The 101,625-nt window shown below is 36.3% G+C and carries 83 protein-coding genes; 55 read left to right on the top strand and 28 right to left on the bottom strand.

Annotated elements, in window-relative coordinates:
- A partial coding sequence (locus GWK10_RS17955) for a type IX secretion system membrane protein PorP/SprF (RefSeq protein ID WP_164033711.1) occupies positions 1–375 on the top strand: 375 nt, incomplete at its 5' end.
- Between the two features lie 121 nt (positions 376–496).
- On the opposite strand, the gene GWK10_RS17950 is transcribed toward GWK10_RS17955, so the two are convergent.
- Together GWK10_RS17950 and GWK10_RS17945 are read right to left on the bottom strand one after the other, a co-directional pair.
- The gene (locus tag GWK10_RS17950) at positions 497–1,744 is read right to left on the bottom strand and encodes a DUF3999 family protein (RefSeq protein ID WP_164033788.1); all 1,248 of its coding nucleotides are present in this window, start codon (positions 1,742–1,744) and stop codon (positions 497–499) included.
- Positions 1,728–4,073, bottom strand: coding sequence for a DUF2339 domain-containing protein (locus GWK10_RS17945; RefSeq protein WP_164033787.1), 2,346 nt, complete (start codon positions 4,071–4,073; stop codon positions 1,728–1,730). Before GWK10_RS17945 ends, GWK10_RS17950 begins: the two co-directional genes overlap by 17 nt.
- A 195-nt stretch (positions 4,074–4,268) precedes the next feature.
- Between GWK10_RS17945 and GWK10_RS17940 the strand changes: the two genes are divergently transcribed.
- The 5 genes from GWK10_RS17940 to GWK10_RS17920 all read left to right on the top strand — a co-directional run bounded on the left by GWK10_RS17940 (position 4,269) and on the right by GWK10_RS17920 (position 9,851).
- Positions 4,269–5,675 carry a sensor histidine kinase gene (locus GWK10_RS17940; protein ID WP_164033792.1) on the top strand — a complete coding sequence of 469 codons (1,407 nt, stop codon included), beginning with the start codon at positions 4,269–4,271 and terminating at the stop codon, positions 5,673–5,675.
- A gap of 392 nt (positions 5,676–6,067) precedes the next feature.
- Entirely contained in the window at positions 6,068–7,078 is a 1,011-nt protein-coding gene (gene recA, locus GWK10_RS17935; protein WP_164033786.1) for a recombinase RecA, read from the top strand.
- Between the two features lie 131 nt (positions 7,079–7,209).
- Positions 7,210–7,647: a hypothetical protein gene (locus GWK10_RS17930; RefSeq protein ID WP_164033785.1), complete on the top strand. Its 438-nt coding sequence runs from the start codon at positions 7,210–7,212 to the stop codon at positions 7,645–7,647.
- A gap of 35 nt (positions 7,648–7,682) precedes the next feature.
- The gene (locus tag GWK10_RS17925; RefSeq protein WP_164033784.1) at positions 7,683–8,228 is read left to right on the top strand and encodes an RNA polymerase sigma factor; all 546 of its coding nucleotides are present in this window, start codon (positions 7,683–7,685) and stop codon (positions 8,226–8,228) included.
- Positions 8,229–9,851: an outer membrane beta-barrel protein gene (locus GWK10_RS17920; protein WP_164033783.1), complete on the top strand. Its 1,623-nt coding sequence runs from the start codon at positions 8,229–8,231 to the stop codon at positions 9,849–9,851. It begins immediately after the preceding gene.
- A gap of 279 nt (positions 9,852–10,130) precedes the next feature.
- Here the strand turns inward: GWK10_RS17920 and GWK10_RS17915 are convergent, their stop codons facing one another.
- From GWK10_RS17915 to GWK10_RS17890, 6 genes are all read right to left on the bottom strand, one after another.
- On the bottom strand, positions 10,131–11,921 hold the full coding sequence (locus tag GWK10_RS17915) for a tetratricopeptide repeat protein (RefSeq protein WP_164033782.1): 1,791 nt from the start codon (positions 11,919–11,921) through the stop codon (positions 10,131–10,133).
- A gap of 270 nt (positions 11,922–12,191) precedes the next feature.
- Positions 12,192–13,802, bottom strand: coding sequence for a S41 family peptidase (locus tag GWK10_RS17910; RefSeq protein WP_164033781.1), 1,611 nt, complete (start codon positions 13,800–13,802; stop codon positions 12,192–12,194).
- A 24-nt stretch (positions 13,803–13,826) separates the two neighbouring features.
- Positions 13,827–14,252, bottom strand: a complete 426-nt coding sequence (locus tag GWK10_RS17905; protein WP_164033780.1) for a deoxycytidylate deaminase — start codon at positions 14,250–14,252, stop codon at positions 13,827–13,829.
- Between the two features lie 82 nt (positions 14,253–14,334).
- Positions 14,335–14,919, bottom strand: a complete 585-nt coding sequence (locus GWK10_RS17900; protein WP_204263170.1) for a HupE/UreJ family protein — start codon at positions 14,917–14,919, stop codon at positions 14,335–14,337.
- Positions 14,919–16,046, bottom strand: a complete 1,128-nt coding sequence (locus tag GWK10_RS17895) for a glycoside hydrolase family 26 protein (RefSeq protein ID WP_164033779.1) — start codon at positions 16,044–16,046, stop codon at positions 14,919–14,921. The genes GWK10_RS17900 and GWK10_RS17895 overlap by 1 nt, the downstream gene beginning before the upstream one ends.
- A 57-nt stretch (positions 16,047–16,103) precedes the next feature.
- Positions 16,104–16,892, bottom strand: a complete 789-nt coding sequence (locus GWK10_RS17890) for a molecular chaperone DjiA (RefSeq protein ID WP_164033778.1) — start codon at positions 16,890–16,892, stop codon at positions 16,104–16,106.
- A 164-nt stretch (positions 16,893–17,056) separates the two neighbouring features.
- Here GWK10_RS17890 and GWK10_RS17885 point away from each other — a divergent pair, with 164 nt between their 5' ends.
- On the top strand, positions 17,057–17,467 hold the full coding sequence (locus tag GWK10_RS17885; RefSeq protein WP_164033777.1) for a BrxA/BrxB family bacilliredoxin: 411 nt from the start codon (positions 17,057–17,059) through the stop codon (positions 17,465–17,467).
- A 64-nt stretch (positions 17,468–17,531) separates the two neighbouring features.
- Here the strand turns inward: GWK10_RS17885 and GWK10_RS17880 are convergent, their stop codons facing one another.
- Complete coding sequence (locus GWK10_RS17880; protein WP_164033776.1) at positions 17,532–18,974, bottom strand: S41 family peptidase; 1,443 nt, start codon at positions 18,972–18,974, stop codon at positions 17,532–17,534.
- Positions 18,975–19,032: 58 nt separating this feature from the next.
- Between GWK10_RS17880 and GWK10_RS17875 the strand changes: the two genes are divergently transcribed.
- Positions 19,033–19,767 (top strand): lysophospholipid acyltransferase family protein, encoded by a 735-nt coding sequence (locus GWK10_RS17875; protein WP_164033775.1) that lies wholly within the window; start codon positions 19,033–19,035, stop codon positions 19,765–19,767.
- Positions 19,764–20,417 carry an HD domain-containing protein gene (locus GWK10_RS17870; protein WP_164033774.1) on the top strand — a complete coding sequence of 218 codons (654 nt, stop codon included), beginning with the start codon at positions 19,764–19,766 and terminating at the stop codon, positions 20,415–20,417. Before GWK10_RS17875 ends, GWK10_RS17870 begins: the two co-directional genes overlap by 4 nt.
- A 289-nt stretch (positions 20,418–20,706) precedes the next feature.
- Here GWK10_RS17870 and GWK10_RS17865 read toward each other — a convergent pair whose 3' ends face one another.
- On the bottom strand, positions 20,707–21,597 hold the full coding sequence (locus tag GWK10_RS17865; RefSeq protein WP_164033773.1) for a helix-turn-helix domain-containing protein: 891 nt from the start codon (positions 21,595–21,597) through the stop codon (positions 20,707–20,709).
- Positions 21,598–21,799: 202 nt separating this feature from the next.
- Between GWK10_RS17865 and hemA the strand changes: the two genes are divergently transcribed.
- From hemA to GWK10_RS17800, 13 genes are all read left to right on the top strand, one after another.
- Positions 21,800–23,050 (top strand): glutamyl-tRNA reductase, encoded by a 1,251-nt coding sequence (hemA, locus tag GWK10_RS17860; RefSeq protein ID WP_164033772.1) that lies wholly within the window; start codon positions 21,800–21,802, stop codon positions 23,048–23,050.
- Positions 23,051–23,053: 3 nt separating this feature from the next.
- The gene (hemC, locus tag GWK10_RS17855; protein WP_164033771.1) at positions 23,054–23,968 is read left to right on the top strand and encodes a hydroxymethylbilane synthase; all 915 of its coding nucleotides are present in this window, start codon (positions 23,054–23,056) and stop codon (positions 23,966–23,968) included.
- A 21-nt stretch (positions 23,969–23,989) separates the two neighbouring features.
- Positions 23,990–24,664 carry a uroporphyrinogen-III synthase gene (locus GWK10_RS17850; protein WP_164033770.1) on the top strand — a complete coding sequence of 225 codons (675 nt, stop codon included), beginning with the start codon at positions 23,990–23,992 and terminating at the stop codon, positions 24,662–24,664.
- A 40-nt stretch (positions 24,665–24,704) separates the two neighbouring features.
- Positions 24,705–25,736 carry a uroporphyrinogen decarboxylase gene (hemE, locus tag GWK10_RS17845; RefSeq protein ID WP_164033769.1) on the top strand — a complete coding sequence of 344 codons (1,032 nt, stop codon included), beginning with the start codon at positions 24,705–24,707 and terminating at the stop codon, positions 25,734–25,736.
- Positions 25,737–25,738: 2 nt separating this feature from the next.
- Complete coding sequence (locus GWK10_RS17840) at positions 25,739–26,242, top strand: DUF6973 domain-containing protein (protein ID WP_164033768.1); 504 nt, start codon at positions 25,739–25,741, stop codon at positions 26,240–26,242.
- Positions 26,235–26,783, top strand: coding sequence for a GNAT family N-acetyltransferase (locus GWK10_RS17835; RefSeq protein WP_164033767.1), 549 nt, complete (start codon positions 26,235–26,237; stop codon positions 26,781–26,783). Before GWK10_RS17840 ends, GWK10_RS17835 begins: the two co-directional genes overlap by 8 nt.
- Entirely contained in the window at positions 26,784–27,545 is a 762-nt protein-coding gene (locus GWK10_RS17830; RefSeq protein ID WP_164033766.1) for an EI24 domain-containing protein, read from the top strand.
- The gene (gene hemF, locus GWK10_RS17825; RefSeq protein WP_164033765.1) at positions 27,546–28,448 is read left to right on the top strand and encodes an oxygen-dependent coproporphyrinogen oxidase; all 903 of its coding nucleotides are present in this window, start codon (positions 27,546–27,548) and stop codon (positions 28,446–28,448) included. It abuts the gene before it with no gap.
- An 18-nt stretch (positions 28,449–28,466) separates the two neighbouring features.
- Positions 28,467–29,456 (top strand): porphobilinogen synthase, encoded by a 990-nt coding sequence (gene hemB, locus GWK10_RS17820; protein ID WP_164033764.1) that lies wholly within the window; start codon positions 28,467–28,469, stop codon positions 29,454–29,456.
- Between the two features lie 61 nt (positions 29,457–29,517).
- Positions 29,518–30,105, top strand: coding sequence for a hypothetical protein (locus tag GWK10_RS17815; RefSeq protein ID WP_164033763.1), 588 nt, complete (start codon positions 29,518–29,520; stop codon positions 30,103–30,105).
- Positions 30,106–30,199: 94 nt separating this feature from the next.
- A complete protein-coding gene (locus GWK10_RS17810; RefSeq protein ID WP_164033762.1) occupies positions 30,200–30,973 on the top strand; it encodes a hypothetical protein in 774 nt (257 codons plus the stop codon).
- 61 nt (positions 30,974–31,034) lie between these two features.
- Positions 31,035–32,159 carry a CNNM domain-containing protein gene (locus GWK10_RS17805; protein WP_164033761.1) on the top strand — a complete coding sequence of 375 codons (1,125 nt, stop codon included), beginning with the start codon at positions 31,035–31,037 and terminating at the stop codon, positions 32,157–32,159.
- Entirely contained in the window at positions 32,159–32,632 is a 474-nt protein-coding gene (locus tag GWK10_RS17800) for a methylated-DNA--[protein]-cysteine S-methyltransferase (RefSeq protein ID WP_164033790.1), read from the top strand. Before GWK10_RS17805 ends, GWK10_RS17800 begins: the two co-directional genes overlap by 1 nt.
- A 70-nt stretch (positions 32,633–32,702) precedes the next feature.
- On the opposite strand, the gene GWK10_RS17795 is transcribed toward GWK10_RS17800, so the two are convergent.
- Genes GWK10_RS17795 through GWK10_RS17785 form a run of 3 tightly spaced genes read right to left on the bottom strand, consistent with a single transcriptional unit; the run spans position 32,703 to position 34,157 of the window.
- A complete protein-coding gene (locus tag GWK10_RS17795) occupies positions 32,703–33,311 on the bottom strand; it encodes an FAD-dependent oxidoreductase (RefSeq protein ID WP_164033760.1) in 609 nt (202 codons plus the stop codon).
- A gap of 1 nt (position 33,312) precedes the next feature.
- Positions 33,313–33,516 carry a hypothetical protein gene (locus GWK10_RS17790; protein WP_164033759.1) on the bottom strand — a complete coding sequence of 68 codons (204 nt, stop codon included), beginning with the start codon at positions 33,514–33,516 and terminating at the stop codon, positions 33,313–33,315.
- 11 nt (positions 33,517–33,527) lie between these two features.
- The gene (locus GWK10_RS17785) at positions 33,528–34,157 is read right to left on the bottom strand and encodes a MarC family protein (protein ID WP_164033758.1); all 630 of its coding nucleotides are present in this window, start codon (positions 34,155–34,157) and stop codon (positions 33,528–33,530) included.
- A 100-nt stretch (positions 34,158–34,257) separates the two neighbouring features.
- Between GWK10_RS17785 and GWK10_RS17780 the strand changes: the two genes are divergently transcribed.
- From GWK10_RS17780 to GWK10_RS17765, 4 genes are all read left to right on the top strand, one after another.
- Complete coding sequence (locus GWK10_RS17780; protein ID WP_164033757.1) at positions 34,258–34,824, top strand: DUF3109 family protein; 567 nt, start codon at positions 34,258–34,260, stop codon at positions 34,822–34,824.
- A 216-nt stretch (positions 34,825–35,040) separates the two neighbouring features.
- The gene (locus tag GWK10_RS17775) at positions 35,041–35,670 is read left to right on the top strand and encodes a hypothetical protein (protein ID WP_164033756.1); all 630 of its coding nucleotides are present in this window, start codon (positions 35,041–35,043) and stop codon (positions 35,668–35,670) included.
- A gap of 139 nt (positions 35,671–35,809) precedes the next feature.
- Positions 35,810–38,548, top strand: coding sequence for a CHAT domain-containing protein (locus GWK10_RS17770; RefSeq protein ID WP_164033755.1), 2,739 nt, complete (start codon positions 35,810–35,812; stop codon positions 38,546–38,548).
- A gap of 14 nt (positions 38,549–38,562) precedes the next feature.
- Entirely contained in the window at positions 38,563–41,223 is a 2,661-nt protein-coding gene (locus GWK10_RS17765; protein ID WP_164033754.1) for a CHAT domain-containing protein, read from the top strand.
- 29 nt (positions 41,224–41,252) lie between these two features.
- On the opposite strand, the gene GWK10_RS17760 is transcribed toward GWK10_RS17765, so the two are convergent.
- Together GWK10_RS17760 and GWK10_RS17755 are read right to left on the bottom strand one after the other, a co-directional pair.
- Entirely contained in the window at positions 41,253–41,981 is a 729-nt protein-coding gene (locus tag GWK10_RS17760) for a tetratricopeptide repeat protein (protein ID WP_164033753.1), read from the bottom strand.
- Positions 41,982–41,989: 8 nt separating this feature from the next.
- Positions 41,990–42,532, bottom strand: coding sequence for an RNA polymerase sigma factor (locus GWK10_RS17755; protein ID WP_164033752.1), 543 nt, complete (start codon positions 42,530–42,532; stop codon positions 41,990–41,992).
- A 79-nt stretch (positions 42,533–42,611) separates the two neighbouring features.
- On the opposite strand from GWK10_RS17755, the gene GWK10_RS17750 reads away from it, so the two are divergent.
- The 7 genes from GWK10_RS17750 to GWK10_RS17720 all read left to right on the top strand — a co-directional run bounded on the left by GWK10_RS17750 (position 42,612) and on the right by GWK10_RS17720 (position 48,910).
- On the top strand, positions 42,612–43,469 hold the full coding sequence (locus GWK10_RS17750) for a DUF4412 domain-containing protein (protein ID WP_164033751.1): 858 nt from the start codon (positions 42,612–42,614) through the stop codon (positions 43,467–43,469).
- Between the two features lie 20 nt (positions 43,470–43,489).
- Complete coding sequence (locus GWK10_RS17745) at positions 43,490–44,104, top strand: hypothetical protein (protein WP_164033750.1); 615 nt, start codon at positions 43,490–43,492, stop codon at positions 44,102–44,104.
- Positions 44,105–44,137: 33 nt separating this feature from the next.
- Complete coding sequence (locus GWK10_RS17740) at positions 44,138–44,503, top strand: DUF4870 domain-containing protein (RefSeq protein WP_164033749.1); 366 nt, start codon at positions 44,138–44,140, stop codon at positions 44,501–44,503.
- Positions 44,504–44,648: 145 nt separating this feature from the next.
- A complete protein-coding gene (locus GWK10_RS17735; protein ID WP_164033748.1) occupies positions 44,649–46,130 on the top strand; it encodes a hypothetical protein in 1,482 nt (493 codons plus the stop codon).
- Positions 46,131–46,158: 28 nt separating this feature from the next.
- Positions 46,159–47,625, top strand: coding sequence for a hypothetical protein (locus tag GWK10_RS17730; RefSeq protein ID WP_164033747.1), 1,467 nt, complete (start codon positions 46,159–46,161; stop codon positions 47,623–47,625).
- 13 nt (positions 47,626–47,638) lie between these two features.
- Positions 47,639–48,151: a hypothetical protein gene (locus tag GWK10_RS17725; RefSeq protein WP_164033746.1), complete on the top strand. Its 513-nt coding sequence runs from the start codon at positions 47,639–47,641 to the stop codon at positions 48,149–48,151.
- Between the two features lie 12 nt (positions 48,152–48,163).
- Positions 48,164–48,910, top strand: coding sequence for a hypothetical protein (locus tag GWK10_RS17720; protein ID WP_164033745.1), 747 nt, complete (start codon positions 48,164–48,166; stop codon positions 48,908–48,910).
- 73 nt (positions 48,911–48,983) lie between these two features.
- Here the strand turns inward: GWK10_RS17720 and GWK10_RS17715 are convergent, their stop codons facing one another.
- From GWK10_RS17715 to GWK10_RS17700, 4 genes are read right to left on the bottom strand one after another with little or no spacing between them, the layout of a single operon-like run.
- Positions 48,984–49,625: a response regulator transcription factor gene (locus GWK10_RS17715; protein WP_164033744.1), complete on the bottom strand. Its 642-nt coding sequence runs from the start codon at positions 49,623–49,625 to the stop codon at positions 48,984–48,986.
- 1 nt (position 49,626) lies between these two features.
- Entirely contained in the window at positions 49,627–50,373 is a 747-nt protein-coding gene (locus GWK10_RS17710) for a sensor histidine kinase (protein ID WP_239540794.1), read from the bottom strand.
- The gene (locus GWK10_RS17705; protein ID WP_164033742.1) at positions 50,373–51,026 is read right to left on the bottom strand and encodes a hypothetical protein; all 654 of its coding nucleotides are present in this window, start codon (positions 51,024–51,026) and stop codon (positions 50,373–50,375) included. Before GWK10_RS17705 ends, GWK10_RS17710 begins: the two co-directional genes overlap by 1 nt.
- A gap of 6 nt (positions 51,027–51,032) precedes the next feature.
- Positions 51,033–51,803 carry a hypothetical protein gene (locus GWK10_RS17700; RefSeq protein ID WP_164033741.1) on the bottom strand — a complete coding sequence of 257 codons (771 nt, stop codon included), beginning with the start codon at positions 51,801–51,803 and terminating at the stop codon, positions 51,033–51,035.
- Positions 51,804–52,092: 289 nt separating this feature from the next.
- Between GWK10_RS17700 and GWK10_RS17695 the strand changes: the two genes are divergently transcribed.
- The 11 genes from GWK10_RS17695 (at position 52,093) to GWK10_RS17645 (ending at position 71,013) form a co-directional block, all read left to right on the top strand.
- Positions 52,093–52,764: a collagen-like protein gene (locus tag GWK10_RS17695; RefSeq protein ID WP_164033740.1), complete on the top strand. Its 672-nt coding sequence runs from the start codon at positions 52,093–52,095 to the stop codon at positions 52,762–52,764.
- Positions 52,765–52,817: 53 nt separating this feature from the next.
- Positions 52,818–54,413 (top strand): RICIN domain-containing protein, encoded by a 1,596-nt coding sequence (locus tag GWK10_RS17690; RefSeq protein ID WP_164033739.1) that lies wholly within the window; start codon positions 52,818–52,820, stop codon positions 54,411–54,413.
- 323 nt (positions 54,414–54,736) lie between these two features.
- Positions 54,737–55,717, top strand: coding sequence for a ribonucleotide-diphosphate reductase subunit beta (locus GWK10_RS17685; RefSeq protein ID WP_164033738.1), 981 nt, complete (start codon positions 54,737–54,739; stop codon positions 55,715–55,717).
- A 228-nt stretch (positions 55,718–55,945) separates the two neighbouring features.
- Entirely contained in the window at positions 55,946–58,426 is a 2,481-nt protein-coding gene (locus GWK10_RS17680) for a ribonucleoside-diphosphate reductase subunit alpha (RefSeq protein WP_164033737.1), read from the top strand.
- 99 nt (positions 58,427–58,525) lie between these two features.
- A complete protein-coding gene (locus GWK10_RS17675; protein ID WP_164033736.1) occupies positions 58,526–59,233 on the top strand; it encodes a class I SAM-dependent methyltransferase in 708 nt (235 codons plus the stop codon).
- A 109-nt stretch (positions 59,234–59,342) separates the two neighbouring features.
- Positions 59,343–60,059 (top strand): transporter, encoded by a 717-nt coding sequence (locus tag GWK10_RS17670; RefSeq protein ID WP_164033735.1) that lies wholly within the window; start codon positions 59,343–59,345, stop codon positions 60,057–60,059.
- A gap of 75 nt (positions 60,060–60,134) precedes the next feature.
- Positions 60,135–62,339: a M12 family metallopeptidase gene (locus GWK10_RS18340; RefSeq protein WP_204263169.1), complete on the top strand. Its 2,205-nt coding sequence runs from the start codon at positions 60,135–60,137 to the stop codon at positions 62,337–62,339.
- Between the two features lie 228 nt (positions 62,340–62,567).
- Positions 62,568–62,963, top strand: coding sequence for a hypothetical protein (locus GWK10_RS17660; RefSeq protein WP_164033734.1), 396 nt, complete (start codon positions 62,568–62,570; stop codon positions 62,961–62,963).
- A gap of 95 nt (positions 62,964–63,058) precedes the next feature.
- The gene (locus tag GWK10_RS17655; RefSeq protein WP_164033733.1) at positions 63,059–67,396 is read left to right on the top strand and encodes a CusA/CzcA family heavy metal efflux RND transporter; all 4,338 of its coding nucleotides are present in this window, start codon (positions 63,059–63,061) and stop codon (positions 67,394–67,396) included.
- A gap of 13 nt (positions 67,397–67,409) precedes the next feature.
- Entirely contained in the window at positions 67,410–68,549 is a 1,140-nt protein-coding gene (locus GWK10_RS17650; protein WP_164033732.1) for an efflux RND transporter periplasmic adaptor subunit, read from the top strand.
- Positions 68,550–68,742: 193 nt separating this feature from the next.
- On the top strand, positions 68,743–71,013 hold the full coding sequence (locus tag GWK10_RS17645; RefSeq protein WP_164033731.1) for a hypothetical protein: 2,271 nt from the start codon (positions 68,743–68,745) through the stop codon (positions 71,011–71,013).
- 7 nt (positions 71,014–71,020) lie between these two features.
- Here the strand turns inward: GWK10_RS17645 and GWK10_RS17640 are convergent, their stop codons facing one another.
- Complete coding sequence (locus GWK10_RS17640) at positions 71,021–71,770, bottom strand: ThuA domain-containing protein (protein ID WP_164033730.1); 750 nt, start codon at positions 71,768–71,770, stop codon at positions 71,021–71,023.
- Between the two features lie 273 nt (positions 71,771–72,043).
- Between GWK10_RS17640 and GWK10_RS18675 the strand changes: the two genes are divergently transcribed.
- Entirely contained in the window at positions 72,044–76,288 is a 4,245-nt protein-coding gene (locus tag GWK10_RS18675; protein WP_164033729.1) for a reprolysin-like metallopeptidase, read from the top strand.
- A 272-nt stretch (positions 76,289–76,560) separates the two neighbouring features.
- On the opposite strand, the gene GWK10_RS17630 is transcribed toward GWK10_RS18675, so the two are convergent.
- The 3 genes from GWK10_RS17630 to GWK10_RS17620 are packed head-to-tail and all read right to left on the bottom strand — an operon-like array spanning position 76,561 to position 78,565.
- Positions 76,561–77,358, bottom strand: coding sequence for an SDR family oxidoreductase (locus tag GWK10_RS17630; protein WP_164033728.1), 798 nt, complete (start codon positions 77,356–77,358; stop codon positions 76,561–76,563).
- Between the two features lie 4 nt (positions 77,359–77,362).
- Positions 77,363–78,034, bottom strand: coding sequence for a signal peptidase I (lepB, locus tag GWK10_RS17625; protein WP_164033727.1), 672 nt, complete (start codon positions 78,032–78,034; stop codon positions 77,363–77,365).
- Between the two features lie 3 nt (positions 78,035–78,037).
- The gene (locus GWK10_RS17620; RefSeq protein ID WP_164033726.1) at positions 78,038–78,565 is read right to left on the bottom strand and encodes an RDD family protein; all 528 of its coding nucleotides are present in this window, start codon (positions 78,563–78,565) and stop codon (positions 78,038–78,040) included.
- Between the two features lie 77 nt (positions 78,566–78,642).
- Here GWK10_RS17620 and GWK10_RS17615 point away from each other — a divergent pair, with 77 nt between their 5' ends.
- The 3 genes from GWK10_RS17615 (at position 78,643) to GWK10_RS17605 (ending at position 81,899) form a co-directional block, all read left to right on the top strand.
- Positions 78,643–79,371 (top strand): DUF6503 family protein, encoded by a 729-nt coding sequence (locus tag GWK10_RS17615; RefSeq protein WP_164033725.1) that lies wholly within the window; start codon positions 78,643–78,645, stop codon positions 79,369–79,371.
- Positions 79,372–79,458: 87 nt separating this feature from the next.
- Positions 79,459–80,493, top strand: a complete 1,035-nt coding sequence (hemH, locus tag GWK10_RS17610) for a ferrochelatase (protein ID WP_164033724.1) — start codon at positions 79,459–79,461, stop codon at positions 80,491–80,493.
- Positions 80,493–81,899: an MATE family efflux transporter gene (locus tag GWK10_RS17605; RefSeq protein ID WP_164033723.1), complete on the top strand. Its 1,407-nt coding sequence runs from the start codon at positions 80,493–80,495 to the stop codon at positions 81,897–81,899. Before hemH ends, GWK10_RS17605 begins: the two co-directional genes overlap by 1 nt.
- 368 nt (positions 81,900–82,267) lie before the next feature.
- Here GWK10_RS17605 and GWK10_RS17600 read toward each other — a convergent pair whose 3' ends face one another.
- The 3 genes from GWK10_RS17600 to GWK10_RS17590 form a co-directional block, all read right to left on the bottom strand.
- A complete protein-coding gene (locus GWK10_RS17600) occupies positions 82,268–82,846 on the bottom strand; it encodes a type 1 periplasmic binding fold superfamily protein (protein WP_164033722.1) in 579 nt (192 codons plus the stop codon).
- A 12-nt stretch (positions 82,847–82,858) separates the two neighbouring features.
- Complete coding sequence (locus GWK10_RS17595) at positions 82,859–85,255, bottom strand: TonB-dependent receptor (RefSeq protein ID WP_164033721.1); 2,397 nt, start codon at positions 85,253–85,255, stop codon at positions 82,859–82,861.
- 76 nt (positions 85,256–85,331) lie between these two features.
- Positions 85,332–85,637: a hypothetical protein gene (locus GWK10_RS17590; protein WP_164033720.1), complete on the bottom strand. Its 306-nt coding sequence runs from the start codon at positions 85,635–85,637 to the stop codon at positions 85,332–85,334.
- A 335-nt stretch (positions 85,638–85,972) separates the two neighbouring features.
- Here GWK10_RS17590 and GWK10_RS17585 point away from each other — a divergent pair, with 335 nt between their 5' ends.
- The 6 genes from GWK10_RS17585 to GWK10_RS17560 all read left to right on the top strand — a co-directional run bounded on the left by GWK10_RS17585 (position 85,973) and on the right by GWK10_RS17560 (position 94,394).
- On the top strand, positions 85,973–89,104 hold the full coding sequence (locus tag GWK10_RS17585) for a WD40/YVTN/BNR-like repeat-containing protein (protein ID WP_164033719.1): 3,132 nt from the start codon (positions 85,973–85,975) through the stop codon (positions 89,102–89,104).
- Positions 89,105–89,152: 48 nt separating this feature from the next.
- Positions 89,153–89,701 carry a CopD family protein gene (locus GWK10_RS17580; protein ID WP_164033718.1) on the top strand — a complete coding sequence of 183 codons (549 nt, stop codon included), beginning with the start codon at positions 89,153–89,155 and terminating at the stop codon, positions 89,699–89,701.
- Between the two features lie 236 nt (positions 89,702–89,937).
- The gene (gene trhO / locus GWK10_RS17575) at positions 89,938–90,969 is read left to right on the top strand and encodes an oxygen-dependent tRNA uridine(34) hydroxylase TrhO (protein WP_164033717.1); all 1,032 of its coding nucleotides are present in this window, start codon (positions 89,938–89,940) and stop codon (positions 90,967–90,969) included.
- A 167-nt stretch (positions 90,970–91,136) separates the two neighbouring features.
- Positions 91,137–92,303 (top strand): serine hydrolase domain-containing protein, encoded by a 1,167-nt coding sequence (locus GWK10_RS17570; protein WP_164033716.1) that lies wholly within the window; start codon positions 91,137–91,139, stop codon positions 92,301–92,303.
- Positions 92,300–93,013, top strand: coding sequence for a 3'-5' exonuclease (locus tag GWK10_RS17565; protein ID WP_164033715.1), 714 nt, complete (start codon positions 92,300–92,302; stop codon positions 93,011–93,013). Before GWK10_RS17570 ends, GWK10_RS17565 begins: the two co-directional genes overlap by 4 nt.
- On the top strand, positions 92,991–94,394 hold the full coding sequence (locus GWK10_RS17560) for a TPM domain-containing protein (RefSeq protein WP_164033714.1): 1,404 nt from the start codon (positions 92,991–92,993) through the stop codon (positions 94,392–94,394). The genes GWK10_RS17565 and GWK10_RS17560 overlap by 23 nt, the downstream gene beginning before the upstream one ends.
- 57 nt (positions 94,395–94,451) lie before the next feature.
- Here GWK10_RS17560 and GWK10_RS17555 read toward each other — a convergent pair whose 3' ends face one another.
- Complete coding sequence (locus GWK10_RS17555) at positions 94,452–98,435, bottom strand: fibronectin type III domain-containing protein (RefSeq protein WP_164033713.1); 3,984 nt, start codon at positions 98,433–98,435, stop codon at positions 94,452–94,454.
- A 164-nt stretch (positions 98,436–98,599) separates the two neighbouring features.
- Here GWK10_RS17555 and GWK10_RS17550 point away from each other — a divergent pair, with 164 nt between their 5' ends.
- Positions 98,600–100,291, top strand: coding sequence for an ABC transporter ATP-binding protein (locus tag GWK10_RS17550; protein ID WP_164033712.1), 1,692 nt, complete (start codon positions 98,600–98,602; stop codon positions 100,289–100,291).
- Positions 100,292–101,250: 959 nt separating this feature from the next.
- Here GWK10_RS17550 and GWK10_RS17545 read toward each other — a convergent pair.
- On the bottom strand, positions 101,251–101,625 hold a 375-nt coding region (locus tag GWK10_RS17545), incomplete at its 5' end, for a type IX secretion system membrane protein PorP/SprF (protein ID WP_164033711.1).

The raw sequence follows: 101,625 nt of genomic DNA, 5'->3' as shown, positions 1-101,625 counted from the left end.
TACTATGCGTACTTTGGTTATATAATCAAAGAACATGATGGAGCAGATTGGGAATATGAGCCTAGTGGAGTTGTGCAATACTTTGAAAGCGATGGGCGAAGTATCACTGATCTAACACTAAAAGTTAGAAAGCTTGATTTAGATCGTTATTATTGGGGAGGTATTACGGCTCGTTTTCTAAACGATCAAACCTTTAAGCCCTTATCAATCAGTCCGATGTTTGGATTGAAGTACAATGGCATTTATGCAGCCTATGCTTATCAGGTAAACATTAATGAGATACAAGGAGATCTAGCGACCTTAGCAGGTACTCATATGATCACCATTGGTATTGACTTCTCTTGTGTACGATCTAATTGTGGATGTACTAATTAGTGAAGTGCTTATTTGAGAAGATGCAATCGCGCTCAAATGAGCTAACTGAACTATCCTGACGAAGGTCAGGATCTCATCCAACAATACAAAAGTAAGCAGTATTCAGTTGGCAGTATGACCTTTAAACTGAGGACTGCCGACTATTTTTACCTAACATCTTAAATGTAAACCAACCCATAACTGCAATAATCAGGATCATCAGCGCCCACATCCACAACTTATTTTCGAATAATGGACTGGTGCTAGTCGCATCTTTTTTAATCAGTATTTCATCACCTAAAGTAAGGGCATTGAGTTGCGTTGGAATCTTATTGGTAAAAGAGGTAATGTCGTATCGTGGTGCATAGGCTTTCTCATTGCCATAGGCAAGAAAATAACTTGCTGGAGTAGTAAATCTAGCTACAAGTTCATGATCATATCCTGTCACCTTAAAATCATTAAATGTAAGCGGTACATTACTGCCATTTTCTACTGTAATTCTAATTTTATTGGTGATGGTACTCCTAAAACCAAATGAGATATCTTCAACCGAGCTTAATGTGGTTTGCCCTAAGGTTTGATAAAAATAGCGCCACCCTTTTTCAGTTTCTGTACTGTCTTTTAAATATTCAATTTTCATTGGGCGGTAGTAATCAAAGGTCTCATTCACCTTAAATGTTAATTGGCTAATAGGAACTGCGTGCGTCAACTCAAGATTGATGATGGATTGTTTAGTGTCCTTGTTTTGAGAAAAATCAGTTGCTTTTATGTCACAAGAACTACGTGAAGCATCCGTTATTTCATCTAGAACCAAACTTGCGCTGTTTAAAACGGGTTTGTCTTTCGTTTTAACTAGCAGGCGATAGTAAGTATAATTTGAAACAGGAAAATGCAGCGTGCTAAAAGTATAATCTGTTCTCTGATTCTTAATGGATAGTATCCGATAATCATCCGCGACTGTAAACCATTCTTTTTGATCTTGACTTCCTTCTAAATCGAGTTTCCAATCAAAATTCTCATTACTAAAATCGAGCGCTATCTGGTTAATAGCATCTTCAGTAGGTACTTTAAATGAAAAATAATGTCCGTTTGCATTAAATGAGGTATTCAATCGCTTAAAATCGATCGTTTTATCAACTCGTTTTCCTTTTAAAACTTTTAAAATATAAGGCGCTTCTATCGTGTCGCCATCCTTTGTAACACCAAATATCCTAATGCCATTTAAATTGCCTTTAAGCTGACTAAAAAGCTCAGGAGTTAAAGAAATCTTATGCCAATCTTCCGTTACGTTTTTCAATTCCCGTTGGTAGTCAAATGTCTTTATTTGAGCGTAGGCAGAAAACGAAATTCCAGCAAAAAGAAAGACTGCTATCTTATTCTTCAAGTTCATCAACAATGCGATTTTTGTATTTGTTATATAAGAATGAAATGATCAATAATAAAACACCAAGCGAAACAAAAACAATGGTTTTAGAGATGGTATTTAAATGCGAAATATCGTAAAAGAAGAGTTTTATTAAGGTTACTCCAAACAACACAATTGCGGCTACACGAAGATGTTTTTTATTCCTCCAGATACCAATTGCGATCATTATTAAGGAGTAAACACCCCATAAAATACTAAGACCTAATTTGTAGGATTGTGCCGATTCATAAATATCCATCCAATACAACAATTCACTACTTAGTATCCAAAGAATTGCGATATGTAAAACGAAATCGAAGATCATTTTAAAGTTGAACTTCATGAATTCTTGTCTAACATATATATAGGTTGTGTATAGCAAGGCAATCGGAAATATAAGAGATACATAACGAATGCCGAGATACCATTTACCAATATCGTAATAGCCTTCAGGATTGGCAGCAAGATATGTTTCACGCAACTCACTAATAAGGTATAGCGCTTCACCTAAAAACACCAGCAAGGCTAACACATTTAAGATAATGCCAATAACCCCTAAAACTGATTTTTTAAACCATTTGATATTGACCCATGAAAAGAGAATGAAAAACAGCAGCGAATAATTCAATACCCAAATAGAACGAAAATTCTTAAGATCATAATTGTAAACAGAGCGATCGTTAGCGTCGACTAAAAGTTTTGAATTGGCATATTTAATATCCCAAAATGCCGAAATTTCTAATCTAAATGCCATATACAACGTAATCAAAAACAGGACAGTAATAATATATGAGAACACCTTGTATAGTGACTTGCTAGTTACTTGAGTATCCTTTTCCGTATAATTTAAATAGGTCATAAAACCAAAACCAGAAAATACCAATACCGATGTTAAAAAATGAATATTAAGTATCGGACTAAATGATGATAAACCATTGCGCAAGTCATAGGAGTAATAAGCATCATACCAATCATGTATTAGGCTAAAAAAAGCTAGAAACGCCAGAACATAACTAATCTTTTCATATATCGGAATGTTCTTTTTCCGACCTAACCAGAAAAGAAGCGCGGTTTCAGCCGTCCAAAGTAAGGTTACCCAATTGCCGTCTAACTGCACCGGAATTGCGATCGTAATGAATGTGAGGACTAAGCCTGACACAAAATATTGCAGGTTTTTATTGGCTAAACTTCGTTTGTAAACAATAGCACTTACAATAAAATGCACTAAAGCATTAGCCAGGGTAAAAAAGCCTAAATACTGTTCGCCAGTTTCGTGATTTGACAAAATGGTATAACCAACACCAAAATAAATAAAGGAGTTGAATAAGATTAAAATAGTATCTACAACACCAAGCGATTCTTTTTTGGATAGTTTGTAGGCTAAGAATGTACCATAGAATAACAAAAAGAAGACCGAGGCAAAACCAAGTGCTAAGGTAAAATGATCATCGATGTTATAATCTAAAAAGAACCAGCTTAGGTATATAAGCCAGGTAAAACCAAATGCGGAGTAAAAGAGTGATTTCCAATATTTTTTAAATGAAATAATGAGAATACCCATATTAATAATAGCGATATAACTGAATAAAACCAGTGCATTGCCTGAATCGTTACTAAGTAAAAATGGGATTGCATATGCGCCCACTAGGCCTATATGTGCAATAATCGATCTATTGTAATTAATGGCGGCTACAACAGTAAAAATGGTGAAAATGACCATGAGCCCAAATGCCATGGTTTGTGGAATGAGCTCATAAAAACTATAGGCCGCAAAGGTGATGAAATACATGATCGATATTGCACCACTGACTAAAACTGCACTGTAGTTTTCGTAATTCTTCTTCAATTTCATTCCAACTGCGAGTAAACCAAACCCGGCAAGATATCCTAAAATGATCCGGGTAAGCGGACTGATTAAGTTGTTTTCAATAGAATATTTTGCACCAATAGCGACACCGATTACTAGAATAATAATCCCAATTTTGTTGATGAGGTTTTCGCCGATGAACTTTTCTAGATCCGATTTTTTCTTCGGTTTTTTAGAAATGTCTACTTGTGCAGGAGGCTCAGTTGATTGCTGAATAAGTTTATCCTGAATAATTTCTTCTTCGACGATTGGTTCAACAATAGTGTCGGTTTTTTCAGTAATAGACGGACTCTTTGCATCTTGAGAAGCTGACTCATCTCTTTTCGCTTTCAAGAGAAAAATTTCCTTTTTCAATGCATGAATTTCTTCTAAAAAAGATGCCTGCTTGTTATATAAATTCTCTAAGCGTTGTAACAGGATTACTAGTTGCTTTTGATCGTCGGTCATAAGTTAGTTGTCGTAAATAGGTATTACCAATATAACTACTTTAGATTAAACTCGATTTACATAATAGGTTCACTGACGTATAAAAGGGGTTTAAAGCGCGCTTAATTTTTTGGTGTGATTATTGTTATCTTGTATGCATCTTTATACCCTATGATTACAAAACGCTTATCGCTTCGTTCCCGAATTTTTGTCACCATGATCTTTTTGGTGGTTATCGCGTCGGTATTAATTGCATTGGTTACTATTTACCAATATCAAGAACAAGCTAAGGATTATAATAAAACGCGATCTGAACGAAAAGAAGAACAGCTTCAAAAAAATATTAAGTATGTCATTCAAAATACCACTTGGGAGCGGACATCGGATAGGTTAGGGCTTATTTTTAAGGATAAAATCCACCAAATAGCAGATGTTCATAGTGTACATTTTAATATTTATGATCTTGATGGGAATCTTGTTCAAAGTTCAAGAGCAAGTATTACCGATTTTACTGCGGAAAAAAAGATAGATACAGAAATTTTAGATGAATTAGCCGAAAGTGCAGAAAAACGAATTGTAAAGAAAAATAAAACGGCAGCTGGAGATATTCGCAACTCATATACCTATATCACCGACCTTAAGTTTAAGCCTATCGGAATTTTGAATTTACCGTATTATGAAGATGATTCATTTAGTAATATGGAATTAATTGAGTTCTTAAAACGCTTGGCGTTGGCATATTTATTAATGCTTATTACCGCAATTGGGTTAGCGTTTTTTATTTCAAAATATATTACCAAATCCCTTAAAACGATTAGCGAAAAAATTAACCAAACAGCGCTAAATAAGCGCAATGAGAAAATCACTTTAAAAAACCCTAGCGAAGAACTTTTTGGCTTGATCAAAGCTTACAATAGTATGGTTGATGAGCTAGAGGAAAGTGCCGTAAAGTTGGCAACTAGCGAACGCGAACAAGCATGGCGAGAAATGGCGAAACAAGTAGCACACGAGATTAAAAATCCACTAACTCCTATGCGACTAAGTGTGCAGAGTTTTCAAAGAAAGTTCGATCCTGAAGATCCTAATATCAATAAAAAAGTTGATGAGTATAGCAAGACACTTATTCAACAAATTGATACGATGAGTTCGATTGCATCGGCATTCTCCAACTTTGCCCAAATGCCAGCACAACAAAAAGAAACCTTAAATGTGGTTGAGATTGTAAAACTAGCATTGGATATTTTCAATGAAAATTACATTTACTTTTCCACTTCAGAAAAAGAAGTCATAGCCAAGTTTGATCGTACGCAGCTTATCAGAGTTGTAAATAACCTGGTCAAAAATGCCATTCAGGCAATGGAAGGAATTGAAAAACCAGAAATTTTGGTTGGAGTAACCCAAGATAATGGAAATGTAATTATCAAAGTTCAAGACAATGGTAATGGCGTTACTGATGAAAATAGATCAAGGGTTTTTGAACCAAAATTTACAACTAAAACAAGCGGAATGGGCCTTGGACTACCCATGATCAAAAATATCATCGAAACCTACCGAGGAAGCATCAATTTTGAGTCAGAAGAAGGAAAGGGAACCACTTTTGAGGTTATTTTTCCTAAGGAGTAGTTTTATTTCAGGAATCCTAAATTAAAGTCTCCCCTTGAGGGGAGATTTAGAGGGGTGTTAGTTATATTGTGTTGACACCCATCCCCAGCCCTTCCATCAAGGGAAGGTAGCCTTACTGTTTTTCACCTCAATTATTTTCTAATATTACACCAATAAAAAAGCGTTTCAGTTTTTACTGAAACGCCTTAATAGCCCGTTGTAATTAATTTTTTCTTCTTCAAAATGTATTAAATACTAACTGGCACCCGTATCTAAGAAGTAAATCTCAGATGTTTTTCGTACTCTTTTTTATTCATTGCTTATACCCATGATGCATAATGTTAATAAAGGTTGCGTGACTGCATTGTTTGCTGAAATCAGATATATTATTTTAGCATCAAAATCGATTAAAAATGAGTAACGAAAAAGACGCAAAATTAAAAGCACTGAAACTAACCCTAGATAAGCTTGATAAAACCTACGGTAAAGGGACAGTAATGAAGATGGGTGATAGAGTAGTTGATGATGTAGAAGCCATTCCTTCGGGTTCTTTGGGTCTTGATATTGCATTAGGTGTGGGCGGTTACCCAAGGGGGCGTATTATTGAAATTTACGGACCAGAATCATCGGGTAAAACGACTTTAACCCTGCATGCAATTGCCGAAGCTCAAAAAGCGGGCGGCATCGCAGCATTTATTGATGCGGAGCATGCTTTCGATCGGTTTTATGCTGAAAAATTAGGAGTAAATATTGATGAATTAATCATTTCACAACCGGACCATGGTGAACAAGGTTTAGAAATTGCTGATAACCTTATTCGGTCTGGTGCAATTGACATTATTGTAATCGATTCTGTGGCAGCATTAACTCCCAAAAGTGAGATTGAAGGAGAAATGGGAGATAGTAAAATGGGATTACATGCCCGTTTGATGTCTCAGGCGCTACGAAAGCTTACAGCGACGATTAGCAAGACCAATTGTACAGTTTTCTTTATCAACCAACTTCGTGAAAAGATCGGAGTAATGTTCGGTAACCCAGAAACAACTACGGGTGGTAATGCATTGAAATTCTATGCGTCTGTACGACTAGATATTCGTCGATCGACCCAAATAAAAAACACCAATGGCGATGTTATGGGTAATAAAACCCGTGTAAAAGTTGTCAAAAACAAAGTAGCACCGCCATTTAAAATGGCCGAATTTGATATCATGTACGGCGAAGGTGTATCTAAAGTAGGCGAGATTCTTGATATAGGCGTAGACTATGAGATCGTAAAGAAAAGCGGATCATGGTTTAGTTATAACGATACCAAGTTAGGGCAAGGGCGAGATGCAGTTAAAACCCTGCTGCTAGATAACCCTGAGTTATTAGAAGAACTAGAAGGCAAAATTAAAGATGCCATAGCTATTGTAAATGAAAAATAGTAGCAAAGAAGATAGTTTAATATAATTTTCTTACAAAATTCTCGAAAAGTCCCGTTTTTACGGGATTTTTTGGTTTTTAGCACGCAACCTTTTGTAATTTAGGTATCATAGGAAAAATAATTGTAAACAAAGTGAAGAAGATCCTCCTACTTTTTATGCTTATGCTAACTGTGGTTTCCTGCAGTTTAGATGATGATGAAGCAAACTTTCATTACGAGTTTGTGCCTGTTGTTGCAGCAGAATTCCCTGAAAATTTTGTATTGGGAAGCACCTATACTATTCCGGTAGAATTTGCGCGACCAACAGAATGTCATTTCTTTTCTAATTTTGCTTTTGAACGGCCTGACAACACAACAAGACGCATTGGGGTTGTAAATTCTGTCTTTACCGATAGAGATTGCCCAGAAACGACTGCAGAAGAAGCGGTTAAAGAAATGAGTTTTGATTTTATGGTAATCTACGAAGGTACGTACACATTCCAATTATGGAATGGTGAAAATGCCGATGGTAGTAATCAATATTTGGAAATTCAGGTACCAGTCGTGGCAGAAGAGCCGACATCAAACTAGCATCAATTTTAAATTGGTATAAAACAAACTAACTGTTGAGTTTAGATCAACTCATAAAACAATGCAAAAAAAGTGAGCTCAAAGCTCAGGAGCAGCTTTATCGGCTATTTTCCGGTAAGCTCTTTTCGGTATGCCTTAAATATTCCCGAAACAAAACCGAAGCGGAAGACAACCTTCAAGACAGTTTTATAACCATTTTCGATAAGATAGGACAGTATAAATTTAAAGGCTCTTTTGAAGGGTGGATGCGCAGAATAACTGTGAATACAGTAATGCAAAAATATCGTGCACAAGATGTATATGATATTGTAAACGAAAACGCCATTGAGGCTGTAGAAGTTGAAGTAGATGAAGAAGGCTTGTCGATGGATGTATTATTAAAAATAGTGCAAGAGCTTCCTGACAGGTATCGTATGGTATTCAATCTGTACGTGCTTGATGGGTATTCTCATAAAGAAATAGGAAAAATGATGGGGATTTCCGACGGGACGTCCAAATCTAATCTAGCCCGAGCTAGAAATATTTTGAAAGAAAAAATCGAATTATTACAAGAAAAAAAAATTAGTATAAAGTCCGTTTAAATGGGTGATAAAAAACATATCGATCGATTGTTTCAGGAGAAGTTCAAAGATTTTGAAGTTACTCCAGACAACGATCTATGGAACAGGATTCAGGATGAACTTGGCCATAAAAAGAAACGACGGGTAATTCCGTTTTGGATGCAGCTTGGCGGAATTGCCGCCGCTCTTGCTCTACTATTCATGTTGGGGTATAATCTGTTTTCAGGTGAAGAAAACAAGAATATCGAACCTCAAATTGTAAATGAAGACGTTAAAAAAGATTCTTCGCCAGCGTTAATTGAAAATGAGAACAATAGTGCAGACGAATTAATACAGAATACTATTGTTGACGAGAATGGAAATAATACGCCATCAAATAATGAATCTGAAGCGGTGGTAGCAGAATCTGATGATTCTAATAGCGAAAAAGGAAAAGATAGAAATAACAATCTAACTAGCAAGAAAATTAAGACCAATTTAGTTGTGGTTGAAAATAAGACTGACGGAAATCCTCCAACTAAAAAAGCGAATATAACAGACAAAACCATTCAACTTAATAAAAATGAAGGGGTAGCTGCTAACAATAATTCACCTGCTTTAAGAACAAAAGATATTTCTAAGGAAAAGGAATCTCTAACAAAGCATATCGATGACCCATTGAATACTGATGAGAAAAATGCGGTTGCAGCGGTTGTAGATAATAAGAAAAACGAAGCTAAAAATAGCAATGAACAAAATGCCATAGTCAATAAGGATGTTGAATTAAATAACAATACTGTTATTGCCAATTCTTATACAAAAGAAAATGAAGGTGTAAAAGAAGAAAACAGCCTTCCGTCTATATTAGATGCTCTTGACAAGGAAGAACAAAATACGGATATAGCTAAAGTAGAACCATCTATTGATAAAAAGTGGAGTGTAAACCCGATGGTGGCACCAGTGTATTACAATACCGTTGGCGAAGGGTCGCCCGTTCATTCTCAATTTAAAGACAATGCTAAAAGCGGAAACATCAATTTAAGTTATGGTGTTGGGGTAGCCTATCAGGTGAGTAAACGACTTAGTGTTCGCTCTGGTGTGAATGTTGTAAATCTTGGTTATGAAACCGAGGAAATTGCTTTTAGCGCATCTTTAGACGGTGGAAATCTTGAGACTATAAGTTATAATAGTAATACCTCTCGTTTAGATGTAAAAGATAGAACGCCGAGCAGTAGCAATGCTTTCGGTGACTTATCATCAGATGTGCCAAATGATGTAAACACAAACCGTGGGCCAGTAGAAACGCTCGGGGTAATGAATCAGCAGTTTGGCTATGTTGAAGTTCCTGTGGAATTAAAATACCGTTTGGTTGATAAGAAACTAGGGATTAATGTAATTGGCGGATTGAGTAGCTTGTTTTTAACAGACAATAATATCTCGATAGAATCGAATGATTTAATCACGAATGTAGGCGAAGCAAATAATGTGAACAATATGAGTTTTACTACCAATGTAGGTATTGGTATAGACTATGCCTTGAGTAATAATTTACAGTTAAATCTTGAACCTATTTTTAAATATCAGTTAAATGCGTTTAATCGCGAAGCCGGCGATTTTCAACCATTTTATATGGGCGTATATACTGGTATAAGTTTCAAATTTTAGTTGAAAATCAATTACAACTTAAAATATACTTAACAATTTGTTTCTATTGCACCCATATTTCAATATAAAATGAAAACGTAGCTATTACTATGCTTGAATTTTCTATTTCATCTGGGCACACTATAATTCAAATTGTTTTAAGCATCTTTTAAATCATAATTAATTTTAGTTGGTTAGGAAAGTCATTTATCAAAAGCAATGATGACTTGTACTAAGAAACCGCCCCTGGAGAGGGGTGGTTTTTTCTTTATAATCACATCCACTAAATTTAAATTGTAGTTAAACTTTCAAAATCGCTGTCTCCAAAGAATCATCAGAAGATAGACTCATCTTTTTACGTAATCTGTAGCGAGCTTTCTTTACTCCATCTGCTGTAACATTCAGAATATTGGCAATTTCTTTGTTTGTAAGACTCATTCGTAGCAGTGCCATAAGCCGCAGTTCATTTGTTGTGACATCAGGATATTTGTTTTTTACGTTTACACCAAAATCGGTATGCACTTTTTCAAAGTATTGGGTAAAGTGTTCCCAACTCGCTTCGTCTTTTAGATCAAAATTAATGGTGTTAATGATATCTCTTGTCTCACAACCACCTTCCATTTGCTCGACCTTACTTTTTAAATCGACCAGAATTTCATTCTTTTTAGCGAGATGTAAGGCATGAGTGGTCAGTTCTTTTTGTTTGTATTGAATTTCGGCATCAAGTTTTTCACGCTCTAAAGCTGCTCTTTTTTTACTTTCACGAAAACGAATCCACAATCCGCTTAAGACTGCGAGGACGGCTAATAGTCCGGCAGCCAGCAATCCTTTTTGTAGTTTGCTACTAGTTTCTTTTTCCTCTAAAAGGGCAATATTCTTTTCTTGAATCGCAATTTGAGCCTCTTTCTTTTCGGTTTCATATAGCTCCTGCCACTTTTTAATTTCCCGCTGCTTAGCTGTAAATCCAACACTATCTATTAATTTAGGCATATGTTCCCAAACGTCATAGGCTTTGTCTTTTTGACCACTTTTACCAAGTGCAAAACCATAAAGAATGAGGGAGCCAAGTACCTGTTCGTCAATAGCTCCTTTTTCTGATTCATAGGTATATGCCTTCTCAGCATATAAAACTGCTTTTCCGGCCCGATTGGTCTCTATATATCCCTTTGCCAATATTCGATTGTTTAGACTGATTAATGTAGGATCGTATATCTGTTGGGCTGCAGCCAGGCATTGCTCACTTAGAGTAATACTCTCTTTGTAGTTCTCTAATTTAGAGTGGGCATGTGATAAATGCGTTTTTGCGGTCCATTCTAAGTTACGTCCTTTAAAAAAGGTTACCGCTTCAGGGAGTTTCTCAACTACAGGTTGTGGCTGTACTAATGCAATCATTGCCAGACTCCAATTAACAAGACTTAAATAATACATTTCGTCATCGCCTTTGGAAATAGTCATGGATTCTTCAAGAGTGGTACGCGCTTCTTCAAAGTCATAATTACTTAAATAAATATTCCCCATGGTAAATACAATTCCAGCTTTTTGACGTTGTATGCCGGCTTTGTCGGCGTAGGGTTTTGCCTCTCTAAGAAGTTGCAAAGCCTCATTGGAGTTTCCTAGACGGTGTAGTAAGTCGGCACGTTGAATATAAACCTCGGCTATGGTTCGATTGTCATTAGATTCTTTTGCCCATTTCATGGCCACTTCACTTGTAGGTAGAATGCTGTCAATTGGCCCCATACGCGCAAAGGCATAGACTTTCTTTCTTAATATTGCTGAGGTAACCGTGGGATGATTTTGGCCTTGAGTAAGGCTTAGTCCTTTGTTGAGGTATTCTAAAAAAACAGGGAGTTTACCATACTGAGAATGACTTAATCCGATAACGTAATGCGTCATTGCTAGTGTAGAGTCTTTTTCTTTTTCCGCCAGTGCTAAAGCTTTCTCAAAAGCAATGTTGCAATCGGACTGTTTTGCCTTTAAACAAGCTTCGCCTTTATCAATTAGCGATTGAATATCTGGTTTTAGCTCCTTATGGTAATTTTGAGCAGCTATGGTTATAGAAAAGAGAAGACAGAAAAGACTAAGAACGCGCATATCAAAGATTTTGCTTCTTAAAGATACCGAATTTAATTAATACGTTATGAGTCAGTCACTTCAGACCTGCTCCACGAACGTCTGTGACTTCGCAGCCTTACTAAGTTTAATGAGATAAACAAAGGCATATTGCAGTTTGTAACTTTATGTCAACATTATAATGAACAAGGATAGAAATTGAGATAGCTATGTGGAGGTACGAAGTTGTAAGCTTCGTGTAGCAGAGTCTTAAAACTACTGATGACTGCCACTGCCAACTGCAGACTTTTTTCAATCAATAACCTCAGCGATATCCCGCCGACTTAACTGGACCACTTTTAAGATCATCGGGTCCTCTTCATTCAAAATCTCTTCGTAGGCGTTGTCGCCAAATAAATGAAGTCCGATAGTGGCTTTTAAATGCGTCTTAATAATGGGACGATATAAAGCATTATCGATATTAAAACTGCGAGCATCAGCATATTTTTGAAAGGCCGTGATCAGCTGCTCAGAAATAACATCTGTTTGAAAAAAGCCTTCTTGACCATACTCTAAAAAGTGCTCACGACGATTCTTTTCATCTAAAAATTCAAATACATATTGATTAGTCAATCCGCTGCGTAAAATGGTCTTTAATGCTTCTTCGTTAATCGATGATTGTAATGGAACAAATACATCTGGAATGATTCCACCACCGCCATAAACGATTTTACCTTTAGGAGTTTTGAATTTTAAACTATCAGCAATTTTAATACTGTCCATACTTTCTAATTCGCCATTACTAAAGCGCTCATAGAAATCATCGAAATAACTTTTATTCCCATTTTTGTACGATCGCTGAATCGACCGTCCTGTTGGTGTATAATATCTAGAAATCGTTAATCGAACTGCCGAGCCGTCGCCTAGCGCCATTTCTCGTTGTACTAATCCTTTTCCGTACGATCTTCTACCCACAATAGTGCCTTTATCATTATCCTGCAATGCACCGGCAATAATCTCACTTGCTGATGCTGAGTTTTCATTGATCATGACATAAACCTCGCCATCTTCAAAATCTCCTTGTTTGGTAGCAAATGACTTATTCACCTTGCCTTTGTTATTCTTGGTGAATAAAATGAGCTTATCATCTTCTAAAAACTCATCTGATATTTTTTCGGCAATACCTAAATAACCTCCTGGATTATCTCTTAAGTCAAGTGCAATTTTGGTTGCACCTTTCCTTTTTAATGCTTTTAAAGCCGTTTTAAATTCTTTGTAAGTCGACTCCGCAAAACGATTGATTTTAATGTAACCTAGATTAGACGTCAACATATAATAACCGTCAACACTTTTAATAGGAACATGATTTCGCTTAATATCAAAGTTGAGTAGGGATGCCTGTCCTTTCCGAAGTACTTTAAGTTGTACTTCACTTTCTGAAGCTCCTTTTAATCGCGAAATGATATTTTCGTTACTAAGGCGTTTGCCATATAAGGTATCTTTATCCGCAATAAGAATTCGATCACCACCTTTGATTCCTGCTTTTATACTTGGCCCACCTTCTAACGGACGAATAACACGTATCGTATCGTATTTTACATAAAAACTTACCCCAATACCAACAAAGTCTCCTTTCATACTCTCCGTCACATCTTGCATATTTCTAGCGGGAATGTAGACCGAATGTGGATCGAGCTTATTGAGAATGTTATTGACGGTTACATCAACAATACTGTCAGTATCGACTTCATCAACATACTCATAATCTATATAATCAATAAGGCGATTAAGCTTGTCTTTTTTTGAATTCGATGAAAATAGTTTTTGAGAAGAATCAGTAAAATTTAACCTACTGCCAAGTAAGATACCCACTGCAATAGCAAGGGTCAATAAAAACGGAATATAAATTTTATTAATTTTCAACGGATTCTTTTCTTTTTCAGGCTACTACAGTTCAGCAAGGTGTTTTAATTGAACGCCTGCTTTTTTCAAAAATTGTAAACCAGAATCATCTTTATAGGCTTTTAGAAAAACTACACGTTTTATTCCAGCTTGATGAATCAATTTACTACACTCCTTACAAGGGGAAAGCGTTATATATAAAGTCGCCCCTTCAGAGCTTTGCGTTGATGCGGCAACTTTTAAAATAGCATTGGCTTCGGCATGTAAAACATACCATTTTGTAAAATGTTCTTCGTTCTCACATTCATTTTCAAAACCGGTTGGTGTGCCATTATAACCATCAGAAATGATCATTCGACCCTTTACAATTAATGCTCCGACTTGTTTTCTTTTACAATGCGATAATTTTCCCCACTCGACTGCCATTTTTAAATAGGCACGATCGTAACGCTCTAACTTCTTGTCTGTCATAAACTAATATTCGCCCATGACGGCGAAGCTTATAAAATTAAGAGGTTTGCAAGGTATACACAAACCACTTCTTGTTAATTTTTTACCAAATATCACTCTCGATAATCATAGGGATTACGGCTCCTAAAACCATAGCAGAGACAATTAAGATCCAATCGCGTTTTGAGAGTTGTACTATTTCTTGGAAAATGGCTGCTATACCCAATACAAATAACATGACTATTAACTGCGATGCTTCAATGCCTAACGCAAATTGAACAAGCGGCCATAATTTTGACGGTTCGTTACCAATAATTATTTCAAAGTAACTTGAGAATCCGAAACCATGAACCAATCCAAAAAACAAGGTCGCTACAATTAGTAGCCAGCTAACTTTTCCTTCGATCTTTCGCACATTGATCATATTGTAAAGTGCAGTCAATAGAATAGTAACCGGAATTAAGAACTCGATCCAAGTTGAATTGAATCTAAGTACATCAAATGCAGCCAACGAAAGTGAGATACTATGCCCTAAGGTGAAAATAGTAACCAAAAGCAAGGCTTTCTTCCAACTCTTAAAGGTAAAAGGGACGGACAAGACCATTAAAAAAATGACGTGATCGTAGGCATTTATGTCAAGTACGTGCTTTAAGCCACGTGTAAAGAATACTGCGTTTTCTATAATCATTAGTCTTTAGAGCGTTTAAGCCATTCGTCCCAAATATAGTGCGCTTTTCTTTTATTTCCGTCACCATCTAGCAGCCCATTATCTTTCCATATTAAGAGTGTTGCATCTGGGTTGGTACTATTTTCGTACAGCTTGTCATAATCACGATATACAAACCATGCAACAAATTCAGCATTTAGTTCATTTGCGTGGTTTAGTAAGCTCGTTGTATACGTTTCTTGCCATGCTTCTGATCCTTTAACGTTTAAATTGAAATCGTTGATGACAAGATCTTCGGCAATATATCCGGTTTCAGAAATCGCAAAAGGTTTTGAAGGGTCCAGATCTCTAAAATCGGTTAGCCAGTTTTGTTTATGAAGATCAGGATTAGCATCCATATTTGGAAAATCATAATCCCAAAAAGGATAACTACTCATTGCGATAAGGTCAGAGTATGGAAGTAATTGATTGGTGAGTGAAAGCAATTCTGTGTGATTTTTATTAAATGACCTATCTTGAAATGACAAGAAAATAGGAATGTCAGGAAATGTAGCTTTTAATTCTGTATATACTTCTTCTACTAACACTTTATAGGCGTTAAACTGACTTGTGTTTTCTAAAAATGATGAATTAACTTCGATTCCGTATCCAAAGTAGTCGGGTTGCGATATATTTATTACCCGCTTGCAATAGTTAGTATAGGCATTAATCACATCTGGGTCGTCAAACGATTTCTCTTGCCAAAAAATGGGCAAAGATTCATGTTCGCCTTCATTATTCCAATACCCTGCAAGCTCATTTCTCTTTTGTGAGGTAGGTGTGGCCGTAACTATATACTTATGAGAAGCTGGTAAATTAGTTTTAAATGTTACTAAAGTGTTCTGAACTTCTTCAGGAAAATCTGTTCCGTTTAGTGCCTCATCCCAAGGCACACCAAAATCTAAGTGGTTTAAAGCAATATCGCTATTCTGCAAGGTCGTTTCATAACTTGTTAAAAGCGCCTCTATCGTATTGTCAAAAGGGAAAGGTGTAAAACCCATATAAAAAGACCGGTTTAAAGCGCTTTGATCATCCTGACCAGTATCATTGTCCTTTTCGCAACACAATAGCGCCAATGCAAGAAGAAAAAATAACATTTTACGTACCATTGTACAAAATGATTAAGTAGTTATTAAATACATAACTCGATCTCGCTTAGATTTATTTTAGAAGCCTCGTTCTTGTTGTATTTGTTCGTAGGCTTGCTTCACCTTTCTAAACTTTTCTTCAGCACCTTTTAAATGTTCCTCCCCTAGATGCTGCACTTTATCAGGGTGGTATTTTTTGGCCATGGTTCTAAACGCTTTTTTTACTTCATCATCAGTGGCATCTTTTTCAATTTCGAGAATCTTGTAAGCATTATTGGTATCGCTGAAAAACATGGCTTTTATCGACTCAAAATCGCTTAGATTAATGTACATATAGCCCGCCATTTTGCGAATGCTGTTCACTTCATCTTCGGACACATGACCATCTGCTTGCGCAATGCCAAATAGGTAATGAAGCAGTTGCAGTCGACTTGCATGATCCATATTGCGTTGTATTTGCATACAGATCTGTCGTGTAGAAATGCCTTTTTTCTTCATAATTCCGTTGAAGAGTTTAAAAGCATTGTTAGCCCGTTGCTTTCCGTACATGCTCACGAATTGTTGGCGCACGTAGTCCAACTCCTTTTGGTCGGTTTTGCCGTCGGCTTTTATTACAATTGCAGATAGCATTAATAAGCTGATCTCAAAATCGCCTGATTGAGTAGTCTTTTCTTGTGGTCTTCTGCTTGTAGACCTTTTTGAATGAACACGTTTGGGTCTTTTCGATGTTTTCTGACCATCGAACTCGTCAAAAAATGTAGATGCCCCACTATCGAGTGCATTGCCAACAACCCAACCAATTATTGCGCCAATCGGCCCGCCAAAAGTCCACCCTAAGCCAGCACCAATCCACTGTACGAAATTCATAAAAAATATTTTGGTAAATATACTAGTTTGTATCAGTTAGTAGAAGACTCAAGCAAAGTGTTACGTTCTTTTAGATAGATTTAACAAGAGTGAGAAAGTCGGGTTAAAAAACACGCTGATTATTGCCTATCTTTGCACTTTAATTGTTTTAAAAGAAATACGATATGTATCCACCAGAATTAGTAAAACCAATGCGCGAAGATTTAACAAGCGTAGGTTTTCAAGAATTATATACAGAGGCAGATGTTGATGCAGCTATTGCAAAAGAAGGAACAACTCTAGTAGTTGTAAATTCTGTTTGTGGTTGTGCTGCTGCAAATGCTCGCCCGGGAGCTAGAATGTCACTTCAAAATGCAAAATCACCAACTAATTTAGTGACTGTTTTTGCAGGAGTTGATAGAGAAGCAACTGATAAGGCAAGAGGTTATATGATCCCCTTCCCTCCGTCATCACCAAGTATGGCGTTATTTAAGGATGGAGAATTGGTTCATATGTTAGAGCGTCATCATATTGAAGGACGCCCAGCAGAAATGATAGCAGAAAACTTAATCGAGGCTTATAACGAGCACTGCTAGACCTTTTCCGTTAAAGAAAATGAACCCCAATAGTGACAAACTATTGGGGTTTTTATTTTAATTCCTATTTTTCTTGTAGAACTTGGATTGCTTGCGTAATCCAATCTTTCTGATTGTCAAAATAGATATCAGGTGATATTCCGATTACTTCATATTTGCGCTGTTCTTGATATCTCGTCATTGTACATGAGAGTGTAAAATTATAACAAGGAGTTTGTACAGTCCCCACCTCACCATAACCAACATAACCTCCAGAGTTTTCACCAACTAAAACCGATTTATCACTCTTTTTTGCCCAAAACAATAGGGTTTCGCAAGAGCTAGCGCAATTTCGATTTGTAATAACAACCACTTTTTTTATCCAAGGCGCAGTTTTATTTTTATTAAGCCTGACTTTCCTTCCTTTAGAACGCGGAATCCAACTATAAGGCTTTGCCTTTTTCATTTGCATAACCTCATTTTCAAACCACGCAACATCATCGTTGCTGTAGTTTTCGGGATCTTGCTTTGCGGCAACAGTCCATTTCTCCCATATTTTTAAGTTATCTGGAGTGACCCATAGGTCTACCTTATCTGTTTCGAACGGATTAGAATATATGTATTTTAATAATGGATTAGCGTTCGTGTCGCTCCCCCCTCCATTATTTCTGACATCTATAATTAGATAGGGCGTACTTTTAAAATTTGGTAGTGCTTCTTGATATAATGAATCTATTTTGGCACTATAACCACTTGAGAATGTAGGAATTCGTATATATGATATACTGTCCTGTATTTTCTTATAACTAAAGCCTTTAGGCGCATTAATGGTTTCGTCATTGTAAATGGGCAATGATGTTTTAAACCAACTCGTACCCAAAACACCACTTATTAGTGAAAAATTGGGATAAAATTTAATGGAGTGATTACGTAAATAAACCAGCGCTTCCAAGCCACCAGTTTTTTTCTTTTTTATTTCCATTTTTACTTGGCCTTTGTCCCAGATGGCCGATTTCGATTCGATAATAATTGCTACATAATCCCTTAACGCTGTTTTATTGGGAATTATCATTACAGTATAACTGCTATCTTTTGTTTGATAAATACCTCGTACATCATTAACCGGGTATTGTTTTATCTCTTGATCGGATAATGCTATTGACTCTCGAGATAAGAATAGCGATGATGATTTGAATTTAGAAACGGAGTCAGTGTTTTTTTCATCAGGATAGGACATTCGCATATAGATAGACGAATGATTGTCTTTAAAAAACTCTACATATTGGGTCAGTATCTTAAAACAGTCTAATTTGTATGTGGTTTTCCTTGCCTCCGTTGCTAAATCCTTTTTAAACTGATTATAGTCCGATGTGTTTTTTGAGGTTACATTGTCTTTAAAACCGGGTAAGTTTCGTTCGTAATAAGAAGTTACGAAATCCAATTCTTTCTCACATTCACACTTTGATTGAGCTGAGGTTATACCATTAAAGGAGAAAAGAAAAGAAAGTAGAATAATAATTCGGCTCATTACTTTTTTATTTTAAGGACTAAGCGTACATTAGATTGTTACACTTTTGGCTCTAATAATGCGAAAAATTCTAGCATACCCTTTAACCGTTATTTACTTCATTTTCTTTGGATTAACATTGGTTGTTTTTCACCCAATACAGTGGATTTGTCTGCGAGTTTTTGGATACAAAGCACATAAGATTAGTGTTGATTGGTTGAATTTTTTCTTGCTTCGATGTCTAAATCTTTTGGGAACTAGATTCTCATTCAACAATCCACATAAAATTCCAACAAATCGTCCTTGTATTATAGTGGCGAATCATCAAAGTATGTACGACATCCCGCCTATTATTTGGTATATGCGCAAGCACCATGCAAAATTTATAAGTAAAAAGGAATTAGGAAAAGGTATACCCAGTATTTCCTTTAACTTGAAACATGGTGGTGCAGCATTAATAGACCGGAAGGACCCAGATCAAGCGCTTAAAGCGATTCAGGCTTTAGCCGCATCATCTGAACAGAACAGTCGGTCTGTAGTTATCTTTCCTGAAGGGACACGCAGTAGAACCGGGCATCCTAAGAAATTTCAAACAGGAGGGCTAAAGGTCTTATTTAAGGGAATTCCAAGTGCTCTTGTGGTTCCAATAAGCATTAATAACTCCTGGAAAACACTACGTTATGGCAAATTTCCAATGGGAATTGGTACGCATATGAAGTTTCAGGTTCATGAGCCAATTGAACTAAAAGGAAAAGATCACGATACATTAATTAATCAAATTGAAGAGACGATAAGTAAGGCAATTACGGTATGAGCGATTCAGAAATTATAGAAGAAACGATTCAATTTGTAAAAGAAACCTTAGGTGATGCCGAAGGTGGGCACGATTGGTTTCATATTCGTCGTGTTTTCAAGAATACGCTACTTATCGCAAAAGATGAAGACGTAAATTACTTGGTTGTAGGACTGGGCGCATTATTGCACGATATTGCTGACAGTAAATTCCACAATGGGGATGAAACAATCGGACCTCTAGTGGCGCGGGACTTTATGAAAAGTATCGGCGTTGAACGAGCAGTGATTGATCATGTAGTAAAGATTATTGAAAACATCTCATTTAAAGGTGGAAATGAAACTCAAAAATTCAAATCACTAGAACTTGATGTAGTTCAGGATGCCGACCGCCTAGATGCTATTGGCGCTATAGGGATAGCTCGATGTTTTAATTACGGTGGATTCAAAAATAGGCTTTTGTATGATCCCGATATTGCTCCTAATATGAATATGACTAAAGAGGAGTATAAGAAAAGCAATGCACCAACGATCAATCATTTTTATGAAAAGCTCTTGTTACTAAAAGACCGAATGAATACCGAAGCAGGTCGCAAAATTGCTGAAAAGCGCCATGAATATATGACGGGTTTTTTAGAGCAGTTTTATGCAGAATGGGATGGGATAAAATAGTGTGCAGTTGGCAGTCACAGTTAGTAATAAATTAAGTTGAATAGTATTTTACGTGAAAGGAATATTGATTTATGAAATACCTAAAACCCCACTTTATAATTTTAGCGCTTGCATTTATAGCATTCGCTGCCTCTATTTTTGTTGGAGAAGAGGTTCTTGACATCAACATTCACTCAACATATTACATCATTCAATATTCCCATATATTGCAATTGATAGGTTTTATACTGGGCTTTTTAGGCTTTTTGCTATTTAGTTTACGCAGGCGAAGAGTAAAGTAACTTAGGTTCTATCCTAAAGACATTAAATACTTTTTAGGCGTAGTCCCATATTTCTTTTTAAAACCTGCTATGAAATGACTTGCGGTACTATACCCAATTTTCAGCCCTACTTCATTTACATTATGATCACCAGTTTCTAACATTTTTCTGGCGTACTCCATTTTATAATCAAAAAGAAAGCTATAGACTGAATCGCCATAAATTTGCTTAAAACCTTCCTTTAGTTTCTTCAAGCTTAGGCCAATTTCGTCGGCTAATTCTTGTAGCCCTGGAGGCTCGGCCATGCGTGCGATGACGATATCCTTCGCTTTTCTGATTTTTATGACGTTTTCCTCATCAACTAAAAATGGACAAGCTTCTATCGCCGACTCATCTGACCGGTTAAAGAACAAGCTTAATAATTCATATGCTTTTCCTTTATAGTATAGCTTTTTAATACTTTCATTTAAACCAAAACCCACTATTTGGTTTAATACCATTAGCATCGCAGGCTTTATCAAACCATCTTGGTAGTACTTTTTATCTTGATTTTCGCCACTTAAAAAACTGATGTAACCAGCCTCTTCAGAAAATAGTTGGTGCAGCTTTTTAATAGACATGATTAGTGAAACCACAACACTTTTTGCTTCCACATCAACATTTAGAGGCAAATCTCTCTGTGGATTGTATAGCAACAAAGAATGCTCATTTTTAAGCTCAATACTATATCGACCATTATTGAAAATAAAGCTGCTATTTCCTTTTAAACAGAAGTGGAATTGTACATAACTACTGTCAACTTCTCGAATGATTTTTTGTGTCTGTTTTTGATTATTATCAATCACTAACAGAACAAAACCATCATCAATTAGAGTTTCGTTATTAGCTCTTTGAGCGGTATTTTTTAGATTAATATTCATGGTAATATCAATATTTTATTTAGAATTGTTCCAAATAAACAACATTATAGGGGGTGTTTAACCCCCTAAATTTACTGTGTTTTTCCTGACTTTTATCATTTTTTGATCAGATTTTCTTTAAGCGGTATAAAAAGTACTTCTAGCGTTATTTTTTAAACCTAAGTACGGATATTTTTGTGGTCGATTAAACAGACTTCAAGATTTGCAAATTACTCACCACAAGCAACATAGCTTTTACGTCATCGGGCTCAACTATAAAAAGGCCGATGCCGACGTGCGTGGGCATTTTAGCCTGAATGACGAAGGTATACAACGCTTACTTAAACGCGCCAAAGAAACAGATATTGAAACCCTCGTTGTGGTTTCAACTTGCAATCGAACCGAATTATATGGAAGTGCTCAGCACCCTTATAAGCTGATAAAATTATTATGTGAGGTTACCGTAGGTTCGGTAGAGGAGTTTGAAAAAGTGGCCTATGTTTTAAAGAATAAGGAAGCCATTTCTCATTTATTTAATGTGGGTACTGGGCTTGATAGCCAAATTCTAGGCGATTTTGAGATAATTGGCCAACTTAAAAAAAGCTTCCGACTGGCTAAAGAACATCATCTTGTAAATGCCTATACTGAGCGTTTATTCAATTCGGTTATTCAAGCGAGTAAACGCATTAAGAACGAAACACAAATTAGTAGCGGTGCTACCTCAGTTTCATTTGCATCGGTACAATATATACTGAGTACTGTTCCTAATGCCTCCGACAAGAATATTTTGTTGTTTGGTACCGGAAAAATTGGGCGAAATACTTGCGAGAACCTAGTAAAACATACTAGAAACCAACATATTACTTTAATTAACAGGACTAGATCTTCTGCTGAGCTAATCGCAGGAAAATTCAATTTATTGGTTAAAGATTTTGAAGATTTAGAGACTGAAATCAGGGCAACTGATATTTTGGTGGTGGCAACCGGAGCACAACAACCAACCGTATATAAGGATATGATCGATCCTAATAAAAATATACTGGTACTTGATTTATCAGTCCCGAAAAATGTTGATTCTCAGGTTGGGGAATTATCAAATGTAAAATTGGTTCATTTAGATGACCTTTCGAAAATTACTAGTCAGACACTCAATAATAGAAGATTGCAAATACCCGCGGCAAAAGCAATCATCGAAGAGATTGAACAGGAATTTACTGATTGGTTAGAAACACGAAAATTTGCTCCTACTATTAAAGCACTCCGGAATAAACTACAGGAATTAAAAACAACAGAGCTGCGTACCCAAAAGAAAAAGGTAAAAGATTTTAATGCAGAACAAGCCGATGTTTTTGGTGACAAGCTCATCCAAAAAATCACCAACCATTTTGCGAGTCACTTAAAAGATGATTCTTTTGAAACTGATGACAGTATCGAAATAATCAAGCAGGTTTTTAACCTCGATAAAGCCAATTAAACCATGACGAAAGTGATACGAATTGGCACCCGAGATAGCGAGTTGGCCATGTGGCAAGCGCGCTTCGTAAAAAATATCATTGAGCATGCAGGTTATAAAACTGAAGTTATTCCTTTAACCTCAGACGGTGATCAGAATCTTGATCAGCCACTTTATGAAATGGGAATTACTGGTATTTTCACCAAAACACTCGACATCGCTTTATTAAATAATAAAATTGATGTTGCAGTACATAGTATGAAAGATGTGCCCACGGTATTGCCCAACAATATTTCTCAAGGAGCTGTTTTACATAGAGCTGCAAGCACCGATATTTTAGTCCATAAAGGGGTTGATTTTTTAGAAGGCGAAGGCACCATCGCAACGGGAAGTTTACGCCGTAAAGCGCAGTGGTTAAACAAATATCCCCGACACCAAGTGGTCGATTTAAGGGGAAATGTAAATACGCGACTCCAAAAATTGGAGGATAGTGAGTGGAATGGTGCCATTTTCGCATCAGCCGGACTTGATCGCATCAATAAAAAGCCAGATAATCATATCGTTTTAGATTGGATGATTCCGGCCCCAGCGCAAGGTGCTATTATGGTCGTACATCGTTCAGATGATTTAGAATCGCAAGAAGCATTGTCAAAAATTAATCACCGTATCACTGAGGTTTGCACTCACGTAGAGCGACAGTTTTTGAGTGTGCTCGAAGGAGGTTGTACAGCTCCGATAGGTGCATTAGCGACAAATAATGGTGATAAGCTAAATTTTGTAGGTGAACTGATCTCTTTAGACGGAAAACGTAAAGCGCGAATCGAAAAGCAATTTCCTTTTGCCTTAGCCAAAGATGCGGGTAGAATATGTGCCATGAAGATTTTAGAAGATGGTGGCGCTGAGTTGATGGAGGAGATTAAGACGGCAATGAAATCGTAAGAATCTCATTAAATTAAGAAAATGAGAATCCTCTCCACCAAAAAACTAACACAATCTCAAAAAGAGTTATTGCTAAACGCAACTATTAGTTTTGTGGAGTACGACAGCATTCATTTTACATATGAAATCCATAAAGCAATAGAAGCATTTAATGATATTATAGTCACTAGTAAAAACGGGATTATAAGTTTATTAAAGAACAATGTTTTGACTGGACTGAAGAACAAAAACTGGTATTGTGTTGGAGAGAAAACTGCACAAGCTTTAATCGAAAATGACATAAAACCAATCGAAATTGGTGAAAATGCAGTGAATTTAGCTCAAAAACTGGTTAAAAATCATCAAAAATCATCATTTGCCTATTTCTGCGGAAATTTGAAAAGAAGTGAGCTTAATAATATTTTAAGTAAAAATGAAATTGAATTAAATGAAATTGAAGTCTATCAAACGCACTTCAATGATAAAAAAATAAATGGGGATTTTAATGGGATTTTATTCTTTAGTCCAAGCGGAATAAAGAGCTATCTTAAACAAAACTCAATAGATCAAGAAATGCTTTTTTGCATTGGTAATACCACAGCAAAAGAAGCCAAAAAGCATACAGGTAATATTATTATTTCAAACAAACCAACAGTAGAAAATACAATCGTTCAAGTAGTTAAATATGCTAATAGTGAACGGCCAACAGAAACCTAAGACAAATTAGAACAAATCCTGATTTTACAGGAAATTATATATGGAAGCACTTAAAAACGACCTATTCCTAAAAGCCTTAGATGGCGAAACAGTAGAAAGACCACCAGTATGGATGATGCGTCAGGCAGGGAGATATCTGCCCGAGTTTATGGCATTAAAAAAGAAATATGATTTCTTTACACGTTGCCGTACACCGGAATTAGCATCGGATATAACGGTACAACCTATCGATATTGTTAAACCGGATGCAGCCATCTTGTTTTCTGATATTTTAGTAATACCTCAAGCAATGAATATTGAGGTAGAGATGAAAGAAGGAATAGGCCCTTGGTTACCAAACCCGATTCGTTCGCAAAAAGATGTCGACCAAGTGATCATTCCGAATGTGAATGAAGAACTTGGTTATGTGATGGATGCTATCAAAATGACCAAAGAAAAACTAGAAAATCGTGTTCCCTTAATTGGGTTTGCAGGTTCACCTTGGACGATTTTATGCTATGCGGTGCAAGGACAAGGTTCTAAGAATTTTGATTTAGCAAAGGGGCTTTGTTTTTCACAGCCAGAAGCGGCGCATCAATTACTTCAGAAAATAACTGATACGACAATAGCTTATTTAAAAGAGAAAGTAAAAACGGGAGTAAATGCAGTCCAGATTTTCGATAGTTGGGGCGGTATGTTATCACCAGTAGATTATCAGGAATTTTCTTGGCAGTACATGAACCAGATTGTAGAAGCTTTGGCTCCATTAACCAAAGTTATCGTCTTCGGAAAAGGATGTTGGTTCGCTATGGAGACCATGGCAAAAAGCAAGGCTTCGGCATTGGGTGTAGACTGGACATGTTCTGCGCGAAATGCTCGTTACCTGTCCGGAGGAAATATCACCTTGCAAGGTAATTTTGATCCATCACGATTGCTATCACCTATTCCAGATATCAAAAGAATGGTCAAGCAAATGATCGACGAATTTGGTAAGGACAAGTATGTAGTAAACCTTGGACACGGAATTTTACCCAATATTCCGGTTGACCATGCCAAGGCATTTATCGATGCTGTAAAAGAGTATAGTGCTTAATAATGTCTATTCGCCAGCTCATACGATCTCTTAGTTTTAAACAATTATGGGGACTTGCTGGATTGTTTATCACAAGGCCGTTGTTATTGTATCCCACAGCACATGCAACACGAGTTACCTATTCTATTTGTAATAATAAATTCGGAAAAAAACACCACAAAAACGGACAAGCAAATGCATTTAGACATGCCATTTGGAATGCATTAATCGTTTTAAAGTGCTTGAGATGGAATCGAAACGAAGAAAAATGTATTGAATGGGCAAAACGGATCACTGATTGGCATGAAGACTTCTCGCCAAATAAGCCTTTAGCTAGAAAAATGGATCTTCATAATAATAAAGTAGGCCGCTTGGTTTTTGCTTCGATGAATAAAAAAGAGGTCAATAATGTAACGGAAAAGGTGATCGAACAACTAACTATTATGACCAAATCATCCATTTTTGTAACCGAAATAGATGAAATTAAACCCGATTTAAAAGAACTAGTCCATATTGAACATGACTGATCAAAACATACAACTAATAACACTTGAGGAAGCAACTGCATCCGCATTTTTTGATCTTATTGAGCGAAATCGAGATTACATTGCAGACGGTTTCCCAAGAACTGTAAATCAAGTAAAGTCATTGACCGATGCTGAAAGCTTATTTAAGGAATATGAAGATTGGCAAGATCATCTAGAAGGTTTTTACTTCTTTATAAAAGAAGAAAACAGTCTGATCGGTCATATGCATATTAAAAATATAAATAACTATGCTAGTAAATGTGAACTAGGATATTTTATTGATAAGGAATATGCCGGTATGGGAATTACTTCTAAAAGCATCAACCAACTATTAGATTTTTGCTATGATAAATTAGAGATGAATAAGGTATATATCTGTACCAATCCTGAAAATGTAGGCAGTCAAAAAGTAGCCCTTAAAAACGGATTCATCAAAGAAGGTGTTTTAAGAGAGGAATACAAATATCCCAATGGCGATGTCAATGATGTCGTATATTTTGGAAAACTTAAAAGTGAGCATCAATCAGCTAAAACAACATAAATGTTTAAAGACATAAAATCTAGTATTAGTGCTTATGGAAAGGCATTGGCATTGATCAAGAAACTAAAACTATACAAGTATTTTATAGCTCCTGTAATCATAAGTATCATTACGGGAGGCTTAATACTTACACTTTCTTATTTATTATCAGAAACTATTGGAGACTGGATTGCAAGAGTTTGGGTGTTTGATTTTGGCGCAGAGACCGTGTCAACTATAAGCCATATTATAGGTGGTTTATTAGTATTCGCCCTTGGACTTATTCTATTCAAACACATTGTAATGGCATTATCAGCACCATTTATGAGTCCAGTTTCTGAGAAAATCGAAAAACATATGACCGGCGAAGTGTATGTTGATAATTCGGCCAAAGGAATCTCAAAATCACTAGCACGAGCTATTCGCGTTAATGTGCGGAACTTATTCATGGAATTCCTATTCGTAATTCCCTTAGTGCTCTTAAGTTTTATTCCAGTAATTGGATTGGTTTTTTCATTTTTAGTGTTCCTAGTTCAGGCGTATTACGCGGGCTTTGGATGCATGGATTATACTTTAGAACGTCATTACAATTACAAGGAAAGTGTCCAGTTTGTTAGAAAAAATAGAGGCCTGGCTTATGGCAATGGAGCTGTTTTTATGTTGATGTTGCTAATTCCTATTGTCGGAGTTTTTATTGTATTGCCTTTATCCACTGTGGCATCAACTACAGAAACTGTAAAGAGACTAGCAGCTCATGGGAAGTTAAAATTGATTGAACAATAGATGAAAGAAAAATTCTACCGATACATACAGGAGCTACAGGATACCATCACTCGAAAATTAGAAGAAGTTGATGGGAAGGCCAAGTTCAAACAAGACTTTTGGGAGCGACCTGAAGGTGGTGGCGGTCGAACACGCGTTATCGAAAATGGGAGTGTTTTTGAAAAAGGCGGCGTTAATATCTCGGCTGTTCATGGAGCGCTACCAGCAACAATGCAGCAGTATTTTGGGGTGAAGGATGCCGACTTTTTTGCTTGCGGATTAAGCCTAGTGCTGCATCCTAAAAATCCGATGGTGCCAACAGTGCATGCCAATTGGCGTTATTTTGAAATGTATGATAAAGAAGGAACTATTGTCGATCAATGGTTCGGTGGAGGCCAAGATCTGACTCCCTATTATTTATTTGAAGAAGATGGAAAACATTTTCATCATATATGCAAAGTATCGTGTGATAAACATAATCCTGAGTTTTACCCGAAGTATAAGAAAAAATGTGATGAGTATTTCTGGAATGCTCACCGAAATGAAGCTAGAGGTCTCGGAGGATTGTTTTTTGACTATTGCAAAAAGACGGATAAAATGAGTATGGAGCATTGGTACAATTTCGTAACCGAAGTAGGCAATAGTTTTTTAGAAGCCTATGTTCCTATAGTTGAAAAAAGAAAGGAATTACCATTTACAAAAGAGCAAAGAGACTGGCAGGAAATAAGACGAGGCCGTTATGTAGAGTTCAACTTGGTGCATGATAAAGGCACGCTATTCGGTTTAAAAACTAATGGACGTATAGAAAGTATATTAATGAGTTTACCACCACATGTGCAGTGGGTGTATGATCATCATCCTGAAGTAGGAAGTGAAGAAGAAAAATTAATAAAAGTACTAATGAACCCTGTTGACTGGGTTTAATAATTTGAATAGGAAACAATGTATCCATTAAGAAGAAATAGAAGGCTAAGAAGTGGGAAAGCAATCCGGTCTTTAGTGCGTGAAACGATTATCGCTCCAGACGATTTTTTGGTGCCACTTTTTGTGGTTGAAGGAAAAGGCGTAAAAGAAGAAATTGCATCGATGCCTAACTATTACCGAATGAGCTTAGATCTTCTTGGAAAAGAGGTAAAAGAACTCTGGAAAATGGGATTGAAATCTGTTTTACTCTTTGTAAAAGTGCCAGATAACTTAAAGGATAATAAAGGCACTGAAGCCTTGAATCCTGAAGGATTAATGCAACGTGCTATCAAAACCATAAAAAACGCATGCCCAGAAATGTTGGTTATGACTGACGTGGCCTTAGATCCTTTTTCTGAATATGGTCATGATGGCATTGTTGAAAATGGGATAATTCTTAATGATGAAACTGCTGAAGTGCTGGCAGAAATGAGTGTCTCCCATGCAGAAGTAGGAGCCGACTTCGTCGCGCCAAGTGATATGATGGACGGACGTATTTTAAGCATCCGCGAAGCACTAGAAGATGCTGATTTTTTTGATACAGGAATTATGAGTTATAGTGCGAAATACGCGTCGGCATTTTATGGGCCATTTCGTGATGCCTTAGATTCTGCACCAGTGGATGCCCAAAACATTCCGAAGGACAAGAAGACATATCAAATGGATCCTGCGAATCGATTTGAAGCCCTTAAAGAAACCGAAATGGATATTGATGAAGGTGCTGATATTGTAATGGTCAAGCCAGGAATTGCCTATTTAGATATCGTTCGAGAGATAAAAAATGAGGTAGATGTGCCAGTTGCAGTATATCAAGTTAGTGGGGAGTACGCCATGATAAAAGCCGCAGCTGAAAAAGGCTGGCTAGATCATGATGCGGTAATGATGGAGCAGTTAATCGCCATAAAAAGAGCAGGAGCTAACATAATTGCTTCTTATTTTGCTAAGGATGTGGTGCGACTTATTAGTTGATTTTGTTTTAATGAAAAGTTACGAACTACCACTATATTTACTCAATGTTTAAGAATCAACTATGAAAAAATTTAAAACCGTTACTTCTTGTTTAGCGCTAATTTTCTTCTTGCAACAAACAGAAGCACAAGAATCAACTGATAAAGAATGGACAGCCGTATCACAGTATATTAATGTGAATGAATACATTGGTAAAGAGTTTCGATTATCTGCTGATGCCAAAGTTGATTTACATGATAGTAACCCATGGGCAGGTGTTTGGGCTAGGGTTGATTTGAGTAATGGTAAGATCGGGTTTTTTGAAAATATGGGTCAAAATCCGATTGTTGAAAATAGATGGAAACGATACTCTATATCTGGTACAATTGACAAAGAGGGGACGCATCTTTTTTTTGGAGCTGTGGTTGGAGGTTCGGGCACGTTTTGGTTTGATAATTTTCAATTAGAAATATTGGTAAATGGTGATTGGATAGAAATTCCAGTAGAAAACGCTCAATTTGAAAAAGAGGCTAATGATAATGTAATGCCAAAGTGGGTAGAAGGTATTCGGTTTTTTGATATTTGGCGTGCTACTAATTATGAGATTAGCTCTTCAACAGAAACAAACATGAACAAAGGTTTTTCGCTTCAAATTAGAAGTCAAAAATGAAATTTTAGAATACAAGAAAGTTCTTATATCAAACTATTGTCTTTTTCCAATCCATAAAAAGATATTTCACGTCTATTAACTAAACCAGACATTAATGAGAAAAATATTCCGCCATGTCGGACTTATCATCAATTATAAAACCTTCATTATTACCACTTTATCGGTTGCTTCAACATACATCTGTAGAGAATATCACATTATAGCCGACTTCCCTCTTACACTAATCGCAACTGCAATAGTATTTCCTATTGTATTTTCGATTGGCGGTGCATACAAACGTCGCGAGGTAGCTTTGGACGAATACGGAGGAATAAAAGCGCACGGGAGAGCCTTGTTTTTTGCCACAGTACATTGGTTAGAAAAATCACCTGAACATTTAAAAGAAGAACTCAAGCATCTTCTGGAAGAGCTTTTTAGTGAATGTAAAGTGATGTTTTCGCATCCTGTTGATGAGCTGGAAATTCACGAAAAGAAAATCTATGACAGTTTTACCAAACTATCAATATTCATTAAGTCATTAAGAACTCATGGATTGCCATCTGGGGAAGCCTCACGTTCAAATCAGTTTTTAAGTAAAATGATGATCTCCTTTGAGCGCATCAAGCATATTTACCAATATAGAACACCGAGAACACTTCGTATTTATAGTGACATTTTTATTGTCATACTTCCGATTGTATATGGCCCACATTTCGCACATGCCGCCGATGAATATTCTTGGGGAATACGTTATGTAATGCCAATATTGTTCAGTATCATTTTGGTAGCTCTAGATAATATTCAGGCGCATTTAGAAAATCCGTTTGATCTTGACGGTGAAGACGACGTACATATCAACGTCGAGAAGTTTATTAAAAACCTGGAATAGTAGTTAGCCAGGAGTTTATGGATAATTAATTCTTAAATTAGCAATATAACCAACACAACTAATGGGTCTACTCTTATTTTACGGTGCTGTATCAATTTTCTTTTCGTTTTTATGCTCAATTTTAGAAGCAGTTTTATTGAGTATTACTCCAACCTTTATCAATGTAAAAAAGCAGGAGGGAAAAGGATATGCCCAGACACTTGAAGATTTAAAAAAGGACGTCGATAAACCGCTAATTGCGATTTTGACACTAAATACTATAGCGCATACGGTAGGTGCAATTCTTGTTGGTGTACAGGCAAAAGTGGCGTATGCAGAAATGTATGGAAGTACCACCAGAACATTTTTAGGAATGGAAATGACCGAGGATTTAATGGTTGGTGTTGTATCATCAATTATGACAATTCTAATTTTAGTTGCTTCAGAAATTATTCCTAAAACCATTGGGGCAACCTACTGGAAACAGCTTACAAACTTTACCGCAAAGGCACTTACAGCACTTATATTCCCTCTCAAATGGACAGGAATTCTTTGGCTATTACAGCTTACAACCAGGCTTATTGGTAAAAGCGCACATGGTAGCGTGTTGAGTCGTGAAGATTTTCATGCCATGACCAATATTGCTCATGAAGAAGGTGTTTTTGAAGAATCAGAAAGTAAGATCATTCAAAACTTATTGACTTTTAATGAAGTTGAGGTGAAGGATGTGATGACGCCTAGAACGGTGATGAAAATTGCTGATGAGAAAATGACTGTTGAGGAATTTTTTAAAGAAAATCAGAATTTACGCTTTTCTAGGATTCCATTGTATAGTGAAAAAGAAGACAATATTGTTGGCTTAGCTTTAAAGGATGAGATCTTTAAAGAAATGGCAAACGGAAACGGATCAAAAGCCTTAGGTGATATTAAACGAGATATCTTAATTACAGATAGAACCTTGCCAATACCGCAATTATTTGCCAAACTGGTTTCTAAAAAGAACCATATGGCAATTGTAGTTGATGAATATGGCTCATTAAGCGGTCTTGTTTCGATGGAAGACGTGATTGAAACCTTGTTAGGGTTAGAGATTATGGATGAAAGCGATAATGTGGCCGACATGCAAAGCCTTGCAAGGCGTAATTGGGAAGGCAGAGCAAAAAGGCTCGGAATCATTCAAGATGAAAGTACTAAAGATGGAGAATGATGGAAACTGCGTTTGTTGATAGTCCGCTTGGCATTTTAAAAATTGAAGGAGATACTGAAGGAGTTTCTACAATTAGCATGCTCGATGAGAAAGAGCCAATTACAGAAACCATTCCCGAAGTTTTAGAAGATTGTGTATACCAACTTAGTGAATATTTTGAAGGTAAACGATCTGATTTTAACGTAAAACTCAATCCACAAGGGACTGATTTTCAGCAGAAGGTATGGGAAGAACTACTCAATATCCCACACGGAAAAACAAGGACTTATTTAGAACAAACCAAAGCAATAGGTGATTTAAAAGCAATTCGCGCTGTGGCGTCTGCGAATGGTAAAAACCCGATAAGTATTATAATACCATGCCATAGGGTCATCGGCTCTGATGGCTCCTTAACTGGCTATGCTGGTGGACTTTGGCGAAAAAAATGGTTGTTGGAGCATGAAAGTCCAGCAAAACAGACCAGTCTGTTTTAGTTACAGTGTCTGGTCGAGACCTTAAGCAAAGTCAAAAATCTCTCTAGTCCGCTATAAGTGACCTAAAACTTTAGGATAAAACCTTATCATGCACCTTAGTATGCACCCCACTATTCCAAATCGTCAGAATATCAGTAGCGACATGCGCACCACTACCACAAGCAGTAGCAAATTGGCTTCGCCAGCCAGCTAATGAACCAGCAACAAATAAACCAGGTCTTACCAAATGATCAGTATTTCGTATGGCGATACGCTCTTTAACCGCCAGTGATTTTTCATGAGGAATAATATCGTTTTCAAAGCCTTTAATGTTGAATAGATTGGTATATCCAACCGCTAATACAACCATATTCGCCTTATATTGATTTTTATTGGTGGTTACTATAAAGTATCCTGCATCACCGTAAACCGATTTTACTTTCTCGTTTTCAATTTGATGAACATGCGGATACTGCTCTGCCAATTGAGCTTTCCCCTTTTCAAGAATTTCTGCACCTGTAGTGCCAGGTGTTAATCCTAATACATTATTAAATAAGGCACTTTGCAAATGCGATGCTTTTTGGTGCATTATAATGCCAACTCGTTTTCCTTTGGCATATTCTTTATTCTTTGCGGAACCTAAAACAAGTGCACAAGACATACCCGCGGCACCGCCACCTATAACTAAAACATCAAACATTTTATTTGCGGTTTTTAATCTTGTCTTGTATTGCTTTCGATGTTCTAAAAACTAACATCAAAACAATAACACACAAACATGCAATTATGCCAATTAGTGCGATACCGCTATCCCCTTCAAATATGTTATTGAAGTCTAATTTAGTTACATTAAGTGCAATCAGACCAAGTGCAATGACCATGATTACTATGGTGAATATTCGCATATCTTCTTAATTTAAGCTAATAATAATTTAAAGTTTACCGCAAACAGCTTAACCGCAATTGCCAATAATATTACCCCGAAAACTTTACGAACAATGCTAATACCATTCGGGCCAATTAGTTTTTCGATCTTAGATGAAGTTTTTAATACAACATATAAAAATATCATGTTTGCCAAGATGGCTACAATGATATTTTCAGTAGCGAATTCAGCACGCAATGATAATAAAGTCGTCAAGCTACCTGGTCCTGCAATCAGCGGGAATGCCAATGGAAATACTGAAGCTGTGATCGGATTTGTGTCTTCTTCTTTATAGAGGGTGATTCCCAAAATCATTTCTAAGGCAATAAAAAATAAGATAAAAGCACCAGCTACTGCAAATGAATTTACATCAATACCAATAAGGTTCAAAATACTTTTCCCCACGAACAAGAAAACAATCATAATTATACCAGCAATGAGTGCCGCTTTTTCCGATTGAATATGTCCTACCTTTTTTCGAAGGTCGATAATGATAGGAATGTTCCCAATAATATCAATAACTGCGAATAGGACCATAAATGCAGTTACTATTTCTTTAAAATCGAAGTTGAGATTTTTAAATACTTCAATGAAGTCACTAAAACTAAATTTTAAGAACATCTGTTTAGCTTTTAATTGGCGCAAAGGTACTATAAGTTCTTTCTGATTTTCAGATAAAGAAGCCGATTTTTAATGGAATAGCTTCATTATCTTTGCCGCTATGTTTCAATTAGGTAAAACGATAGTTAGCGAAGATCTCATTGAGAAGGATTTTGTCTGTAATCTTTCCGCTTGTAAAGGTGAGTGTTGCATTGCTGGCGAGGCAGGGGCACCAGTCGAAGCCGAAGAGGTCGAAATACTAAAGGAAATTTATCCAAAAGTAAAGCTATTTCTTCGTGAAGAAGGCATTAAGGCAATTGAAGCCCAAGGCACACATATTGTCACTGATAAAAACGAGTTAGAAACTCCGCTAGTGAACGGTGCAGAATGTGCCTATATATCCTTCAACGAAAATGGCATTGCTGGTTGCGGTATTGAAGACGCATACAATGCGGGCGAAGTAGACTTTAGAAAGCCTATTTCTTGCCACCTATACCCTGTTCGCGTTCAAGATTATTCCGAGTTTGCTGCTGTAAATTATCATAAATGGCCTATTTGTGATGATGCTTGTACGCTAGGGAAAGAACTACAAGTTCCTGTTTATAAATTCACCAAAGATGCACTTATTAGAAAGTTTGGTGAGGATTGGTATTTGGAGTTGGAGAAAGTGGCTGCCGAGATGAAATAGTTTGGACTTTTCCCTGATTGCAATTCTATAAAAAGGCTATTTCCCGTAAAAACATCCTAGCATAAGGGGCTTTTTGCCCCCTAAATAAATTGTAGTTACGTATTACTTTCGCAGCATTCCCTTACGCACTACCGAAAAAGTTTTTTCAAAAAAATGTTAACCCTAACTAGATTTTTATGCACTAAAGCATATAAGTCAACAAAAACATTAACTAAAATGAAAACAATGAACTTTTTGGTATTACTAACAATGATCTTTTCACTAAACTCCTGTACGGTGGAAAACAATCAGACAAATGACACACTTGATAATGTGCAGCTCGCACAGTACGGTGAAGAAACAGAAAATGAAGAAACTTATTTTGAAGCCTCACTTCATCAGCATTATTTAGAGTCACAAAAGCATGATTTAGAAGTTGAGAAAAAAAGATTGGTAGCTCTTATTGAAGAAGGCCAAGAAAATTATGTAGAGCAGCTTGAGCAGGTTCAGCAACAGCTAGCCGAAAATGAGGAGTCGCTGGCATTTTTAATAGAACAGTTTGGTGGCATTATTCCAAGAGCACCAACGCCAAGACCCTGCGTTATTCCTAAACGCACCAACTGCCCGGTACCAGGTATTAGGATGTTTAATCTTTTAAGCAGTATTGAAAACGGAAATCTTTTCATTCGATTAAGTACAGCAGAAGGAGAAGTATATCAGGAGATTAACGAACCAAGCGGCGAGCTTGAAGGAATGTTATCTTACCCTATTGAAATGGAAGGGGATTTAATAAAAATTGAAATTACTAAAGAGTTTGAAGTAACGGGAGGCGAAACAACCTATAGCATCTTTATGCAACGTTTTTAAATCAAGTATTGCTAATTTATACTAACTTAAAGCCTCATAAGCATGTGGGGCTTTTTTTATGAAACCATCTATATTAATTTACTTTACGGCCTTTTGTTTCTTTTGTAATTTTAGTTATGCCCAGGGGAACAATGACGAAATGAGAGAAGCTAAAATTGTGGAGCTTTTTTACAAGGCACACCCTCATTTTTATTCTAATAAAGACAGTGCCTACTTCTTTATGGATAGGGCATTAAAATTAACAGATCCTGCTAAAGATCTAGATACTCGTTTATCGCTATTTAATTGGCTGATTACTACTAGTAGCTATCATTACGACTTACCTAGATACAATGAATATTTAAATCAGGTTGAAGCAATGTTCAAATTGGACTCTGTTGCGTATAAACTGACCAATTATCAAGCAGAAAAAGAAGCCTTTATCCTAAACAGGGCTTCTTATTATTTTCAACTTGCTGATTACCAAAAGGCCAAATCTTATTTTCAACAATTATTAACCAGTTATGAATCAATCAATATAAATGATCATACCGAGGAAAGCATTGAAAAATATATAAGTGTAATTAGTTATCTGGCCACTATTTATAGAAACAAAGGGAAGTATGATATTGCCGAAAAGTATTACCTGAAGATAGCCGAATTGATCAATGTATTTTATAAAGGTAAACCAGAAGGCCCTCTACAAGAGGCAGCTAATGATCAATTATTAGCCGAACTATATAATAGAACGGGTAAATATGCCTTGGCAAACAACTTATTACACAAAAGTTTTCCTGTATATATCCAAGCCATTAAAACCAATGCGGCATATAAAAATAGTGTCAATACTATTATTCAAAAGTTAGCGGCCAATCAGCTAAAACAGGATAGTATTACTCAAGCATTGAATACATTAAATGAATCGCAACAATATTTAGCAGATGATGATCCATTTCACCGAAGAGCACAATTACTATATGGTGATATTTATTTAAAGAAGGGCAACTACCGGCAATCAAAAGTGTTTTATGATAAGGCACTTGAAGCCTACAAAATCTATAGAAACAATCGACCTCATGAAGATGTGGCGAACATATATCTAAAGCTTGCTGTTTTAGAAAAAACAAAACGGAATTATCCCGAAGCTCTTGTAAATATTCAACAAGCGTTGATCAATGCAACTTCAGATTTTTCTAATTCTAGTTTTGATTCGAATCCAGCTCCTGAAGCGGCATTTTCGAAAAGACAATTGCTCACCATTTTAAGCGAAAAACTACAACTACTTGAACTGGATAAGCGAAATGAGGGTCAGACCTACGAGGTATCGAATCAAATAATCAACACACTCGACAAACTAAAAACGGAATTTGAAAGTAAACTAGACAAAACCTTCTTGATCGATCAAACATATCCGGTTTTTCATAAGATTATTCAAATAGCACACAAAAACTACAATAAAACAAAAGAGCCTAAGTATTTACAACTTGCTTTTTTAGCAATGGAAAAAAGTAAGAGTATTTTGCTTCTAGAAACGATAAAGGCGGCCGAAGCAACTAAATTTGGAGGAGTGCCTGACAGCATTTTAAATATCGGTCAGCAATATCGAGCAAACATTAACTATTATGAAAAAAAGTTGTTTGATGCTGAGGTAGATCAAAAACAGGTTCTTAATGATTCCTTATTTAAGTGGAACAACGGATATATCTATCACTTGGCATCTATCGAAAAAGAGTATCCTAAATATTATCGGTTAAAGTATGATGCAAAAACTGCAACTATTGAAGAGGCACAAACTTTTTTAAATAGAAATGAGACAGTAATCAATTATCATATTGCAGATTCAGTTTTGTACGCAATGGTGGTATCAAAAAAAGAAATCGATTTAAAAGCAATAGCATTTAACAAGGATCTTCAGAATAAGATTGAGGGGTTTTACAGGAAAATAGCTTCACCTTCTCTGGGTGACAATAGCGAGTTACAAACGCTAAGCAATGAGATCTACGCTGCGATTTTGAAGCCTGTTTTAGATGATAATTTCGCTAACGAACTTATCATTATACCCGATGGTGTATTGAGTTACATTCCGTTTGGAGTACTTAATAAGAATCAAGATAATTGGAATTATGTGATTAATGAATATAGTATTCGCTATGCGAGTTCAGCTACCTTAATGACCAATCAATTTCAAAATGGAGAGAATAAAGTGAAAAATAAGCTGTTGGCCTTCGCTCCTACTTTTGACGAAAAAAGCTTATATGATTTGCCGTATTCTAAAAATGAAATTGACTTAGTAGCTTCTCATTTTGATGGAATTTCAATTTCAGGAACTGAGGCAACATTGCAGAATTTTAATAGTACAAATAATGAATACGGCTTATTGCATTTAGCGACCCACGCATCAGCTAATGACGAATTCCCTGACTATTCCTATCTCGCATTTTCGCCAGATGAAGATGGTGATAAATTGTATGTAAAGGATTTATATAACCAAACAATAAGTGCCAATATGGTGACTTTAAGTGCTTGCCAAACAGGAATAGGAAAACTTCAAAAAGGGGAAGGTTTGTTAAGTATCGAACGTGGTTTTATGTACGCAGGAGCCAAAAGTTTGACCACCACCATGTGGAAAAATAACGACAAAACGACTAGCCAGTTAATGGATTTCTACTATAACCACCTTAAAAAAGGTGAAGCGAAAGACATTGCATTACAAAAAGCAAAGCTGGATTATTTAAACACCACATCAGACGATCTATTAAAACATCCTTATTACTGGGCCGGATTTAAAATTATTGGCGATGCTAGTCCGGTTTCTAAGAATAACTATTGGTTTTGGTTATTTGTTGCATTAGGAAGTTTATCTGGTATTCTGATCTATGGAAAATCAAAAATGGTATAATTAACCCTTCATTAATGGATATAGCAAAACTTAAAAAAGACTGGCTTATAATAATTTCTATTGTTTTTGTTTTCAATATCGTTTTGCCCCAATCTTCGGAGGATAGTATATTGAATGAGCTTAAGAAATTAAAAGATCAAGCCGATGATCTTTATCCGAGCGATAATTTAGGAGCCATTGCAAAGTATGAAGAGTTAATAGATACCTACTCGAATAACAACTTAAACAATAAAGCATTCTTTTTTCAGGTACTAAGTGATTTATCGTATTACTATAGCCCTTATAATTTAAGTATTCCGTCAAAACAGCGTAAGTATTTATCACTTGCAAAAGAACAATTAGTTGTAGAAGAGGTTTCTCCTTATGCTCTAAGCAATTATTATTTAGATCAAGCTTCAGTAGAAAGGGGTAAGAACAATTTTAAAAATATGCTTGGTTATGTACAACAGGCAATTGACATTTACAATGAGCGAAGAGATGAAATAAAGGACGAAATTGGGAAGGCACAAGCTATTTTTGAAGAGGCACAAACTTTAGGGTGGCTGATAATGGTCAGCGAAGCAATTAGCGATGAGAATATGTTGATTGCTAGTTATAAGCAGTTTGAAGATTTTGTTGAAAAAAACAAGAATTTATCGGATTTAAGATTTGCAATCGTAAGAGCAAACTTTACTGTAGGGCGTTACTATCAGTCGAGAAACGCAGATATAGCAGCTACCTATTTTGATAAAGTCATAGCGATTGATGTAAATAAAAACGAAACACTTTACTCACATATATGTAAAGGCTTAGCATTTATTAATGCAGGAAAACTAAAAAAGGCAAAAAAAGAGTTACTCGCTTTGGAAAAATTCAAAGATTTAACGGTATTACAACAGTTAAATATTGAAGAAATAGCCGTAAACTATTATTCCAAAACAAAAAACAAAGAACTTCTAATAAAGCATTCAAATAATGGTTTAACATTATTAAATAAAAATAAAATACCAATTACTGTTCAAGATTTCAAACAGGAAGATTTTAAGCCTATTGATAATCTTAAATATCCAATACTACTTTCGCAGTTTGCCAAGTGTTTAGAAAGTTCTTCTGATTCAGTTTTAAAAAAAACATCTGCTAAGCTTTATTTGATAGGGTTGAAGCAATTTGCTGATAATTTAGACCATAAATTATCTGGATCACAACGCGCTACATTTAAGCTTATTCAAAATAGAATCTTAACTAATTTGCAAAATGATATTTATCCCAAAGAAGAAAAGATTAAGCAGCTGGAGATGATGGAACAGATCGAAACACTTATTGATATTAACGATGTTATTAATAACAGAATATTAGCCTCTAGTTCTTCAGATCTGGATTCTTTATTTAAGAAGGAAAGCGAGTTACGATCGATAAAAACTTTTTTAAACAAGAGCAATGCGCAAAACGATTCTATAGGGAAAAAGAAGCTTTTTGAAATAAACTTAGAATTAACGCAACTAGATGAAGAACTAAAACAGCGTAACGGCAAAGTATATCAGCTGACAAAGTCATCATTTAAATTCAATGATTTAAATCTAAATACTAATTCAACAATTATTAAATATGCGGTAGCCCAAGATGATTTGTTTCGAATAGAAATGAAAAATAATGGGATAAAAATTAAGAGTCTGGGGAATCATTTAGATATAGAAGATAAGGTAACAGCTTATTTGAAAACCTTAAAAAAGCTGGGAGACATAAATGAGCTAAATATACTTGCAAGTGAACTAAATCAATTGCTTCTTCATGATATTTCGCTCACTGAAGAAACTATTATTGTCCCAGACGCAGTGTTGAGGAACCTGCCTTTTGAATTGTTAAGGTCGCCTCAAGGATATTTATTAGAGCAAACAGAGATTTACTATGTGAATGGCTTGGCTTATTTAAAGTCAAACTTATTTAACAAAGTTCAACATGAAGAAAGTGTTTCTTTTTTTGCTCCCTCTTACAACAATTTTCAATTATCAAAAGAAGAGCTTGTGGTAAGGGGTTCTCCGTACAATCTTGTTGGAGCAAAAGAGGAAGTTAATCAATTATCGAAACTAACTAGTGGAATAGTATATGATTCAGAATTGGCCACAAAATCTCAGTTTTTCAATTTACAACCCCATTACACGGTAATTCACTTAGCAGGTCATGCCTATATTAATGATAAAACACCTGAGCTAAGCAATTTGGTTTTTTCTGATAGCAGCGAAGACAATAAATTATATATTTCTGAATTATACGGGTTTAGGAGTAATGCCGATTTGGTAGTATTAAGCGCCTGTAATACAGGGGTTGGAGGTTATGAATCAGGCAAAGGCATTGTTTCATTATCACAAGCATTTATGTACTCGGGAATTCCTGCTACGGTTTCGAGCTTATGGAGCGCTCCTGATTTAGCAACTAAGGAAATAATGGTTTCATTTTATAAATACCTTCAAAAAGGCTTAAGTAAATCAGCGGCTCTTCAAAAATCAAAACAGGATTATTTGCGAAATACGGATCAAATTGAGTTTAAACATCCTTACTATTGGGCCCCATTTATTTTGAATGGGGATAATACATCTTTGGATATAAAAGCAGAAAATAATAATTGGATGTGGATCTTGATCGGTGGGGTGGGACTAATTTTAACGCTCATATTTTTTAAAAAACTCAAGAGCGAATAATAACCCCCTTTATTCTTTAATATCTCAAGTTAATCCTTCTCAAATTTCCCCAATAGCTTTTCAGCCTCCGATGCTTTGTATTTTTTTGATTTGATGATGTCTTCTAATAAGAGTTGAGCACTCTTTTTATCATCAATTTTTAAATAGGCTAAAGCCAAATACCAAGCCGATTTTTCTTTAAGAGTATCTCTTGTTTTCAAATGTTCTTTTAACAAAGGAATCGCTTCGTTCGCTTTTTCTAATTTTAATAGTGCATTTGCCTTGTAAAATAAGTAGTATGGCTGCTTATCTTTTTCATATAAATCAGAAAATAGAGAAACAGCTAGTTTATAATCGCCAGTTTCGTAGGCGATAAATGCCTTGGTTTTTTGATCCTGCTCTTCGGTGCCACGAACAATAGGATGCACTACGTTTTCATAAGGTTGAAAGTTAGCAGCAAATAATTCTTGCGAAGTCGGATTGCTTAAGGTTAGGACATAGGTAAGTCCTGCTATTAAAATAACCGAAGCGGCAACCAACCATTTTGAGTATTGTTGTAGTTTAAAAACTTTTCTTGGTTGATGCTCTGCTTCAAAATCAGACAACATTGATCTAAACTCATCATCGTGATCTTCTTCAGTCACACGTTTTAAATTGTCGTGAAACGAGACTTCTTCTTTAAATTCAGCATCGTTTTGCAATAGCGTATCAAATTCAATTCGCTCTTCGGTATTGAGCGTATTCTGAAGATATTTTTCTATTAGTTTATCTTTCTTCATAACTCGGGCTAGCTTTTAATCAATTGTTTGAGGGTTTTTAAACAACGAGATTTCTGCGCTTTTACTGTATTCGCATTTTCATAACCTCCTTGTTGCACAATTTCTTCAATACTTAGTCCTCTATAATAGAAAAAGGTTAACACCTGCCGACATTTTTTTCCGAGTTCTTTAAAATAAGTACGAAGTAGTTGCTGCTCCTTAGTAAGTTCTGGAGTTTCTGAAATGATTGTTTCTTCATAATCATCGGTATTTGAATGAAGATTGCTGTCGTATTCGGTATGCTTTTTTTCTTTTTTAAGTAAATCGAAAATGAGGTATTTACCAATACCAAAAAGATAGGTTTTTAGTCCGCTTTTAACCTCTGCAAGCTTTCCACTAACTGCATGTTTTCTTAAGGCGAGAAAAGCCTCTTGATATACATCAGCCAATTGATCCTGGTCGAGACCATAGCGTTTTCCAAAATTTAGGAAGGCAGCACGATGTGCATTGTAAAGCGATTTAATTCCTAACCGATCATCTGACCGAAGAATATCGACTTCCTTTTTGTTCATGTAAAAATAATTATGAGGAAAATGTTAACCTCTTGAATTGTTCCGCTCACTAAAGATAAACGGATAAAAGCAAATTACAATGAAAACAACTACAACGAACCTAATCATCCTGCTTATTGTAGCATTTTTAGGAGGATTTCAAACGACAGAAGCCCAGTTCTTTAAAAAATTAAAGGAGCGCGCAAAGCAAGCTGCCGAAGAAGCCGTCATGCAAAAAACAGAAGAAATCGCTGCTGAGAAAATCGGAAAAGGAATGGATAAGCTATTCGATTTTGATTTTAGTAAGTCGAGTATGGATCCTGCAATTCTTCCTGAAACTTATGAATTTGAATGGAAGTATACTTTAAAAATGCAAGCCAAACAAGGCACGTTTAATATGGTCTATTATTTAAAACCAGACGCAACTTATTTTGCTTCGAGAGCTGTGATGCCAAAGAAATCGATGGCTGGCAATGTTCTAATGGTACACGATATCGGGTTGAATGTAATGACCATGTTTATGGAAGCTTCAGGAAGCAAGGCGGGTCATATTATATCACTGTCAAATGATGATGAGTTTGATATTGAAGAGTTGGAAGCTGAAACGGAAATTCAGGATTATACATTTAAAAAAATCGGAACAAAGGAAATTTTGGGCTATGAATGTCAGGGCTTTTTAATGGAAAACGATGACATGAAAATGACGATGTATGTAGCGATGGATGCTCCGGTAAGTTTTAATCAGGTTTATGGAGGTCAGCCTAAAAAAATGCCAAAAGGGTTTGATCCTAAATGGCTAGAAAAAGCAGATTCCAGTATTGTCATGGAAATGAATATGGTGAATAAAAAGAAGAAAAAGTTCAGCGCTAAAATGACCTGTATTGCTCTAGAAAATACACCAACAACAATCAATGTAAGTGAGTACGAATTTATGAAGCTGCCAACAATGCAGGAGTAATAAACTAACACCTGGAAATTATGAAAACACGATTTAAGATTATCGCATACGTAGTAGGAGTATTATTATTTGCAGTAGCCTGCACCGAAGAGGCAAAAAAGAACATTAAGGATGCAAAACAGGTAGTGTCTGCAACAACATCGTATGCAAAAGATGTTACTAGCATGCAAAAAGAGATTGAACGTTTACAAAAGCTCACCCCAGTTACCAATGAACAATTAAAAGCGTGGTTGCCCGAAAGTGTAGGCAATTTAAATCGAACCGGATTTAAAATAGGGCAAGGTGCCTATATGAAAATAAGCATGATTGAAGGCACGTATATGGGCGATGACCGTAAAAAGAAAATAAACATTACGATAATGGATGGCGCTGGACCCACAGGGAGTGCCATGGTGCCAGGTTATGGGCTTTTAGGCAATTTCGAAACCGAAGTAGAAGACGAGCGGAAACACCTACAAACAGTAACAGTAAATGGTATTAAAGCCAAGCAAACCTACTACAAAAAACGCAATGGCACTCAGCTGATGTTTATTTACAACAAACGCTTTATAGTAACAGTAAATAGTAATAATATGGATGTTGATGAAACGTGGGGTGCAGTCAAAAAAATGCAATTAAACAAACTAGAAAATTAAAATTAGTAACAATTAAATAAGAATATAAGAATCATGGAAACAACAAAAACAATAGACATTAATCCAGAAACAAATCTGGTCAGCAAAGAGGGTAAAAACATAGCTGTTATTTCATACATCACCATTATCGGCTTAATAATCGCATTTGTGATGAATAATGATAAAAAGGATGTGTTTGCTACTTATCACATTAGACAATCACTTGGCATGGCGGCAACCGGACTTGCTTTAGGAATAATTGGTATTATCCCAATCCTGGGATGGATTATCAATATTCTGGGCATTTTCGTCTTATTATATATGTGGATTATGGGATTGGTAAATGCTGTTAATGAGAAAACAAAGCCAGTGCCTATTCTTGGCAAGAAATACGAAGAATGGTTTAAGAACATTGGTTGATTAGCTTTTATTTATTCTGTTAAAAACCCTTGCTAGACCCTGTTAAGTAAGGGTTTTTCTTTTTTAGTCAAAAATTTCCGCTCCAAATGTTAACCTATCGAGTAATGCACCTCACTAAATAGTAAACGTATTAATCTAAACAGAAATGAAGAGAATTAGAATTTTAGGATTGTTGTTAATTATGGCGACCTATATGAATGCTCAAACCTTTACAAAGGCCCAAGGGCAGGCAACGGACATAAGCATGAACACTAAGGGAGATGTTTTTGTGGTAGGCACTTCAAAGCAATTGTTCAAGTTTAACAGGAAAGAAAATAGATTTAAGTTGCATACTGTAGCGAGCAGAAAAGCGAAAGCATTAGCTGCATCGAGCAACTTTAATTATTTTATAAAAAATGATGGAAAACTGTTTCGTAGTGATTCGCAGGACACAAATCGTGAATCAGCTATTGGCAACATGTTATTAAAGGACCTTTATTACGCTAACAGTGATAATTTCTGGGTCGTAGGCGCAAATGGCAGTATTTATAAACGCAAGGTTTTTAGAATAAATAGTTCTGGTCAATTTAACACAAGTTTTTCAAATTTGATGCCGCAAGTGCTTTCAATTGCTGGCAAGTCCAATAAAAAAGTTTGTTCTAACAATTCAGGTAAGGTGTTTACCTTAAAAAACGATAATACTATTTGGGAATACTATAACGGGCGATCACAAAAATTACCTGGTAGCGCAACCGATATTGCTTATGATCATGTGCAAAAAAAGTTATACGTGCTCGGTACCTCTAAACGTATTTTTGTTTGGAATCCTGGCAAAAACAACTGGGATTTAGTGAAAAATACCCGAAATGATATAAAAAGTTTTGCGGTTAATAGCGGTATTATTTGGTGTACAACTACTCGAAATGATATTTATAATACCGCTAACACTTCTACAAAGGTAGTTGTAAACAATACTTCATATTATAAACTTAAAATCACTCTAAATTCAATTGTGTGTGATAATGCCTGGGATAGTGATAAAAAAGATGATTATTTATTAAAGTTTGTGCCATCATTAAAAATAGGCACTAGGAATTACTCTATGCAGAATAAAAAATATACGCGGATAAAAAAACAGATTGAAGAATATGGCCCTCAAACGGCATTATATGTGCATCGTAAAAAAGGGGCTAAAGACCACGCTCAGGTTCAACTTCATGTTGAAAATAATAGAAGATTAGATATTAATAATTCAGGGATATTTAAGATTCCTAAAAATACTGCTTTGACCGATTCTAGAGTCGATTTTACCTTAAACGTTGTTGTTGATGAAGTATCAAAGAACATAGAACGAGTTATGCAAAAAAATGTAAAACTAAATCTAAAAAACATTATTGATTATCTCGCAGGTAATAAAACAGTGAAGAAGTTTTCCAAATCCCCAAATGAAAGTATTAAAGTAGGATCAAATTATGTATTCAAACATGAAATGGGAAACGGATATCAATCATTATTACTTTCTCAGCAAAATGGAACCCCTATAATAAAAGACAATTTTAATGGAAATACTAAAGGCAAGGGTTTCGGTTTGTGGGCGGACATTGTATCAAGGGCAACAGTAAACTACACAATAGAACTAGTAGATTAAAATCATTCAATAAAAAATATAAAGCAAAATGAAAACACGATATATAACACTATGGTGCATGCTGCTGGCATGCCTTATTCAAGCACAAAGTTTTAAAGAAGCTGGTGGCTTAGGAAAAGAAATTTCACTTGACAAAACAGGTAGGGTCTTTGTAATTGGTAATTCGGGTAATCAATTCATATTTAATGTAAAAGAGAAACGATTTGTTCGTTTTTATGGAACAAACGGAGTAGGCGGTAAAGGAGTATCTCGCACTAATAGCCCTTATCAAAATAAAAATGTGGGGTCATACGCTAATCAACATCCTCATGATTTGTTATTGGATTATTTACAAAGTCAAAAATACAAGGATGTTAGTTTGGCTAGCAAAAATGCATTATGGGTGGTGAAACCAGATGGCAATCTATACTTCAGGTACAACAATTATTTAAAGCGTGCATACAAGGGAGGAACGAATAATAAACGAATTGCATTGACAGATGGCATCAATTTTTATACCGTAAAAAACGATAATTCCATTTGGTTGTATCACGGTTCAAACCAGGGAACAAAGTTACCGGGGAAAGCATTAGATATTGCTTATGATCATAAAACCAAAAATCTGTATTGCATTGGTATTTCTAAACGCATATTTAAGTGGAATACACATCGATATGATTGGGATTTGGTTAAGGGAACTAGAAATGACTTTAAATACCTATCTGTTCATAACAACATGATCTGGGCAGTAGCTTTTAACAAGAAAATTTATAGCAACGATATTAACGGGGCAGTTTATGACTATTGGGAATCCTCTGGAAATAAAGATTATAAACTGAAAATCACATTAGAACACATTTATTGTGAGCAGGCCTGGGACAATGATAAAAAAGATGATTATATGATTTCATTTAAGCCAACAATAAAAGTTAATAATCGAAATATCCCAATGGAGGACAGAAAATTAAATCGCATTGCTAGATTAATTCAAGGTCTTGGAGCACCCAATTCCTTATATATATCGCAAAACAGGAACTCGCGCAATCACGCTGCGGTACAATTGCATACCAAGGAAAAAACAGCAGTTGCGATAAATAATTCGGGCGTATTTGAGATTAGCTCGAAGGTAAACCAAAACAACGCACAACAGTTTTTGGTTGATATCAAAGTAGATGAGGTTTCTAATCAAACAATCAATATCATCAACATAAAAGATAAGTTAAATCTTATTGAAATCCTTAAATATTTAGATGGAACAAAAATCTTGCAGAAATACAGGGTTAGCAGAAGGGTAAATGTTACCTCTTCAAATTATCGACATGGTGGTGCTCTAGTAAATGGTACTACAATATACTATGATATGGGACGTGGATTTAAAGAAACGAACCTTACTCTTTTTAATAACAAACCCGTTGCCTATTTAGAAGTTAAAGGCAGTAAAAAGTCAACAGCCTGGGGAGCATCTAACCGGCATACAAAACCTAAACTGCGATATAAAATTGAATTAATTGATTAAAAACACAGAAAAAATGAAAAAAGGAATACTACTTTGCATGGCTATGCTTATAAGTGTTGCATTAAGTGCACAATCAGTAGCTGGAAATATAATGTTGAACAACAAAAGTAAGGCTGAACTTACACTGGAAACTAACTCGGCAGTACAATTATTTAAAGAGTTTAAAACAGGAACATATCAACTAGGCTTTACTTTTAAAACCGATGATGTTAAGCCGAATGTATATAAAGAGACTATCGTGTTTTTCGACTTTATAACAGAAGTACAAAAGGACGGAAAATTAATCGAACGCATTATTCGCTCGAAACCAATCCCATATTTTCCAGGAGAGATGCTAATAGGTGCTGAGAGTTTTGATTTTATTGGCATTCTCTCAGATATTGGTCAAGCTAAATATCCTGATGAAGTAGGTTTAATGCCAGCCGGAGAATATCAAGTTTCATTAATGGCTGTACCTAAAGGATTTAAAGGAGCTATTAATCCGCTTGAATTTTACTTCGCACTAAGAAAACGTCCAACACGATAAACAATTATAACAATGAATTTTAGAAACAACTTTTTAATGGCCGCAATAATGCTATTAGCGGTAACCAGCTGTCAAGCTCAAAAAACAAATGAAAAACCAGTTGATAGCACAGCGACTTCAATCAACGGTGCTTGGTACACCTACAATGCAAATTTTCAAATAAGGGAATCGGTAATAAAGGATACCTTATGGATTAACACGACGAGCGATCCTAATTTTGAGTCAGATACACCCGAAATAGACACTACTTATATTAGGAAACTATCTGATGATTACTATCTGATGACAAGGCCGGGCTGGAAACGGAAAAGGGTAGCGAAGTTGGAGCTTGCTGAGAATAATTCAGTTTTAAAAATAAGTCCAGTCACACAAGGCGAAGATGAAAAGGTGCTTTTGGAAACATATAAAACAGAACCAGTAAAAGCATGGGCCGAACTTCAAACGATGAACCTTTTAAATAACGATCGGTTTGAACAACTAAAAAACGCTCCGGGTATGGATGAAATGACACGAGACGATGTCATAAAATCATTAGCGGCAAGAAAGGAAATAAGTCCGATGCTTTTAGAATATTACAAGGCTAATCCTAAAAGAGGTAAATTCTCATTGTATAGAATGGTAAATGATTATCGCAATGAAGTGATGATAAAAATGGGATACAATCCTTATAAAATGTTGAAAGGCGATCCGTTTAAAAAGTTTGAAAACGATGCTGAGGTGATGAAGCTTTTGAATGAGCCTATGAGTTGGGAGAAGTGATTGGCAATAATGTCAGGTTGAGCGCAGTCGAAACCTCTTTGTTCTAACATCAATCATTCCAGTAAGCATTAACTCATTCTGCATACCCATTTTTGAGCGCAAAAACGGCAAGACCAACCCTAGACTTAAGTTCCAGTTTTTCAAACAAACTATCTCGATAGTTTTCAATGGTACGTGGACTACAAAACATCACTTCGGCGATTTCTTTATAAGTCATTTCCGAAGTGGAGTGTTTTAAAAATTCAATCTCCCGATCACTTAAATTAAGTTTTGATTTTGCATTTATTTCATTATCAGAAATAGAAGCAAAAACTCTACTAGCTGCCCAGTCAGGAAAAAAGTGGCCTTTAGAAACAAGTTGTCGCAACCCATTTTCTAGGGCTTTAGGGCTAGTATTTTTAAGCATATAGCCTTTTGCGCCATTTTTAATCATTTTGATAAGACTTTGGTCGTCGTTTTGCATACTTAATGCCATCACTTGAATATTAGGATGTGTTTCTTTTAGCCATTGTACGGTTTCAAAGCCATCCATTTCGGGCATGCTAATGTCTAGCAGAATGATTTTTGGTAAAGGCTTGCCATTCATTTTTTGTTGAAGGTCAATCCCATTTTCGCAAATGTAGCTTACCTCAAAATCATCAAAGCCAGCAATAATATTTTTTAAGGCTTCGGCAATTAACAGATGATCATCAACTACAACAATGGAATGTTTCATTTTAAATGGGAATTTTAATGTTGAATGTGGTGCCATTTTTATCACTCTTTGGATTAAAAGTGCCATTGAGAAGCTTGATTCTTTTCTCAATATTTTTTAACCCAATCCCAGAGGTTTTTAAATTTTTTAGATCAAAACCTTTGCCGTCATCTTGTAGTTGAAGGTCGAGGTGCTTATTTGTTTTGCTTAGTGAAATGAAAATGTTTTTACACTTTGAGTGTTTAATACTATTTTGCAAAAACTCCTGCGTTACTCTTAGCAACACACTTTTTATTTCGTAAGGCACAGCACTTTTTAAGGTGTTTTTAAAGTCGATTTTAAACTTTTTAAGTGATCGTATTTTATCGCATTCAATTTCTAACAACTCTACTATGGTCAAATCGTTAATGTTATCATCTGTCAATGATTTTGAGAGCAATCGTAAATCCTGCAGTGATTCATTTATGATAGCATTAATATTATTTACACTTTCAACTACTTCCTTAGATTGATTTTCTATTGGCAATTGTTGTAAATACAAGCTTGATAATGTCAACTTTTGTCCCACATTATCATGAATCTCCCGCCCAATATGCTTCATGGTTTGTTGTTGTATTTCGAGTTGAGTTGTTAGGAGTTCTTTTTTGTGTTGGAGAGCTACCGTTTTCAACTCTTGCACATACTCTTTTTTTCGTTGGCGGTATGACCTAATAAATATGATAATACCCGCTATAAAAGCGACAAAAATCACATTAAAAATGACGAGCATTATTTTAAACGATGTTTCCCCCATATAAATGATGCTGTGAATAGTAAATACATTAGATAATTAGCTACTAAAAAATATAAATAGTAATTATTTCTAATAGACCAATACGGTTCGGTGGCCAACAAATCTCTAAATGCATAATATGGATAGGTTCCAATATAAAAAAGAGTAACTCCGATATTGACATAAAACATCTTATTTTGGTTGAATTCTAGAATTTTATCATCCCTAATCTGTTTTCTAAATTCTATTATGACCAAAAATGCAAGAAGAAGAGTGCCGACCGTAAAGTTGAAAGAATTTATAAATTGAATTTTACCAAAAATAGGCTCTAGAGGAATACAGCAAACTAAATAAATGATGGTAAAAACAAAATATAATTTTCTGTTTTTAAGTGAGTTGTAAGCGTAAAGCCAATAAAAGAACAGAAATTGAATAGGGATACCTATGTATGCATAATAAGATGGCGCAAAAGTTCTGATGCTTCCTTTACTAAATGTCCAGAACAACTCTTGTAGAAAAATAACAATCAGATATATGACGAACATTTCCCAGTGAGTTTTCCTTAACTTTTTAAAATAATAAAGACCAATTAAGGCTGCAATTCCTTGTAATGCAACTAGAATACTATGTAAATTAGGGTAGTAATCCATAATAATTTAAAATGCCAAGCCTTCTTCATTAGGTGGATACAAACCCCCGTGGTTGCGGGCTGTTATTTCACCTTCAGAAGACCTTACATTCATAAATAAGGGTATCCCCAGGACTGGCTTAACAATACCGCTATCGGAATTATAACTATCATTACCTTGCATGCCTCTTTCATCATAAGTCTCTGCATCTAGGGGATTAAAATCATAGTTAACACCTCCCTGTTCAAAAGTCGGTATCATTAAAAGAGTATGCTTAAAGCCATATTCGTTCGCCTTTGGGTAATTTCGCAATTTTTCAAGAGCTTCCCCATCCGGACGTGTTGACCAAGTTTCGAAAGAAGGATAACTAGCATAGTATATACGAATACCTAATTTATTGCTTTGCACTATTTTGGCATCTACCTTTTTCGTTTCATTTTCAATATGATAGATGAATTTTTTAAGTGTCTCTAGGTCAAACCATATAGCTTTTGCGTCTTCAAATTCCTGCTGACTTGTGTTTAAATCTGGATCAATAATTTTACTGCCTACGGGATAAGTGCGCTGGTTTACTCTTACCATTTTAGAATTTACAGCACTTAGCTGATTTGTTGAATATAACTTGACCATATCATTAATGAGAGTATTGGGTAAGACATCTACCTCTGTATCCGAATAATCCAAACAAATAGTTTTGTCAGGGTCCTTTAGAGGGTCATTTCCATCTCTGTTATTACAGCTGTGACAGAATAGTGTCATTAATACTAAAAAAAGTGTTTTAAAAAGGGAAGTTTTCATTATAACAAGTTTTTGGTTAGTAAATATTTTTAACTGTCTTACAAAGAAACAATTACACTCTTGTTTTTTCTTAAGGTATTAACCCCGAAGTCTTAGGGTTAAACAACCTTTTTATTTTCCGTTGTCTTCACAGGTCGTTTTAGGCTGATCGCTCTGCAATCTACATACTAGTTCTTGAGAGATTTGTGCTCAATGCTACCGGGCTGTTTTTCAATTAGTAAGATAATGAATTTCAGTTTGTAAGTAGCAAAACAAGTATTAACCATTAATCTTTAAAAAATTAGAAATCATGAAAACAATTTCAATTTCAAAAATCAAGTATGTACTAATTATGGTCATTTCAATAATGGCATTTTCCTGTAGTCCTGAAGATGGACCCATTGGGCCAATGGGACTACAAGGTGAACAAGGCTTGCAAGGTCCAGCAGGACAAGACGGTGCAGATGGTCAGGATGGGACAAACGGAACCGATGGGCAGGACGGAACGGATGGTCAGGATGGCACTGACGGGGAAAATGGAGCAGATGGGAATGCGAATGTTCAAGTAATAACAAAAGATATTTCGACAGTGGCGGGTACTTTCGAAGACGTCCCAGTAAGCCAATTGACACAGGATGTAATTGACAACGATGTTGTGTTGGGCTATTTAAAAGCAAGTAACAATGACCTTAGATGGTATCCACTTCCATCAGTAGATGCTGCTGGTTTACCATTTAATGTTTCAGTATTTATTAGTATGAATTTTTATAGTTTGGATTTTCGTAGTCAGCAAACCAACAACGCTACTTATTCGGTTACAGCCGGAGAGCTAGATACATTAAAAGTGGTTATAATTGAGTCTACATCTTCTACAACTGGAAAAAAAGTATCTAAGGAATCCGTATACAACAAACTCAAATCCGCAGGAATAGATATCAATGACTACTATGCTGTTTGCGATTACTATGGGTTGGAGTATTAGATCTATTTAGTGTTCTCCCGAGCTTTTTCAGTTCAATTTTAAAACAAGAAATTATGAGAAATTCAATAAATAAGATTACATGCTTCTTTGCAATATTACTAATCCTAAATATACATTTTGCATCAGCACAGAAAAACGGTGGCGAATATTACATTATCTCGGCTTTAGAAAACAAAGCTTTAGATGTGCAATGGGGTAAAAGTAAAAATGGGACACCCTTCCATTTATGGTCGCAAAACCAAGGGTTAGCACAAAGATTTACGTTGGAAAATGCAGGGAATGGGTACTTCTATATAAAGTCTGCCTTAGGAAAATATATGCATGTTTATGGTGGTAGGGGTGTTCAAAAAGCTAAGGTCACACTATGGGACAAGGTCAATCAAGACAACTTGAAATGGAAGTTTGTGCCAGGAGCCGATGGATACTTCTACATTCAATCTAAGCTGGGTACTTTTCTTGATGTACAATGGGGCAATGCTAAAAATGGAACCCCTATCTGGATGTGGGATGGTAATAAAGGAAATGCGCAAAAGTGGAAATTAAAGTTAACCAAATCCTTATTGCAAATTAAAATGACCACGTTTTCACCCAAAGATCATGGGTTTAAGTTTAGCAATAAGTTTAAAAGTACCGTTGGTGATGCAGGAAGTATAAAGTTTACATTTAATGGTCTTTGTGGTGGTATGGCATACGCCGCAAATGACTATTTCCTTAGTAGTAAAGCAATTCCAAAACAAACCTATCAACCGGCAATAGGAACAACACTACATAAATACATTTATGAGCGTCAGCAGAATTCACTTTCAAACTTAGATAAGTTTTTAGAATTTTCTTTTAACCCTTTTGGTTCTAGAGATCGTGAATTTTTTTATTGGGGTCTTGAAGGGCGACTTTATGAATTAAAGCGCTTAATTGACAATAACATGCCAATTCCGCTAGGCCTATTTAATGTTCACAATGATCCGACGAGTCATCATCAAGTTTTAGCTATAGGGTATGATTTAGGTGGGTATATCGGAAAAAAAGATCGTGATCCAAATCAAGAAAATGTAAAAATCTTTATTTACGATCCGAACTATCCCGGCGAAGTATGTGCATTAATTCCCGTACCTAATGAGGCCGCATATCATCAATACAGAGGAAAATTCGAAAACAATAAATTCATTCTTTTAAAAAAGTGTTCCAAAAAATGGAGAAGCTATTTTTTGGATAAAAAGTTTAAAAAAAGAACCCCTCCCAAAATTAAACAACCCGTTAAAACGGAAAGTGATAAAATAAATAGATTGTTATTCACAATAAGAACTGGTGGTGATGATTTAAGAGGAGGTAATGATAATGTGGATATCCATATTGAGTTTAAAAACGGTACTAAACAAAGTGTTCTGAACGCTAATGGAAAAAATAGGTGGCCAGATAATCACAATCAAATAGTAGAGGTGTATTTGGACAAGCCAGTAAATAGAAACCAAATAGACTGCATAAAACTACAAACGACTTTCGGAGGAGGTATGTTTGGAGATAATTGGAATATGGACTATTTGAAAATTGAAGCTTTTGCAGGAGATACAAGAGTAGATGATATTTATCAAAAATCCGGAAGACCTTTAAAGCGTTTCACTGGAGATCATCAATGGTTTTCTACAAAGTAATCAGTTGAAGAGTGAAAAAATCCTGAGCGTCAACCCCTCAGGATTTTTTCATTCCAACATAACATTACTTCCATATTAAGACAATGTTAAGAATCCTAGTGTTTATCACTTGCGAGCTGATTTCAATATTTTTAATTAATTGATAATCAATATTTTAAATGAAAAACATGATTTTCAATTTTGTAGGAAAATACTGTAATCCTGTTAAAAAGTCTAAGCAAATGTGAATAAGTACCACTTTCAAAATCGTTTACATTTTCCAATCTTTGTTAGCCCGAGTAGTTAGAAAAATACATCCCTTAAACGATTAAAGAAAAAGAAAAATGTCAGCAGCCGTCGAACCAATTTTAGCAGAAAATAAAGATCGATTTGTGATCTTCCCTATTCAACATCATGATCTTTGGGAATGGTATAAAAAATCGGAAGCTAGTTTTTGGACCGCTGAAGAAATTGACCTTCATCAGGATCTTACTGATTGGGCTGAAAAGCTTAACGACGATGAGCGTTATTTTATCAAACACATTTTGGCATTTTTTGCGGCAAGTGATGGGATTGTAAATGAGAATTTGGCAGAAAACTTCGTAAATGAAGTACAATATTCTGAAGCAAAATTCTTCTACGGTTTCCAAATTATGATGGAAAACATCCATAGTGAAACCTACTCACTTTTAATAGACACCTACGTAAAAGACGAAAAAGAAAAAGATAAATTATTCAACGCTATTGAAAATTTTCCTGCGATTAAAAAGAAGGCAGATTGGGCGTTGAAATGGATTGACTCACCAAGTTTTGCTGAGCGCTTGATCGCTTTTGCAGCTGTTGAAGGAATTTTCTTTTCTGGTGCATTCTGCTCTATTTTTTGGTTAAAGAAACGTGGTTTAATGCCAGGATTGACATTTTCTAACGAGTTGATTTCTCGTGACGAAGGTGTTCACTGTGATTTTGCTGTTCACCTACATAACAAGCACTTAATTAACAAAGTACCTAAAGAACGTATTCGCGAAATTATTGTCGATGCACTAAATATTGAAAGAGAATTTATTACCGAATCACTACCTGTTAGTTTGATTGGAATGAATTCGAATTTAATGACCCAATATTTAGAGTTCGTTACTGATAGATTATTGGGCGAATTAGAATGTGAAAAGGAATATGGCACTGCCAATCCTTTTGACTTTATGGATATGATCTCGCTTCAAGGAAAAACAAACTTCTTTGAAAAACGAGTGTCAGAATACCAAAAAGCTGGAGTATTAAGTAAGGATAAGGAAGACGATAAAATTAGCTTCGACGCCGATTTTTAGTACTGCGCTATTGTCAGGCTGAGCGCAGTCGAAGCCCTTTTATTTAGGCTTTGAACTTCTGACACCAATAGGACTTTTAAACAGTCCGCACACAACATTGATAAACAAAATTTAAAAATAGCCCTCTGGGCCGAGGGATTTTTTGGCTCAAACCCTAACGAATAGTAGCTGTTATACCGCAAATATATAATGGTTATTAAGTACTAAACAACAAAAAATGTGTAGCAAATGTATGTAGTAAAAAGAGACGGCAGAAAAGAACCAATCATGTTCGACAAGATCACCGCAAGAATTCGTAAACTCAATTACGGATTAAATGAATTGGTCGATCCCGTAAAAATTTCAATGCGTGTTATTGAAGGTTTATATGATGGCGTAACCACATCTGAACTTGATAATTTGGCAGCTGAGGTTGCGGCAACAATGACCACAACACATCCAGATTATGCACGACTTGCTGCACGTATCTCTGTTTCTAACTTACATAAAAACACTAAAAAGTCATTCTCTGAAGTGATGACTGATCTATATGAGTATGTGAATCCTCGTACAGGTAAAAAAGCACCATTGTTAAGTGATGAGGTGTATAAAGTAATTATGGATAATGCCGATCGCTTAGATTCGACCATTATTTATAACCGTGATTTTGGTTATGATTACTTCGGATTTAAAACCTTGGAGCGCTCTTACCTATTAAAGGTAAATGGGAAAATTCACGAGCGTCCGCAGCATATGTTGATGCGTGTTTCTGTTGGTATTCATAATGACGATATCGAAGCGGCTATCGAGACTTATGAGTTGATGTCCAAAAAGTACTTTACACATGCTACTCCAACCTTATTCAACTCAGGTACACCAAAACCACAAATGTCATCTTGCTTCCTTTTAACGATGAAGGAGGACAGTATCGATGGTATTTATGATACATTAAAACAAACAGCTAAAATATCACAGTCTGCGGGTGGTATTGGTTTGGCTATACACAATATTCGCGCTACCGGAAGCTACATCGGTGGAACGAACGGTACATCAAATGGGATTGTACCAATGTTGAAAGTATTTAACGATACTGCACGTTATGTTGATCAAGGTGGTGGAAAGCGTAAAGGATCATTCGCTATGTACATCGAGCCTTGGCATGCGGATATTTTTAGTTTCCTTGATTTGAAAAAGAATCATGGAGCTGAAGAATTACGCGCGCGAGATTTATTCTATGCAATGTGGATTCCAGATTTATTTATGGAGCGTGTACATGCTGATGGTGAGTGGACCTTAATGTGTCCGAATGAGTGCCCTGGATTACCAGATACACATAGTGAAGAATTTGAAGCATTATATACCAAATACGAAAAAGAAGGAAAAGGCCGTAAGACGATTCGAGCTCGTGAGCTTTGGGAAAAAATAACCGAATCTCAAATTGAGACAGGTACACCTTATATGTTGTATAAAGATGCAGCAAACCGTAAGAGTAACCAGAAGAATTTGGGAACCATCCGTTCATCAAACTTATGTACGGAGATCATGGAATATACATCTCCAGACGAAGTAGCGGTATGTAATCTAGCAAGTATCGCATTACCGATGTTTGTAAAGAATAACGAGTTTGATCACGAAGAGTTATTCCGGATTACCAAACGTGTAACGAAGAACTTGAATAAGGTAATCGATCGCAATTATTATCCTGTAATCGAGGCGCAAAATTCTAACTTCCGTCACCGTCCAATCGGACTTGGAGTACAAGGATTAGCTGATACATTTATCAAGCTACGTATGCCATTTACAAGTGACGAAGCTAAGACTTTAAATCAGGAAATTTTCGAGACACTTTACTTTGCTGCGGTAACGGCATCAATGGAGTTAGCTAAGGAAGAAGGAGCTTATGATACTTATGAAGGTTCACCAATGTCTAATGGAGAATTCCAACACAATTTATGGGGCGTTAAAGATGAAGAATTAAGTGGTCGTTGGGACTGGACTAAGCTTCGTAAAGATGTGAAGAAAAACGGTGTACGTAATTCATTATTAGTAGCGCCGATGCCTACAGCAAGTACCTCACAAATTCTTGGAAACAATGAATGTTTCGAGCCTTATACTTCTAATATTTATACGCGTCGTGTATTATCTGGTGAGTTTATTGTAGTGAACAAGCACCTATTAGAAGATCTTGTGGCATTAGGTTTATGGAATGAGAATATAAAGCAAGAATTAATGCGTGCAAACGGATCGATTCAACATATTGAAGCAATTCCAGCTGATATTAAAGAGCTTTACAAAACAGTATGGGAATTAAGTATGAAAGACATTATTGATATGTCTCGTCATAGAGGATACTTTATTGACCAATCACAATCGCTTAACCTGTTTATGGAAGGCGCAACCATGGGGAAATTAACCTCAATGCACTTTTACGCATGGAAAAGTGGCTTAAAAACTGGAATGTATTACCTACGTACCAAGTCAGCTGTAGATGCGATTAAATTTACGGTGGCTAAAGAAGCGAAAAAAGAGCCAGTTGCTGTCGAAGTAAAAGAGGCTGTCGAAGCAAAAGAAATCGCTGTTGAAACAACTCCTGTAGGTTTAGAAAAACAAGCACAGGTAGACGAGCCAGCACCAGAAGTTCAACCAATGACTCCCGAAGAGTTGCGTGCGATTATTGCACAAGCTAAAGAAGGAACTGGTGGTGACGATTGTGAGATGTGTGGATCTTAATATAGATATGAGATTTTAGATAAGAATTATTATCAAAAACAACTATGGGTGAAACCTCAAAAGCTTACTAAGTTTTTGAGGTTTTTTAATATTGAAGAAATGAAAGATATCTACAAACCAGAGTTTATCGCCAGTCTTTTTGACGATATGAGCAAAACCTATAAGAATGTCAATTTCATTACATCTTTTGGATTTAGCGACCGATGGCGAAGACAATGCGTTGCCAAAGGAAATATTATAAAAGGTGATGTGGTTGTAGATTTAATGACAGGAATGGGAGAATGTTGGCCTTTTATTTTGAAAGGAGTAAACAGAGAAAACAAGGTAATTGCTTTAGACATTTCTTCTGAAATGATTCGCTTAGGAAAGGTTAAAAAACAAGATCAGGGCTATATAAATATTGACCTATTGCAGGAGGATATTTTTAAAAACTCAATAGAAGATAATTCTGCTGACGTGATAATATCTGGCTTCGGGTTGAAGACCTTTAATGAATTACAAATGAAAAATTTTGCTTTAGAGGTTAAACGTATTCTTAAACCAGGAGGTACTTTTTCATTAGTTGATGTCTCCATTCCAAATAATACTGCATTAAAGAGTCTCTATCTGTTTTACATTAAATACTGTATCCCATTCTTTGGAAAATTATTTCTAGGTAATCCTGAAACTTATAAAATGCTGGGTATTTACACGGAACATTTTAAGAACGCAAAGCGGGCTGCTGAAATTTTCAAAGCATCGGGACTTAAGGCACAATATGTGAATTATTTCTATGGGTGTGCCACAGGAATTTCAGGATGTAATTAGAATTAAAACTTCAATTTTTAAAAACAGAATACAGCTAACGGTAATGGACCACTAGTAAAACCAAACCCTCCACTAAAAAACTCCGTAGGTATGGCAAAATATAACCGCTATGCCATTCCAAATAATTAGATTTTTTTGTTTTTTTATAACTACAGCTATATGGGCACAAGACCAGATAGAACCTGCTGGAACAAATGCCGAAAACAGCATTCAAATCGAAGCATTTGGTGCTTTTACGTATGATGAAAATGAATCACCAATGCAATCGGCCAGTTCTAATATCTTATTTAGATACGGACTGACATCCGACATTGAGCTTCAGCTATCAAATCAATACGATATCATAGAAGATAATGGTAATGAGGTCGTTTTTAGCGGTTGGAATGACTTGAATATTGGAGCTAAATATTACCTATATGAAAATGAATCAGCAACCTTTGGTTTGGGGGTGTTGGGAAGCATTTCTATTCCTTCTGAAAATGAAACTATTGGTTACAGCACTTCATTATTAATTTCTCAAAAGCTAAACAAGCTAGAGTTAGGGTATAATCTTACCTATTCAAATTCGGGAATAGGAGAGGGATCATTGGCCTATGTTACTTCAATTAATGTTCCTATAAAAGGAAAATTTGGAACCTATTTAGAACTATTTGGGGAGTTCTCTGATTTGAAAACACATCAAATAGCATTCGATACTGGTATTAATCTGTTTGTGAGTGATAGTATTCAGTTAGATGTATCCTATGGAAGAGGAATTAATTATAAACAACAGTACGGGCTTTTTAGAATAAACTGGGTTATTGATAAAGGCACTCGGCAATTATGAATTGAATGACCTTTTAATAGAAGTTAACCTTTGTGACAAAATTTCATTAAGAGATGAATAATAAACAATCTCAACATGAAAAATTTAGTCTTTCTTTCGTTTCTGCTGTTTGCAGTTGGTTTAACGGGTCAAATAAAATTTGATCATACCAGTAATGCTCGCAACACTAAAGATCACATTACAACGATTAATCATCCCGCAACCAATAATAAACCTGATGCTATTTTGATTGTGACCCAAGAATTTGGAAAATATAACCCCCATGCAATAGGGGTATGGTACCATAAGAACAAATGGCATATTTTCAATCAAGATCGAAGCAAAATGCCGTTAACTACGCATTTTAATGTTTTAATATTTCCGAAAAACACGAGACAAGCCTTTGTTCATACCACCAAAGCGTCTAACACAAACGATCATATTACCACATTAAATAATGGTTTAACAAATGGAAAACCAAACGACATTGTATTAGTTACACAACTTTACGGTGCTTACAATACGTCAAACATTGGTGTATGGTATGCTCAGGGAAAATGGAAAGTGTACAATGAAAATACGAGTAAAAAAATGCCTATAAATACCAAAATGAACGTATTGGTAGTAAAAAAAGGTAATAACAAAATAGGAAACCTGAATCTGTTTGGGTTTAAATATCAAGAAACGAAAACCACCAATCATATTTCTAAGATTAAGTCACCCTTGCAATACACTTCAAGCACAACTGTTTTTGCGAATACAAATTACAAAAGCACCTATAATTCAAACCCAATAGGTGTCTGGAAAACAGGAAGGGACTGGACTATTTTTAATCAAAACAAGAAGAAAATGTCTCGTGGTGTTCAATTCAATGTAGTGCTTACTAATGAGCCTGTTAGGAGCAACCCTTCACCCAGCCCTAGAGTGACAATATTAAATAAACGGGTAAAACTGCCTTTTTTAGAAAGAACTGAGAATATTTCATATTACATTGATAAAGGACTTGCGATGTATCAAGGCGATATTGTTTTAGGTAACGCTCGAAATGTAGTCGATCCTGCACCTAAACCACATCCTGTAAAAAAGAATTTTAGCCGCTATGGGGAGATTCGCCCAAGTGCGCCGATTAGAAATGGGGTTGGAAGCTCTACTCAGGCAATAATGATCAGAGTAAGCGATGGTCTTATTGATCGTAATTGGTTGTGGAATAAAGGCATTATACCCTATTCAGTTAAAAGTGGGGATTTTAGCAATGCGGAATTGCGAGTGATTTTAGATGCTATAGATGAATTAAATACGCGAACGAACTTAAACATTGTACCTAAATGGAAAATTCAAAACCATGTTCAATTTATTAAAGATCGTGACTTGAATGGTGGGAAAAGTAAGGTTGGTCGTGCTAGAATAAGGCAAAAAATCACCCTAGGTGAAAATGTTTCTAGAAATACAATTATGCATGAAATTTTGCATGCTGCAGGAGCTTGGCACGAGCAAAGCCGTAATGATCGAGATAGACATATTCGTATTAACTGGGACAACATTCAAGATGGTAAGGAAAGTAATTTCAAAAAACATTCATCGGATGGATATAAAGTAACGCCTTATGATGCCAATTCGATTATGCATTATGGTGGATATGCTTTTTCTAAAGATAGATCATCTCCGACGATAGTAGATGCTCGTACACGTAATCCCGTATCACCAGATTCAGGCTTATCAGCTATGGATATCGATGGAATAAACACTGCTTACCCATTCGATTTTTATGAGCGAATTTCTAGGCCGGTTACTTCTATAAGGACTGTAAAAACAACAATTCTAAGAGTACAATCTGACGATAGAGATGGAGGGAGAAAACATGATATTGATTTTTATATGAAAAATGAAACAGGACCTGGTTGGGATTGGAGACCAGGAGGGTCAAGTAATCCATCGGAACGTTTTAAAAGCGGTACCGTTGAAGAAAGTGACAACGATATTTACCCTAATTGGGAGTTTAGATATACCATTCGTCGAAATGAGCCCTATGCAAAAGTATGGCTACAACTTAGAGACGATGACGGACGATCAGGAACTGAAGGTGGCATCTCTCCCGATGAGACACTCGATATCAACCCTTTTCCAGGCATTACTGCCTTAGAACTTTATATTGATACTGCAAGCGGTGAGATTTTTTTAGGGGATATTGATGGCAGGCGGCGAGATGAAAATTACATTGGATCACTTGGTGAAGATATTTCATTAGAAGGTTTTGAAGGCGGTCAGAAAGCCTATGTGCTGTTTAATATTGTGTTAGAATAGTAACAAGTTAAGATTGAGTTCTAAACTCCAAAGGTTTTTAAACCTTTGGAGTTTTTCTTTTTCAAATATCTAGGATAAATACACTATTTTTTTACTTTAAACGGTCGTGTAAGTATGCATTTCAGGGTTTAAATTGATGCTAATCGATAAAAAGAGTATTGCAATAAGCTTTTTCACGTAAGTTTTCGTTACCTTCATTCTTTGTCAATGATCATTATTTTGTAATTAATGACTAAGTTAATAGCCTTAATATTGTCATTTTTGTTGTTTGCTCAAAGTATGAATATCGGAATTAATGATATTATACTTGTAGATGAGCTTTTTGAACATGCTCAATTTCATAAGGCTAAGTACGGAGATAACTTTCTTGTGTTTCTGTCTAAACATTACGGCGAACAAAAGCTGGAACATAGCGAAAAACATCAGGAAGAACATCAGGATCACGAAAAGCTACCATTTCAACAACAAACACAATCCACGCTCATTTCGGTACTCGTAATTAACGATTCTGTACCTATAGATTGGTCAATTAGTTCTTCTGACAAAGTGGAAAACTACCACTATCAACCACCATCTTCGTCACCATTTAAATCCGGGATTTTTCAACCTCCGAAAGTAGCATAATTCAAGGGACCAGAGGGTCACTTTTTGTATAGATTTTTATTAATGAAACCCCTTAGTTATCTAGGGTCAATTGTTCGATTAATTTTCTATGAATTATGCTTTCTCATATTATAAATTTCAGTCTTAAAAACAAGTTTATTGTTTTACTATTTACCTCATTTATTGTTGGTTTTGGTATATTCTCTTTAACGCAAATACCAATAGGAGCAGTTCCTGATGTAACCAACAATCAGGTACAGGTTATTACGACCTCGCGTAACTTATCTACCCAGGATATGGAGCAATTTATTACCTATCCTGTAGAACTTGAAATGGCCAACCTTCCAGGCGTAAAGGAGATTCGATCAGTTTCGAAGTTCGGTCTTTCGGTCGTAACAATTGTCTTCGAAGACAAAATGGGAACGTATTTGCCACGTCAGCTAATCGCTGAAAAAATTAAATCGGCATCTGAGAAAATTCCAGAAGGTTTTGGTACACCAGAAATGGGACCAATAACGACCGGTTTGGGCGAAATATACCAGTATATTTTAGATGTAAAACCAGAGCATAAAGCTCAATATTCTGCCACAGATCTTAGAACGATTCAGGATTGGATTGTAAAAAGACAATTGTCAGGTATTCCAGGGGTTGTAGAAGTAAATACTTGGGGTGGTTATTTAAAGCAATACGAAGTAGCAATCAATACCAAAAGGCTCAATGCCATGAACATTTCCGCTTCAGATGTTTTCATGGCATTAGAAAAAAACAACAGTGTATCTGGCGGAAGTTATATCGAGAAAGTGAATCAAGCCTATTTTATTAGAGGAGAAGGATTAGTTAGCACTCTTGATGATATAAAAAATATTGTAGTAAGCAACCGTAATGGAGTGCCTATATATATAAGAGACATTGCATCAGTAGGTTATGGTGCTGCTGCACGTTTTGGAGCAATTACAGGCAATGGTGAAGGTGAAAAGGTATTAGGGCAGGTAATGATGCTAAAAAATGCCAATTCTAAAAAAGTAATTGATGCAGTCAAAGACAGGGTAGCTTCAATTTCAAAATCCTTGCCTGAAGGGGTATATATCAATGCATTCTTAGACCGAAGTGAGCTTATTGCTAAAACCACTTTTACAGTTACGGAAAACTTGATTTTAGGTTGTTTGATTGTAATTTTTATTGTTGTGCTCCTTCTAGGAAATATACGATCAGGATTGGTAGTCGCTTCGGTAATACCACTGTGTTTACTATTTGCTCTTTCATTGATGTATCTTTTTGGAGTTGATGCCAACTTAATGAGTCTAGGGGCAATAGATTTTGGGATTATTATTGATGGCGCTGTAATTATTGTAGAGTTTATAGCCCTTCAGATTACTAGAAGAAAAAGTGAACTAGCTTCTTTTACAAAAGTGGAAAAACAAGATCTGAAAGATAGCATCACTTTTTCAGGAGCCGCGAAAATGATGAATTCTGCTGTTTTCGGACAACTTATTATCCTGATTGTTTTTATACCTATACTTTCATTAGGGGGTGTTGAAGGAAAAATGTTTAAGCCTATGGCCTTGACCTTTAGTTTTGCCCTTATAGGCGCAATGATTTTTTGCTTTACCTATGTACCAGTGGTAGCCTCACTTTTTTTAAAGCCAACTAAAGTGTCTGATAGAAATATTTCCATTCGACTTATGAAATGGTTAAATAATATTTATGATCCTATCATTAACTGGGCACTACATTCAAAAAAAATCGTATTAGCCATTGCTGTTTTTTTACTCTCGGGTGCTGCACTTCTTTTTTCGACTATGGGAGGCGAATTTGTACCTACACTTGATGAAGGTGATTTTGTGATTCAGCCTGTATTAAAAACAGGAACATCATTAAGTAAAACCATTGAAATAACAACGAGAATTGAAAAAATCCTACTAGATAATTTTCCTGAAGTAAAGCAAGTCGTGACAAGAATTGGTGCCGCCGAAGTGCCAACCGACCCAATGTCAATGGAAGAAAGTGATGTTATTATTATCCTCAAACCAAAATCAGAATGGGTTTCGGCAAAAAGTAAAGACGAACTTGCCGATAAGTTTAAGGAAACACTAACTGTTATTCAAGGAATGGAAGTGGAATTTACTCAGCCAATAGAAATGCGATTTAATGAACTCATTACTGGGGTAAGGGCCGATATTGCTATTAAGATATTTGGAGAAGATTTGAATATACTAAGTAACAAAGCAAATGACATTAAAACACTGGTTGAAAACGTTGAAGGAGCTTCGGATATTGCGGTTGAAAAAGTTGTGGGCTTACCACAAATGAATGTGGCCTATAACCGTTCAAAAATTGCACGTTATGGCTTAAACATTCAAGACTTAAATGAGATGATATCAATGGGGTTCGCAGGGCGTACGGTTGGCAGTGTATTTGAAGGAGAAAAACGTTTTGATCTGGTAGTTAAATTAGATAAAGAGAATCGCAAAAGTCTTAAAGATCTTCAAAGTTTATATGTTGATTTACCTAAAGGAGGGAAATTACCGCTTAGCGAGTTAGCAACTATAACCCAACAAAAAGGAGCTGCAAAAATTTCCAGAGATGATACAAGGCGTAGGATTGTGGTAGGCATTAATGTTCGTAACCGCGATCTGCAATCCGTAATTGAAGATGTTGAGGAGTTAATAGATAAAAATATCAAATTGCCTACAGGATATTCAATCACATATGGTGGGCAGTTTGAAAACTTACAAAGTGCCAAGGCACGGCTAATGGCTGCAGTTCCCATTGCTTTGATTCTGATTTTTGTGTTATTGTATCTGGCATTTAAATCGGTCAAAGAGGCGTTAATGATCTATACTGTTATCCCTCTGTCCACAGTGGGTGGCGTATTATTGCTTTGGTTGCGAGATATGCCTTTTAGCATATCCGCTGGAGTGGGTTTTATTGCTCTTTTTGGGATTGCCGTGCTTAATGGTATTGTTTTAATAGAGCATTTTAAAGAGTTAAAAAATGAAGGTTATGAAACTATGGAAGCACTAATCAAAAAAGGGACAAAAGATCGACTTAGAGCAGTATTGCTTACCGCAGGAGCGGCGGCATTAGGGTTTTTGCCTATGGCGATTTCAACAAGTGCTGGGGCTGAAGTTCAAAGACCATTGGCAACTGTTGTCATAGGAGGGTTGGTTACTGCAACTTTTTTAACCCTTATTGTTCTTCCCGTCTTGTATGCATATTTTAATAAACCTAGAGCGAAGAAAGTAGCTGGACAAACAAATGAAAAATTGATAACAGGAATAACATTGCTGTTGATGTTGTTTTCCTTCAACCTAAACGCCCAAGAAAAACCATACAGTTTAGAAGAATTGATTCCTATTGCAATTGAAAACAATTCAGGATTAAAAGCAAGCAGTCTTGGCGTAAAACAAGCCGAAATACTCAAAGGAAAGGCCTTCGATTTTGATAAAACCCGGGTATATTACAGTTTTGATGAGAATAACCGAGCCACAAATAATGAACCGATTCGTGTTTTTGGCGTAGAACAGAGCTTTCAATTCCCCACTACCTATTTGGCCAGTAGAAAAGTCCAAAAAGCAAATTATCAATTAGCATCGAGCAGCTATGATATTAAGAAAAGAAATCTAATACGAGATCTTACTACCACATATTACCAATATCAAACTGAAAAGGAAAAAGAACGAATTTACCGAAAGCTAGATAGCATTTATAAAAATTTCGCCTATGCTTCAAAACGCCGTTTTGAATTAGGTGAAACTAATTATTTAGAAAAGGCAACGGCACAATCTAAACAACGACAAATAGAAATTAAATATGAACAGGTGCAACAGGATGTTATTGCTGCCTTAACTCATTTAAGAAGTATTATACAAAGCCCAGATAATTTGCAGGTTTTTATGGAACCAATACAGAAAGTTGATTTAAAAGAATCTATAATTGATGATAATCCAGAATTAATGTACCACCAACGACGGGTAGACTACTCTGATTTACAAAAGAGACTGGAAAATAATAGATTATTACCCGACATTAGTCTTCAATATTTTCAAGGTACTAATAGCGGACTCGACAGGAACCTTTACGGTTATCAACTTGGTCTTAAACTTCCTATTTTATTTGGAGGACAATCATCAAAAATCAAAGCATCGAAAGTAGCAAAAGATATTGCGAATCAAGAACGCATTGATTTTCGATTGCAGTTGGAGGCAAGATATAGTGAACTCAATGCGCAATTGATCAAATACCAAACGGCATTGGACTATTATGAGAAGGAAGGAACTGAATTGTCTGATGAAATTCTAAAAACTGCAATAACAAGTTTCAAAAATGGAGAAATTGATTTTTTTCAATACATACAAAGTCTTGAAAATGCATATGAAATAAAAATCAGCTATTTGGAGACTTTGAATAGATACAACCAAACCGTGATAGCCATTAATTATTTGAGCTTATAAAAAGAATAAACAGATGAAAAGAAATATATACTACTTATTTTTTATCCTGCCTTTACTACTGGGATGTAGCGAAAATAAAGGCAGTGATTCTAAATCAAACGATGACCAAGTTGATAAAGAAAGCAATAGTTATATTGTAGGAAAGGGTCAGTTTGAGTCTAATATAATGTCTTTAGGAACAATTCAGGAAAAGTCATTTCCAAATATGGTTCAAAGCACAGGAATGATTGATGTACCTCCTCAGAATCGTGCGGTTGTGAGTACCTTTATGGGGGGATATATAAACGAAACCCCCTTATTAATAGGCGATGTTGTAAAAAAAGGACAACCACTATTTACCATTGAAAACCCTGAATTTGTGACCCTTCAGCAAAGTTTTCTTGAAGTAAGCAGTAAGTTAGATTACCTTAAATCGGAATATGAGCGACAAAAAATATTGATGGCTGAAAATGTTAGTTCGGAAAAACGATATCTTAAAGCAGAAAGTGAATATAAAACGGCCCGTGCACGTCAAAAAGGATTCGAAAAACAACTGCTAATGCTTAATATTTCTCCGTCAAAAGTTAAGGAAGGGGTCATTGTTAGTGCGATTAGCGTCTATGCTCCAATAAGAGGAAGTATTACTAAAATGAATGTGAGCAAGGGAATGTATGTTTCGCAAGCGACTGAAATTATTGAAATAATCAATAATGAACATATTCATTTAGAGCTTTCCATTTTTGAAAAAGATATTATGAAGATTAAAAAAGGAGATACCATTCAATTTACAATACCAGAAATATCAACCAAAATATTTATTGCTGACGTATTTCTAATAGGTTCTTCTATAGACAACAACCGCACCATAAAAGTGCATGGTCATATTGAGGATGAATCCAAAAACAACTTCCTAACAGGAATGTTTGTAGAAGCGTCTATTATTACAGATAGTACTCTTTCAGGTTCATTACCCGAAGAAGCTATAGTGGAGTTAGAAGGCAATTATTATATTCTGAAATTAGAAGAAACAAGGGCTAACGAGTATTTATTTAAAAGATTTCCTGTCGACATAGGGTCTACTCACAATGGCTTTACTCAAATAAAATCTGATGAGGGGTTTGAAACTAGTGATCAATTTTTGGTAAAAGGCGCATTTAGTCTTATTGAGGAATAAGCTGTGTGTTTTTAGCAAAGTTTGAAATCATGATAAACTCATTATGAGATTTTTAAATTAATGTAAACATCTTCTTTTATCCTTTACCAATTCGAAAATGGTGTAAGTCAACCATAAATTGGGATTATTATCTATCTAAAAAACCCTATGTTCAAAATTTTTATAGATTTGGCGCCGAATTAAACCCCAAATCATGTTACTAAACACGCCCCAAAGGACTGCGGTAAAGCAGTTATTCTTTGTTTTATTAGCACTAGCGCTTTTTGATATTCTCGTTGACGTTATCCTGCGCGTCGTATTCGATTTCTCGTATGAAAGTTTAGTGATTAGACTTTCTAATTGGCTCAAGTTCAATATTGCTCCTTTTGTTTTATGGTATTTTATACGCCTAAATGTATCGAATAAAAAGGCTGCCGATTTTGCAATTATTACATTGGGAGTTATTGCATTGGTTCGTTTGTCAGATGTCTTTTTTGGGATTTTAGTTGGACAATTTACGCCTTATCCAATTCTTAATACAGTAATTTATAGTTTGCCATTTTTGGTCTTTGGTTTTGCGTATCATAAAAACACAAAAGGGCTTTGGTACTTTCTAGTTTTCCTAATTATTTCAGGAGTTGCTGTAGGAAGTGCATATCAGATAAATAATTTTATTAGCGAATTATTCAGATACCGACCTTGGCGTTGGCTAGGAAATTTATTGTCTTATAACGAAGGCATGGTGTTCATAGCACCACTACCAATGCTATATTATAAGCTGATTTTTATCGTGCATTTCGTGATCTTTTTCTACATGCACTACGCCATAAAAAGTAGTGACAATAATGCGTTTCAATTTAAAAAGTTAGATGTTCAGCCAGTATCCAATTTGGTTTTTAGTGTTGTTTTCTGGGTCTCCCGATTGACCATTATTGTTATGATATTTGGTTTGGTAAATAGAATTAGATCACGATGGGGTATTAATGAGGGGAGTTATATACAAGCCTACGTTTGGATTTTAAGCGTTATCGCTGCTGCATATTTTTTCACACTGATATATCGTAATTTTCTAACATCTTACTTCGTATCAAAAGGAATAAAACCAGGTTGGAAATACATATTGATTAACCTGCCAGTTATCAACTTTTTTGTTTGGTTGTACATTACGTTTTTTGTAAATGTACCATCCAACATCTCATTGTCTGATCGTGTTGATAAGGTGACCGCCTTATTCAAAAACAGTGATCGAAATAACAATATAAAAGTGGCGTTTTATGTTGTTACTTTATTAGGAGCTGTAATACGATTAATTAGCAGTAGAGGAAGAATTGACCCTATTATAATTTCATTAATCTCTGCTGCTTTAGGAATTGCGATACTTACATTGTATTTTAAACATGCTCGTACTGCCTTGTTCTTGTTTGGTTTAAATGCTTTAGTAGTACTAGCCGCACCTTTTGGCGAAATTAGTGAGGCGACCCCTTTATTCATATATAGTATGATCTATACTTTATTATGGATTTCAATATTTCATTTTGATAAATATGAATATGTAAATGACTTATCGTTAAGTACCGATGGTCTTGGCCAATTGACATTTATAAAGAAAGATGTAAAACCGTTCGAACCAAAGGATTTATCCGGTTCGAAAAAAACATATTGGAAAACCATTTTTATAGCATTGCTCGCAGCCATAGTTATAAAAATAATTATTCTAATTAGTCAAACTAATTTTGGGTTTAGTTATTTCCGTGATGGTCCGGTACTAAGGTTACTTGGCTCTATTTTCATCCTAACGATTTTTGCTATTTATGCAAACAATATCAATACAGCTTTGAAAAAGAAAGCACCGTTATCAAAGACTACTAAGGTCTTAGAAATTGTTTGTTATGGTATTGGTGTTTGGTATCTCTTTGCAATTATTGCAGGTTTTATTAGCCTAATAGTAATGGCATTTAATGATTATTATAGCGGGCCTTCTGCTTTAATTATAATCACTGGTTTGTTTTTGAATATTGTTTTAGTTGTTTCACTCGTTTTAATATTTATTGCTAGATATCGATACATTGGTTCGTATGCAACATCATTCAATCAAATGGAGTTTGTTGCCAAGAATCTTTCGGTTGAAAAGTTGAAATCACAACAGTTTAGCACGTTAGAGGATAGACTAGTGCTTTGCAAAACATGCGAGAATCGAAAATTAACTACAGATGGATTAGTTTGCAGCCTTACATCGGAGCGGCCAACATTTGAAGCATATTGCGTTGACTACAATGCAGATGAAAAACAATTAAAAAGACAAAACGAGTTAAAATCTGAAGCCAACAAAGGCGGCTTTTTCGGAAGTTGGAAAGGCGCACTTGTAATGTCCTTACTCGGATTTATTAGAGCAGGATTAGCTGGCTTTAGTGATCCGTTTGGATTGATTTTCCTGATCTTGGGTGTTGCTTGGTTAGTGGCTGCTTTGGTAAGCAAAAAAGATTGATTCTAATTCAACGCCCCAAAGCGTATAATATTCCACCTAACAAATGCTGTTTAAAAGCATCCTCATCATAGCTTTCCTTGGTGTGGCCCAAACCGGTATAAAATACCCGCCCACCATCAAATTCATGAAACCATGCAATGGGATGGTTTTCACCATTATTACCTCCCTCATAACTAGTTTCATCTAAGTTTAGGAGTGTTGTTGTGCTGGCATTTAAATCTTTAAAGTTGTACCACTCGTCAGTTCGTGTCCAAGTTGAAGAAAGATGTTGCGTTGAGGGATGATCTTCTTTTACAATTTGAATAGTCGCTTCTTGAGTTTGCGGATGATTTTCAAAATATCCCCCAACTAACTGGCCATACCAAGGCCAATCGTATTCCGTATCGGTGGCGGCATGCACTCCGACAAACGCTCCACCATTGTTAATGAACTTTTTAAACGCTTCTTGTTGATTATCATTTAAAATGTTACCAGTAGTACTTAAAAAAATGACCAGCTTATAATCTTTTAAATTATCATCATTAAATACGCTTGCATCTTCTGTATGCGTGACCTCAAAATTATTTGAACTCGCCTGTGTTTTAATCAAGGTAACACCATTTTCAATTGAATTATGTCTAAAACCTTCAGTTTTAGTAAAAACCAAAACTTTTTCAATTAGCGTTGGATTTTCTTCCCCAGTTGGTGCAGTAGTTGTCGATTTTTCATTACAACTTCCAACAAGGAATAATATCAGAATATAATGTAGGATTCTCATACTTTTTAATTTTCAGTTAAATTAAGAAATATTGCCTTTGCTCTAATAACTAATTGAAGATCAATTTATTTTCGAAAGTAATAGGCGTATTTTCTTACAAAAAACCGATAGTATTACTGTTAAGTCTACTCATATATTCATTAAATATTTTGTAATTCTTAAAATAGCAAGTATTTCATCGAAAAATAACCATATTGCCTTAATATTTGTTTAATTTTTAACAATTTTGCATCCCTTCATTAAATTATTTAACTAATTAACAATCACCTAATAATGAAAAAATTTCTATCCTTAGTTTTCATGCTGATGGTAGGGACGGCGTTTTCGCAATCTTTTTGGGGTCCTGCAACAAGTGTTAGCAGATCACAAATAGTAGCGAATCCAGATCAGGTACCCACCAATCAAATCATGACTTTAGATTTTGAAAATCTAAAACGGGCATTAATCAAGGCACCAAAAAGAGGTGTGAACACTTCTAAATCGGGAATTGTACTTTCTTTTCCGAATGCAGACGGAACCATGGAACGGTTTATGGTAAAGGAAGCATCAACCATGCATCCAGCGCTAGCAGAAAAATTCCCAAATATTAAATCGTATGCAGGTCAAGGTATTGATGATCCTTCTGCGGTAATTCGTTTTAGTATTTCTCATAAAGGATTAAATAGTATGGTGTTGTCGGGAGTGAAACCTGCGACTTTTATTGAACCTTACACCAAAGATGGGAGCCAGTATACTATATATAAAAGACAAGACAGACCTAACATCGCAAGTGATTTTGAATGTTTAGTTGATAATAAGTACGCTCCGCAATTAGGAGCTAACACTGAAAGAAATGCTGATGATGGACTCCTAAGAACCTTCAGAATTGCAATTTCGGCTCAGGCGGAATATACCCAATATCATGGTGGAACGGTAGCTGATGCACTTGCAGCGATTAATACTACAATGACTCGTGTTAATGGTGTTTTTGAAGTCGATTTTGGAATGACTACCGTCATTGTGGCAAATAACGATCAGGTTATTTATACTGATCCTGCCACCGACCCCTACACCGGAAGTTTTAATAGCCAAGCACAACAAACTCTTGACAATGTTATTGGCGATGCCAACTATGATATAGGCCATGTATTTGTACAAGGTGGCAATAGTGGTAGTGCTGGTTTTATTGGTGAAGTATGTACTACAGGAAGAAAGGGTAGTGCATTTACATCAAGAACGAACCCAGAAGGCGATCCTTTTGATATTGATTTCGTAGCTCATGAAATCGGACATCAATTGGGAGCTAACCATACATGGACACATGGTGGTAATGAAGGAACAGGTGCGCAAATGGAGCCTGGTAGTGGGACAACCATTATGGGATATGCCGGTATTACAGGACCAAATACAGATGTACAACCAAATAGTGATCCGTATTTTCACGCATTTTCAATTCAACAAGTATTAGTAAATGTTCGTGGCGAAAGTTGCCAGGTAGAAACGACAACGGGAAATGCAGTACCAACAGCTGATGCTGGAGCTGATTTGACAATCCCGGCAGGAACACCTTTTGTTCTTGATGGAGCTGGTAGTGATGCCGATGGAAATGCTTTGACTTTTTGCTGGGAGCAATTCGATTCAAACAATGCACAAACAACGATACCTAATGTTAATAACACATCAGGTGTAGCATTTAGGTCGTTTAACCCAACAACAGATACTAAGCGCTATTTCCCAAGACTAGAGACTGTCAAAACTGGAGCAACAGGTTGGAGATGGGAGCAAGTGCCAGAAGTTTCACGAGCCCTTACTTTTAGACTAACAGTACGTGATAATGTTGCAGGCGGTGGCGCAAACAATAGCGATGATGTTACTTTGAATGTAACAGCAAGTGCTGGACCTTTCGTGCTTAATTCGCCAAACACTGCGACTACCTGGTTTGCAAATCAAACAAGAACAGTAAGCTGGGATGTAGCAGGAACTACAGGAAATGGCATTAATGCCGCAAATGTTGATATTTTACTTTCAACTGATGGTGGTGATACCTACCCTATTACATTGGCAAGTAATGTGGCAAACGATGGGTCGCATGATATAACAGTTCCAAATGAGATAGGAAATCAGAATCGTGTGATGGTAAAAGCATCAAATAACGTATTCTTTGATATCTCTGATGCTGATTTTACAATTGATGGAGAAGTAAATTGTGTGGCAACTACACCGACAAATGTAGCCGCTTCTAATGTTACTTCAAGTACGGCAGCAATTACTTGGGATCAAATTTTGGGAGCGAGTTTCGATGTTCGTTACCGTCAAACAGGAACTACTGCTTGGACAGATCAAACAGTGAGTGATAATACAATTGGACTTACTGGTTTAACCGAAGAAACTGCATATGAAGTACAAGTTAGAAGTACTTGTAGTGATAACGGTCCATCGGATTATTCTGCTTCAGTAAACTTCACTACGACAAATGTTCAATTAAACTACTGTGACTCGCAAGGTAATCGAGTAAATGACGAATGGATTGCTAGAGTACAGCTTGGAGATATCGACAACAGCTCAACCAATTCACTAGGCGGATATTCTGATTTCAAGGCCATTTCAACAACCTTGAATCAAGGAGATAATTATACCATAACTATTACTCCTGAATGGAGATCAACAACATATCGTGAAGGTTATTCTGTATGGATTGATTACAACCGCGATGGTGATTTCGATGATGCAGGTGAGCAAGTGTTTACTCAAAATGCGACAACTACAAGTCCTGTAAGCGGCAATTTCTCAGTGCCTGCAGGAACCTCTACAGGATTAACAGCTATGCGTGTTTCGATGAAATACAACAGTATACCAACCGCTTGTGAGACTTTTACTTATGGTGAAGTTGAAGATTATGGAATTATCTTAAGTAGTGGCGTTGTTGATGATGAAGCACCAACGGCACCGGCTAACCTTTCGGCTGCAAATACAGGAGAGAACTCAACAGATCTTTCTTGGGATGCTTCGACTGATAATGTCGCTGTTTCTGGCTATGATGTATATCAAGATGGAGTTGTTGTTGCTACGGTAACAGGAACATCCTATGACGTAATAGGATTAGCAGCTGAAACAACGTATCAATTTTATGTAATTGCAAGAGACGCTGCTGGAAATAGTTCAGCACAAAGTAATACAGTTAGTGTAACGACAGAAGCTCCTTTTGTGGACACAGAAGCGCCAACAGCACCAGCGAATTTAGCTGCTGCTAATACTAGCGAAACAACTACTGATTTATCTTGGAATGCATCAACTGATAATGTTGCTGTAACTGGATATAACGTATACCAGGACGGCGCATTAATTGTAACGGTGACCGGAACATCATACAATGTAACTGGATTAACAGCAGAGACAAGCTATGATTTTTACGTAACGGCTAGAGATGCTGCGAATAATGAATCAGCACAAAGTAATACTGTTGGTGTAACAACCGACGCTCCTTTTGTTGATACAGAAGCGCCAACAGCACCAACTAATTTAGCTGCTACTAATACCACGCAAACCTCTACTGATTTATCTTGGAATGCTTCAACAGATAATGTTGCGGTAACGGCATATGATGTATATCAAGATGGAAGCGTTGTGGGTACAGTTTCAGGAACTTCATACACGGCTTCTGGTCTAACAGCAGACACTGCTTATACATTTACTGTGGTGGCAAAAGATGCTGCTGGAAATGAGTCTACAGCTAGTAATGCTGTTAATGTAACTACCTTACCAGCAGGAGGAGGAAGTGATCTGTTATTTGAAGGATTCTTTGAAACAGGATTTGACGGATGGATCGACGGAGGTTCTGATTGTGCGCGTTATGCAGGATCAAGATCTTTTGAAGGACAATATTCAATTCGACTTCGTGATAATTCAGGAGTTGCTTCATCTATGACATCTCCAGGATTCAACCTAGCTCCGTACCAGCAAATAGAGTTTAAGTTCTATTTCTATGCAAATAGTATGGAAAATGGAGAGGACTTCTTCTTACAATATGATGACGGTTCTGGATTTACAACCGTTGCTAGCTATGCAAGAGGAACTGATTTCGAAAATGGAATTTTCTACGAAGTTACAGTCAATTTAAATGCTGGAGAGGTAAACTTGACAAACGGAGGTCGTTTCCGTTTACAATGTGATGCTTCCGCTAATGGTGATCAGGTATATATTGATCAGGTAACTATTACAGGTATTAATGGTGGCTCTTCTAGAGGATATGCCGAAGATACAATCACCTTTATCAGTAGATCAGGTGAAAATGCCGATTTAGAAGAATTTGAATCAGGATTTAATGTATATCCAAATCCGGTTAAGGGGAACGAAGTATTCGTAACCTTACCAGATTCGGCTACAGGAGCATATCGTATTATGAACCTAATAGGTCAAACAGTAAAATCAGGTACAACTAAAAGTACCGCGATCAATGTAAGTAAACTTCGATCTGGTGTTTACATTATAGAAGTAAACGATGGTGAAGAACTTATTAGAAAGAAACTGGTAAAACAGTAACTAAGTAACTATCCAAATTTAAAGGCCCTGACTTAATTGTTGGGGCTTTTATTTTTTAATGTGCTTCGGAAATTCTTTGTGAATCTTGGTGCTTCTTTGAGTTGCTTTGTGAAATAACCTCCTAAAGTCTTCCGAACCTGTTATCGATACACTTTCCTCCTGCCTCGGAAAGCACTCGAACTGACATTTGGTAAAGGGCATTAATTGGAAGAACTCCTGTTTGTATAAGTTCGAAGCTAGGCGAATCTCTGCGAAATAACACCACTAATAATTTAGCGCACCTGACTTTTCAAAACCAGCTTATGAAGTAGTTTAGGGAAAAACCGCTTCATATAAATCCCTTTTACCTCACCTTGACCAATATAGGTTTCAAATTTTTTCTTTCTAATAGCCTTTAGTGCCTTTTGTACACAAACTTGAGGAGAAAGCCCTTTTGAGGTTGCTTCATCCATTGTATTTTGAGTACTACCGTCACCAGTAAGTGCGTTCTTGGAAACATTGGTCTGTATAAAACCCGGGCATATCATAGTAACTGCCACACCATCTTTTTCATGTTCCATTCGCATCACATCAAAAAAACCGTGTAATGCGTGTTTTGCTCCACAATATCCAGATCGATACGGACTACCAAAACGCCCCATTAAACTGGTTACAACTGCAAAATGACCGCTTTTATTGGCGATAAAATGAGGAAGAATCGCTTTTGATAATGCCACAGTTCCCAGATAATTCACCTGCATCAGTTTCTCATCTACCGAGATATCCGTTTCGGCAATAAGAGAGCGTTGACTTAAACCAGCATTGTTGATCAAAATATCAACTTTACCAAAATGGTTTGTAGCTTCTTCAACAATGAGTTTCATGTTGTGATAATTGGCTAAGTCTAGTGGTAATACCAGGCAATTTTCGTCGATTAGCGCGGCCTCTTTTTTAACACGTTCAAGTTCATCTCTTTTTCTAGAAGATAGAATAAGACGGCATGAATGCTTGGCAAGCTCGTGGACAAAAGCCTCCCCAATTCCTGATGAAGCACCTGTTATCCAAATGGTTTTGTTATTGAAGTATGACATATTTTTATTTCCATAATACGGTTCCGATGATCGCGTCTTCAGCAACTAATCCAAAATACCTTGAATCTAATGCATTATGTCTGTTATCACCTAGTACAAAAATACTGTCTTTTGGGATGACTAGAGGACCAAATTGATCTGTATTCCAAGGCTGATTATATATGTCCTCAATGCTATTATCAATTTGCCCGACAGGCTGAATGGATCTGTACTCTGAAACCTGGTATTCATCGGCAACATTATCGGCTAAATAAGTCAAATATTCGTTTTCATTAATTGGGATTGTATAATCAGGTGAAGTAGTATGTGCTATCATATCAAATTTGGCCTTAGGCAGCACATAACTAAACTTAAGCTCCCTATTTTTATCAACTTGAATTCCATTAACCGTTACAATACCATCCTTTATTTCAATTTCATCACCTCCTACGGCAATCAACCGATGTGCATAAGTAGATAAACCAAATTCTGGGATAAACTTTTTAAAAGCAATGAAATCTCCTTTTTTCGGAGTTTTAAGAGAGCTTGAAAACAAATATGAGCCGCTTTTTATAGTAGGTTCACTAGAAGGTGTAGGGAATTTAAAAAACCTGAGCACGCCAGTTGCCCCAAACAGGATATAAATAAAAACTATAATACCGCCTATAATTGCTAATTTTTTACCTGATAACTTCAACTTTTAAAATTTAATATCTACAAAATCATTATTGGTTGTACCTAATTCTTGTAATCCAAAGTGAACCGATTTTTTATCTTCAAATTTCTTCACGTCAACTACATATAAATTGGGAATCGTATCATGCCAACCTCTACCTTCTTCACCTAGATAAGAAAACCCGTCGAAAGGTATTATTCTTGACAGCGTACGTTTCGCAATCAAGCCTGCATTTGGCACATTCCCATTGATGTCAACCACCTTAGTCTGAGTTATAAATTTTCCGATTGTCCGACCTTGCAATAAGGTTTCAAACCCCCAAAAAACAAAAAAATACAAGACATATGTTATTAGTAAGTCCATAAAAGGATTAATAGTCTCAAGCTGATATAGGAACGAATCAATATCTCCACCAATTGTTACCACTATAAATCCTAAAATCGCGAAAATGGCAATAATCAGGACTCTAAAAACGATTAAATCGACTATAAAATTCCCCAAACGCTTACCTTTATTCGCATACAAATCTGGGGTAACAATAAATTCTTTCATGTACTTTTATGGTTTGTTTAGGTATAAGACCATTGTGGGGGTAAATACCCTACATTGTGGTTAAATATAGAATAAATATGTTAAAAAAATCGATTCCATTCCTTCTGCTGCTATTTGCTTTCAAAACAATACAAGGTCAAGAACTTACAGCTACCAAATTATTGGACAGATCTATTGCATATCACGATCCTGAAGGAAACTGGAAACAGTTTCAATCCATTTTGCACATCAATCTAGAAATGCCCGATCGACCAACACGTAAAAGTGAAGTGTATTTAAATCTGCCAAAACAAGTTTTCGGTTTAAAAACAATTCAAGATACTATTACCACCTATCGTAAACTAGAAAATGGGAAATGCTCATTCTCATTAAATGGAAAGACTGAATTAGATTCTACCGAAATAAAAAAACATCGAGCAGATTGTGAGCGCACGACCATGTATCGAAATTACTACACCTATCTGTATGGCTTACCCATGAAGTTGAAAGATCCTGGAACTATTATCGACCCTAAGGTAGAAAAACGGGAATTTAAAGGCAAAGAATATCTAGTTCTAAGAGCAACCTATGATAAAAATGTAGGTACTGATGAATGGTATTTTTACTTCGATCCTGAAACCTATGCTTTAAAAGTATATCAGTTTTATAAAGACAAAACCAAAAATGACGGCGAGTATATTTTACTTACAGACGAGCTAGAAACGAATGAAATAAAATTGCCTAAAACACGGGTGTGGTACTACAATAATAATGATGGTTATTTAGGCACAGATGATCTCGAAAAAGTTGTTGATATTAATAAATAGACCTTATAGTTAAATAATTAATAAGTACTGCTGGCTATATGACTTACTAGCAGTATGTTTAGTATTTTTGTAAAAAAGTAAAACAAAATGGCAAAAGGCGTACTGCTAGTTAATTTAGGATCACCTGATAGCACCAATCCAAAGGATGTCAAACGATATCTCGGAGAGTTTTTAATGGACGAACGAGTCATTGATGTGCCTAAGGCCTTTCGCACCTTTTTAGTTAAAGGAATTATTCTAAATACACGGCCAAAAAAGTCCGCTGCTGCCTACAAAAAAATATGGTGGGATGAAGGATCCCCTCTAATTGTATTAACTGAGCGTTTGAGAGATAAAGTTGATGCATTAACTTCAATTCCGACAGTAATCGCTATGCGCTATGGCAAACCTTCAATCAAACAAGGTTTGCAAAAACTACATGATAAGGGCGTTGATGAAGTGCTCATTGTGCCTTTGTATCCGCAATTCGCTATGGCGACTACTGAGACTATTTTGGTACTAGCTGAGGAACTTAGAAAGGAACATTTTCCGCAAATGAGCTTTACCAGTGTTCCGGCATTTTATAACCATCCAGATTATGTTCGTGTACTTTCTGAATCGATTAAAGAGAGTCTTGAGGGCGTTGACTACGAACATTTATTATTCTCATACCATGGGGTTCCAGAAAGGCACATTCGAAAATCGGATATTACAAAATCCCACTGTAAGATAGACGGACAGTGTTGTCAAACTGCATCAAAGGCCCATCAATATTGCTACCGCCATCAATGTTATGAAACTACAAAACAGGTGGCTGAGTATCTCAGTTTGGAAGAAGGAACCTTTTCTACTTCGTTCCAATCACGATTAGGAGTCGATCCTTGGTTACAACCATATACTGATCGTACGATTGATAAAATGGGAAAACAGGGCACTAAAAAAATGGCTATTGTAACACCCGCTTTTGTAAGCGATTGTCTTGAAACATTGGAGGAAATAGCTATGGAGGGAGAAGAAATTTTCCATGAGGCCGGAGGCAAAGACTTTCATGTAATACCCTGTATTAATGATCGCGATGATTGGGTAAAAACATTGGCTCGTTGGATTGACCAATGGGCAGTTGTTGAAACTGAAATGGCTTAATGGCGGGAACTTCCTCAACCGAATTAGGCACGGCAAGCATAAGCAAACTCCTTATTAAACAGGCGGTACCAGCTTCTATTGGCATTTTAGTAATGTCATTAAATATAATTGTCGACACTATTTTTATGGGTCGATGGATTGGCCCTTTGGCAATTTCTGCAATTGCCGTCGTACTTCCTTTTACCTTTTTTATTGGCGCCATTGGTTTGTCAATTGGTATTGGAGGTAGCTCAGTTTTATCTAGAGCCTTGGGTGCTGGAGATAACGATAAAGCACTTCGGGTTTTTGGTAATATGACCACGCTCACCTTTTTAATTGCGGGTAGTTTGGCCATAGGAGGATTAATATTTCAAGATCAACTTATCGGGTTTTTTGGGGCAGATGATTCCTTTAGAGATATGGCGTTGGTGTACTATCGCATTCTTTTATATGGCATCGTTATGCTTGCTTTAATGATGATGGGAAACAACATTATTAGAGCAGAAGGGAAGCCAAAATTCGCAATGATCGCAATGATCATCCCATCCGTTGGAAATATTTTGATGGATTATTTATTGATCAATGTACTGGATTTAGGGATGCAAGGAGCCGCATGGGCAACCTTCATTTCATATGCATCTTCATTCTCATTTATGGTTTGGTTTTTTGCTTTCAAAAGTGAATTACGATTAAATGTTGAATGGCTGAAATTGAAAGGGAAAATTGTTCGTGAAATTGCTGGATTAAGTTCTGTGACATTAGCTCGACAAGCCACAATTAGTGTATTGACTATTTTATTGAATAATGTATTAATTAGTGTAGGTGATGCACTAGATATTGCAGCTTATGGTATTGTAAGTCGTATGCTAATGTTTGCTTTATTTCCTGTAATAGGAGTCACTCAAGGATTTATGCCAATTGTGGGATATAATTATGGCGCAGAGAAATATGGGCGTGTTCGAGAAACAATCAACACCTCCATTAAGTATGCAGGTGCTTTAGCCCTGATAATTTTTGCGTTGATCATGCTATTCCCAGAGGGAATTATTTCCGTTTTTATAAGTAATAAAGAAGGATTGGATGCTCAAACCATTGCGGATAATAATGAGATATTAAAACGAACACCGGCTGCTTTGCGTTGGGTATTTTTGGCAACACCAATTATTGTAGTTCAGTTGATAGGAGGTGCTTATTTTCAATCAATTGGAAAAGCAATTCCTGCATTGTTACTTAGTTTAACCAAACAAGGATTCTTTTTAATTCCTTTAATACTGATCTTACCACAATTTATGGGAGTGTTAGGTGTTTGGGTCTCTTTTCCAATAGCCGATGTACTTTCGACCTTGGTAACTGGCTATTTCTTAAATAGAGAAGTTAGACGTAAACTAATCCCTTCTGCTGAAGAAAATACTGAAGCAATAGTATAATATTCCTCAAGATCAAAAATTCAAAAAAATGCCATTTCTGAGCATTTTGAAGTGATTTTTAATTAAAAACAAATGATTTTCACCTAAAATTGCTGAAGTCGACTTCTTTTTAAAAATGTCAGTTCGAGTGTTTTTCATCCGAAGAATGAGGAAGAAAAATGTATCGAGAACCCTTTAAATGACTTAGTGTATAAATCAATTAGTTGTCGGTTTGAAGAGGTCTCGATACAATCTCTCATACTTCGAGATCACTCGACCTGAAAACTAGAAGTTAAAGAATAAGGTTCGACATTCAATTTAAAGCATAAAAAACCGGCTACTTAACCTCTTAAGTAGCCGGCGAAAATGTCAATTAACTTAGCGATGAATTAATTGACTGCAATATTAAATGTTGCCTCAATATCTGTTTCTCCACCAGCATCGGCAGGAGTGCCATCGTTTGGTTTTTTAGGTTCATGACGCAACAAGATTTGCAATGTCCCTGAACCTGCATCGGTAGTAGTTACTGTAAAAGTAACACCAACAGGGTTTGTTCCTGTATTTGGCGCGTAATCTGACTCCTGATCTGTATAATCAATTGTAAGATTTAAAGCAGAATCAATTACGAATAAAAATTGGTGCTCTTCAGCTTCTTCCTTTACCTCTTCAGTAATGTCTTCAGCAGGATCTTCCGTTTCGTTTTCAACTTTAAGTACACCGTTATAAGTAGAGTTCGCTGCTAAAGGACCACTTACTGTTACTACGGGCGGATTTGGTCCGTCACCATCAAGATCTCTTGTTGTAAGTTCAATTTCTGCCCCACCACCATCTGGTGTTAATGTAGCAGTTAATGTCGTAATTACCTCTTCCTCATTTACTGGTTCAGGTGGGTTATCATCATCGTCATTACATGACATTACAAGAGCCGTAAGGCAAAAAAGCATAAATAGTTGTTTAAAAGGTTTCATAACAAAATGGTTTTAATAGTTAATTTTTAATTGAAGGCTGATGTTTCTTCCTAAATCATCAGCAAAATATCGTTGTCTGTTTAAGTAATCTCTATAATTAGTGTCTAGCAAATTATTGACTGCTAAACGTACTTTTAAATTGCTTTCATTATTCATAGCAAATGCAATTTCAGCATCAAAATGCAATAAGTGATAAGCGTCTGGCGCAGTATTAATAGCAAGCAATACATTCTCATTTGTAACAGGCGAAAAAACGTCTATATCATCAGGAGTTTCATTTTGTCTAAACACATATTGACTTTCTAGGCCCAATGTCAAATTATGCCAATCATGATGTGTATAGGTAATCCTGTTTTTGGTATTCGCTGCTGGAATATTGATAAGTGGAATATCAGTGCCGACATCGCGACCTTTTACAAGTGAAAATTGGTGATTTGTTTTCCAATGCTTACTCCAATTTACATAAGCCGATGCATCTACTCCTAGCAATCGGGCATCGGTTTGACGGTATTCCCAAACAGGGAAAGCACCTCGAATAGTAAACTCAGTTGATGTCGGTTCTAGCAAGATAAAATCTGCTATAAAATTTGCATAAGGACTCACTTCCCACCCCCAATGTTCGTAATCATGAAGTAGCGATAAGGAAATCTTATTCGATGTTTCCTTACCAATACGTAAATCCCCTAACTCAATTCGCGCTGCCGAATGGTGTAAACCATCACTAAACAATTCAGCAGGATTTGGTGCACGTTGTGCCAATGCATAATTAAATAAGAACTCGGTTCCAGAATTAAAGTTGTACTTCAAACCCGCTGTGGCCGAAATGTTACTAAAATCAAAAACAGGATTAACTAATAACTGAGTGTTTAGTTGCTCAACAATGCGATCACCAAAATCAGCTTGGTACCCTCGCTCAATCCAGCGTGAATTTCGATAGAACTTTAAAGCATCGATTTTACTATAATCATATCGAAACCCAGCATCAATTACAATAGCATCATTTAATAAATACTTTCCGGTAAGGTAAATTGCCGCATCATTCTTGGTATAATCGGGTATCAAACGACGTACACCCGTAGATGGATCGGCAAAATTATCTTGATAGCGATATAAAATCCCGGTTTCTATTTTGTAGTCACTATTTGCATCAATCACAAAATCAGCTTGAGCCGTATGCGTGGTTAATTCAAGGTCAATAGCAGCACTATTATCATTATTCCTTCTATTTACATCAAACTCAAACCGTTCATTCCTCTGAAAATCATATTGCAAAGTCAGTTTGCCAAAACCTTCAAAACGTTTATAGTACCTTGCACGCCCTAAATGGTGAGTAACTTCCTGTTGCGGTCGGCCTATGTCGTAGGTAAAATCCCGAATGATCAACGGCTCATCACTATTAATTGCCGTAATCAAATCATCAACATTACCGATGTGCGAGGCAGCCAGAACACCAATTTCTGTATTAAAAAATGAGTACATGGCATCCCAACCTTCGTAAAAAGAACGTTTGCCAGCACTCACTGAAAACGCACCTTCTTTTACTCCAGTATTAGAAAGCACATAATCCGGTGCTTCCAAATCACCAAAACGTTTAAACGAGCCTTGTCCTTTTAAAAACCATCCTGACTTGTAGGTTTTTACCAATTCTGAAGTAATACCTCCACCACGACCATTGGTCGATCCGCTTAAAATGGTTTTGCCGTATAAACTATCAATAGCTAAGGTTTTCAGAGGCTCTAATACAATCACTCCACCAATGGCATCACCTCCATAGCGCAATGCAGAAGCTCCCTTTACAACGGTAACTTTTCCTGCGGAATTAATATCGACATTAGGAGCATGTTCATCACCCCATTCCATATCCTGCATACGCACACCATTATTCAACACCAAAACCCGGCTTCCGTTTAAACCTTGAATAACTGGCTTAACAATAGTTGCTCCTGTATTCAATGATGAAACTCCTGAAACTTGTTTTAAAGCATCACCCAAAGTGGCACTGCTATAACGTTCTAGCTGACCGTTTGTAATCGTTTGTTCTTGGGCAGAATTAGTCGTACGAACCTTTCTCCCCGTCACACTTACTTCGTCAAGCTCCTCGATATGATGTTCAAGCGTAATTCTCTTAAACGTATTACCAAAGACTTCAACTTTTAAAAAACGCGTAGTGCATTCAAAATGAGAAACTTCAAGCTCATAAATACCGTCGCAAAGGTTCTTAAAAGTGAACTTTCCCTTGGAATTCGTGATTACTGTTTTTTGAAGTTTGGGTATATACACCTGTGCGCCTTCAAGCGGAGTCTTATCATGAAAGTCGAGAACTTCGCCAGTAAGTTGTGTGTTGCAATCCTGCGCATATAATGGCGCAGAACATGCTATAAAAAGCATTATACTTAAAAATTGTTTCATTAAAATGACCTAAAATTGATGGTAGATGCCTTTTTTGCAGACATCTATAGTGCTCATGGAATAACCTAATTAAAGATTAAAGAGCTGGTGGTGGTCGGTTTTGAAAGTAGTAGGAAGGTTCATTTTCAGCTATCAAAACAACTGCTATAAAATGATCTTCCTTGGTAGTAAAGTCAAAATTGGTAATAATTACATCATCAAACAAATCGATTTCCGCAAATTGAGCCTGCTGATTTTCAATTGCAAGGTCACAGGTATTACAATTTTCAATCGATGCTTTTGATGCATCATCATGAGCATAGACATGAAAGGCTGATACTTTTACCAACATAAGCGCAAAAAGCGCTGCAGAGAACAATATTTTCTTCTTATCTATTTTCACGAAAGCAAATCTATTTAATTAAAACGATATAAAAGTTAAAGATGTCCTAAAGAAATAGTCATTATTTCAATTTTCTGCCTTCGACTTAGTATAATACCTTAAAAGTGTTGTGATAGAATACGAGGCTTTTTTGATGTGTTTTAGGGTATTTATATAGAAAAGCAGCAATTTTTCAGCTTTTTTGATCAATTTTAAGCTTTTTTGAAAAAGTTAGCCCATTCAAATGAACTGCCTTAATTATTAGCTTCAAGAATTAAGCCAATAGTATATTATTTGAATTCTCCGTATTTTTAAAATTCGATTTATTTTGACTAATTCAACCAAAAACACACACAATGCGCACCATCCTTGTTGCAGCGCTCTCGCTGCTTATGTTTGCTATTCCATCTGATAGTAATGCACAACGAAGAAAAAAATCAAAAAAACAAACAACAGTTCAATTTCCACAAGAGCTTTATAGCTCAATGGAATATCGATTGGTCGGACCATTTCGCGGAGGTAGATCGGCTGCGGTAACGGGAGTTCCTGGTAAGCCCAACCTATTTTATTTTGGTGCTACTGGAGGCGGTGTCTGGAAAACAGAGGACGGTGGTCGTACATGGGGCAATATTTCTGATGGCTTTTTCGGTGGAAGTATCGGTGCGGTAGAAGTAGCACCAAGTGACCATAATGTTATCTATGTCGGCGGAGGTGAAAAAACACTTCGTGGTAATGTGTCATCCGGTTATGGGATTTGGAAAACAGAAGATGCTGGGAAAACTTGGAAATCAATGGGGCTTAAAAACAGCCGTCATGTTCCGAGAATTGCAGTGCATCCTACAAATTCAGATGTCGTTTATGCTGCAGTGCTAGGAAATATATATAAACCAACTCAAGATCGCGGGGTTTATAAAAGTACCGATGGTGGAAAGACTTGGAGAAAAACACTTTTTGTAAATGATTTAGCTGGAGCGGTTGATCTGACATTTGACCCAAATAACCCAAGAATATTGTATGCGTCGACTTGGCGAGCACAACGAACCCCATATAGTTTAAGTAGTGGTGGTGATGGCTCGGCTTTATGGAAAAGCACAGATAGCGGTGAAACCTGGGAAGAGATTTCAAATAATGAGGGTTTTGCTGAAGGTATCAATGGGATTATTGGTGTAACTGTATCACCAGTAAATTCGGAACGCGTTTGGGCAATTGTTGAAAATGAGAAAAAAGGAGGTGTTTATAGATCAGAAGACGGCGGAAAGACATGGAGCAACATTAATAGTAGTCGAGCGCTTAGACAACGAGCATGGTATTATACAAGAATCTATGCTGACACTCAGGATGAAAATATTGTATATGTAGTAAACGTAAGCTATCACAAATCGACTGATGGAGGTAAAAACTTTACGAGTGCAAGAGCACCTCATGGTGACCATCATGATTTGTGGATCGCTCCTGAAAACCCGAAGCGGATGATCATTGGAGATGATGGAGGCGCACAAATAACGTATGATGGCGGCGAGACTTGGAGCACCTATCACAACCAACCAACGGCTCAATTTTATCGGGTGACCACCGATAATTCATTCCCATATCGCATCTATGTGGCACAACAAGATAATTCTACCATCAGAATAAAACACCGTAGTGATGGCTTTAGCATTGATGAGGATGATTGGGAGTCAACAGCAGGTGGAGAATCTGCCCACATTGCCGTAGACCCTGAAAATAATGACATTGTTTATGGCGGAAGTTATGGCGGATTTTTAACTAGAAAAAATCACAAAACAGGAACTACTAGGGCGATTAATGTGTGGCCAGATAACCCTATGGGTTATGGTGCTGAGGGTATGAAGTATCGTTTTCAGTGGAATTTCCCGATTATCTTTTCGAAACATAACCCGAATAAACTGTATACCTTTTCTCAGCATGTTCATGTAACGGAAAATGAAGGCCAAAGTTGGGAAATTATTAGTCCTGATCTGACTAGAAATGATCCTGAAAAACTAAAATCATCAGGAGGGCCAATCACCCAAGATAATACGGGTGTTGAGTATTACTGTACCATTTTTGCTGCAAATGAAAGTCCGCTGCAAGAAGGACTTTTATGGGTTGGTAGTGATGATGGATTGATTCATATTACTAAGGATGGTGGAAAGAATTGGGAAAATGTAACCCCTTCGGGAGCGCCAAAGTGGTTAATGATTAACAGTATCGAGCCATCGCCTTACGACGCTGGCACCTGCTATGTTGCGGGAACGTTGTACAAAACTGGAGATTTCAAACCATACTTATACAAGACTACTGATTACGGTAAAACTTGGACTAAAATTACTAACGGAATCAACCCGGAGCATTTTACACGAGTTCTACGGGCGGATCCTACACGTAAGGGATTATTATATGCGGGAACAGAAACCGGCATGTACATTTCATTTAATGATGGATTGAGTTGGGAGCCGTTCCAAATGAATTTACCAATTGTGCCTATTACGGACCTAATCGTAAAAGATAATAATCTTGTGGTAGCAACCCAAGGTCGCAGCGTTTGGATTCTTGATGATCTAACAGTATTGTATCAATTGAACAATAGTGATAAATCAAAATCAGCTATCTTGTTTAAACCAAAAAATAGCTACCGTACAAAGGGCGGCGGCGGCCGTGAATCTAAAACAGCAGGCACGAATCATCCAGGTGGAGTTGTCACTCATTTTTACTTAAAAAATTACGACAAGAAAAAGGATACGGTCAAACTAACTTATTTTGACAGTAAAGGCGACACCATAAATACCTTTAGTAATAAGGACAAAAAGAAGATGATTCCAGATCTTGAAAAAGGGGGCAATACACACGTTTGGAATATGCGTTATGAAGGTGCTGAGCGTTTAAAAGGGATGATTATGTGGGGAGCTAATTTAAATGGCCCCAGAGCAGTACCCGGAAATTATAAGGTTACTTTATCTGTAAATGGAAAAGAAGAATCTCAGAATTTTGAGATTTTGGCAGATCCACGAGCTGAAACCGACCTCGCAGGAATGAAAAAACAGTTCGATTTTGTATCAAATGTGAATGAAACGGTGGATAAAGCGCATAAATCGATCAAAAAAATGCGAAATGTCAAGAAACAGCTAGAGGCATTTACCAAGCAATATGCAAAAAATGATAAGGTTAAGGATTTGGTTGAAAAAGCTAAGGAAATGACAAAGGAACTTGATGAGGTAGAAAAAGCATTGTACCAAACAAAAAACAGAAGTGGTCAAGATCCGCTCAATTTCCCAATTCGTTTAACGAACAAGCTTGGAGCTGTTGCTAGCCTTGCTAATTTTGATGATTTTCCTCCAACGGATCAAGCTATAATAGTAAGTAAAGAGCTGACTCAAAAAATAAATTTAGAATTATCTAAATTCAATAAATTAATCAGTAAAGGCATTTCTTCCTTTAATCAAGAGTTTAATAAACTTCAATTAAATTATCTTTTTGTTAAAGAATAAAGGTAGATCGGGCTAGTTTTAGAACTAGCGCAATCTATATTTGCATTCATGGTAGAATACCAATACATAAAAGCATTACATATAATCTTCATGGTAACATGGTTTGCGGGACTATTTTACATTCCTCGCTTATTCATGTATCATATAGAAGCATTGGAAAAACCGTCGCCTGAAAAAGAAATCTTATCTAAGCAATTAGCATTAATGACCAAGCGCCTCTGGTTTATCATTACCTGGCCTTCATTGGTATTATGTAGTCTTTTTGCGTTTGTCTTGCTATATCTTAATCAAGCGCTTCTCTATTTACCTTGGATGCAGGTAAAACTAGGCTTTGTTGTGCTACTTTATCTCTATCATATTAAATGCCATTTTATTTTTAAAAAATTACAGCAAAACAAGGTAGAACATAGCAGTAATTTTATGAGGATATGGAATGAAGGCTCTACGATTATCTTATTTGCAGTGATTTTCTTGGTCACTTTAAAAAATGCCTTTAATTGGATTTATGGAGTAGTAGGAATCATCGCTTTAGGTGTTTTATTGATGCTTGGGATTAAGCTTTATAAAAGAATCCGAGATAAGAATCCGGAGGCTTAGTACTAATAATCAATTGTATTTAAGAAGTATGACTTCTCTTATTTTAATACTAAAAAGTAATATAATTCCTTCCCTTTTTAAGGGAAGTTGCCCGAAGGGTGGAAGGGTTCCCCATAGACCAATCTCTTCAAAATGAGACCTACAAGGTTCTAAAAACCTTGCATGTCGTTCGAACAAATAACTTACCTTTGCCCACATTTCAATTATTTCTTTAACTCTTAAAACGTTAGTATAGCATGCAACTGTACAATAAATTAAGCGCTAAGGAGAGAGCTGCACTTATAAAAGAGGCTGGTAAACAACGGCTAACACTCTCCTTTTATCAATACGCCAATATTGGTAATCCACAGGTATTACGCAACCATCTTTTCATTGCTTGGGATGAACTTGAAGTATTGGGCAGAATTTATGTCGCCCATGAGGGAATTAATGCACAGTTATCGGTCCCTGCGGAGAATTTTACTGATTTCAAAACGCATTTAGACAGTATATCATTTCTAGAAAACGTTCGACTAAATATTGCGGTGGAACAGGATGATATGTCTTTTTTAAAATTGAAAGTAAAGGTTAGACATAAGATTGTTGCCGACGGATTAAATGATGAAACGTTTGATGTTACCAACAAAGGAATACATGTTGATGCCGAAACCTTTAATGAACTTATCGAAGACGAAGATACTGTGTTGGTCGATATGCGTAACCACTATGAAAGTGAAATAGGGCATTTTAAAAATGCAGTTACTCCTGATGTTGATACGTTTCGCGATTCACTAGATATTATTGAAGAGCAGTTAGCAGAACATAAGGAAGACAAAAAACTAGTGATGTATTGTACTGGTGGAATTCGCTGCGAAAAAGCAAGTGCGTACTACAGGCACAAAGGCTTTAAAAATGTGTATCAGCTAGAAGGTGGTATTATTGAATACACCCGTCAGGTGAATGAAAAAGAGCTAGAGAATAAGTTTTTAGGTAAGAATTTTGTGTTTGATCATCGCCGAGCGGAAAAAATTTCAGAGGATATTATTTCCAATTGCCATCAATGTGGAGAGGCTTGTGATACCCATGTAAATTGTGCCAACGAAGCCTGTCATTTATTGTTTATTCAATGTGAAAATTGTGCGATGCAGATGAATAACTGTTGCTCGGATGAATGTAAGGAAATTCACGCCTTACCCTATGAAGAACAGAAAGCACTTCGAAAAGGAACACACAACAGTAATAAGATTTTCAAAAAAGGACGGTCTGAGGTGTTGAAGTTCAAGAAGTAGATCTTTAATACCTACTTAAGTGCTGTGATGTCTGGGCGAGCACCCACCTAAATTAAACGTCCAGGCAGTGGAGACCTATATCATTCGGATAAAATTGAATTGATTATTTTTAAGAACAAAACAATAGCGAATTATGGCTATATTTAATACCATAATTCGCTATTTCGATGAAATTATTTCTCAAGATCCTAAAACGGATTTTTCAATTCCTATTAATCCTTATCGTATTATTTGTAATCGGCTTATACGTCCTTGACTATGACTATGTGCTGCGAGGAGCTCGTATTGTTTATGCTACGGGACATGATTCTGCTTTTATAGATGATTACACCTATTTTGAGAATGACACCATTCAAATGGGAAATGATCCACAGCCTTGGCCAATGCATAATGATTATAATACAGTTGAGGCTACTAAAAGACTAAAAGGAACAAACGAAGCCCTTGGAACTGTTGCATTTGTTATCATAAAAAATGACAGTATTTGGTTTGAAAGTTATGATGATGGTTTTGGAGTAAGTAGTATTAGCAATTCCTTTTCAATGGCAAAAAGTGTTACTTCTGCAATGATGGGTAAGGCAATTCAAGACGGGTATATTAAAAGCCTCGATCAGCCAGTATCTGATTTTTTCCCTCAATATAGTGAAGGTTTAGCAGCAAAAATGACCGTTGGAGACCTCTCTTCAATGGCTTCGGGATTAGATTGGGTCGAGCACTATACCAGTCCATTTTCGGTAACTGCACGCGCTTATTATGATGATGATTTAAGTGAAACAATCTTAAATCAAAAGGTAGTTTTAGAACCAGGTCAACGAGTTCGTTATAAGAGTGGAAGCACACAATTATTGGGAATGGTGATTGAAAAAGCAACCGGCAAAAAAATGGTTGAGTATTTGTCAGAGTCTTTCTGGAAACCCATGGGAATGGAAAAAGATGCATTGTGGCAAGTTGATGATGAAGATAATCGCCTAGCAAAAACCTATTGTTGCATAGGATCGAATGCACGTGATTTTGCCCGTTTCGGAAAGCTGTATAAAGACTTCGGAAAATGGAATGGAGAGCAATTGCTAGATTCCAGTTTTGTTGTTAAAAGTATTCAACCCCGTTTTAAAGAAGATAATGATTATGGTTACGGATTTTGGCTCTTAAAACATCAAGGAAAAGATGTTTTTTATATGCGGGGTATTCTTGGTCAATATGTGATGGTCGTACCTGATGATAATGTTATTGTTGTACGACTAGGTCATCAACGAGCTCGAGTAAATATCGATGGCGAACGTATTCAAGACACCGATTTGTATTTGCAAGAAGCTTATAAAATGATGGGATTATGATTCATAAACTTCAATTAGGCAACATTCTATTTTTAGATATCGAAACGGTACCTGAAAATGAGAATTTCAATTCACTTTCAAAGGAGAAACAAGAGCTATTTGCAGCTAAAACGGCCTATCAACGTAAAGATGAAATTCTTCCTGAAGACTTTTATGATCGCGCTGGAATTTGGGCTGAATTTGGTAAGATCGTCTGTATTTCGGTAGGGTATTTCGTGTTTAGAGGTGACATCAGAACCTTTAGAGTTACTTCATTTCACGGAGAAGAAATAGAATTGCTTAAGGCTTTTAAAAATTTGCTAGAAACGCATTTTAATAGGCCACAACACTTGTTATGTGCGCATAATGGTAAGGAATTCGATTTTCCATATATCGCTAGGCGAATGATCATTAATAAGATTGATATTCCTTATAAATTGAATTTATTTGGTAAAAAGCCATGGGAAGTACCGCATATAGATACGTTAGATTTGTGGAAATTCGGTGATTACAAGCATTATACATCACTTAAATTGTTGACCAACATTCTGGGAATTCCATCGCCTAAGGATGATATTGATGGTAGCCAGGTTGCCGCTGTATATTATAAAGAAAACGACATAGATCGAATTATCGAATATTGCGAAAAAGATACGGTTGCTGTAGCCCAAATTTTATTACGTTTACGCAACGAAGATTTACTAGTTGATGATGAAATTAAAAAAGTCTAGCAAGCAAGCACTCTTTTCAATCCTATTTTTTATAGCATTTTTCGCCTTAGGGGTTTCTCAAAATCAAACTTCCCCGGTTGAAACTGTAGTCGACTTTATTGATGAAGATCAAGACTCGACGCAAACGGCAATCCCAGCTGAACCACAACAAAATTTACCTTCCCAGGTTTTTATCGCGCCTCGTTATAATCAAACCTCAGGAATATTTACCGTCGAAAACACTCCCAATCCTAAAAAAGGTCGAGCGAATGGCTATGTCTCAGATCCAGCGGATATCATAACTGCAAACGAAGAACAAATCATCAACCAAATGCTATGGGAATTGGAGCAAAAGTCAACCGCTCAAATTGCGGTGGTCATGTTACCAAGTATTGGAGATGAAGTGCCTAAAAGTTTTGCAGTCAATCTATTTGAGGAGTGGGGAATTGGACAGAAAGAAACGGATAATGGGTTGTTAATACTAACAGTAATGGATCAGCGCCGTACAGAGTTTGAAGTTGGTTATGGACTAGAGCCTATTTTAACTGATGTAGTCTGCTTGCGAATCGGAACTGATGAAATAGTGCCATTTTTTAAACAAGGTCGGTTTGGTGCAGGAATTGTATCAGCACTTACAAGAATCAATCAGTTTTTAGATGATCCAGAGGTTATTGATGAGATTTATACTCATAATATTGGTTATACTCAAAACTCACATCAACATGGTTTTTGGTGGTATTTTATTCGAATTTATGGAATAATTAGCCTGCTTTTTGCAATTGGCTACTATGGCGTTGCTTGGGACATTGAACGTTCAAAGGACGACTACTACGACAAGTATATTCGCCTTGAGAAATTGAAATTTGGCTGTTTGTTAGTTTTAATTCCATTGCCATTTGTTTTTTTTAGTCGTATGACAAAACGACGATTGAAAAAGTATCGAAACGCACCACGTTTTAGTAAACTTAATGGAAAACCTTTGTTTCTAAAAAATGCATGGGCTGAAAATAAGTTTCTGGAAAATGGTCAACTTGTTGAAGAAAAAATTAGTGCGGTCGACTATGATGTTTGGGTTACTGAAGATGAAAGCGATATTTTAGTATTAGAGTACACAGGTAAAAGCTCTAAATACAGTGACTGCAGTGAATGTGGGTATAAAACCTATGGCAGAAAACGATCTGTGGTGCTGCGAGCGGCCACCTACAGTAATTCAGGTAAGCGCAAGGTGGTCTATGAGTGCGCTAACTGCCATTATACCAAAGAAGAAATCCAAACGATACCTCAAAAAGTTCGCTCTAGCTCATCTAGTTCTAGTGGTTCATCATTCTCATCTTCTAGCAGCTCATCATCAAGTTTTGGTGGTGGTAGTTCAGGTGGTGGTGGTGCTGGAGTTAGTTGGTAAATAAAAACCCTCCACTGCCAGAGCAATGAAGGGTTAATAATTTACTTAGTTAATAGACTAGCGTCTCATAAACTTCTGAGTCATTTTTTCTTCACCATCATTTAATTCAATTAAGTACATTCCGGCTCTTAATTCGTTTACCGAAATGGTATTTTGAATTAGTTTACCGGCCTTAATTTGCTTTCCGGTAATATCCATAATTCGGTACGTTGCTTCACCGCTATCTGGCATTCTAATATTTAAAGAACTTCCTATTACTGGATTTGGATAGATCAAGAAATCACCATCAAAACCTTCGTCAACATCTGCTTCACTAAATGTAGAGAAGGTTTGAATCGCACTAATGGAGTTCGTAGAAGCTACTGCGTTTGATAACCCAGTAATGCTTACCTGATCAATATACACTTGGTCTCCATTAGCTGAAGCATCACACTGAAATCTAAATCCTGAGTTCGCTGCAAAATTATACTCTGCTGCACTAATTGTTACAGTTGCCGTATAGAAAGTATTGTTATTGAAGCTTGTTCCTCTCGCGTAGGTAGCAACAGTATTCCACTGCGAACCATCGTAGAAACGTACCCAGAAATCTTCTCCATTCTCCATGCTGTAAGCATAGAAATAAAATTTCACCTCTACAGTATCAAAAGAAGACACATCAACATTGTTTAATGTCATTGAACTTCTTGTTCCTGAGTTATCGCGTAGTCTGATTGAATAATTTCCTTCGAACGAGCGGCTACCTGAATATCTAAATGCATCAGTACCTCCGTCGATCCAGCCGTCCCATCCAGATTCAAAGAATCCTTCGTGAATTACTACCGGATCTCCTCCGCCAGGAGCAGCTTCAGTAGTCACACTTAATGCTGCACTACTAGCCGAAATATTGCCTGCTGCATCTTTTGCTCTTACAGCAAAAGAATAAGTAGTATCTGCTGTAAGTCCGCTTACTGAAAATGAAGTTCCAGTTGGGCTTGCAATTACAGAACCGTCTTGTAATACATCGTATCCTGTAACACCAAAGTTATCAGAAGATGCTGACCAAGAAAGATCAACACTTGTTTGTGTGATGTTGCTTGATGCTAATCCAGTAGGTACTGAAGGAGCTTCTGTATCTCCAGCCTCAGCCTCAGTAGTTACTGTTACTGTACCTTGACTAGATTCGTTACCTGCAGCATCAACCGCTGATACTCCAAAAGTATAGGTTGTATCCGCTGTAAGTCCTGTTATATTAGCTGAAGTTCCTGTAACGGTGCCGATATTAGTAGAACCATTATATACATTGTATCCCGTTACGCCTACATTGTCTGAAGATGCATTCCAACTCAAGTCTAATGTTGTTTGTGCAACATTAGATGCAGTTACATTTCCAGGAGTTGTTGGTGCTTCAGTATCACCTGCAGTTGATGCTGTTGTAACCGTAACCGAAGCTAGATTTGATTCATTTCCTGCCGCATCAACTGCCGATACATTAAAAGTATATTGTGTGTCAGCGGTAAGGCCTGTAATGTTTGCGGTGGTTCCTGTTACGGTTCCAAGACTAGTAGTTCCATTGTATACATTGTAAGCTGTTACACCTACATTATCAGAAGAAGCAACCCAACTAAGATCTAAAGTCGTTTGCGTAATGTTAGAAGCTGCCAAGTTTCCTGGAGTAGTTGGTGCATCAGTATCGGGACCTGGTCCTGAACCATCACTTAATACAACAGTATAATCTTCTACTTGGCCGTATGTGAATGTTTCACATGCAGTTGGTGTGCCATTATATTTCATTGATACACGCATACGAACAGCTCCATCGGCTGCTCCAGCAGGAACAGTAAATGAACCACTTACTGGTGAAGCATTTGTTGCTGCTTGTGAGAACACCTGTTCTGCACTATCGAAAGTTCCATTTTTATTGAAATCAATCCATACTCCATATCCTTCACGGTAAACTGTACCTGTCCATGTTGGTGTAACACTTATAGTATAAGAATCTCCTTTAGTAAGATCAGTAGAGATTGCAGTGAAATCTTCATAACCAGAACCACCACCTGAAGCATTATCAATGGATCCTAATTGTACTCTGCCAATATACTCATCATTAACTCTGTTTCCTTGCGAAGCACAATAGTTAAGAATTAACTCTGGAGTACTAAATGCTGTTGATGCACTATAACCCGAAGTAGCACCATCATCACACTTACTTTGAACCTGTACCTCATAATCAGTTAATTGTGTAAGGCCTGTTAAGTTAGTAGAAGAACCATTCGAAGTAATTGTAGTCCAAGAGGAAGCTCCAACTACTCTGTATCGAACGTCATAGCTTGCACCTGGAACTGTGTTCCAGTTAATTGTAGCTCCATTTGCCGTAACATTTCCAGCAGATACATTTGCAGGAACTGTAGCTTCACAAACTATCGGAGTGCTGCTAGCACCAGTTACAATTAATGTGTAATCTTGGCTTCCACCTGTTAATGTTCCTTTATGAGTTACTGTTACAGTATAAGAGCCAACTGCTCCTGAAATATCTACTCTTTCATAAGGATCTACATTGTTGTCTCCTGTTCCATTTGTAGTAATAGAAGTTAAGCGGTATGGGTTAAAAGTATCTGAATTCTTAGTTACTCGTACATCTAAATCATTAACGAGAACTGGTGTAGTAACATTTGCAGTTCCTGTATTTACAGTACCCGCTCTGTCAGTCCAGCTAATAGAAACTACAAGATCATTTACACCGTCAGAATCTACATTAACCGAATAAGATTCACCTGAATTTAAGCTACGCTGATCGATTACTGAACCATTACCGTTTGCAGTAATAGCTTCAGCCGCTCTTTTAGCATTTAATAAACCCCATCCATGCACAGCATCCGGTCCTGCTGGACCAATATCGTCTGCAGTATGCAGTGCTAAACCTTTTAATGAAGCAGCGCGCATAAAACTACCATTTAACTCATTATAGTGCTGTTGTAATAATAGTAATGAACCCATTACGTTTGGCGATGCCATTGAAGTACCAGTGATAGATGCATATTCTGTATCACTACCTTCATAAGTAGAATAAACGCCAGTTCCATTTCCTGTAATGTCCGGCTTAATTCTTAAATCATCAGTTGGCCCTTCACTACTAGAAGAGTTAATAGTTACTGAAATTAGATTCCCGCTCGCATCAACACTAGCATCTTGTGCATTCGCAACAACCATAGTGTTTTTTGAAGTTGAATGCCCAGTAAGCTTATCATAAGCTGAATTTCCGTTTAATGGTGCTCCATTAAAATTACTGTTTCCATCATTACCAGCAGCAACCACCATTAAATACATAGGTGAATTAAACTGAAGGTTATCCCAATCTCTTGAATCTTCAATATAAGCTCCAAAGTAATAATCAGGAACAAGATCACTTCTAAAACCGTAAGAGTGGTTAGAAAGTAGCATACCATTTGCTGCCTGACCTGTTGCCTCAGAAACATCACTGTTCCAGTCATGACCAATTCCACTTGCTTGTGGCGCCATCCCTTTGGCTGCTGGATCAACACCAGAAGCAATAACAGTTCCGGTTACGTGAGCTGCATGGAAGTTTAAAGTAGTAGAGTTATCTCCAATAGAGAAACGATTGTTACCACCAGGGCCATCGTATTCTTGGTGAGTGCCTCGTGCAAGACCACCATCCCAAATATAAGCAGTCATATTCTGACCATCAAGATTTAGCCCTAAACTACCTCCACCATTTATATGGTTTGTTCTTGTAGATGCAGCCGCCGATACATTATAAGTAGTATAATAAATCGGAGAGCCATCTTTAGCTATTCGTTGCAGTTCTACAAAACGACCATCCCTTAAAAGCTCAGAAGTTTTCCATCCTTTCTGGGCTGCAACTCTAATTGCTTCGGCTTTTTGAGCCGCTTTTCTTTTTGTTACTTCGCTTTGAAACTGTGTTAAAGCTGCCTGATTGTTTTGGCTTACAATTTTTTGTACTTGTGTCTTGGTTTGTGCGGATAAAGAATACGCACTAAAAACCAACACCATTGACAAAAACACTTTAAAATAGTTGTTTTTCATATTAATTATTTAGCATTTAATAAAAGGTTTGTGAAAAGTGCCGTGAATGTATTAAAAATCTGTTAATATCCTAGCAAGTCGAAAACCTTTTCGATTAACAGTTAACTTTCGTTTAAAGAGCTCTATACTTTTATTAAACAAGATTGTATTTTATATATTTGAAGATGCCAAAAAACGCAATTTTGCAAGTTGAGAAATTATGTATTTCTACAACCTCGCAAAAACCTAATGTACAGCTTGTTAAATCGATTTCATTTCAACTTTTTGAGAATGAAATACTGGGAATCGTGGGAGAATCTGGCTCAGGAAAATCGATTACAAGCCTCTCAATTATGGGGCTTTTACCCAAGCATGCACTGCGCATTTCATCTGGAAAAATCTATTATAATTCATTAAAATTATCAGACTTTTCAGACAAAGATTATAGGTCTATACGGGGCAAGAAGATTTCTATGATTTTTCAAGAGCCGATGAGCTCCCTAAATCCTTCTTTGAAATGCGGCACACAGGTAGTTGAAATATTGCTACAACATAATACTATAACTAAAAAAGAAGCAAAAGAAGAAACACTTGCTCTTTTTGAAAAAGTACAATTACCTAGACCAACCGAAATATTTAATAGTTACCCGCATCAAATAAGTGGTGGACAGAAACAACGTGTTATGATTGCTATGGCAATTGCATGTAAACCGGATATTTTAATAGCTGATGAGCCGACCACTGCCTTGGATGTCACTGTTCAAAATGAAATAATAGATTTACTTAAGGCATTGCAAAATGAGACAAAGATGAGCATCATTTTCATCACTCATGACTTGGCTCTGGTATCTGAAATAGCCGATCGTGTTTTAGTAATGTATCAAGGCGACATTGTAGAACAAGGGCAGGTAGCACAATTGTTTAGGAACCCCGAAAATGATTATACCAAAGCCTTATTATCATCAAGACCATCTTTAGATAAACGTTTGGAGGTATTACCTACTATAAAGGATGTTATGAATGATGTGGTTTCAACAAAAGAAATTACTGCAGCAGATAGAGCTGAAAATCACAAGGAAATGTACGAGCAATTGCCAATTTTAGAAGTGGTTAATGTGCAAAAGGACTACATTAGTAATGCAGGGCTATTTCAAAAAAGCAAGGTAGTAAAAGCTGTGGATGACGTAAGCTTTAAAATTTATCCAGGTGAAACCTTGGGATTGGTCGGAGAATCAGGATGTGGAAAATCTACCTTAGGAAATGCAATTTTGCAGCTTGATAAAGCAACTGCAGGCAGTATTTTTTATAAAGGAGAAGACATAAGCAAGTTAAGAGGAAAGGCACTTCGTGCGCTTCGAAAAGATATTCAAATAATATTTCAAGATCCGTTTGCATCGCTTAATCCAAGAATAACTATTGGGAAAGCTATTATGGAACCAATGAAGGTTCATGGCTTATATAATTCTGATCAAAAACGAAAGGAAAAGACTATTGAACTCTTGGAGCGGGTTGGACTAGAGGCTGAGCATTTTAATCGATATCCGCATGAATTTTCTGGCGGACAGCGCCAACGAGTGGGAATTGCGAGAACCATAGCGCTGCAGCCAAAACTGATTGTTTGCGATGAATCAGTTTCGGCATTGGATATCTCCGTGCAAGCGCAGGTACTCAATTTGCTAAACGAACTAAAAAATAACTTCGGATTTACTTACATTTTCATTAGTCATGACCTTTCTGTCGTAAAGTATATGGCAGATCAGTTATTGGTAATGAACAAGGGTAAAATAGAAGAATTAGGTGACGCTGATTCGATCTACAGCGATCCAACTTCTGAATACACCAAGGCATTAATTAGTGCAATTCCTAAAGGATTATAACATCAAGATTTTTTTTGAAAGTTTCAGTAGGCTTCTGGTTAGTTCAACAGTGTTGTTGAAGGAAGTAACTACTTTAAAATCCCACATAGGGCGTTTAGCAGATAGACGAGTCGTCTCCATAGTTAATTAGGTTTAAGATTTAGGGATGTGCAATATATGCAGCTGCTTAAAAGTGAACCTAAAAACTGCTAAATTTTTGATGAAAACAATCTATTTTTCGTTAAAATGAAATCGTTTTGTCAATTTTATCGATTAACTCCAATTAAATATTTGTGGAAAATGAAAAGTGTAATGTTTTTTCATGACTGAAAAAGCTTAGAAAAATAAAAGCCACACATTTCTGGTGGCTGTTCTTTTCGCTTTAAGCGAATTTAGTTTAGGTGTAAGAATCTTCTTCGGGGCAAAAAAAGGTTCTTAGATCATAAATACCTTTTTGGTAAGTACGATTAAACTTTTAATGAATTGTACAGTTCCTACTGTAGATGTTCCAGCTTGGTTACTGTTAGTAAATGTTGTTGAGTAATTTGCTTTCATGATGTTGGGTTTAAGTTAAATTCAAAGATACATTATCGTATCGTTTAAAAACAAATAATATCGATGTAATGCATAAATATTTAACATTTGTTAACATTTAAGTAGGTTTCTATCGACACTACATATATATAACAATGGAAATCTATTTTACCCTACCTGTCTAGAAAACAAATTGTTGCAGTTTTTAGTTGAAGCAGCAATTTAATGGTTTTGATACTGATAATCAGCAACTTAGCTTTTATAAGTAGAATTAAAAAAATGAAAGATTTTTTTGGGAATGGTTTTTTGAGAATAGAACACTCTCATTTTCAACTAAAGACAGGTGTTATTTCACATAGAAGCATATTTTTTACGCGAAATAGTATTAGACCCAAAGTTTCAAGAAGCGTGTTTTACTGCCAACTGAATACTGTTTTACTGTAGACTTAATTAGTACATCCACAATTAGATCGTACACAAGAGAAGTCAATACCAATGGTGATCATATGGGTCCCTGCTAAGGTCGCTAGATCGCCTTGTATCTCATTAATGTTTACTTGGTAGGCATAAGCTGCATAAATGCCGTTGTACTTCAATCCAAACATCGGACTGATCGATAAGGGCTTAAAGGTTTGATCGTTTAGAAAACGAGCCGTGATACCTCCCCAATAATAACGATCTAAATCAAGCTTTCTAACTTTTAGTGTTAGATCAGTGATACTTCGTCCATCGCTTTCAAAGTATTGCACAACTCCACTAGGCTCATATTCCCAATCTGCTCCATCATGTTCTTTGATTATATAACCAAAGTACGCATAGTA

Source organism: Spongiivirga citrea (genome assembly GCF_010671565.1).
Lineage (GTDB): Bacteria > Bacteroidota > Bacteroidia > Flavobacteriales > Flavobacteriaceae > Spongiivirga > Spongiivirga citrea.
This window is presented reverse-complemented; position numbering and strand designations above follow the sequence as displayed.

Excerpts from the sequence above, each read along its gene's own strand:
- GWK10_RS17900 (WP_204263170.1), bottom strand. The coding sequence starts at position 14,919 with ATGATTATAGAAAACGCAGTATTCTTTACACGTGGCTTAAAGCACGTA.
- GWK10_RS17650 (WP_164033732.1), top strand. The coding sequence starts at position 67,410 with ATGAAAAGAAATATATACTACTTATTTTTTATCCTGCCTTTACTACTG.
- GWK10_RS17795 (WP_164033760.1), bottom strand. The coding sequence starts at position 33,311 with ATGTTTGATGTTTTAGTTATAGGTGGCGGTGCCGCGGGTATGTCTTGT.
- trhO (WP_164033717.1), top strand. The coding sequence starts at position 89,938 with ATGCAACTGTACAATAAATTAAGCGCTAAGGAGAGAGCTGCACTTATA.
- GWK10_RS17920 (WP_164033783.1), top strand. The coding sequence starts at position 8,229 with ATGGGTGATAAAAAACATATCGATCGATTGTTTCAGGAGAAGTTCAAA.
- GWK10_RS17940 (WP_164033792.1), top strand. The coding sequence starts at position 4,269 with ATGATCTTTTTGGTGGTTATCGCGTCGGTATTAATTGCATTGGTTACT.
- hemH (WP_164033724.1), top strand. The coding sequence starts at position 79,459 with ATGGCAAAAGGCGTACTGCTAGTTAATTTAGGATCACCTGATAGCACC.
- GWK10_RS17840 (WP_164033768.1), top strand. The coding sequence starts at position 25,739 with ATGTCTATTCGCCAGCTCATACGATCTCTTAGTTTTAAACAATTATGG.
- GWK10_RS17725 (WP_164033746.1), top strand. The coding sequence starts at position 47,639 with ATGAAAAAAGGAATACTACTTTGCATGGCTATGCTTATAAGTGTTGCA.
- GWK10_RS17740 (WP_164033749.1), top strand. The coding sequence starts at position 44,138 with ATGGAAACAACAAAAACAATAGACATTAATCCAGAAACAAATCTGGTC.
- GWK10_RS17895 (WP_164033779.1), bottom strand. The coding sequence starts at position 16,046 with ATGGTACGTAAAATGTTATTTTTTCTTCTTGCATTGGCGCTATTGTGT.
- GWK10_RS18675 (WP_164033729.1), top strand. The coding sequence starts at position 72,044 with ATGAAAAAATTTCTATCCTTAGTTTTCATGCTGATGGTAGGGACGGCG.
- GWK10_RS17805 (WP_164033761.1), top strand. The coding sequence starts at position 31,035 with ATGGGTCTACTCTTATTTTACGGTGCTGTATCAATTTTCTTTTCGTTT.
- GWK10_RS17645 (WP_164033731.1), top strand. The coding sequence starts at position 68,743 with ATGTTACTAAACACGCCCCAAAGGACTGCGGTAAAGCAGTTATTCTTT.
- GWK10_RS17760 (WP_164033753.1), bottom strand. The coding sequence starts at position 41,981 with ATGAAGAAAGATAAACTAATAGAAAAATATCTTCAGAATACGCTCAAT.
- GWK10_RS17945 (WP_164033787.1), bottom strand. The coding sequence starts at position 4,073 with ATGACCGACGATCAAAAGCAACTAGTAATCCTGTTACAACGCTTAGAG.
- GWK10_RS17850 (WP_164033770.1), top strand. The coding sequence starts at position 23,990 with ATGAGAATCCTCTCCACCAAAAAACTAACACAATCTCAAAAAGAGTTA.
- GWK10_RS17655 (WP_164033733.1), top strand. The coding sequence starts at position 63,059 with ATGCTTTCTCATATTATAAATTTCAGTCTTAAAAACAAGTTTATTGTT.
- GWK10_RS17765 (WP_164033754.1), top strand. The coding sequence starts at position 38,563 with ATGGATATAGCAAAACTTAAAAAAGACTGGCTTATAATAATTTCTATT.
- GWK10_RS17690 (WP_164033739.1), top strand. The coding sequence starts at position 52,818 with ATGAGAAATTCAATAAATAAGATTACATGCTTCTTTGCAATATTACTA.
- GWK10_RS17720 (WP_164033745.1), top strand. The coding sequence starts at position 48,164 with ATGAATTTTAGAAACAACTTTTTAATGGCCGCAATAATGCTATTAGCG.
- GWK10_RS17695 (WP_164033740.1), top strand. The coding sequence starts at position 52,093 with ATGAAAACAATTTCAATTTCAAAAATCAAGTATGTACTAATTATGGTC.
- GWK10_RS17755 (WP_164033752.1), bottom strand. The coding sequence starts at position 42,532 with ATGAACAAAAAGGAAGTCGATATTCTTCGGTCAGATGATCGGTTAGGA.
- hemE (WP_164033769.1), top strand. The coding sequence starts at position 24,705 with ATGGAAGCACTTAAAAACGACCTATTCCTAAAAGCCTTAGATGGCGAA.
- GWK10_RS17950 (WP_164033788.1), bottom strand. The coding sequence starts at position 1,744 with ATGAACTTGAAGAATAAGATAGCAGTCTTTCTTTTTGCTGGAATTTCG.
- recA (WP_164033786.1), top strand. The coding sequence starts at position 6,068 with ATGAGTAACGAAAAAGACGCAAAATTAAAAGCACTGAAACTAACCCTA.
- GWK10_RS17550 (WP_164033712.1), top strand. The coding sequence starts at position 98,600 with ATGCCAAAAAACGCAATTTTGCAAGTTGAGAAATTATGTATTTCTACA.
- GWK10_RS18340 (WP_204263169.1), top strand. The coding sequence starts at position 60,135 with ATGAAAAATTTAGTCTTTCTTTCGTTTCTGCTGTTTGCAGTTGGTTTA.
- GWK10_RS17640 (WP_164033730.1), bottom strand. The coding sequence starts at position 71,770 with ATGAGAATCCTACATTATATTCTGATATTATTCCTTGTTGGAAGTTGT.
- GWK10_RS17670 (WP_164033735.1), top strand. The coding sequence starts at position 59,343 with ATGCCATTCCAAATAATTAGATTTTTTTGTTTTTTTATAACTACAGCT.
- GWK10_RS17560 (WP_164033714.1), top strand. The coding sequence starts at position 92,991 with ATGATGAAATTAAAAAAGTCTAGCAAGCAAGCACTCTTTTCAATCCTA.
- GWK10_RS17870 (WP_164033774.1), top strand. The coding sequence starts at position 19,764 with ATGAGCGATTCAGAAATTATAGAAGAAACGATTCAATTTGTAAAAGAA.
- GWK10_RS17730 (WP_164033747.1), top strand. The coding sequence starts at position 46,159 with ATGAAAACACGATATATAACACTATGGTGCATGCTGCTGGCATGCCTT.
- GWK10_RS17715 (WP_164033744.1), bottom strand. The coding sequence starts at position 49,625 with ATGAAACATTCCATTGTTGTAGTTGATGATCATCTGTTAATTGCCGAA.
- GWK10_RS17865 (WP_164033773.1), bottom strand. The coding sequence starts at position 21,597 with ATGAATATTAATCTAAAAAATACCGCTCAAAGAGCTAATAACGAAACT.
- GWK10_RS17570 (WP_164033716.1), top strand. The coding sequence starts at position 91,137 with ATGAAATTATTTCTCAAGATCCTAAAACGGATTTTTCAATTCCTATTA.
- GWK10_RS17890 (WP_164033778.1), bottom strand. The coding sequence starts at position 16,892 with ATGAATTTCGTACAGTGGATTGGTGCTGGCTTAGGGTGGACTTTTGGC.
- hemC (WP_164033771.1), top strand. The coding sequence starts at position 23,054 with ATGACGAAAGTGATACGAATTGGCACCCGAGATAGCGAGTTGGCCATG.
- GWK10_RS17700 (WP_164033741.1), bottom strand. The coding sequence starts at position 51,803 with ATGAAAACTTCCCTTTTTAAAACACTTTTTTTAGTATTAATGACACTA.
- GWK10_RS17680 (WP_164033737.1), top strand. The coding sequence starts at position 55,946 with ATGTATGTAGTAAAAAGAGACGGCAGAAAAGAACCAATCATGTTCGAC.
- GWK10_RS17660 (WP_164033734.1), top strand. The coding sequence starts at position 62,568 with ATGACTAAGTTAATAGCCTTAATATTGTCATTTTTGTTGTTTGCTCAA.
- hemB (WP_164033764.1), top strand. The coding sequence starts at position 28,467 with ATGTATCCATTAAGAAGAAATAGAAGGCTAAGAAGTGGGAAAGCAATC.
- GWK10_RS17555 (WP_164033713.1), bottom strand. The coding sequence starts at position 98,435 with ATGAAAAACAACTATTTTAAAGTGTTTTTGTCAATGGTGTTGGTTTTT.
- GWK10_RS17630 (WP_164033728.1), bottom strand. The coding sequence starts at position 77,358 with ATGTCATACTTCAATAACAAAACCATTTGGATAACAGGTGCTTCATCA.
- GWK10_RS17830 (WP_164033766.1), top strand. The coding sequence starts at position 26,784 with ATGTTTAAAGACATAAAATCTAGTATTAGTGCTTATGGAAAGGCATTG.
- GWK10_RS17710 (WP_239540794.1), bottom strand. The coding sequence starts at position 50,373 with ATGCTCGTCATTTTTAATGTGATTTTTGTCGCTTTTATAGCGGGTATT.
- GWK10_RS17800 (WP_164033790.1), top strand. The coding sequence starts at position 32,159 with ATGGAAACTGCGTTTGTTGATAGTCCGCTTGGCATTTTAAAAATTGAA.
- GWK10_RS17585 (WP_164033719.1), top strand. The coding sequence starts at position 85,973 with ATGCGCACCATCCTTGTTGCAGCGCTCTCGCTGCTTATGTTTGCTATT.
- GWK10_RS17880 (WP_164033776.1), bottom strand. The coding sequence starts at position 18,974 with ATGAGCCGAATTATTATTCTACTTTCTTTTCTTTTCTCCTTTAATGGT.
- GWK10_RS17905 (WP_164033780.1), bottom strand. The coding sequence starts at position 14,252 with ATGACAGACAAGAAGTTAGAGCGTTACGATCGTGCCTATTTAAAAATG.
- GWK10_RS17780 (WP_164033757.1), top strand. The coding sequence starts at position 34,258 with ATGTTTCAATTAGGTAAAACGATAGTTAGCGAAGATCTCATTGAGAAG.
- GWK10_RS17815 (WP_164033763.1), top strand. The coding sequence starts at position 29,518 with ATGAAAAAATTTAAAACCGTTACTTCTTGTTTAGCGCTAATTTTCTTC.
- GWK10_RS17750 (WP_164033751.1), top strand. The coding sequence starts at position 42,612 with ATGAAAACAACTACAACGAACCTAATCATCCTGCTTATTGTAGCATTT.
- GWK10_RS17745 (WP_164033750.1), top strand. The coding sequence starts at position 43,490 with ATGAAAACACGATTTAAGATTATCGCATACGTAGTAGGAGTATTATTA.
- GWK10_RS17685 (WP_164033738.1), top strand. The coding sequence starts at position 54,737 with ATGTCAGCAGCCGTCGAACCAATTTTAGCAGAAAATAAAGATCGATTT.
- GWK10_RS17565 (WP_164033715.1), top strand. The coding sequence starts at position 92,300 with ATGATTCATAAACTTCAATTAGGCAACATTCTATTTTTAGATATCGAA.
- GWK10_RS17615 (WP_164033725.1), top strand. The coding sequence starts at position 78,643 with ATGTTAAAAAAATCGATTCCATTCCTTCTGCTGCTATTTGCTTTCAAA.
- GWK10_RS17770 (WP_164033755.1), top strand. The coding sequence starts at position 35,810 with ATGAGAGAAGCTAAAATTGTGGAGCTTTTTTACAAGGCACACCCTCAT.
- GWK10_RS17605 (WP_164033723.1), top strand. The coding sequence starts at position 80,493 with ATGGCGGGAACTTCCTCAACCGAATTAGGCACGGCAAGCATAAGCAAA.
- hemF (WP_164033765.1), top strand. The coding sequence starts at position 27,546 with ATGAAAGAAAAATTCTACCGATACATACAGGAGCTACAGGATACCATC.
- GWK10_RS17790 (WP_164033759.1), bottom strand. The coding sequence starts at position 33,516 with ATGCGAATATTCACCATAGTAATCATGGTCATTGCACTTGGTCTGATT.
- GWK10_RS17600 (WP_164033722.1), bottom strand. The coding sequence starts at position 82,846 with ATGAAACCTTTTAAACAACTATTTATGCTTTTTTGCCTTACGGCTCTT.
- GWK10_RS17705 (WP_164033742.1), bottom strand. The coding sequence starts at position 51,026 with ATGGATTACTACCCTAATTTACATAGTATTCTAGTTGCATTACAAGGA.
- GWK10_RS17875 (WP_164033775.1), top strand. The coding sequence starts at position 19,033 with ATGCGAAAAATTCTAGCATACCCTTTAACCGTTATTTACTTCATTTTC.
- GWK10_RS17735 (WP_164033748.1), top strand. The coding sequence starts at position 44,649 with ATGAAGAGAATTAGAATTTTAGGATTGTTGTTAATTATGGCGACCTAT.
- GWK10_RS17835 (WP_164033767.1), top strand. The coding sequence starts at position 26,235 with ATGACTGATCAAAACATACAACTAATAACACTTGAGGAAGCAACTGCA.
- GWK10_RS17810 (WP_164033762.1), top strand. The coding sequence starts at position 30,200 with ATGAGAAAAATATTCCGCCATGTCGGACTTATCATCAATTATAAAACC.
- GWK10_RS17915 (WP_164033782.1), bottom strand. The coding sequence starts at position 11,921 with ATGCGCGTTCTTAGTCTTTTCTGTCTTCTCTTTTCTATAACCATAGCT.
- GWK10_RS17885 (WP_164033777.1), top strand. The coding sequence starts at position 17,057 with ATGTATCCACCAGAATTAGTAAAACCAATGCGCGAAGATTTAACAAGC.
- GWK10_RS17580 (WP_164033718.1), top strand. The coding sequence starts at position 89,153 with ATGGTAGAATACCAATACATAAAAGCATTACATATAATCTTCATGGTA.
- GWK10_RS17775 (WP_164033756.1), top strand. The coding sequence starts at position 35,041 with ATGAAAACAATGAACTTTTTGGTATTACTAACAATGATCTTTTCACTA.
- GWK10_RS17675 (WP_164033736.1), top strand. The coding sequence starts at position 58,526 with ATGAAAGATATCTACAAACCAGAGTTTATCGCCAGTCTTTTTGACGAT.
- GWK10_RS17595 (WP_164033721.1), bottom strand. The coding sequence starts at position 85,255 with ATGAAACAATTTTTAAGTATAATGCTTTTTATAGCATGTTCTGCGCCA.
- GWK10_RS17620 (WP_164033726.1), bottom strand. The coding sequence starts at position 78,565 with ATGAAAGAATTTATTGTTACCCCAGATTTGTATGCGAATAAAGGTAAG.
- GWK10_RS17785 (WP_164033758.1), bottom strand. The coding sequence starts at position 34,157 with ATGTTCTTAAAATTTAGTTTTAGTGACTTCATTGAAGTATTTAAAAAT.